The 112569-nt window shown below is 59.6% G+C and carries 107 protein-coding genes and 1 riboswitch (2 of these 108 only partly in view); of the genes, 62 read left to right on the top strand and 45 right to left on the bottom strand.

Translation table 11 applies throughout. The annotated features are described in order from the left end of the window. The 4 genes in view from ACXAGD_RS16480 to ubiT are tightly spaced (at most 3 nt apart) and all read right to left on the bottom strand, a layout consistent with a single transcriptional unit that may run on beyond the window. On the bottom strand, window positions 1-1280 hold the 5' portion of the coding sequence (locus tag ACXAGD_RS16480; protein WP_475211981.1) for an NnrS family protein. Its footprint begins 1 nt before the window's first position; only the first 1280 of its 1281 coding nucleotides appear in the window; its start codon is at window positions 1278-1280; only part of the stop codon is in view: it crosses the left edge, with 2 bases visible at window positions 1-2. Continuing rightward, window positions 1238-2146 carry a ubiquinone anaerobic biosynthesis protein UbiV gene (gene ubiV, locus ACXAGD_RS16475; protein WP_475211980.1) on the bottom strand — a complete coding sequence of 303 codons (909 nt, stop codon included), beginning with the start codon at window positions 2144-2146 and terminating at the stop codon, window positions 1238-1240. The genes ACXAGD_RS16480 and ubiV overlap by 43 nt, the downstream gene beginning before the upstream one ends. A gap of 3 nt (window positions 2147-2149) precedes the next feature. Beyond that, window positions 2150-3127, bottom strand: coding sequence for a ubiquinone anaerobic biosynthesis protein UbiU (ubiU, locus tag ACXAGD_RS16470; protein ID WP_475212620.1), 978 nt, complete (start codon window positions 3125-3127; stop codon window positions 2150-2152). After that, window positions 3127-3669 (bottom strand): ubiquinone anaerobic biosynthesis accessory factor UbiT, encoded by a 543-nt coding sequence (gene ubiT, locus ACXAGD_RS16465; protein ID WP_475211979.1) that lies wholly within the window; start codon window positions 3667-3669, stop codon window positions 3127-3129. Before ubiT ends, ubiU begins: the two co-directional genes overlap by 1 nt. Window positions 3670-3809: 140 nt before the next feature. Here ubiT and ACXAGD_RS16460 point away from each other — a divergent pair, with 140 nt between their 5' ends. Together ACXAGD_RS16460 and ACXAGD_RS16455 are read left to right on the top strand one after the other, a co-directional pair. Next, window positions 3810-5318: a UbiD family decarboxylase gene (locus ACXAGD_RS16460; RefSeq protein WP_475211978.1), complete on the top strand. Its 1509-nt coding sequence runs from the start codon at window positions 3810-3812 to the stop codon at window positions 5316-5318. Next, a complete protein-coding gene (locus ACXAGD_RS16455; RefSeq protein WP_475211977.1) occupies window positions 5315-5923 on the top strand; it encodes a UbiX family flavin prenyltransferase in 609 nt (202 codons plus the stop codon). Before ACXAGD_RS16460 ends, ACXAGD_RS16455 begins: the two co-directional genes overlap by 4 nt. On the opposite strand, the gene ACXAGD_RS16450 is transcribed toward ACXAGD_RS16455, so the two are convergent. From ACXAGD_RS16450 to ACXAGD_RS16435, 4 genes are read right to left on the bottom strand one after another with little or no spacing between them, the layout of a single operon-like run. Continuing rightward, a complete protein-coding gene (locus tag ACXAGD_RS16450; protein WP_475211976.1) occupies window positions 5898-6911 on the bottom strand; it encodes a FecCD family ABC transporter permease in 1014 nt (337 codons plus the stop codon). The two genes, ACXAGD_RS16455 and ACXAGD_RS16450, sit on opposite strands and share 26 nt — an antisense overlap. A gap of 1 nt (window position 6912) precedes the next feature. Beyond that, on the bottom strand, window positions 6913-7860 hold the full coding sequence (locus ACXAGD_RS16445; protein ID WP_475211975.1) for an ABC transporter substrate-binding protein: 948 nt from the start codon (window positions 7858-7860) through the stop codon (window positions 6913-6915). Between the two features lie 18 nt (window positions 7861-7878). Next, window positions 7879-8664, bottom strand: coding sequence for an ABC transporter ATP-binding protein (locus ACXAGD_RS16440; RefSeq protein WP_475211974.1), 786 nt, complete (start codon window positions 8662-8664; stop codon window positions 7879-7881). Further along, window positions 8661-9017, bottom strand: a complete 357-nt coding sequence (locus ACXAGD_RS16435; protein WP_475211973.1) for a DUF1636 family protein — start codon at window positions 9015-9017, stop codon at window positions 8661-8663. Before ACXAGD_RS16435 ends, ACXAGD_RS16440 begins: the two co-directional genes overlap by 4 nt. A 94-nt stretch (window positions 9018-9111) precedes the next feature. Then, window positions 9112-9312, bottom strand: a riboswitch (cobalamin riboswitch). 134 nt (window positions 9313-9446) lie between these two features. On the opposite strand from ACXAGD_RS16435, the gene ACXAGD_RS16430 reads away from it, so the two are divergent. The 3 genes from ACXAGD_RS16430 (at window position 9447) to ACXAGD_RS16420 (ending at window position 12245) form a co-directional block, all read left to right on the top strand. Beyond that, window positions 9447-10211 (top strand): DUF3299 domain-containing protein, encoded by a 765-nt coding sequence (locus tag ACXAGD_RS16430; protein WP_475211972.1) that lies wholly within the window; start codon window positions 9447-9449, stop codon window positions 10209-10211. Between the two features lie 169 nt (window positions 10212-10380). Then, the gene (locus ACXAGD_RS16425) at window positions 10381-11793 is read left to right on the top strand and encodes a GMC oxidoreductase (protein ID WP_475211971.1); all 1413 of its coding nucleotides are present in this window, start codon (window positions 10381-10383) and stop codon (window positions 11791-11793) included. Further along, complete coding sequence (locus ACXAGD_RS16420; RefSeq protein WP_475211970.1) at window positions 11793-12245, top strand: hypothetical protein; 453 nt, start codon at window positions 11793-11795, stop codon at window positions 12243-12245. The genes ACXAGD_RS16425 and ACXAGD_RS16420 overlap by 1 nt, the downstream gene beginning before the upstream one ends. A 25-nt stretch (window positions 12246-12270) precedes the next feature. Here ACXAGD_RS16420 and ACXAGD_RS16415 read toward each other — a convergent pair whose 3' ends face one another. Further along, complete coding sequence (locus ACXAGD_RS16415; RefSeq protein WP_475211969.1) at window positions 12271-13422, bottom strand: glycosyltransferase family protein; 1152 nt, start codon at window positions 13420-13422, stop codon at window positions 12271-12273. A gap of 279 nt (window positions 13423-13701) precedes the next feature. Between ACXAGD_RS16415 and rfbC the strand changes: the two genes are divergently transcribed. The 3 genes from rfbC to ACXAGD_RS16400 are packed head-to-tail and all read left to right on the top strand — an operon-like array spanning window position 13702 to window position 16533. Beyond that, window positions 13702-14232: a dTDP-4-dehydrorhamnose 3,5-epimerase gene (rfbC, locus tag ACXAGD_RS16410; RefSeq protein ID WP_475211968.1), complete on the top strand. Its 531-nt coding sequence runs from the start codon at window positions 13702-13704 to the stop codon at window positions 14230-14232. 34 nt (window positions 14233-14266) lie between these two features. Then, window positions 14267-15211: an NAD-dependent epimerase/dehydratase family protein gene (locus tag ACXAGD_RS16405; RefSeq protein ID WP_475211967.1), complete on the top strand. Its 945-nt coding sequence runs from the start codon at window positions 14267-14269 to the stop codon at window positions 15209-15211. Beyond that, window positions 15208-16533 (top strand): protoporphyrinogen/coproporphyrinogen oxidase, encoded by a 1326-nt coding sequence (locus tag ACXAGD_RS16400; protein WP_475211966.1) that lies wholly within the window; start codon window positions 15208-15210, stop codon window positions 16531-16533. The genes ACXAGD_RS16405 and ACXAGD_RS16400 overlap by 4 nt, the downstream gene beginning before the upstream one ends. Before the next feature lie 8 nt (window positions 16534-16541). Here the strand turns inward: ACXAGD_RS16400 and ACXAGD_RS16395 are convergent, their stop codons facing one another. The 3 genes from ACXAGD_RS16395 to ACXAGD_RS16385 all read right to left on the bottom strand — a co-directional run bounded on the left by ACXAGD_RS16395 (window position 16542) and on the right by ACXAGD_RS16385 (window position 19860). Next, on the bottom strand, window positions 16542-17549 hold the full coding sequence (locus ACXAGD_RS16395) for an NAD-dependent epimerase/dehydratase family protein (protein WP_475212618.1): 1008 nt from the start codon (window positions 17547-17549) through the stop codon (window positions 16542-16544). Further along, a complete protein-coding gene (locus ACXAGD_RS16390; protein WP_475211965.1) occupies window positions 17476-18390 on the bottom strand; it encodes a sugar phosphate nucleotidyltransferase in 915 nt (304 codons plus the stop codon). Before ACXAGD_RS16390 ends, ACXAGD_RS16395 begins: the two co-directional genes overlap by 74 nt. A 129-nt stretch (window positions 18391-18519) precedes the next feature. After that, on the bottom strand, window positions 18520-19860 hold the full coding sequence (locus ACXAGD_RS16385; RefSeq protein ID WP_475211964.1) for an O-antigen ligase family protein: 1341 nt from the start codon (window positions 19858-19860) through the stop codon (window positions 18520-18522). A 405-nt stretch (window positions 19861-20265) separates the two neighbouring features. On the opposite strand from ACXAGD_RS16385, the gene ACXAGD_RS16380 reads away from it, so the two are divergent. The 5 genes from ACXAGD_RS16380 to ACXAGD_RS16360 all read left to right on the top strand — a co-directional run bounded on the left by ACXAGD_RS16380 (window position 20266) and on the right by ACXAGD_RS16360 (window position 26290). Continuing rightward, entirely contained in the window at window positions 20266-21669 is a 1404-nt protein-coding gene (locus tag ACXAGD_RS16380) for an oligosaccharide flippase family protein (RefSeq protein ID WP_475211963.1), read from the top strand. A gap of 314 nt (window positions 21670-21983) precedes the next feature. Continuing rightward, window positions 21984-22196: a hypothetical protein gene (locus ACXAGD_RS16375; protein WP_475211962.1), complete on the top strand. Its 213-nt coding sequence runs from the start codon at window positions 21984-21986 to the stop codon at window positions 22194-22196. A gap of 409 nt (window positions 22197-22605) precedes the next feature. Next, the gene (locus ACXAGD_RS16370; protein WP_475211961.1) at window positions 22606-23310 is read left to right on the top strand and encodes a sugar transferase; all 705 of its coding nucleotides are present in this window, start codon (window positions 22606-22608) and stop codon (window positions 23308-23310) included. Window positions 23311-23412: 102 nt separating this feature from the next. After that, the gene (locus ACXAGD_RS16365; RefSeq protein WP_475211960.1) at window positions 23413-24660 is read left to right on the top strand and encodes a polysaccharide biosynthesis/export family protein; all 1248 of its coding nucleotides are present in this window, start codon (window positions 23413-23415) and stop codon (window positions 24658-24660) included. A gap of 121 nt (window positions 24661-24781) precedes the next feature. Further along, complete coding sequence (locus ACXAGD_RS16360; RefSeq protein ID WP_475211959.1) at window positions 24782-26290, top strand: hypothetical protein; 1509 nt, start codon at window positions 24782-24784, stop codon at window positions 26288-26290. Here the strand turns inward: ACXAGD_RS16360 and ACXAGD_RS16355 are convergent. Further along, window positions 26256-27242 carry a glycosyltransferase family 2 protein gene (locus ACXAGD_RS16355; protein WP_475211958.1) on the bottom strand — a complete coding sequence of 329 codons (987 nt, stop codon included), beginning with the start codon at window positions 27240-27242 and terminating at the stop codon, window positions 26256-26258. The genes ACXAGD_RS16360 and ACXAGD_RS16355 overlap by 35 nt on opposite strands. A 185-nt stretch (window positions 27243-27427) precedes the next feature. Here ACXAGD_RS16355 and ACXAGD_RS16350 point away from each other — a divergent pair, with 185 nt between their 5' ends. Then, window positions 27428-27826, top strand: a complete 399-nt coding sequence (locus tag ACXAGD_RS16350) for a GtrA family protein (RefSeq protein ID WP_475211957.1) — start codon at window positions 27428-27430, stop codon at window positions 27824-27826. Between the two features lie 23 nt (window positions 27827-27849). Here ACXAGD_RS16350 and ACXAGD_RS16345 read toward each other — a convergent pair whose 3' ends face one another. The 3 genes from ACXAGD_RS16345 to ACXAGD_RS16335 form a co-directional block, all read right to left on the bottom strand. Next, window positions 27850-28092, bottom strand: coding sequence for a hypothetical protein (locus tag ACXAGD_RS16345; RefSeq protein WP_475211956.1), 243 nt, complete (start codon window positions 28090-28092; stop codon window positions 27850-27852). Beyond that, window positions 28082-29470, bottom strand: a complete 1389-nt coding sequence (locus ACXAGD_RS16340; protein ID WP_475211955.1) for a GMC oxidoreductase — start codon at window positions 29468-29470, stop codon at window positions 28082-28084. The genes ACXAGD_RS16345 and ACXAGD_RS16340 overlap by 11 nt, the downstream gene beginning before the upstream one ends. 178 nt (window positions 29471-29648) lie before the next feature. After that, window positions 29649-31796 carry a GumC family protein gene (locus ACXAGD_RS16335; protein WP_475211954.1) on the bottom strand — a complete coding sequence of 716 codons (2148 nt, stop codon included), beginning with the start codon at window positions 31794-31796 and terminating at the stop codon, window positions 29649-29651. Between the two features lie 411 nt (window positions 31797-32207). On the opposite strand from ACXAGD_RS16335, the gene ACXAGD_RS16330 reads away from it, so the two are divergent. From ACXAGD_RS16330 to ACXAGD_RS16280, 11 genes are all read left to right on the top strand, one after another. After that, entirely contained in the window at window positions 32208-32960 is a 753-nt protein-coding gene (locus ACXAGD_RS16330) for a WecB/TagA/CpsF family glycosyltransferase (RefSeq protein WP_475211953.1), read from the top strand. Window positions 32961-33035: 75 nt separating this feature from the next. Then, a complete protein-coding gene (locus tag ACXAGD_RS16325; protein WP_475211952.1) occupies window positions 33036-33902 on the top strand; it encodes a sulfotransferase domain-containing protein in 867 nt (288 codons plus the stop codon). Window positions 33903-33905: 3 nt separating this feature from the next. Further along, window positions 33906-34877, top strand: a complete 972-nt coding sequence (locus ACXAGD_RS16320) for a sulfotransferase family protein (RefSeq protein ID WP_475211951.1) — start codon at window positions 33906-33908, stop codon at window positions 34875-34877. Further along, entirely contained in the window at window positions 34810-35832 is a 1023-nt protein-coding gene (locus tag ACXAGD_RS16315) for a glycosyltransferase family 2 protein (protein ID WP_475211950.1), read from the top strand. Before ACXAGD_RS16320 ends, ACXAGD_RS16315 begins: the two co-directional genes overlap by 68 nt. A 1-nt stretch (window position 35833) precedes the next feature. Beyond that, the gene (locus ACXAGD_RS16310; protein ID WP_475211949.1) at window positions 35834-36796 is read left to right on the top strand and encodes a glycosyltransferase family 2 protein; all 963 of its coding nucleotides are present in this window, start codon (window positions 35834-35836) and stop codon (window positions 36794-36796) included. 3 nt (window positions 36797-36799) lie between these two features. Next, window positions 36800-39349 (top strand): glycoside hydrolase family 9 protein, encoded by a 2550-nt coding sequence (locus ACXAGD_RS16305; protein WP_475211948.1) that lies wholly within the window; start codon window positions 36800-36802, stop codon window positions 39347-39349. 163 nt (window positions 39350-39512) lie between these two features. After that, window positions 39513-39941 (top strand): hypothetical protein, encoded by a 429-nt coding sequence (locus ACXAGD_RS16300; RefSeq protein WP_475211947.1) that lies wholly within the window; start codon window positions 39513-39515, stop codon window positions 39939-39941. Further along, the gene (locus ACXAGD_RS16295; RefSeq protein WP_475211946.1) at window positions 39938-40603 is read left to right on the top strand and encodes a MotA/TolQ/ExbB proton channel family protein; all 666 of its coding nucleotides are present in this window, start codon (window positions 39938-39940) and stop codon (window positions 40601-40603) included. Before ACXAGD_RS16300 ends, ACXAGD_RS16295 begins: the two co-directional genes overlap by 4 nt. Then, window positions 40596-40961 (top strand): ExbD/TolR family protein, encoded by a 366-nt coding sequence (locus ACXAGD_RS16290; RefSeq protein ID WP_475211945.1) that lies wholly within the window; start codon window positions 40596-40598, stop codon window positions 40959-40961. The genes ACXAGD_RS16295 and ACXAGD_RS16290 overlap by 8 nt, the downstream gene beginning before the upstream one ends. Further along, window positions 40958-41335, top strand: coding sequence for an ExbD/TolR family protein (locus ACXAGD_RS16285; RefSeq protein ID WP_475211944.1), 378 nt, complete (start codon window positions 40958-40960; stop codon window positions 41333-41335). Before ACXAGD_RS16290 ends, ACXAGD_RS16285 begins: the two co-directional genes overlap by 4 nt. After that, window positions 41332-42492, top strand: a complete 1161-nt coding sequence (locus tag ACXAGD_RS16280) for an energy transducer TonB family protein (protein WP_475211943.1) — start codon at window positions 41332-41334, stop codon at window positions 42490-42492. Before ACXAGD_RS16285 ends, ACXAGD_RS16280 begins: the two co-directional genes overlap by 4 nt. 12 nt (window positions 42493-42504) lie before the next feature. On the opposite strand, the gene ACXAGD_RS16275 is transcribed toward ACXAGD_RS16280, so the two are convergent. Genes ACXAGD_RS16275 through ACXAGD_RS16255 form a run of 5 tightly spaced genes read right to left on the bottom strand, consistent with a single transcriptional unit; the run spans window position 42505 to window position 46711 of the window. Continuing rightward, window positions 42505-43047: a DUF3833 domain-containing protein gene (locus tag ACXAGD_RS16275; RefSeq protein ID WP_475211942.1), complete on the bottom strand. Its 543-nt coding sequence runs from the start codon at window positions 43045-43047 to the stop codon at window positions 42505-42507. Further along, the gene (locus tag ACXAGD_RS16270) at window positions 43044-43661 is read right to left on the bottom strand and encodes a DUF3833 domain-containing protein (RefSeq protein WP_475211941.1); all 618 of its coding nucleotides are present in this window, start codon (window positions 43659-43661) and stop codon (window positions 43044-43046) included. The genes ACXAGD_RS16275 and ACXAGD_RS16270 overlap by 4 nt, the downstream gene beginning before the upstream one ends. Then, the gene (locus ACXAGD_RS16265) at window positions 43658-44881 is read right to left on the bottom strand and encodes an MFS transporter (protein WP_475211940.1); all 1224 of its coding nucleotides are present in this window, start codon (window positions 44879-44881) and stop codon (window positions 43658-43660) included. The genes ACXAGD_RS16270 and ACXAGD_RS16265 overlap by 4 nt, the downstream gene beginning before the upstream one ends. After that, window positions 44881-45426, bottom strand: coding sequence for a hypothetical protein (locus ACXAGD_RS16260; RefSeq protein ID WP_475211939.1), 546 nt, complete (start codon window positions 45424-45426; stop codon window positions 44881-44883). The genes ACXAGD_RS16265 and ACXAGD_RS16260 overlap by 1 nt, the downstream gene beginning before the upstream one ends. Then, complete coding sequence (locus ACXAGD_RS16255) at window positions 45377-46711, bottom strand: NAD(P)/FAD-dependent oxidoreductase (protein ID WP_475211938.1); 1335 nt, start codon at window positions 46709-46711, stop codon at window positions 45377-45379. Before ACXAGD_RS16255 ends, ACXAGD_RS16260 begins: the two co-directional genes overlap by 50 nt. Before the next feature lie 164 nt (window positions 46712-46875). Here ACXAGD_RS16255 and ACXAGD_RS16250 point away from each other — a divergent pair, with 164 nt between their 5' ends. Continuing rightward, window positions 46876-47601: an SDR family NAD(P)-dependent oxidoreductase gene (locus ACXAGD_RS16250; protein ID WP_475211937.1), complete on the top strand. Its 726-nt coding sequence runs from the start codon at window positions 46876-46878 to the stop codon at window positions 47599-47601. Window positions 47602-47618: 17 nt separating this feature from the next. On the opposite strand, the gene ACXAGD_RS16245 is transcribed toward ACXAGD_RS16250, so the two are convergent. Together ACXAGD_RS16245 and ACXAGD_RS16240 are read right to left on the bottom strand one after the other, a co-directional pair. After that, complete coding sequence (locus tag ACXAGD_RS16245; RefSeq protein ID WP_475211936.1) at window positions 47619-49271, bottom strand: DUF6504 family protein; 1653 nt, start codon at window positions 49269-49271, stop codon at window positions 47619-47621. Between the two features lie 61 nt (window positions 49272-49332). Further along, window positions 49333-49623, bottom strand: coding sequence for an I78 family peptidase inhibitor (locus tag ACXAGD_RS16240; RefSeq protein ID WP_475211935.1), 291 nt, complete (start codon window positions 49621-49623; stop codon window positions 49333-49335). 129 nt (window positions 49624-49752) lie between these two features. On the opposite strand from ACXAGD_RS16240, the gene ACXAGD_RS16235 reads away from it, so the two are divergent. Together ACXAGD_RS16235 and ACXAGD_RS16230 are read left to right on the top strand one after the other, a co-directional pair. Beyond that, window positions 49753-50865: an S-(hydroxymethyl)glutathione dehydrogenase/class III alcohol dehydrogenase gene (locus ACXAGD_RS16235; RefSeq protein ID WP_475211934.1), complete on the top strand. Its 1113-nt coding sequence runs from the start codon at window positions 49753-49755 to the stop codon at window positions 50863-50865. A gap of 94 nt (window positions 50866-50959) precedes the next feature. Continuing rightward, window positions 50960-51685, top strand: coding sequence for an NYN domain-containing protein (locus tag ACXAGD_RS16230; RefSeq protein ID WP_475211933.1), 726 nt, complete (start codon window positions 50960-50962; stop codon window positions 51683-51685). A gap of 10 nt (window positions 51686-51695) precedes the next feature. Here the strand turns inward: ACXAGD_RS16230 and ACXAGD_RS16225 are convergent, their stop codons facing one another. From ACXAGD_RS16225 to ACXAGD_RS16215, 3 genes are all read right to left on the bottom strand, one after another. After that, a complete protein-coding gene (locus ACXAGD_RS16225; RefSeq protein WP_475211932.1) occupies window positions 51696-52634 on the bottom strand; it encodes a DMT family transporter in 939 nt (312 codons plus the stop codon). Between the two features lie 152 nt (window positions 52635-52786). After that, a complete protein-coding gene (locus ACXAGD_RS16220; RefSeq protein WP_475211931.1) occupies window positions 52787-53200 on the bottom strand; it encodes a group III truncated hemoglobin in 414 nt (137 codons plus the stop codon). A gap of 48 nt (window positions 53201-53248) precedes the next feature. Next, a complete protein-coding gene (locus tag ACXAGD_RS16215; protein ID WP_475211930.1) occupies window positions 53249-56224 on the bottom strand; it encodes an error-prone DNA polymerase in 2976 nt (991 codons plus the stop codon). Window positions 56225-56334: 110 nt separating this feature from the next. On the opposite strand from ACXAGD_RS16215, the gene ACXAGD_RS16210 reads away from it, so the two are divergent. Next, complete coding sequence (locus ACXAGD_RS16210; RefSeq protein ID WP_475211929.1) at window positions 56335-56802, top strand: DUF1203 domain-containing protein; 468 nt, start codon at window positions 56335-56337, stop codon at window positions 56800-56802. On the opposite strand, the gene ACXAGD_RS16205 is transcribed toward ACXAGD_RS16210, so the two are convergent. Next, window positions 56799-57788: an ABC transporter ATP-binding protein gene (locus ACXAGD_RS16205; protein ID WP_475212616.1), complete on the bottom strand. Its 990-nt coding sequence runs from the start codon at window positions 57786-57788 to the stop codon at window positions 56799-56801. The genes ACXAGD_RS16210 and ACXAGD_RS16205 overlap by 4 nt on opposite strands. Before the next feature lie 87 nt (window positions 57789-57875). On the opposite strand from ACXAGD_RS16205, the gene ACXAGD_RS16200 reads away from it, so the two are divergent. From ACXAGD_RS16200 to polA, 3 genes are all read left to right on the top strand, one after another. Beyond that, window positions 57876-58046 carry a zinc-finger domain-containing protein gene (locus ACXAGD_RS16200; protein WP_475212614.1) on the top strand — a complete coding sequence of 57 codons (171 nt, stop codon included), beginning with the start codon at window positions 57876-57878 and terminating at the stop codon, window positions 58044-58046. 95 nt (window positions 58047-58141) lie between these two features. After that, complete coding sequence (locus ACXAGD_RS16195) at window positions 58142-58804, top strand: YrbL family protein (RefSeq protein WP_475211928.1); 663 nt, start codon at window positions 58142-58144, stop codon at window positions 58802-58804. Between the two features lie 105 nt (window positions 58805-58909). Beyond that, the gene (gene polA, locus ACXAGD_RS16190) at window positions 58910-61708 is read left to right on the top strand and encodes a DNA polymerase I (RefSeq protein ID WP_475211927.1); all 2799 of its coding nucleotides are present in this window, start codon (window positions 58910-58912) and stop codon (window positions 61706-61708) included. Window positions 61709-61751: 43 nt separating this feature from the next. Here polA and ACXAGD_RS16185 read toward each other — a convergent pair whose 3' ends face one another. After that, entirely contained in the window at window positions 61752-61982 is a 231-nt protein-coding gene (locus ACXAGD_RS16185; protein WP_475211926.1) for a DUF2798 domain-containing protein, read from the bottom strand. A 61-nt stretch (window positions 61983-62043) separates the two neighbouring features. After that, a complete protein-coding gene (locus ACXAGD_RS16180; RefSeq protein ID WP_475211925.1) occupies window positions 62044-62799 on the bottom strand; it encodes a hydroxypyruvate isomerase family protein in 756 nt (251 codons plus the stop codon). 182 nt (window positions 62800-62981) lie between these two features. Between ACXAGD_RS16180 and ACXAGD_RS16175 the strand changes: the two genes are divergently transcribed. Continuing rightward, window positions 62982-63917, top strand: coding sequence for a DMT family transporter (locus ACXAGD_RS16175; protein ID WP_475211924.1), 936 nt, complete (start codon window positions 62982-62984; stop codon window positions 63915-63917). Here the strand turns inward: ACXAGD_RS16175 and ACXAGD_RS16170 are convergent. Next, window positions 63914-64492, bottom strand: a complete 579-nt coding sequence (locus tag ACXAGD_RS16170) for a DUF1285 domain-containing protein (protein ID WP_475211923.1) — start codon at window positions 64490-64492, stop codon at window positions 63914-63916. The two genes, ACXAGD_RS16175 and ACXAGD_RS16170, sit on opposite strands and share 4 nt — an antisense overlap. A gap of 64 nt (window positions 64493-64556) precedes the next feature. Here ACXAGD_RS16170 and ACXAGD_RS16165 point away from each other — a divergent pair, with 64 nt between their 5' ends. The 4 genes from ACXAGD_RS16165 to ACXAGD_RS16150 are packed head-to-tail and all read left to right on the top strand — an operon-like array spanning window position 64557 to window position 71234. Continuing rightward, window positions 64557-65564: an AAA family ATPase gene (locus tag ACXAGD_RS16165; RefSeq protein ID WP_475211922.1), complete on the top strand. Its 1008-nt coding sequence runs from the start codon at window positions 64557-64559 to the stop codon at window positions 65562-65564. Continuing rightward, window positions 65561-66436 carry a DUF58 domain-containing protein gene (locus ACXAGD_RS16160; protein WP_475211921.1) on the top strand — a complete coding sequence of 292 codons (876 nt, stop codon included), beginning with the start codon at window positions 65561-65563 and terminating at the stop codon, window positions 66434-66436. The genes ACXAGD_RS16165 and ACXAGD_RS16160 overlap by 4 nt, the downstream gene beginning before the upstream one ends. Then, on the top strand, window positions 66433-69195 hold the full coding sequence (locus ACXAGD_RS16155) for a DUF4159 domain-containing protein (protein WP_475211920.1): 2763 nt from the start codon (window positions 66433-66435) through the stop codon (window positions 69193-69195). The genes ACXAGD_RS16160 and ACXAGD_RS16155 overlap by 4 nt, the downstream gene beginning before the upstream one ends. Further along, window positions 69192-71234: a hypothetical protein gene (locus ACXAGD_RS16150; protein ID WP_475211919.1), complete on the top strand. Its 2043-nt coding sequence runs from the start codon at window positions 69192-69194 to the stop codon at window positions 71232-71234. Before ACXAGD_RS16155 ends, ACXAGD_RS16150 begins: the two co-directional genes overlap by 4 nt. Here the strand turns inward: ACXAGD_RS16150 and ACXAGD_RS16145 are convergent, their stop codons facing one another. Beyond that, window positions 71235-72080 (bottom strand): 2-keto-4-pentenoate hydratase, encoded by an 846-nt coding sequence (locus tag ACXAGD_RS16145; RefSeq protein WP_475211918.1) that lies wholly within the window; start codon window positions 72078-72080, stop codon window positions 71235-71237. 116 nt (window positions 72081-72196) lie between these two features. Between ACXAGD_RS16145 and ACXAGD_RS16140 the strand changes: the two genes are divergently transcribed. After that, the gene (locus ACXAGD_RS16140) at window positions 72197-74395 is read left to right on the top strand and encodes a response regulator (RefSeq protein WP_475211917.1); all 2199 of its coding nucleotides are present in this window, start codon (window positions 72197-72199) and stop codon (window positions 74393-74395) included. A gap of 9 nt (window positions 74396-74404) precedes the next feature. After that, window positions 74405-74863, top strand: coding sequence for a VOC family protein (locus tag ACXAGD_RS16135; RefSeq protein ID WP_475211916.1), 459 nt, complete (start codon window positions 74405-74407; stop codon window positions 74861-74863). Here ACXAGD_RS16135 and yaaA read toward each other — a convergent pair. The 3 genes from yaaA to ACXAGD_RS16120 all read right to left on the bottom strand — a co-directional run bounded on the left by yaaA (window position 74854) and on the right by ACXAGD_RS16120 (window position 78063). After that, window positions 74854-75624, bottom strand: coding sequence for a peroxide stress protein YaaA (yaaA, locus tag ACXAGD_RS16130; RefSeq protein WP_475211915.1), 771 nt, complete (start codon window positions 75622-75624; stop codon window positions 74854-74856). The two genes, ACXAGD_RS16135 and yaaA, sit on opposite strands and share 10 nt — an antisense overlap. Window positions 75625-75657: 33 nt before the next feature. Beyond that, window positions 75658-77697: a DNA helicase RecQ gene (recQ, locus tag ACXAGD_RS16125; protein WP_475211914.1), complete on the bottom strand. Its 2040-nt coding sequence runs from the start codon at window positions 77695-77697 to the stop codon at window positions 75658-75660. A 78-nt stretch (window positions 77698-77775) separates the two neighbouring features. Further along, the gene (locus ACXAGD_RS16120) at window positions 77776-78063 is read right to left on the bottom strand and encodes a YggT family protein (RefSeq protein WP_170329719.1); all 288 of its coding nucleotides are present in this window, start codon (window positions 78061-78063) and stop codon (window positions 77776-77778) included. A gap of 130 nt (window positions 78064-78193) precedes the next feature. On the opposite strand from ACXAGD_RS16120, the gene ACXAGD_RS16115 reads away from it, so the two are divergent. The 10 genes from ACXAGD_RS16115 to smpB all read left to right on the top strand — a co-directional run bounded on the left by ACXAGD_RS16115 (window position 78194) and on the right by smpB (window position 86329). Then, window positions 78194-79561 carry an MFS transporter gene (locus ACXAGD_RS16115; protein WP_475211913.1) on the top strand — a complete coding sequence of 456 codons (1368 nt, stop codon included), beginning with the start codon at window positions 78194-78196 and terminating at the stop codon, window positions 79559-79561. Then, the gene (gene mepA, locus ACXAGD_RS16110) at window positions 79558-80421 is read left to right on the top strand and encodes a penicillin-insensitive murein endopeptidase (RefSeq protein WP_475211912.1); all 864 of its coding nucleotides are present in this window, start codon (window positions 79558-79560) and stop codon (window positions 80419-80421) included. Before ACXAGD_RS16115 ends, mepA begins: the two co-directional genes overlap by 4 nt. Further along, the gene (locus tag ACXAGD_RS16105; protein WP_475211911.1) at window positions 80394-81275 is read left to right on the top strand and encodes an esterase-like activity of phytase family protein; all 882 of its coding nucleotides are present in this window, start codon (window positions 80394-80396) and stop codon (window positions 81273-81275) included. The genes mepA and ACXAGD_RS16105 overlap by 28 nt, the downstream gene beginning before the upstream one ends. Window positions 81276-81366: 91 nt before the next feature. Beyond that, window positions 81367-82011, top strand: coding sequence for a queuosine precursor transporter (locus ACXAGD_RS16100; RefSeq protein ID WP_475211910.1), 645 nt, complete (start codon window positions 81367-81369; stop codon window positions 82009-82011). A 264-nt stretch (window positions 82012-82275) separates the two neighbouring features. Next, a complete protein-coding gene (gene arfB, locus ACXAGD_RS16095) occupies window positions 82276-82695 on the top strand; it encodes an alternative ribosome rescue aminoacyl-tRNA hydrolase ArfB (protein WP_475211909.1) in 420 nt (139 codons plus the stop codon). A 54-nt stretch (window positions 82696-82749) separates the two neighbouring features. After that, window positions 82750-83496, top strand: a complete 747-nt coding sequence (locus tag ACXAGD_RS16090; protein WP_475211908.1) for an SDR family oxidoreductase — start codon at window positions 82750-82752, stop codon at window positions 83494-83496. Between the two features lie 9 nt (window positions 83497-83505). Further along, a complete protein-coding gene (locus ACXAGD_RS16085; RefSeq protein WP_475211907.1) occupies window positions 83506-84522 on the top strand; it encodes a P1 family peptidase in 1017 nt (338 codons plus the stop codon). 113 nt (window positions 84523-84635) lie between these two features. Further along, window positions 84636-85049: a c-type cytochrome gene (locus ACXAGD_RS16080; RefSeq protein WP_475211906.1), complete on the top strand. Its 414-nt coding sequence runs from the start codon at window positions 84636-84638 to the stop codon at window positions 85047-85049. Window positions 85050-85256: 207 nt separating this feature from the next. Then, on the top strand, window positions 85257-85799 hold the full coding sequence (gene idi / locus ACXAGD_RS16075) for an isopentenyl-diphosphate Delta-isomerase (protein ID WP_475211905.1): 543 nt from the start codon (window positions 85257-85259) through the stop codon (window positions 85797-85799). 47 nt (window positions 85800-85846) lie between these two features. After that, window positions 85847-86329 carry an SsrA-binding protein SmpB gene (gene smpB, locus ACXAGD_RS16070; RefSeq protein ID WP_170326303.1) on the top strand — a complete coding sequence of 161 codons (483 nt, stop codon included), beginning with the start codon at window positions 85847-85849 and terminating at the stop codon, window positions 86327-86329. Between the two features lie 13 nt (window positions 86330-86342). Here smpB and glpK read toward each other — a convergent pair whose 3' ends face one another. The 3 genes from glpK to panB all read right to left on the bottom strand — a co-directional run bounded on the left by glpK (window position 86343) and on the right by panB (window position 89566). Beyond that, on the bottom strand, window positions 86343-87821 hold the full coding sequence (glpK, locus tag ACXAGD_RS16065) for a glycerol kinase GlpK (RefSeq protein ID WP_475211904.1): 1479 nt from the start codon (window positions 87819-87821) through the stop codon (window positions 86343-86345). A gap of 66 nt (window positions 87822-87887) precedes the next feature. After that, entirely contained in the window at window positions 87888-88730 is an 843-nt protein-coding gene (gene panC / locus ACXAGD_RS16060; RefSeq protein ID WP_475211903.1) for a pantoate--beta-alanine ligase, read from the bottom strand. Then, complete coding sequence (gene panB, locus ACXAGD_RS16055; RefSeq protein WP_475211902.1) at window positions 88727-89566, bottom strand: 3-methyl-2-oxobutanoate hydroxymethyltransferase; 840 nt, start codon at window positions 89564-89566, stop codon at window positions 88727-88729. Before panB ends, panC begins: the two co-directional genes overlap by 4 nt. A gap of 170 nt (window positions 89567-89736) precedes the next feature. Here panB and ACXAGD_RS16050 point away from each other — a divergent pair, with 170 nt between their 5' ends. The 6 genes from ACXAGD_RS16050 to ACXAGD_RS16025 are packed head-to-tail and all read left to right on the top strand — an operon-like array spanning window position 89737 to window position 97219. Then, window positions 89737-91224 (top strand): ABC transporter substrate-binding protein, encoded by a 1488-nt coding sequence (locus ACXAGD_RS16050; RefSeq protein WP_475211901.1) that lies wholly within the window; start codon window positions 89737-89739, stop codon window positions 91222-91224. A 54-nt stretch (window positions 91225-91278) separates the two neighbouring features. Further along, complete coding sequence (locus tag ACXAGD_RS16045; protein ID WP_475211900.1) at window positions 91279-92340, top strand: ligand-gated ion channel; 1062 nt, start codon at window positions 91279-91281, stop codon at window positions 92338-92340. 40 nt (window positions 92341-92380) lie between these two features. Next, window positions 92381-93328, top strand: coding sequence for an ABC transporter permease (locus tag ACXAGD_RS16040; protein ID WP_475211899.1), 948 nt, complete (start codon window positions 92381-92383; stop codon window positions 93326-93328). Next, on the top strand, window positions 93325-94140 hold the full coding sequence (locus ACXAGD_RS16035; RefSeq protein ID WP_475211898.1) for an ABC transporter permease: 816 nt from the start codon (window positions 93325-93327) through the stop codon (window positions 94138-94140). The genes ACXAGD_RS16040 and ACXAGD_RS16035 overlap by 4 nt, the downstream gene beginning before the upstream one ends. Next, complete coding sequence (locus tag ACXAGD_RS16030) at window positions 94137-95735, top strand: ABC transporter ATP-binding protein (protein ID WP_475211897.1); 1599 nt, start codon at window positions 94137-94139, stop codon at window positions 95733-95735. The genes ACXAGD_RS16035 and ACXAGD_RS16030 overlap by 4 nt, the downstream gene beginning before the upstream one ends. Before the next feature lie 32 nt (window positions 95736-95767). Next, complete coding sequence (locus tag ACXAGD_RS16025; RefSeq protein WP_475211896.1) at window positions 95768-97219, top strand: aldehyde dehydrogenase family protein; 1452 nt, start codon at window positions 95768-95770, stop codon at window positions 97217-97219. Window positions 97220-97222: 3 nt separating this feature from the next. Here ACXAGD_RS16025 and pncB read toward each other — a convergent pair whose 3' ends face one another. Continuing rightward, on the bottom strand, window positions 97223-98515 hold the full coding sequence (gene pncB / locus ACXAGD_RS16020) for a nicotinate phosphoribosyltransferase (RefSeq protein ID WP_475211895.1): 1293 nt from the start codon (window positions 98513-98515) through the stop codon (window positions 97223-97225). Between the two features lie 250 nt (window positions 98516-98765). Here pncB and ACXAGD_RS16015 point away from each other — a divergent pair, with 250 nt between their 5' ends. Then, a complete protein-coding gene (locus tag ACXAGD_RS16015; protein ID WP_475211894.1) occupies window positions 98766-99206 on the top strand; it encodes a hypothetical protein in 441 nt (146 codons plus the stop codon). Here ACXAGD_RS16015 and pncA read toward each other — a convergent pair. Then, the gene (gene pncA, locus ACXAGD_RS16010) at window positions 99203-99796 is read right to left on the bottom strand and encodes a bifunctional nicotinamidase/pyrazinamidase (RefSeq protein ID WP_475211893.1); all 594 of its coding nucleotides are present in this window, start codon (window positions 99794-99796) and stop codon (window positions 99203-99205) included. The two genes, ACXAGD_RS16015 and pncA, sit on opposite strands and share 4 nt — an antisense overlap. A gap of 95 nt (window positions 99797-99891) precedes the next feature. On the opposite strand from pncA, the gene trhO reads away from it, so the two are divergent. Both trhO and ACXAGD_RS16000 read left to right on the top strand, forming a co-directional pair. Continuing rightward, the gene (trhO, locus tag ACXAGD_RS16005) at window positions 99892-100797 is read left to right on the top strand and encodes an oxygen-dependent tRNA uridine(34) hydroxylase TrhO (protein ID WP_475211892.1); all 906 of its coding nucleotides are present in this window, start codon (window positions 99892-99894) and stop codon (window positions 100795-100797) included. A gap of 74 nt (window positions 100798-100871) precedes the next feature. After that, window positions 100872-101375, top strand: a complete 504-nt coding sequence (locus ACXAGD_RS16000) for a potassium channel family protein (protein WP_475211891.1) — start codon at window positions 100872-100874, stop codon at window positions 101373-101375. A gap of 13 nt (window positions 101376-101388) precedes the next feature. Here the strand turns inward: ACXAGD_RS16000 and ACXAGD_RS15995 are convergent, their stop codons facing one another. Continuing rightward, window positions 101389-101718, bottom strand: a complete 330-nt coding sequence (locus tag ACXAGD_RS15995) for a hypothetical protein (protein ID WP_170329695.1) — start codon at window positions 101716-101718, stop codon at window positions 101389-101391. A gap of 192 nt (window positions 101719-101910) precedes the next feature. Between ACXAGD_RS15995 and betB the strand changes: the two genes are divergently transcribed. The 3 genes from betB to ACXAGD_RS15980 all read left to right on the top strand — a co-directional run bounded on the left by betB (window position 101911) and on the right by ACXAGD_RS15980 (window position 107267). Beyond that, window positions 101911-103365, top strand: a complete 1455-nt coding sequence (betB, locus tag ACXAGD_RS15990; protein WP_475211890.1) for a betaine-aldehyde dehydrogenase — start codon at window positions 101911-101913, stop codon at window positions 103363-103365. A 120-nt stretch (window positions 103366-103485) separates the two neighbouring features. Then, a complete protein-coding gene (locus tag ACXAGD_RS15985) occupies window positions 103486-105927 on the top strand; it encodes a GcvT family protein (protein ID WP_475211889.1) in 2442 nt (813 codons plus the stop codon). Continuing rightward, window positions 105924-107267: an MmgE/PrpD family protein gene (locus ACXAGD_RS15980; protein WP_475211888.1), complete on the top strand. Its 1344-nt coding sequence runs from the start codon at window positions 105924-105926 to the stop codon at window positions 107265-107267. Before ACXAGD_RS15985 ends, ACXAGD_RS15980 begins: the two co-directional genes overlap by 4 nt. A gap of 71 nt (window positions 107268-107338) precedes the next feature. Here the strand turns inward: ACXAGD_RS15980 and ACXAGD_RS15975 are convergent, their stop codons facing one another. Genes ACXAGD_RS15975 through ACXAGD_RS15955 form a run of 5 tightly spaced genes read right to left on the bottom strand, consistent with a single transcriptional unit; the run spans window position 107339 to window position 112063 of the window. Beyond that, entirely contained in the window at window positions 107339-109483 is a 2145-nt protein-coding gene (locus ACXAGD_RS15975; RefSeq protein WP_475211887.1) for a hypothetical protein, read from the bottom strand. After that, window positions 109480-110349 carry a flagellar motor stator protein MotA gene (gene motA / locus ACXAGD_RS15970; RefSeq protein WP_475211886.1) on the bottom strand — a complete coding sequence of 290 codons (870 nt, stop codon included), beginning with the start codon at window positions 110347-110349 and terminating at the stop codon, window positions 109480-109482. Before motA ends, ACXAGD_RS15975 begins: the two co-directional genes overlap by 4 nt. 38 nt (window positions 110350-110387) lie before the next feature. Continuing rightward, window positions 110388-110963: a MotE family protein gene (locus tag ACXAGD_RS15965; protein WP_475211885.1), complete on the bottom strand. Its 576-nt coding sequence runs from the start codon at window positions 110961-110963 to the stop codon at window positions 110388-110390. Beyond that, window positions 110960-111556: a hypothetical protein gene (locus ACXAGD_RS15960; RefSeq protein WP_475211884.1), complete on the bottom strand. Its 597-nt coding sequence runs from the start codon at window positions 111554-111556 to the stop codon at window positions 110960-110962. Before ACXAGD_RS15960 ends, ACXAGD_RS15965 begins: the two co-directional genes overlap by 4 nt. Window positions 111557-111565: 9 nt before the next feature. Continuing rightward, window positions 111566-112063 (bottom strand): flagellar basal body-associated FliL family protein, encoded by a 498-nt coding sequence (locus ACXAGD_RS15955; protein ID WP_475211883.1) that lies wholly within the window; start codon window positions 112061-112063, stop codon window positions 111566-111568. A gap of 119 nt (window positions 112064-112182) precedes the next feature. Here ACXAGD_RS15955 and fliF point away from each other — a divergent pair, with 119 nt between their 5' ends. After that, window positions 112183-112569, top strand: partial view of a flagellar basal-body MS-ring/collar protein FliF gene (fliF, locus tag ACXAGD_RS15950; protein ID WP_475211882.1) — the start only. 1203 nt of this gene lie beyond the right edge of the window; only the first 387 of its 1590 coding nucleotides appear in the window; it begins with the start codon at window positions 112183-112185; the stop codon falls past the right edge of the window.

Genomic DNA, 112569 nt, shown 5'->3' with positions numbered 1-112569 from the left:
TATTGCGTAGCTTGTCTTGATCTTCTTGCACCACTTGCTGACTTGTCCTGGGATTTTGGAGTTCTGCCGCTTAGCACGGGCCTGACTGCTGGGCCAAAGAGTACAGGGCACAAGGCGATCAGATAGAGCGTCCAGCCGACACACCAGAACAGGGCGGCTGTGTCCTCCAAAAGCGCGCCATCGTCCATAAAGGGCGCGGAAAGGCGAGTTGTGAGGGCGCACCACAGCAACGCCATGGCACAACTCAGGCTGCGCGGCGCACGGAGCGACCCCTCTGGCGTATGCGAACTGGCGCGCCCACTGAAGGCCATGATCATGCCAGAGATCGCTCCAATCGTGAGGGCGTGCAAGGCGTCGCCCATAGGATAGGCAGCGGGAAAAAACCAAACAGAGCCAATAAGCAGCAACCCTAGAGGAAGGCAGAGGAACGCCGCGTGCATTCCGAAGAGCAGCGGGTTCGGCCATGTGTCGAAGCTGCGCCAACGCGACATCGCAGCAAGCAACGGGACAGCGGCGAGGATCAGCATGGCATTTGCAATTCCCAGACTGTCCAGAACCAGAGCAATCACGCCACCGGCCAACACCGCGAGGGTCAGCAGGCGCAGCCCTTCGTTGTAGGGCAAGGCGAGCGCAGGCAAGCTTTGATGTTGTCGCCACGAGGCGGTAAAGGCCGGAACAGCGCGCACGCCGATGGTGGTGATCAGGATGGCAAAGCCGATCAGCACCGCGCGCAAAAGGGCCAGGCTGGCCGCAACATCACCGGATTTCGCGAGGGTCATGTAAGCGGCGTCGATCAGGCCCAAAGCCAGCATCGCGAACGCTAACGGCACCTTGACGTAGGTGCCTGCGGCTGTGATGCGCCATATCAACAGGCTAAACAACGTCATGAAATAAAGACCGTTGCAGATCAGGATCAGGCCGAGGGGGAATTGGTCAGCCAAGGCCGTTGCAACGCGGCCCAACACCCAGAAACCCATCAAAACCTTCAAAACCACGCCCTGTTCGGGGGGCTTGCCCACCCAGTTTGGCAGGGCGGTCAGCAGGTAACCACCGACGGCCAACGCTGCAAAACCGAACAGCAGTTCATGCGCGTGCCACAATACGATTGGCTCGAATGCCGGTCCGGGCAGACCCTGACGCACGCCCAAAGGCCACCACCCGATTGAGATAAGCGCCCAAAGGGCTGCCCCGCTGAACATGGGGCGATAGGGCGCGATCCAGAACGAGCTCGCTGACACTAGGCCCGGACGGACTGACCGGCAGACCAGTCCGCGCCACATACGCCTTGCAGGAACCCATCGGAAAAGCGGGCTTCCGGCGTGAGGGATTGAAGCTCTGCCGCCGTTGTTTGTGCCGTAGCATCTCCTTGCAGGAGGGCGTAATAGGCTTTGCAGATGGCTGGGAAGCCCTGTGATTGCGGTGAAAGGCGCAGGGCGTTGACGCCTGCGTGCGCCAGCGTGTTGGTCTGAAAAACCGCAGCTGCGTGGGTGTCTGAAAGGGTCTGCACGCCATTCATGGTCATGAACGGCTGACCTTCCAGCGTTTTAACCTCCAGCCCATCCGGATCGTCTTCGCAGGCAAATTGGCAGTTGTCTTTGGTGCGGCCGTGCAGGCGCGCATGATAGCAACGACCTGAGATCGCCAGGGGCAGGCGGCCATGTCCCCAAACCTCAACAGTGACACCGAGATCCGAGGCGGTTTTCGCTAGCACCTGAACGCTTTCCAATGGCAGTTCGGGCGGCAGGCATACCCGCGTGGCCCCAAGCGAGGCAAGCCATGTCAGTGTGCCTTCGTTGTAGACATTGACCAGCGGGCCGACCCAGAACGGCGTGCCTTTGGGAAGATGGGGCAGGGCAGACAGGTCGTTGACCTCGACCGGCAGGCACATTTCGACAAGATCGGCGGTCAGCTTGCGTTCGCGTTTCAGTGTGACCAGCGCAAGGCTGGTCAGGGCGACCTCTTTGCCTGCATTTTGCAGTGTGTCGATCGCCTCGGCGATGTGCTCCTGATAAAATGGCAAGCGTTTGGAACAGACCAACTCGCCCAGGACGACGCGGGCAACGGGGGTGTCGGCCAGAGAGGTGTGAAACTCCAGCCAACGGTCTTTGGACCAGAAGAACTGGGTCGGCCCAGCGGTAAGATCCATGGTCTATCTCCAGGTTTTCTTGTAGGCGCCGGTGGTCATGGCCTGACCCTCGGACAGGCGGGCCAACATGCCCTCGGGCAACGGGCGACCCGCATCCAACGCATCCACGGCGGCGCGAAAGTTGCGCACCACCTGCGCCACGTAGGATCGCGACCGCTGGCGGCCCTCGATCTTGAGCGCGGTGACGCCTGCGTTTTCCAGCTGCGGGATCAGCTTCTCGGCGTTCAGGCTGACCGGGTCTTCGAACAGGTGACCAGTTTTCTCACCCGCGCTGAAGCAGCCTTTGCACAGGGTCGGATAGGGCGCGGCTTCGCCTTTGTTGACGCGGTGAATGATGTAGCCGCCCAAGCGCGCATCCAACACCCCGTTTTCTTCACGATATTCCACATGGCTTGCCGGTGAGCAGACGCCGTTCATGTTTGGCGATTTGCCAGTGGCGTAGGACGACAGTGAACAGCGGCCCTCGGCCATCACACACAGACCGCCAAAGACGAAGACCTCGGTTTCAACCTCGGTTTCGGCGTTGATCGCGGCAATCTCGGGTACCGAAAGCACGCGCGGCAGCACCACACGTTTCACGCCAAAGGTTTCGGCATAATAGTTGACGACATCCGCATTGGCGGCGGCGGCTTGTACCGAGAGATGGCGACGCAGGCCGGGATGGTGGCGAGCGGTGTGGGCCAGAAGGCCTGCATCGGCCAGGATCACCGCATCGGCGCCGCACGTTTCAGCATCCGCCACCGCACGGTGCCAGATTGCTTCGTGTCCGGCGCGGGGAAAGGTGTTGATGGCGACCAGAACCTTGGCGCCATGCTGGTGGGCAAAGGCCACGCCCTCGCGCATCTCAGAACGATCGAAGTTCAGGCCGGGAAAGTTTCGGGCGTTGGTTTCATCGGCAAAGCCGCAGTAAACCGTGTGCGCACCCGCTTTGACAGCCGCACGCAACGCGGCGGGGGTGCCGGCGGGGCAGACAATTTCCATTACCATAGTTCTGCCTCTTCAGGTCTGCTCAGGTTAACGCCGGTTCTTCGCTCGATCATTGCCAGGAGCCTCTGCATCGACTGCGCCAAGGGGCCGGACAGGTCCGAGAGTTCTTGCGCAAAATCCAGCTCGGCATCATCGATGGCGTTGCGCAGGGCCAGTGCGGCAGCCGTATCGCCTTCGATCACCAGGTCGCGGGAAAAGAACAGCGCGTCCCCGTCATAGGCACCGTGAACAAGGCCCAGCAGGGCGGCCAGCGGCCCGGCGATCCGTGCAGCACCTTCGGCCGGGCCGCGTGTGACCGTCACGCGCGGGCTGCCGCCGTTCGGATCAAGACAGATCACAAACGGCAGGTCGGTTGGATCAAGGATGAACCGGGTATGATCGTGCTCACCCAGCCTGCGGAACATGCCCGGGTGTTTTTGAGCAATCTTGCGGGAAAACGCGGACAGGATGGCCGACAAGGGGGCAAAGGGTAAAACGCGCAACGGATATGTGGCCAACTGCGGAAAGCGCGGAATCTGAGCGGGCGATTGGGACAAGCAGGGCTCCTTTGGCACGGTCGACACGTCTCTTGCCGAGCCCTCATAATTGTTTGTGCCCTGCCCCAAGTTGACCATTGTCAATTTCGCTGTGGAATTTCGCTGATAGGCAGGCCGGACGTTCTTGAACAGGATCTGTCGTGCGATCATTGCCCTCATTCCCCAGCCTGCGCGGTTTCCTGGACTGGTGTGGGGACACCAATCAGCTTCTGACGGTGCCCGAGCCCGTCTCGGTCCTTCATCAGATGACAGCGGTTCACCGCAACGTGCTGGAACGGGCTGGCCCGGTGTTGCGGTTCGATAGCCCGGTGTTGGACGGGGGTATCCCATCGAAAATGCCGGTTGTCGCCAACCTGTTCGGGACAACTGAACGCGTGTGCGCCGGGCTTGGGATCAAACCAGAGGAACTGGACGAGATGGGCGCGTTTCTTGCCGCGCTCAAAACTCCGACACCGCCGGACGGGTTGCGGGATGCCCTGTCGCGCTGGCCGATGTTGAAAGCTGCACTGGCAACGCGGCCCAAAATCGCCAAGTCTGCCCCTAGTCAGCAGGTGGTTCGGGAAGGGGCGGATATCGATCTGGCCTCCATCCCGGTGCAGACCCATTGGCCGGGCGATGCGGCGCCGCTTGTGACCTGGCCGGTGGTCATCACCCGGCCGCACGGGTCCGAGGCGGGCAATGTCAATTCCTACAATGCGGGTATCTACCGCGCGCAGGTCTTGGACCGGGACAAGCTGATCATGCGCTGGCTGCCCCATCGCGGTGGCGCGGCCCATCACCGGAGCTGGGCAAAGCGCGGGGAAAAGACTCCGGTCGCCATTGTTCTGGGGGCGGACCCGGCCACATTGTTGTCTGCCGCGTTGCCCCTTCCCGAGACCGTGTCGGAAATGACCTTTGCGGGGGCGCTCAACGGGGTCCGCCCGCGCATGGTGGCCGCCAAATCGGTGCCCCTGATGGTTCCGGCCGAGGCCGAGATCATCCTTGAAGGCTGGGTTTCCCCCACCGAAACCGCACCCGAGGGGCCGTTCGGCGATCACACCGGATACTATAACCGGGCCGAGCCTTTCCCGGTCATGCAGGTCACGGCCGTGACCCATCGGCAGGACCCGCTGTACCTGTCCACCTATACCGGTCGCCCGCCGGATGAGCCCGCGATCATAGGCGAGGTTTTCAACCGTCTCGCGCTGCCCACCATTCGCGCCCAGATTCCCGAAGTTCGTGATCTGTGGCTGCCGCCCGCCGCCTGTTCGTACCGCATTGCCGTTGTCAGCATCGACAAACGCTATCCCGGTCAGGCGCGTCGGGTGATGATGGCGCTGTGGGGGATGCTGCCGCAATTCAGTTACACCAAGATGATCGTGGTGGTGGATGACGATATTGACCCCAAAAACTGGGATGACATCGCCTGGGCGCTTGCCACGCGTATGGACCCGGTGCGTGATGTGATGACGCTCGAGAATACGCCGATGGACTATCTTGACTTTGCGTCTCCGCAACCGGGGTTATCCGGCAAAATGGGCATCGACGCCACAACCAAGATCGAAAGCGAAACCACCCGGGAATGGGGAACCGTGATGAAAACAGCGGACAAGGACGCGGAGTTTGCCGCGGATCTTGTCTCGCGCCTGATGGCAAGAGGTCCGTCATGAGCCAGCACCGTGTGATTTTGGGCGTGGCCGGAGCCTCGGGCGCAGCGCTCGGGTTGTCAGTGGCGCGGCAGTTGTCGGATCTGGGTGTTGAGATCGACCTTGTCACCAGCGATGCAGCACAGCGCACCCTCTTTGAAGAATGCGGCAGCGATGCGTTTGATACCCTCAAGGGCTTGGCAACCCGTCATCATACTATCGACAACATTGGTGCAAGCATTGCGTCGGGGTCGGTCCCTGTCTCCGGGATGATCGTTGCGCCATGTTCGATGCGGTCGCTGGCGGCCATCGCACATGGTCTGGATGACAACCTGCTGACCCGCGCCGCCAGCGTTCAGCTCAAGGAACGCAGGCGTTTGATCCTGCTGACCCGCGAGGCGCCGCTGACACTGGTGCATCTTCGGAACATGACAACCGTGACCGAGATGGGCGCGATTGTTCTGCCACCGGTGCCAGCCTTCTATCTGAAACCGCAAGGTGTGTCGGATATCGTCACCCAGATTGCCGCTCGCGCGATCGATTTGTTGGGAGTATCTGCCCCGGTGGCCAGCCAGTGGGTCGAGGCAGGGTTGAGGTTCCGCCCTAGTGTCGCGCCTTTGCGGTCCTGAACAGCAGCAGAAACACGAACACCGATCCGATTGAGGTCGTTACGATCCCAACCGGCAATTCCTGCGGTGCCAGAAGCAGCCTGCTGAGGATATCCGAACCCGTCAGCAACGCAGCCCCCACAATCGCGGCTGTGGGCAGAAGACGGTTGTGCAGCGGTCCGGCGATACCACGGGCGATATGCGGCACCATCAGGCCGACAAAGCCGATCACACCGGCGACCGAGACGAAAACGGCGGTGGCAAGGGCGGCGGCAAAGAACATGCTAAACCGCAGCCCCTGCACTGGAACACCCAGCGTTGCTGCGGTCAGGTCTCCGGTCAGCAGGGCATCCAGCCAGCGGCTGCGATAGAGCGAATAGGACAGGATCAGCAGCAACCCGGCGCAGACCAGCGGGAAGGTCTCCCACCGGGCCAGGCCCAGCCCGCCTAGCATCCAGAAGATGACCGAATGCGCAGCGCGGCTGTCGCCCGCGAAAATCAGGTAATTGGTGATGGCCGAGAACAGGAAGGACACCGCCAGTCCGGCCAGGATCAGTTTTTCCGGCGCGCTTGTGCGTAAGCCGTGCACCAGTGCCAGCACGATGCCTGATGCCACGAGGCCACCGCAAAATGCCGCCAGCGGCAGGGTCCAGAAGCCCAGAATGTCTCCGGTTACGGTGATGACGAACACCGCCCCGGCCGCCGCGCCCGAGGACAGGCCGAACAGAAACGGATCAGCCAGGTCGTTGCGTGTCGTGGTTTGCAGAACGACACCGACGATGCCCAGCCCGGCGCCAATGACAGCCGCGAAAAGAGCACGCGGCAAGCGCAGGTCGAACACGATCCGATGCAGCGCGGACATGTCGCCGTCGGTCAGGCCAGTGCCCAGCAACACTGCGTCAAAAGCATCCCGCGCGGGAATAGAAGTGGTGCCGTAAACGGTCGAAATCAGCAAAAGGGCGGCCAGAACGACCGCCCCCAGTGTTAGCACAAGGCCCAATCGGCCCATATCAGTTGAGGCCCGGATGCATGGCCTGAGCCATTTTCGAGATCGCTTCGATGTTTGCCGGTCCTGGGGTCAGTTCCTCGTACCGCAGGCCAATCCAGCGCTCGTTCTTGACCGCGTCGGTTTGCGACATCACCGGGTGCTCTTGCAGGAACTTGAACGTATCCGCAGCGCCATTGCCGGTTTGGTAATCCAGCAGCACAAGGAATTCCGGGTTTGCGGCGGCAACGGCCTCCCACGAGGTGCGGCCCCAGCTGGTGTCCATGTCGTGGGTGACGTTCTCGCCACCGGCGGCTGCGATCATCGCATCGGGGATGGCGAACTTACCAGCGGTGAAGGGCGCATCCGCCGGGCCGTCCAGCAGGAAGACACGGGGTTTGGCCAGATCGGCAGTCTGCGCTTCGATCGCTGCCAGCTCTTCTTTCCATCCACCGACCAGTCCTTCGGCCTTGTCCTCGACATGCATGACTTTGCCCAGACGCAGAACGTCGTTGAACAGCAGGTCCATGCTGGCCTCGGGGCGATCCTTGTCCAGATGCACGCAGCTTTCCGTCAGGATCATGGTCTTAATGCCAAAGGGTTCAAGCGTGTCGGGGGTCACGTCGCCGCCGGGCTTCATGCCGTAATACCAACCCGCAAAGAACAGGTCGGGCTCAACTGCGACCAGATTTTCAACGGTCGGGTATTTCGGCGCAAGCTCGGGGATGTCGCCGCGCAGAGTGTCAAATTCAGGGCTGGTCTTGTACCAGCCGGTGATGCCGGTCAGACCCACGATCTTATCCTGCAGACCCAGGGCAAAGGCCATGTCGGTCATGTTCATGTCGTGTACGACCAGCCGTTCGGGCTGAGTCTCGAAAACCAGCGGCTCGCCGCAGTTATCAACGGTTATGCCACCTGCAGATGCGCCGCCTGCCATTGCAGTAATCACGGCCGCAGACCAGATATGTTTCATTGGGGGAGTGTCCTTGCTTTAGTTTGAAACGGGTGTTCTTCGGATATCCAGCGCCGGGATCACTCGGCCTTCGTGCTGGAAACACAGGTAGTCGACGCCGAACGTGTCACGCACATGCGCGGGCGTCAGAACCTCGGCCACAGGGCCAAAGCTGGTCAGACGTGTGGACTTCATCAACGCCACATGAGTGGCGAATTCGGGGATCATGACCAGATCGTGCACGATCATCACCACCGTGATGCCAAGCTCGGCCACAAGCGACAGCATCCGCCCCTTGGCGTCCGGGTCCAGATGGTTGGTGGGTTCGTCTAGAAACAACAGCGATGGGTTCTGCGCCAGCGCCCGGGCGATATGGGCCCGCTGACGTTCGCCGCCGGACAGCAGAGCCATTCGTTTATCCGCCAGTGCGATCAGCCCGGTCAGGTCCAGTATCCGGTCAAGCTCAACCGCGTGGGCTTCGGCGGATCTGTCGGACCGGATCGGAATCTGACCCAACGCAACATAGTCGCGCAACGTCAAACGGCCATCCGGATTTTCCTGTTGGCTGACGACGGCAATCATGCGGGCGCGCTCTGATGCCGACATCTGTTTTACGCTGCGCCGGTCAACCAGTACGTCGCCAAGAACCAGCTCGGCCGCGCCGCACAGCAGGTTCAAAAGCGTTGTTTTCCCGGCTCCGTTCGGCCCGGCGATGGCCAATATCGCGCCCTTGTCCAGTTCAAACGAAGCGCCCTGCAGCAGGACATCGCCATTCAGCGCGTAGTATTCCAGATCACGCGCGACCAGAAACGCAGAGTCCGTCATGGGTGCTCCTCCACGGTTAGTCTGGGTAAACGGGCCAGGGTTTTTTCGAACAAGGCGCGCGGACGGTCAGTGGCGTTGGTCCAGCCGTCGCTGCTGTCGTGGAATTGCCTGGCAAATTGGGCCAGAGCGTCAACATCTTGCGACGAGCTGATGTCACCAAACAGGTATTGCGCCTTGCCGGCAGCTTGGAATCCAACGGTTGTTGGTCGGCCGCAGCCCGCCATGCAGGAAACCATGCGCAAGGCAAAACCGGATGGAAGCCGGTTCGTCAGCGCTTTTCGGATCGCATTCGCGGCATCTGTGCCTTTGCAGGTTTCGCAAATCAGCAGGAAATGATTGGGATTGTTTGCCATTGCTCGCTCCGTCTATTGCCGGGGCGAGGTGGTTGCAATGTAATAACGTAACGCAGTCGTCACTTTTCCTCCTTCCGGGACACCCCGCCCCGGGTTGGTTGATCGTTTGATGGCAGGTCTCCTGACTTGCGGGTCTGTGCTTGGCCATCCTTCCCGGCCTTTGGGGCCAGTGGGTATATGGCGTCGCTCACCGCTTACAGTTGCGGGGGCAGTCACGGAGTTGGCGCCGTTTGGCGGACCTCACCGTATTCCCTTTTCATCCCCAATTGGGGGAACCATCACCAGATTGACTGCCCGAGATCATCCAGTGCGTCAATATGAAAGTTTTGTTGAGTTCGTTTGTTGCCGGCCGGAACCCAAGCAACAAGGGACGACAGTGTTTGCAAAAAACCCACTGGAATGATCTCGGCAGGGCGATAGAGTCTGTTCATGCGATATTGGGTTCATCTTGCGACGATTTTGACGCTGGTCTTGTGCGGTTCTTTCGCGCTGGCCGCGCCAGGCTCTGCGTTGGACTGGTCTGATTTACAGGACCCGTCTGCTCAGAACTTTGACGATCCGTATCGCGATCTCAGCCCTGAACAGTTCGATGATTTGCTTTTTGTCGTGCGCCTGCGCGGAAGGCTGCATCAGGACGCAGGCAGCCCTGATGAGCGGCGAAAGTGGCAGGAACTGTTAGTCGAAACCGAAGAGGCGTTGGCCGCAGACGGCATCGATGTCGATTGGCTGCTGGATCAGCGGCACACCGTGGCCCAAAGCCGGGATCACGCTGGTGCTGCCGGCAATCCAGAATTCGACGGTCAGACCGTGACGCTGGCGGGGTTTGCCATTCCGGGGCCGCCCGATGCTGAAGGGCACGCGATCGCTTATCTGGTGCCTCAGCGCGGGATGTGCAGCCATCTGCCGCCGCCGCCGCCCAATCAGATGATCCGGGTGCAGTTGAATGGTAACTGGACACCCCGCTATGTCCACGAGCCCGTCCGGCTGACCGGAAAGCTGACCATCGATCCGTCAGAGCAGGACATGATGGTGGTGGACGGGTTCATGCCCATGCGCGCGACGTTCCGGCTGGAGGCTGACAGTGTCGAAACCCTTGAAACACAGGGGGACCGGCTGGAGTGGACGCAGAGCATTGCTGACCGCCTCCGTGCGGCGGGCCAGCGCAAAACCGGTGGGGCGAAGACGTCTGAATGACATGATTGCCGGATCGTGAAACCCCGAATTGCCCCGCAGATCCTTTTCTGAATGGAAAAAACCATCTTTGGTGATTTGACAAAGCGCTGACTCAGGGTACCCTGAATCTCATTATTTAAGTGTATGAGTGACATCTGTTTGAGCCTCTTCAGAGGCACTGGGTGATTAGATGAAACGCATTGACCTAGCAGAAGGTGCGTCCCGCGAATGGGACGTGGTGCTTGTTGGCAGCAGCTTTGCATCGATGTTTTTCGCCCATGCCCTGCCGCAGGATCTGGACATTCTCATCGTCGAAAAAGGCGGATTTCGACCGCATGCGGCGCAGCTTAGTGATGGCTGGCGTGCCGGAGTGGATATTGCCCAGCGCAACTCATCCGGTTTCAAGAAAGACTGGCTCAGCTTCATCGTTTTTGGTGGAAATTCGAACTTCTGGTGGGGCGATACTCCGCGATTTCACCCGGATGACTTCCGGCTGAAGTCCCGGTTCGGTGTCGGGATGGACTGGCCATTCGGGTATGATGATCTGGCCCCCTACTACGAACAGGCTGAACTGCTGATGGAGATCGCAGGCGGTGGGTCGGATCATATCCTGCCCCGCAACACGCCGTTTCCGTTCCCCGAACATGCCAAGTCCCGCGCAGATGTTGCGCTTCAGAATCACAGCAAGTCCTGGGTTCCGTTGCCAAGCGCGCGTGCAAACGGGGGGGCGCGGTCGACCTGCTGCGTGAACGGTGTCTGCAGCATCTGCCCGATCGATGCGAAATTCACCATCCTGAACGGCCTTGAACAGCTTGCGCATCCAAAGGCCAGCTATGTGCTGGACACCGATTTTCGTGAGGTTGTCGTTGAAGGCGGACGTGCCACGCAGGGGGTGTTGCGCGGGTCGGACGGGCAGGAGATCACGGTCAGGGGCAGCATGTTTGCGCTGGGTGCCAATGCGCTTTTCAATGCGACGATCCTTTTGCGATCGGGTGTGACCTCAGCGGCTCTGGGGCGGTATCTGCACGAAGAACCCTCGCTCTCCGTCGTCGTTGATACGGCCACGTTAAAGAACTATTTCGGTGGCACGTCGGACACCAGTCATGGCTATCATTTCTATCACGATATCGACCGGTCCGAAGCCGCCGCCGTGCTGATCGAAAGCTCGAATTCACCCCCCAATATCCGCGAAGAGCAGGGCAAGTGGACCAATCGACTTGTCCTGACCCTTGTGGCCGAGGATCTGCCCATGGCCGAAAACCGGGTGCTGTTGGAAGACGATGCCCCGGTGATCGAATGGACCGGGCATCACCCCTATGCCTATCGGGGCTTGCAGCGTGCGTTAGACAGATTGCCGGGGATCATACCAGATGAGCTGGACGGCGTGGCTGCCGGTGATTTCCTTCCAAGTCAGGCCCATATTCAGGGCACGCACCGGATCAGCTCCAACCCTGCTGAGGGGGTGGTGGATGAATATTTGCGCCTGCATGAGGTTCCGAATGTCTTTGCGTTGGGTGCTGGGGCTTTCCCGACCTGCTCACCCGCCAACCCGACCCTGACCCTTTCTGCGATGTCGCTGCGCGCGGCAGAGGTGGTCCGATGATGATATCCAGACGAAGCGCATTGCTTGGGGGTGTTTGTCTTGCCGCTGTTGCGGGCGGGGTGGGATTTGCCCTGCAGTCCGGCGGGATCGCTGCCCACGCAAGGCAGGTCATCGCGCGGGTTTATGGTTACGACATCGCCGCGCATCCGGCGGCGCAGGCGTTTTGCGAGGATTATGAGGCCTTCCTGATCGAGAAAGGCCTAACTGGTCATATGGTGAATGCGATCTTTAACCTCAAAGCCGGGAACCTGTCTTACCTAGAGGACAAAAAGGCCAGGCTGGACCGCTCCATCGTGGTCAAATTCGCAACCTCGACCAATGTTGTGCTCTCGGTCGAAACGGGGGAAGAACTTGAGCATTTCGGGATTTTTCATCCGGTCGAAAACAGCTGCAGCAACCAGCTCTCGCATCTCGGACTGTTGCCCAGCGACTCGGTTGCGAGTGCCGGATGACCGGCGGCATCCGTCGGTAGAGCGTTTAGGCGGGTTCCGTCGAACCCAAATACGACGGGTGCTGACCAGCCAGTTCTTCCGCTATGCGAGACAGTGTTTGCCTACGCGATACCATTGCTTCAGTCTCCGGCAAGCTCAGGTGTTGCAAAATGTCCGACCAGCGGTTCAGCCAATCGTGTTTGTGCAGCGCATTTGCCAAGTTGATGCGCCGCATCCTTTCCTGTTCGGCCGGGTCGTCAAGGATCGAGACAATCCTGTCTATGGCCTTGTCCGGGTCCTGCGGCAGCCGGATCACGGATTCGGGCCAGTCGAAGTACCGCAGGTAATCTTCGGTCTCGGGCGCATAGCCCACCTGAACGGCACCGCCTGCAATGCCCTCGACATGGCGCGGCCCCCAGGCAATGTTGCCCTTTATCTGATCGTCATGGCCGATTTTGGCGATATCCACCATGAAGAGTTTGGAATGCTGGATCAGGTTGGCCAGCAAGTCCCGGTGCACCTTGTGTTGTGCAGTGATAGGGGGTTTCGTGGCCGAGTCGTACAGGTAAAACCCCTGCCGCTCTGCCAGAGTGATCAGCAACCGATCATGCAGTTCAGGGCGTCGGCGCCCCATGCAATAGATGTCGATCGGGCGGTCCGTGGTCAGCGACTGCGGGGCAAAGCGAACCATGTCGGCTGCGCCCGGCAGGTGAATGACGGGTTTGCCGGTGATCCGCTGCAGCGCCTCGCAGGACTCAGCAAAGGCACTGGTGATCAGATCAAACTTGGACAGTGACCGGATCAGCGGCAGGTACTGTTCGATCCCAATGGACCAGACCTCTTCCAGAACGCAGACCGCCAGACCACAGCGGTCACGCCAGTTCGGAACGGCATCCAGTGTCAGCAGTTCCAGCGGTTTCTGCGCGTTGCAGAAGAACAGGTCATAGGTGCGGGGCAGCGGGGATTTCTGCACTCCGGACGGCCAGTATTGGAACAGATTGCTGCGGCGTGACAGCCACCGTTTGGGGTTGAGCGGTAATTTTCTGCTGTTGGAAAGGCGCGGTGCTACGATCTGACAGTCTTCGATCTCGTCAATGACGTCCTCGAATTCGAACCCCGAGCAGCGCGAAACATTGTCGTTGAGATTTCGCTGCGAAAAAATCAGGATGTTTCTGTCTGCAGGACTCAAAATGCTCATCCCTTATCAGCTCTAAATAAGTCCGCATTACACACGCAGAGTGTCAATTTTTAAACAGTTTATTCGCCTCCACACCCGCGCGAGCTACTCTGAATACTGGCATTTCGGCCTATTGGGCCAAGAATCATGGAATCGCAGACACTTGTCTGGTTAGCTTTCGACATAGCCTTCAGGTGCCGAAAACGATGCAGCGGAATTTGACCGGCTGCGTCAGGCCATGTTTTGTGAATGAGGGGAGGCGTGTTTAAATAGTTGCGGTCCAAAGGGCGGTTTTTTTAGATGATTTTCACAGAAACGCATTTGTCGGGTGCCTATGTTGTCGATCTGCACGAGATTTCGGACGATCGCGGTTTTTTCGCCCGTGCCTTTTGCGCAAATGAGTTTGAAAAACATGGCCTGAAACCGGCCATTGCGCAGATAAACCTTTCATTCAACGAAAGAAAAGGAACGATGCGCGGGCTGCATTACCAACAGGCCCCTGCACGTGAGGCCAAGTTCATGCGCTGTATCTCCGGTGCCATCTACGATGTAATTGTGGATATGCGCTCGGACAGCGCCACTTATCTGCAGCATTTCGGGGTTGAGCTTTCGGCCGAGAACCGCCGCGCGGTTTATGTGCCCGAAATGTTTGCCCATGGCTATCTGGCGCTGACCGAAGGGGCGCAGGCTTATTATTCCGCCAGCGAGTTCTACACCCCCGGCGTCGAACATGGGTTAAGATACGATGATCCGGCGCTGAATATAGAGTGGCCGCAACCTGTAACGATTGTTTCTGATAAAGATGCGGGGTGGCCGCTGATCCAGCGCTAAGCCCGCCGAGAATCCAAGGAAAGACGACTTTCCCATGACGAGTTCGAAGACTGAAAAAACTACAGTGATGGTGACGGGGGCCGGAGGGTTCATCGGGCGGGCCGCCGTTCGGGAGCTTGCCCGTCAAGGGCATCGGGTGATTGCGACCTACCGAAGTGCCCCGCCTCCGAAAATCTATGGCGATGTGCATTGGGTTCGGGTCGATATGACCAATGCCTCGGACGTGGGGGCGATCATCCATCTGCATCGCCCCAGCCATCTATTGTCTCTGGCGTGGTATATGGGGCCGGGGAACCAACAGTCGCTGGAGAACTTTCGCTGGGTGCAGCACTCGATCGACCTGTTGTTTTCCTTTGCAGATGCGGGCGGCAAACGGGTGACGTTTTGCGGGTCGTGCATGGAGTATGACTGGTCTAGGCCAGAAAAGCTGCGCGAGGGCAGCACACCGCTGACCCCCGCCACTGAATACGGTGCAGCCAAGGCAGCGCTATTCACAGCCTTTGGGCCGATGTGTGACGCGCTGGGCCTGGCCGGGGCCTGGGCGCGGCCTTTTTTCCTGTATGGTCCGGGCGAAAACCAGCAGCGGCTGGCGGCGGATGTGATCCGATCGCTTTTGCAAAGGCATGAGGCGCTATGCACGCATGGCCAGCAAAAACGCGATTTTCTGCATGTCGATGATGTGGCCACGGCGATGGTTGCCCTGCTGCTCAGCGACCTTAAAGGACCGGTCAATATCGGCAGTGGCACCGCGATCCCTCTGGCAGAACTGATCCACGAGATCGGACGTCAGACCAAATCGGAAAACCTGATCCGTCTGGGCGCGCGCGAGGCCCGCGCGGGCGATCCGCCCTTGGTCGAGGCCGACATTACCCGGCTGCAGGACCAACTGGGTTGGACCCCGAGATTTAATTTGAAAACCGGAGTCGCGGATACCATCGCCTGGTGGCGCCGCGAAATTGCGAGAGAACGTAAGTTATGACCGACCAGAACATTGTTATCCTTGGCTCCGGCATGTCCGGGCTGGGCGCTGCTCATCTTTTGCACGGCGCCGGCGTGACGAGCCGGATGTATGATAAGAACCCGTTTCCCGGCGGTCATACGGCCACGTTTGCCCATGACAGCGGGTTCATCTTTGATGACGGGCCGCATATCTCGTTCTCAAAAGACCCACGCATTCAGGACCTGTTTGCTGAAAACGTAGGCGGTGAATACGAAAAGCTGCAGGCTTATGTGAACAACTACTATCACGGTGCATGGGTTAAACACCCGGCGCAGGCCAATCTGCACAATCTACCGGATGAGCTGAAAACGCAGTGCATTCTGGATTTCATCGAAGCCTCAAAACAGGAGGTGGTCGAGAAGCCCGCGAATTATCTGGATTGGCTGATTTCAGTCTTTGGCGAGACCTTTGCGACCCATTTTCCTGCTGTCTATGGCAAGAAGTACCATACGGTGGATGCCGCCCAGATGAGCACGGTCTGGATGGGGCCGCGGCTCTATCGCCCCTCGATGGATGAGGTGATCCGCGGCGCGATCTTTGCCGAGACGCCGGATGTGCATTACATCACCGATTTTCGGTATCCGACCGAGGGCGGGTTCATCTCATACCTCAAACCGTTTCTGGAAAAGACCGATCTGCATCTGGATCACAAGGTAGTCGCCATCGACCCCGAGACCCGAATTGTGACCTTCGAAAACGGCGTGACTGAGCAGTATGAGCACCTGATTTCCTCGATCCCGTTGCCCGATCTGATCCCGATGGTCAAAGGCGCGCCGGATCACGTGCGCGACGCGGCGGCCAAGCTGGCCTGTACCACCTGCGTCACGGTGAATCTTGGGCTTGCACGAGACGATTTCACCCCGGCGACCTGGACCTATATCTATGATGAGGACATCGTCTTTACCCGCCTCAGCTTTCCGCACAAAATGTCGACCAAGACCTGCCCGCCGGGCTGCGGGTCGATTCAAGCGGAGTGCTATTATTCGCACAAATACCGCCCGCTGGATGTGTTGCCCGAAGATCTGATCCAGCCGGTAATCGACGATCTGGTGAAAATTGGCCTGATCGAGAACGATGAGAAAATCCTGCACACGGATGCGCGGCTGATCACCCATGCCAACATCATCTTCGACCTCGACCGGGAAGAGGCGCTGCCCATTGTGCATGAGTGGTTGGATTACATCGACATCCACTATGTCGGCCGCTTTGGCGAATGGGGCTATCAGTGGACCGACGAGGCGTTCAAATCCGGTGAGCGCGGCGCCCGGACGGTAATGGAAAAGATCGGGACGCTCGTCTAAGCGCCTGGTCAGGTGATCGGTTCGGTCCGGCGGAAATCCTGATCCAGCTGATTTTCCTGTAGCAGAGCCTCCAATTGTGCAAGACGCTTGTATTTGCGGCCTTCGAAATCCTCGACCTTGAGGTCGCAGGCTTTGACCGCGTCATAAAGCTGCCGCGCGCCGCGCACCGCGTCCCATTTCGGTTCAAACCCAGGGATATGTTTTTCGATCTTCGCTGAACTCACCCGGTAGGATCGGTTATCCGGCCCTGCATCGGCGGCATAGTCGATCTGCGCACCGGGCACGGTGTCGGCAACGATTTCGGCCAGATCCCTGATCTGATAGTTGTTTTCGGTACGGCAGACGTTGAACGCCTCGCCCGAGATCACCTTGGGGTCAGCCTCAAGCGTGGCGACAAAGGCGCGGGCCATATCCTCGACATGGATGATCGGGCGCCATGGGGTGCCGTCCGACATCATCAGAATGCGTCCCGAGGTATAGGCATGTGCGATTAGGTTGTTCAGCACGATATCGAACCGCATCCGCGGGCTGGCCCCGTAAGCGGTGGCAAAACGCAGGAAGGTGGGCGTGAAACTGTCATCCGCCAGCGGTTTCAGGTCACGCTCGGCCAACACCTTCGAGACGCCATAATCGGTCTGAGGGTTCAACTGGCCATTTTCGTCAACAAAGTCCTCACCTGCGCGGCCATAGTTTGAACAGGACGAGGCAAAGACGAAGCGGCTGACCCCCGCCGCTTTGGCCTGTTTGGCCAGATGGATGGTGCCTTCGTGGTTGATTTGCTGGGTCAGACCCGGACGCAGTTGACCCAAAGGGTCATTGGACAGGGCTGCCAGATGCACCACCGCATCGAAGCCTGCGAGATCATCGGTGGTCAGGTCGCGGATGTCCTTGCCCAAGTTGGGTATGTCGGGAACGCCGCCGCCGGGCGCGAAATCGGCGCGGTCAAAGAGATTTATATCGCACCCAGTCACCTGGATTCCCGCCTCGGCCAATACCGGGGCGGTGACCGTCCCCACGTAGCCGAGATGACCCGTTAACAGGACGCTCTGAATGCTCCCAAGTTGCCCACGGACGGTTGCCATTTTTCCACATCTCCTCAAGTCGGCGTTTGTCCGCCAAATGATCCATGCAATACCAGAAGCCGGGATGGCGATAGGCCATCAGTTCGCCCATCTCCATTAGTTTGGGCAGGGGGCCTTCTTCCCACATGATTTCGTCGCCATTGACGCTGGCGATGGCGTCGAACACACCGGATTCCAGCACGAAGAAACCACCATTGATCCAGTCGGCCGCGGTTTCCGGTTTCTCCACAAAGCCCTCGACCAGCCCATCTTCGCGCACCTGCAGGTGGCCAAAGGTGGTCAGCGGACGGACCATGGTGATCGTCGCCAGCCTGCCATGGGATTTGTGGAAGGCGATCAGTGCGTCCAGATCAACGTTCGAAACCCCGTCGCCATACGTCAGCATGAAGGTCTCGTGGCCGAGATAGGGTTGCAGCCGTGCCAGACGCCCGCCGGTCATGGTGTCTATGCCAGTGTCGATCAGATCAACGGTCCAGGGGGGTGTCTGCGGTTCCAGATCCCCATTGGTATAGTCTGGTTCGCCGAACAGTTCGCGCTTGCTGAAATCAATGCGCAGATTGCCCTGATACTGGCACAGGTTCGAGATGTAGCGCTTGATCAGGTCGCCCATGTAACCAAGCGCCAGTACGAATTCATGATGCCCGTAGGTCGAGTAATGCTGCATGATGTGCCAAAGAATCGGCCGGTTTGCGATCTCGACCAGCGGCTTGGGCCGGACGCGGGTCTCTTCGATCAGGCGAGAGCCTTTACCACCTGCAAATATGGCTGTTTTCAATGGTGCCTCCTAAGAGAACTGGTTACTGAAAAAAATAAAAGTAAGAATGGCTAGATTCGACACCACCAGGACAGGCGCTGTCAATCATCGCGGTTACACAACGGGCGGAAAACGCCGGAAATGCCTGTATTAGCTGTTTGCAGGCCGATCGAGCGGATCCAGATTGCCCGATTTATCCCCACTGGTGCCAGCGGTCGCGGACCGGTTATTGACGCTGTCCCTGACCGCCCGTGCGACCAGATTCATCTTGGTGATATAGGCGACAAAGAACATCCAACTGGCCTCTAATCGGCCCAGCAATGTGCTTTCGGTGATGTTGGCAAACAGAAAGGCGATCATCAATGCCAGCGCGCAGACGATCCCGTCGCGGTTGCGGATGAAACGCATACAGAAAAAGGCCGAGAAAAAGAAACGCAGGATGGCGATGATCAGAAGCGCGACGCCGATAAAGCCGGTGTTCAGCCACGTCTCAATCAGGCCGTTATGCGAATAAAACGGCGTGAACCCCAGAAAACCCTTACTGGAAAACAGCGTCACTTGGCGCGAGTCCGGATACCAGAACGTGCCGTATCCCCATCCCAGCCAAAAGCGATCCATGGCATAGGGCCAAGTCAGTTCCCAGATGGGAATCCTTTCCGACAAAGTGGGCTTTCTGCCGATTAGGGCAAACAGGGGATCGGCAAGCGGTGACGCCAACAGAAAGGCCACTAAGCTGACCAGCAGGACCGAAAACAGAATGAAGCAAATCGCCCAGATCACCTCGAACCGGGGGAAAAATCGGCTGACGATCAGCGCGCTCATCGATACCAGCGCGATCACCTGCGAGGTTCTGGATTCCGAGGCTACCAACAGCAACAGCCCAATGACAAAGGTGACCTGAAATAGCTGCCTCAGCTTGCCCGAAGTTTGAAAGATGGCATGGAACGAGGTGAGCAAAGTGATCACACAGGCCGCCCCCAGCGCGTTTTTGTGCAGGAAGATGCCGTTCCACGTATCGCCCCAGGGTGGGATGCCGCGTGCCTGCGGAAGAGTGGCGATAGTGGCAAGGGTCAGGCCCATCACCAGCGCATAGAACGCCGCTATGAACAACATCAGCCCCCGCAGCGACATCAGACTGCCCAGAACCAGGGCAAAAGCAGTTGTTACGACCAGTGGCACGCAGCGCTCGAACGAATACATGGGCATCGAGCTTTGAGTTGTGGAAAACAGGGCCCAGATCACCAGAACGGCAATTTCCGGCGCCGCAAAAGTACCGCGAATGAGATGCCGGTAATACAACGCCGAAATCGCCAGAACCGGCAACAGCATCATGATTTCCAGCTTGTTGGCCAGCTTGTTTTGCCACAACACGATGGCAAAGAAATCAGTGCCGACTAAAACCACAAGGACCAGACATAACAGCAGAACGACGTGACGGAAGGGCAGACCCGACACTGGCGGATAGGGGCCGTTCTGGTTCAAAGCGGTCATAGCACAATCAATCTGGTCAACTCATCAAATCCCGATTTGAACAATCAATTCGGCGGCCTTGTAGAAAAATGCGGCCATCATGAGCATACGAAATATGCCCACGTATTGTCTATCGTGGCGCGGAAGCGGGGCTGGAAACGGGGGCTTGCCACTCGTCTGGGACAGGCCCGTTTGGACCGAATTGGACAAAGCCCTATCGCAAAAGCGCGTGATGCGGTACGGGTATGAGCAGGATGTACTGATACCCAAAGAGTTGCAAAACCTGTATTTTGAGGGTTGAGGGCACAGCCGGTATATTGGTTCCGGCGTGATGGAAGTTGATAGGTTTGATGAGTGTTCAGGGGCCTGATCCGGGCCGTTGATAGGTGTAGGTTTCGATTTTCCGGCCAAAGGATTCAGTCCGCGATGACATGGTTTTTCGTTCCAAGGATGCTGTCGGCGTTGATTGCGATCGCGATTCTGATCGTGATGACGCGCGTTCTGGGGCCTGCGGATTTCGGGCGCTACAACCTGACAATGTTGGCCGGAACGCTTCTGTTCTCCTTTACCTTTCACTGGCTGGCCATCTGTGTCGGGCGGTTTCACCATGCCCGCGAATTCGAAGGAAAAACGATCGCAACAGTTCTGGGCGCTTCGGCGCTGCTGGTGGTGCTTCTGCTGTGTCTGGCCGCCGTGGTGCAGCTGATCCTGCCTGCGGCCTGGGTCAGTGGCTTTTTCCTGGCTGTTGTCTTCTGCACCAGCCACGCGATGCACGAACTGGGCACGGTCTGCCTGCGCCAATATAACGAGGGGCCGAAATTCGCAGCCGTTACTCTGCTGCGTCAGGCGCTGGGCGTTTCTCTGGCGGTAAGCTTTGTTTTGCGCGGCGGTGGTTTTGCAAGCGCGGTGATCGGCATGTCGATGGGGGCGGCTTTGACCGGGGCGTACGCGCTGATCTTTGCGGTGCGTCGCTCGGGGATCATCGTGCCGCCTAGAGATGCCCTTAAGGCCTATTTCCGCTTTGGGTTTCCGCTGGCCGCGGTGTCCTCCAGCGCTTCGTTCTTTGCGATGTCGTCACAGTCCCTTCTGGCCTATTTTGCCGGGATGGATGCCGCCGGGTATTTCGCTGCGGCGCAGACGCTGGCGTCCAAGGCGTTGAAACTGCCGATGACAACACTGTCGCGCGTGGTCGCTCCTACTGTGTTCGAGGCGCATGAAACCAGCGGAACCAGCTCCTCAGACGCAGTGTTGGATCGTTACTTTTCGTTCCTGATGCTGATCTCAATTCCCGTCGTTGTCGCGCTTGTCTGCGCCGCAGATGTGTTCACGAACTTGCTGTTCGAACCTGGCTTTGCCCGGAAAACCGACCTGTACCTGAGGTTGCTGGCCCCTGCAGCCTTTATCGTCGGGCTGCAGGGGGCCTATTTCAGCTATGCGTTCATGCGGTCGAAAATGACCGCGTTGCAGCTGGGCATCAGTGTCGGGTCGCTTCTGGTGCACGCCCTGTTGTCGCTGGTCATCATCTACCGGTTCGGCGCGCCCGGTGCGCCTGTCGCGTTTCTGCTAAGCGGCGTTGTGAGCTTTACGGCCTATTTCTACATCGGGCGAAAGGTCGATCCTCTGAGGGTGCCAATGTCTGAGGTGTCAAAGGCCGGTTTGGGGGCAATTACCTATGCGCCATTTGCGCTTGCCGCTGAAATGGCAACGAATCTGACGCTGCAATTTGCAATTCTTGGGGCCGGGCTGATTGTCATGTTTGGGATTCTGGTTTGCGTCCGGCAGGTTGCGGCGGTGACTGTGTGGGAAAAAGCACGCCTGCGGGCTGTTTAGTACAGCGATCTGCGCCCGAATTATGTGTTTATTTACATTGCATTAATGTTTCTTGGGCAAAATTCCTCGCACGAAGAGGTGATAATTTGCCTATTGGGTTTGGATTTTTACGAAAAGAACACACATATCTCGTCGTTGAAATAGTTTGATGATAAGCTGTTTCGGGTCTTCTTGATGAGTTTCTTTTTCGGGTCATTGACCTTGACGAGTACACGCTAAGAGGGTGCTGCCCCAAAACCGACATAATGCTGCGCGATGATCGGGCAGGTGCATCACAAATGGAAAAAGACAAAACGGAACGAGCTTAGTCTGAAATGATAATTGTATATCTACTGTCAGGCCCTGTTATTGCCGCGATTTTCATCGTGGCGTTGTTGGTTTCGGGTGCGGGCACTGGTATGGCGGTGGCCGGTGGCTTTGTTGCTGGCGTCTGTGCGCCCGCTGTGATTGCTGGCCTGCATTTTGTATTCAAAAGCAAGCTACGCTTGAAACCCATCGATAAACTCCCGCTGAAAACAGGCCAGTGATCCCTTGTTTTTGGCCGAAACGGGTCTTTCTCGGCCCGCACGTCCAGCTTGAACACGCTTTTTGATGGCAATGATAAGTCACGAAAATACTACATGATGCCTGCGCATCAGGAGCAATGGCGGCATCGCACAGGCCTGGTGTCTTAATAAACAAGTTGTCAGTTTTCTTAATAAATGCGAGTATATTCCCGGCAAGAGCCCGGCGATTACTGCTATTGAGGAGTCGGGAATATAATTGTGAGGGGCAACGGAAACAGTGACGTTGCGCCTTTGATCTGTTGAGCAAAAGAAGTTTGAATTCCACCGCTTCGCCTCGATTTTAGGCGGTCATGCTGGTGGGCACGTTGAACAAAACCTGAGCTATGGGTGTGTTTTGAGTAATCAGTGAGTAAGTTTTTTGGGGGTCATTATGAACCACAACCGAGGTTCTTTTCCTTTAGAAGAGACCGATATTTATAATTCAAATCAGCATTTTATTTCTAAATCGGATGACCGTGCGAACCTTGAAGGTTTTTATGCGGTAAAGGTCAAACGTCTTCTGGACATTTTTCTGGTACTGATTGGCGCACCATTTGTGCTGCCTCTCATGCTTCTGGTCGCTTTCTGCGTTAAGCTGGATGGCGGACCGGCGATTTACACCCAGAAACGGGTTGGCATCGGCGGGAGCGAGTTTGATTTTCTGAAATTCCGGTCGATGATGATCGACGCGGATCAGCTTTTCAAAGATCATTTGCGCGACTGCCCGGCGGCTGCAGCGGAATGGCAAGCGCGGCAAAAGCTTGAAAACGATCCGCGTGTCACCAGAATTGGGCAGTTTATCCGCGCATCCTCGCTGGATGAGCTGCCGCAGCTTTGGAATGTTCTTGTCGGCGACATGAGTCTGGTCGGCCCGCGCCCCATGCTGCCTCAGCAACGGGCGTTGTATCCCGGTCTGGACTACAACCTGATGAAACCTGGGATCACCGGGTTGTGGCAGGTGTCTGAGCGCAATGATGTCGACTTCTCGTACCGGGCCGCTTTCGACAGTGACTATGCGCGCAGAGTCAGCCTGTGGCTGGATTTCAAGATTCTGTTTCAGACAATTGGCGCTGTCTGCCGCGGCACCGGCCGCTGACCCCTTCGCCGCAACGCCCGAAACTGGAGTGATGCTACGACTATGACGTTTTTGACCAAATCAGCCTTTATTTTGGCACCTGGCGGGTTCAGGTGCTTTGACGTGTTTCGAAACATCTGTGCAGTAGCCCTGGCACTGGGCCTGATTTCCGGCCCGGCAAGCGCGGATTACAAGCTAGAACCGGGGGATCAGATACGCGTGTCTCTGACCGGTCTTGAAGGGCTTTCCTTCGACGCCATCATCGATGCCCATGGCAACGTTAATCTCAAGTGGCTTGGCCATTTTGAGGCCAAGGGCCTGCTGGCGGATGAGCTTGAAAACCTTGTGCGTTTGGATGCGGCCGGAAAGATCGTCAAGCAATACAACCAGAATGGTGAGATCTACATCATCCAGCTGGACGGTGACGAAATTGAAGTCGCCCGCAACGGATACCGGCCCATTATCATCGGCGGTGATGTGGCGCGGACCGGGCAGATTGATTTCCGGCCGGCCATCACTGCACGCGAGGCCGTGGCCCTGGCCGGTGGGGTCAGAAGCATGTTGCTGGCCGATGACGTTACCGTTGATCCCATTCAGCTGATGCGGTGGCAAACCACTTATGGTCAGGCCGCGTTGCAACATGCGCAGGCGATGGCGCAGGTCTGGAGGACCACCTCCGAGCTGCGACAGAATCTGGACATGGCGGCACCGACGCTGGATCAGGTTTCAGTGTCGGACACGGTTCTCGAGGAACTGATCGCCGAACAGCTCAGGATCAGAACGGTCAATCAGGAGAACGAAGCGGGTGAGCGGGAATATTTCGAGGATGCCGAAGATCAGGCTCAGCAACGGATCGCAATTTTGCAAGAGCAGAAGACCGAACTGGCAAAAGCACTGCTGTCTGATGAAGAGGAAGAAAAGCGCGTCATCGACATGATCGAACGTGGCCTCACGGCGGGAAACCGGTTGGCTGACACGCGCCGGACAACTGTTTTGTCGGCGACTCGTTTGCTGGAGGTCGAAGAAGATTTGGCCGCCACCAATCTGGTTCTGACACGCCTGAGAAGGGATCGCGAATATTATGAACAGGAACGGTCCCTGCGGCTGTTGCAACAGCGCCGGGATGCGCATCTGGCGCTTCGGGATGCCAGCCTGCAGATGGATACGATCGCGAAATATCTTGCTGGAGCCTCCAGCGAGATCGGCACCGAAAGCCTGATCAGCGACATCGATTATTCGGTGACGATTTTCCGTGTGGTCGAAGGCCAGCTGCAGGAATTGCGGGCTGACAAAATGACCCAGTTGCTGCCGGGCGACAGTATCGAAATCTCGGTTCAGCAAGTGACGCAGCAAACCCAGCTGACGGAGTGATCCCCAAAACAGCAGGACCGATAGACCCTAACTTGCGTAAGGCACCCCGAGATAGGTCGGAAACTCCGCGCGCAGACTAAACAGCGGCCCCGGATAGGACTTTAGGCACAAAGCAATTGATATGACATATCTCAAAGCAAAAGCGGCGCTCCCCTCAGATGGCGCGCATCTCGGCACCATAAAGGCCTTTCTGCTGGTGCTCTGCTTTGCGGTTCTGCAGACGGTGCCTGCGGCGATAAACGGGTATCCGTTCATCTTTTTCGATTCTCGCGGGTACAACAATGCTGGTAAGGCGGTTGTGCAGGTTGTGGCTGGCAAGCTGGGCGCGACCGAAGCCCCTGTTCAGGACGCCGCCGCGACCGCTGATGCAAGTACAGCCTCAGCGGATCAGACCGCAAAAGACAAGCGCGCCATTCCGATGTCTCGGTCGCCCTATTACGGGGTGTTGGTGTTTGTGTTTCTGCAATCCGAGGCCTTTCTGCTGGCGCTGTTTCAATCGCTGGTCGTTGCCTATGTGGTCTGGCTGGTGGTGCGCCATATCTGCCCGGGCAACGTCACGAAACCGTATCTGCTGACCGGCGCGATTTGCGCCGTGGTGACGCCGCTGCCGTATTTCTCGGCCTATGCCATGCCGGATGTGTTTGCAGCCATGGTGCCGCTGTGTCTGTTTCTGCTGTGCTTTGGCAGGCGCGGCCTGACCGCTGTCCAGCAGGTATTCTGCTGGGTCATTCTGGCTGCGTCGGTCGCCATCCACAGCAGCCACATATTGCTGACCTTCGGTCTGCTGGCGCTGCTGGTACTCCTTTGGCTGTGGCCTCGGGTCCGGCCCCTGATCTCTGGCTGGCTTCTGTCTTGTCTGGCCTTCGTAACCGGCGTTTCGGCGGTTTTTGCCTTTGCCTTTGTATCGCATGCGGTGTTTGGCAGTTTGCCTCAAAGCCTGCCCTTCCTGACCGCGCGCGGGATCGAGGATGGCCCGGTGGCTGAGATGATCGAAAACGACTGCTATGGCCACGACTTTGCCATCTGTGAGGCCGGGCCGTTGGACAATCAGGGCTCGCAATTCTTCCTGTGGGGCCAGAACGGCTATTACCAATCCGCTGATGACGATACCAAGCAAAGGTTGAGCGACGAGGATTTCTCGGCGTTTCTGACCGCCGCAAAAGCCAATCCGATAATGCAGCTGAAAGCATCACTGCGAAATACGGCAAGACAGTTGGTGATGTTCGGGCTGTACGAATTCGATACCGCCAAAAGGGTCTTTGCCGAAAGCGCTCCGCACTACATGGGCGGTTCTGATCTGGGCAGATTTGGTGCCTCACTGGCCGTTGAAGGTCGGTATCCCTTTGGCTTTGCGTCCACCTTTGTCTACGCCGCGGCGGCCTTCAGCCTGCTGACGGTGACCTATGTCTACGGCGCGCGGCCGGTTTCGAATGCGGCGTTGGCCTTGGGTGTGTTGATCCTTGCGACCTTGCTGATGAACGCGGTAATCTGCGGTGTGTTGTCGGACCCCCATCATCGCTATCAGGGGCGGGTCATCTGGTTGCTGCCGTTTCTGGCAACCCTGCTTGTTTTCCAAACGTCGAAGAAGTCGGCCCTTAGGGCGCAGGGGCAGTGTATTGCAGATAGCTAAGACGTCGTGCTTCGCGCCGCCCGCGTGACACGGTATCCAGGATCAGGGCACAGGCGACGCAGACAATGGCCAGAACAAACCCGGTCAATGATGCAAACAGCGACGGGAAACGCGCCACCTGGCTGGTTTCGATGAATTCCAGCAGTACCGACAGGAACACCAGAAAGGATGGCACGAAAATCACCCCGGCCAGCGACAGGAAGAACAGCATCGGGTTTTCTTCTTTCACCAGAAAGCTGATCATCCTCAGAATCCTCAGACCGTCCCCATATGTCGACAGTTTCGACACCGAGTTTTCCGGTCTGGCGCGGTAATTGACCGGAACCTCGTCAATCGGCAGCCGCAATTGCAGCGCGTGGACGGTCAACTCGGTTTCGATCTCAAATCCGCTGGACATGCTAGGAAAGCTCTTGACGAAACGGCGGCTGAAGATGCGATAGCCCGACAGCATGTCGTCAAGGTTTTTGCCAAAGAACACCCGTACCATCGAGGTCAATAGCCGGTTTCCGAACTTATGGCCGGGGCGATAGGCGGCCTCGTCCGAATGTTGGCGCGCACCGTTCAGCATATCCAGATTGTTGCGGCGCAGCTGGTCGATCATCTCGGCGACGGTGCTGGCGTCATAGGTGGCATCCCCGTCTGCCATCACGTAGATATCCGCCTCGACATCCGCAAACATCCGCCGCACCACGTTGCCCTTGCCCTGATTGGTCTCGGTCCGGACGATTGCACCAGCATCCCGGGCAACGTCAATCGTGGCATCGGTGGAGTTGTTGTCAAAGACATAGATGGCAGCATCCGGCAGGGCCGCCCTGAATTCAGAAATTGTCAAACCAATTGCAGCTTCTTCGTTGTAACAGGGTAAAACAACTGCAACCCGACACTCGGTACCAGAAGCTTGGTCTCGCGGGGCATTGCCCTGCAATCCCGAAGCTTCGTTTTCCTTCAACACAGTTTCTTTCCTCCAAAATCTAAAATAACTTGGATTCACAGAATAGGTTCAAAACTACCAGAAATACGCATGTGCCAAAAGGAAAATTGATAAGCCGTGCAATGCGCTAGCCCAGCGGTCGCGCCGTTCAGGCATAGCGCCAAGGGCACTTTGGGAAAGTTGATTTCAGCGGTGATGTTCTAAAGATGCCCTCTTCTCAGTTCCTGAAATTCGCCATTGTGGGTGCCATTGCTTTTGTGGTCGACGCGGTGCTGCTGATAATAGCGATCGAGGGGCTGAACTGGGCGCCCGAGGTCGCGCGCATATTGTCCTTTCTCGGGGCTGTGAGCACGACATGGTATCTGAACAGAACCTATACATTTGCCACTCAGACCTCACCCACCGTGAAAGAATTCATCAGCTATGTGCTGGCGATGAGCTTTGGACTGGCGGTGAACTACGCCGTTTTTGTCGCCGTGATCAGGTTGAATGAGGTTGCCGGTGCCTATCCGGTGATAGCGTTGGTGCCTTCGACGCTGGCCGGGATGATCATCAACTTCCTGTTTTCACGCCGCATTCTGGATGCAGGTGATGCCTCGAAATGAAGGTTCGTGCGCAATGGCGGGGCTTATTCCGCAACCGTGTTTGCGGCCAGATGGCGGCTTAGTTCTTCCCGGTCTTCGGGCGTCAGAAGCCATTCGTCATCTGTCCCGGTTGCCAGCCCCAACTGATCGATATTGGGGCGCGACACCCCAAGAATCCGCCGGATCTGGTCGCGAAACTTAAAGCCGACGACGCCGGTGATGGCGCCTCCGGCGGCGAAACCGCCGGCGCCGAACATGAGGTTTCTGCGGGTTACGTCAAACTTCATTTATCACCCCCAGTTTGTCACCCAGTCGCGCCGCAAGCGCCATGATGGTGAGCGTAGGATTGGCGTGACCACCAGATGCAAACACCGATGAGCCCGCGACAAACAGGTTTTGATACCCGTGCACGCGGCAATCGGCATCGACGACGCTGGTCTTCGGGCTGGCCCCCATCCGCGTCGTGCCCAGAGTGTGACCGCCCCCGGTGACGCCGAACATGATCTCTTCGTTTGATACGCGCAAGCGCCCGGTATCCGAAGCGATCAGCCGCTCGCCCAGCGTCTCAAGAAAGATATCAACTGCCCGGAAACTGCGGGCACCGATGTGAAAATCGGTGCGCAGCTTTCGCAAACCGGCAGGATCGGTGCCCTCTCTAACCGTGACCCTGTTTTCGGGCTCGGAGTCCATTTCGGCCCGGACGATGATGCCATAGGCCTTGGCGCTGTCGCCCCATTTGCTGGCGAACATCGTTTCGACCGGGTCTTCTGAAATAAACCTTCCCGGGTACAGAGCGACCGACACCTCAAGCCCGCCGATCTGCTGGTATAGATCCTGGTCCGGTTCCAGCAGGGCTGTCAGCTCGCCGAACCCATCGGGAACGGTGGGAAAGCGGAAGCCCCCGTTGCCGATCAGCTTTGCACAATCGGGGAAGTGCGGATGCTCCATCAGATAGCGGCCAACCTGATCGTTTTCGTTGCCGACCGCAGGCCCGTTTTCGGATTGCGAGCTAAGCAAGATCTGCGCGTTGCCCATTGCCCCGGCAGCCAGCACGACTGCCTGACCATCCCGCAGGTCAATGCGCCTGCTGCCGCCATCCAGCGTGTAGATCGTGATGGCCTCAACCCCCCGGCGGTCTTGTCTTGGATGCAGGTGGCTGAGCGTTGTGCCAAGCGCCAGATCGGTTGTCGACAGTTGGTCATAAAGCTGGGGCTCGCGGATCAAGCGCAGCGGGTCCTCGGTGGAAATGGGCCGATAGACGAAGCCCGGCTCGAACGCCGCCGCGTAGGTCAGGAAGGGTTCTGGCCTGCCCAGGTATCCTGCGGCCAATATGTAATACGGGTCCAGATCGCTGCGCGTGATTGGCCATTGACGAAAGTTGCGACTGATCAGCGGGCTGCAATACCCGGCCCAGACAGCAGATGTTCCGCCCATGGCGCGCACCCAATGCAGGGGCCAATGCGACCCGTCCAGATGTCCGCGGCCAAAAATCTGAGCAAAATTGGATTGAATGTCATCGTTGTATTCGGCTTCCCCGGTTTCAAGCATGATCGCGCGTTTGCCGTGAACGCCAAGGCGTTGCACCATCGCATAAGCAGCCAGTCCTGATCCGGCAACGATCACATCGTAGGTGCTGAAATCTGCTTCACTTGCCGATACCCGCATAACGGTCACCCGCTCGATCTGTGTGGGTTGGAAGGCGCATTAAGCGCCCCGGCAAGGCTCAGCGATTTTCGGGTCTGGTCGTGCAGGTTACCTGTCAATCCTTGGCAATAGCGGGACCTGATCCGAAACCCTTTGTCTGTGCGCAAAAGGGCAGGGCCGAGGGGGTTCAAACAACGTCTCATCCGAAATTCGGGTCGCCATAGAGCTTGGCCTTATTCAGATCAACCCGCGTTGCCACCAGAGCCGAGGGGCGCAGGCCCGCGTTTTCCAGCTCGCGTATGGACTGAAACACCGCGTTTTTGCGCGTGCTGTTCCAGCGGGTAAACAGCAGGACCCGATGCGATATCTGCGACAGGTACGAGGATTCAACCGCCGACAGCAAAGGCGGGGTATCCAGCAGGATCACATCATACATGTTCGACAACGACCGCAGCAGATCAAGAAAAGCGGGTGAATACAGGAAGTCCCCGGCATCTGTCTGCGCATCTTCGCCCTGACCTCGGATCAGCGGCAGAATATCCAGACCCTCTTGCGGGCTTCCGACCACGTAGTTCAATAAAAACTCGGGGTCGGTTGCAGAGTGCTGCAGGGCTTCGGGTGTCATTCGGGAATAGACACGATAGGCCGAGGCAACAGTATCGCAGTCAATGATCAGCGTGCGGTATCCCGCTTTTGCGCAGACAGCCCCCAGCAACAGAAGCGCTGAGGATTTGCCCTCGTCCGGCAATGTCGAGGCACCGGAAAAGATCATACAATGGGCCAGAGGTTCGGGTTGGCTGGCCGTCTTGTCCGGATAGTTCGAGAATAGCTGGTCATTTTGCGCGGCGGCGGGATCGCTCTGGCTGGGTGAGACGCGCAGACCGATATCGCTGCTGGCCAGCAGTTTTCGTCCGAAATGCCGCATCTCGGGGGCCAGTTTCCCTGCATGGGCAAAGAAGGTCTCGAAGGGCGGCTCATCCCTGATTTCCGGAAGAATCGCAGACAGTTTTGACCCTGTTGCGCTTTCGAATTCCTGCGTTGTCCGGAGACGCCTTTGAAACAGCTCGTGCAGAATGGTCCAGATCAGGCCACCGAAAATGATCCCAATCATGACGACCATGGCCGTTCGCGACCGCTTGGGCTCGGATGGGTCCACCGCAGGGCGGGCCCTTTCGATGATATGTGCACCGGCGTCCAGGTAGTCGCCTTGCTCGGCCCGGCGGCCCAGCTGTGACACGAAATCCCGATAGATGGCTTCGGTGACCAGAATCTCATTCTCGATCCGCTTGGTGACAGAGTCATGCTGAACCTGACGGGCCTGCTGTTCCTTGAACGTCTCGATGCTTTGTTTCAGCGTGGTCAGCTGGGCATTCAACTGATCCATTTTCCGGTCTGCGGCGGTCTGGATGGCATCCAATGCGGTTATTGCGGCCTGATCGGTAATGTCGGCGTTCCCGCTGCGTGACAGCAACCCGACCTGTGCCGCGTAATCCGCCGCTTCCTGCACTTTGCCCTGTTCGCGCAGAAGTCTGATCGCTGTCGTTTGTTCTTCCAGTTCGATCAGGTTTTCGCTGACCAATGCAGACCGCCGCTCCGCCTTGATCCGCTGCGCCTTGATGGTTGCGTATTCATCGGGGGAATACGGGGTTTCGATCGAATGCGTCTCAAGGTTCGAGCTGAGCTTGTTCAGATCCTCACGCAATTGGCCGATGCGGATGGCCAGCCAGTCCTGCGACTGCCCCAGCGCGTCACGTTTCATTCTGGTCAGCACCGACAGGTATTCCGAGGCCAGGCTGTTGGCGATCTGGGCGGCCTTGCGTTTGGATTCAGAGGTGACGCGGATTTCGTAAACGGCCGAAGTGTCGCCCACCTGTTCAATCCGCCGGGACTTCAACAGGTTTTCAATCGCCGCCTCGTGTCGCAACACCTCCTCAGACCGCGCACCATCAGCCCCGTCCGCATCGTCCTCGCGTGAAAACGCACCGACCAGAGCGTTTTTCAACCCGCGCGCCCACACTATGGGGTTCAATGACAGACCGGATCCTCCGCCAGAAAACTCGGGGTCGTTCTGCAGGTCCAACCGACCCACCACGCTTTCGATCAGGTCGGTTGATCGCAACAGCTGCAATTCACTTTCCAGCGACGTCAGCGAAAGGGGCAGGCCGGACACCTGCGGCGTGAACTGCGTTTCAGTTTGCACTCGGGTCTCAATCATGACCTTGGCGCTTGAGGTGTATTTCGTATCGGCAGTGTAGGTGAACAAATAAGCCAGAAACGCCCCGCCAACGGCTATGCCCAGAATCCACAGAAACGAACGTCGGATGGCCCAGGCAACGTTGGACAGCATTCTGAGTTCGGGGTCGCCTGCAGAAGCATGTCCCAGGCCCGATAACTCTACTTCTAGTCCTCGGCGGTACTGATCAGTCATCACTCATAACAACGTGTGGCACAGATATGGTTCACGTAAGCCCGGTAGCCAATGCTCAACAATACACGCGTCAGCGGCCGTCAGCTGCGGGCCAGAAATACTCAACAATGGGATAAGCAAACCACAATTGACGGTGAAAAGTAAGCAAGTTTGGTTGAAATCGTGAAAATACTCGCGAAATTCGGAACAATCCCGCCGAAAAGAGCTGAATTTCCTAGCAAGAATCGTTGGGCCTGTTAACCTGCTTTCGTATTTGTTTTTTTGTGACCAGTTGGCTTTTACATGAATAAAATCCTGGATAAGCGTCTGCCGCATGCTTTTGTTGGAGGTATGCCAGTTGCCATCGCAGGCGCCCACGAATTGACGGAAGTGATGCTGGAAGACGTACAGCGGCGGCGGAGCGGCAAGCTGAATCGCGCCACGACCGTCTTCTCTTCGAATGCACAGGCAATCTCGCTTTATGCCAGCGACGAGAAATTCGCCCGAACCATGGATTCCGCTGATATCACCCATGCCGATGGTCAGATCGTCGTGTGGGCATCGCGGCTCTCCTATGGGCGTCTGGGTATCCCCGAGCGAACCGCAACCACCGATTTCATCCACTCAGCCGCCAGGGCCGCGGCGGCAAACGGGCTGAGTTTCTATTTGCTAGGCGGTATCGAAGAGATCAATCGCGACTGCGCCGAGAAATTGACTGAGATGTATCCCAGTCTGCAACTGGCGGGGCGGCGGCACGGGTATTTCGACGCTTCGCAAGAGGATGAGGTCGTGGCTGACATCAATGCCAGCGGGGCCGATATTCTTTGGGTCGGGCTGGGCAAGCCAAAGGAACAGTATTTCTCGGAACGGGTTGCGCCGAAGCTGGAACACTGTGCGTGGATCGTGACCTGTGGCGGGTGTTTTCACTATATTGTCGGTGATTACCCGCGCGCGCCCGACTGGATGCAGTCGGTGGGGCTGGAATGGCTGCACCGCGTCGCAACCGGGCCGCGGCATCTCCTGAGGCGATATGTGCGGACCCTGCCGCACGCGGTGAGCATCGTTTTGCGCAAGGACGTACCCAACCGCTTTGGCCGCAGGTAAGGGCGGAACGTCAGGGATGATTTGAGTTGAACTGCCGTCTTTTTCTGGGCGGTGCGTTTTGAAAGGTGAATTGGTGTGAGCAAAGTCGAATTCATCGGAATCGGTGCGCAGAAAGCGGCGACAACGTGGTTGCACCATGTGCTTTCGGGTCATTCTGCCGTGACCACGGGTGACACGAAGGAACTGAACTTTTTCACGGCGAATTACGATCGGGGTTACATCTGGTACGAAAGCTGTTTCGCCGAAGGCCCCGACGGAACCATCAAGGGCGAATGTTCCCCCACCTATTTCTTCAGTCAGGACGCCCCGCAGCGCGCGCGGGACTACAACAAGGATCTCAAGCTGATCTGCATCCTGCGAGACCCGGTCGAGCGCGCCTATTCCAACCACCTGCACGAAATCCGCAAGGGGCATATCGCATCCTCGATCTCGTTCGAGGACGCGCTTGCGCAGAACCCGGCCTACGCGCGGCAGAGCCAGTACAAGATGAACCTTGAACGCTGGCTGGACTGTTTTGACCGCAACGCGTTGCTGTTGCTGTTTTCCGAGGATATCTCGGACGATCCCAAGGGCACCTATGACCAAATATGCCGGCATCTTGCGATCACTCCCGATCACAATCCGGCCTCGCTGTCCGAGCGTCACCATGAAACCGTTACCTATCGCAATCCGACTGTGCAGCGCACGCTGCGCCGGGGGGGCGACATGATGCGGTCCTTGGGGATGCGCGAGGCGGTGCGGACGGTCAAAGGCCTGCCGGGGCTGAAACAGGCCTTGTCGATGAACAGGGAGCATCTGAAATCCAAGGTCGCGCCCCCCACTGGCGAGACGCGCAAGAAACTGACCGACTTGTTCACGCCGGATATGGAGTTTGTGGCCAAGGTTACCGGTCGCGTGGATCTGCCGTGGCAAGCCTGGCGCGAGCGCAGGGACGGCGTGTAAGCGATGCGATTGAACCAGGCAGCCCAAACCCTCGGAGAGATGCGCGTCAACCAAATGGGCCTGATCGCGCGACGCCTGATCGGGGCGCGGTTTCTGACCATAGACGACTTTCTGCCGCCGGTTTCCCCGGATCAGGGCGCGCGTATGGCGGCCCTGGCACGCAGCGCCAGCGGTGAGATTAACGTGCCCATCTTAGTGTTTGGGGTGATGCCGCGTTCGGGCACCAATTTCGTCCGGGATCTAGCGGCCATGCACCCGGATGTCGAAGCGGATGTAGGGCGTTTGTACGAGTTTCCCTTGTTGCATGCAGCAGAGGATGCGGCCGCGTTCGGCCGCGATTTCCTCAGGTATTTCCCGCGCAACGCCGAAGTTTTGGAAGAATACGACTTGCTGGCGATGCTGGCCGGGGCGTGGTTCCGGACTTTGCAGGAACAGTCTCCGGGTAAGCGCATCCTGCTGAAATGCCCGCATGTGCATAACCTGACTCTGGCGCAGTACATCTTTCCGGACGCCAAGCTGATCCTGTGTCTGCGTGACGGGCGCGACGTGGTGGATTCCACGCTCAACACGTTTTCGCGGTATTCGCTGACCCGAAAGACTTTTCGACAACTGGCTGATGAATGGCGCCTTGGAACCGAAGCGATTACCAGCTTTGCCGAGGGCGGGGAAAACGAAAACGACAATACGATGGTGGCCCGCTACGAAGATATCGTCGCGAACCCGCAGCATTTCGTGGCCGAAATGCTGGCCCATACCGAGCTGCCACCGGAGAGCTACCCCTGGCATCAGGTTGACCAAATGCCGGTGCGCGGGTCGTCGCGATCCTCGGCTGCGAACGAGGCACGCTGGCAGCCGCAGGCCAAGCCATCCGATTTCAATCCGGTCAAGCGCTGGGCCGCGTGGTCGGATGCGCAAAAGACGCGGTTCGACAAGCTGGCCGGGCGTGCGTTGGAACTGGCCGGGTATGAGCGGTGATCGCGCCATGACCTCCGGGCCACATATCGCCATCTGCGTTGCCACGTATCTGCGCCCAGACGGGCTGCGGTCTTTGATCGAGAGCCTCAATACCCAGACGCTGGGGCCGGATCAGGTTCGCGTGACGCTGGTGATCGTCGATAATGCGCCTGATGCCTCTGCTGCAGCCGCTTTGGGCGACATTCAAACCCTGTCCCGCTGGCCAGTGATCTATGTAACCGAATCTGAACGCGGCATCGCTGCGGCTCGCAACCGATCCCTGTCTGAAGCGCCTGTCGACGCTGACTTTCTCGCCTTTCTCGACGATGATGAGGTGGTTTCCGATTTTTGGCTGGCCGAGATGCTGACAACCATGGCGCTTCCCGACACCGTCGCCGCGCAGGGCCCCGTCGAGCCGCGCTATCGGCAGACACCGCCCACCTGGGTCGAAGCGCTGAACCTGTTTCGCATGGGGCCGTATGAACAAGGGGATGTGCTGGTGTCGGCAGCCACCAACAATTCCATGGTGCAGGCATCCGTTATTCGGGATCGCTGGCTCAGGTTCGATCCGCGGTTCAACATCACTGGCGGCGAGGATGAAGAGTTCTTTACCCGCTTGCGCGCAGGCGGCGGCACGATCCGTGCAGCGGCCGAGGCACTGGTCTGGGATGACGTGCCTGAAAACCGTGTCTCGCTCCGCTGGTTGCGGCGGCGCTGGTTCCGCAAGGGCAATACGCTCAGCCGCATAGCCCTGATACGGCGCAAGGGCGTTAAGGTGCGGGCGGTCAAAAGTATGGGCGCAATCGGCTGGGGCCTTGTAATGTGCCTGTGCCTTGGATTCGGCTCGCGCGCCAGATGGGTCCGCGGTCTGCTTGAGGTGTATCGCGGCGCCGGCATGATGGCCGGTTTGATGCGGTTTGAGTTCGCCGAATACAGCAGCGCAGCGGTCAAGGTTGATCGGGTCGGAGGGCGCTGAGATGGATCAGCCGGTGTTTTCGATCATCATCCCCGCCCGCAATGCGGATCGGTTCGTGACGGAAACACTCGACAGTGTACTCGCCCAAAGTTTTACGGCGTTCGAGGTGAACTGCATCGACGATGGTTCAACCGATGGCACGCGCGACATCTTTGGCAGCTACGCGCAGCGTGATTCCCGGTTTCATGCAATACAGGGCCCGGCCAAAGGCGTCAGCGCAGCCCGGAATCTGGGTCTGAATCAGGTCAAAACGCCATTTGTGCTGTTTCTGGATGCCGACGATCTGCTGCATCCCGAGGCATTGCAGAGCTACTATGACACGCTGACCGGCAGTTTTACGGTGGGGGCGGTGGCCGGCGTGCAGCGTATGGATATCGATGGCACTCCGATGCGGGGCGCGGACAATCGACGGCTGGTGCCCGCACACGACCAACTGGACGCGCTGTTGTGCAAGAATTTTGTGGTTAATGGCGGGGCACTTGCGTTGAGAACCAATATTGCCCGGCAGGCGGGAGGGTATGACGAAAACCTGATCAAGGGCGAAGATTGGGAATTCTGGTGCCGAGTCGCACTGCTGGGGTCGTTTGCGGTGGTCGCGGGGCCGCCGCTGTTGCGTTACCGTCAGGTGGCCAGCGGTGCCAACCATCAGGCGCGCGGCTCGGTCTTCGCGCGCCGGGTGCCTAGCCTGCAAAAAGTCGCGGCAAATCCGTCCATGCGCGAGAAATACGGGCCCCGGCTGCGTCACCTGCTGCGGGCCCGTCAGATCGACATCTTCTGGTCCGGGGTACGCAACCAATATCAGTACGGTCGCAAATCCACCGCGTTGTTCGAAGGGTTGTGCGGTGCGGTGCTGTATCCCGACAGCCTGTTTCGACCCAAGCTGATCTGGCGATTCCTGCACAGTTTGGACCGATCCGCGAAACAAGGTACCGTCGGACCGCAAAAAACCGAGGGGAGGCACTGACAGATGGCAATTTCCCGACGTGCAGTGCTGCTTCAGGGCACCGCTTTGATAGGGTCTGTTCCGTTTCTGGGCCCGGTGGCCTTTGCCGCGGCTGACCCCGACGGTGCGGTTGGTTTTGCCGGGGATAACATCGTTCAGCTTACCGTCGTTGATACGCTGTTCGATATCTCTAAGACTGTGCCGGTTTCCCAGAAAGACGATCGCAGTTGGTCGCCCGATCCGTTCAACAGTTTTGGTGCGTTGGGGCGGCTCAATGGGGTCGAAGGGTATTTCTCGGGCGATGCCAACCCAACGCAACCGCAGCGCTTTACCCCCATGTCCACGATTGTGCCCGGCAGTCAGTTGTCAGGCTTTCAGACCAGCAATGGGCTTTTTCAAAGGGGCATCCCGGTGGATCGGCCCGACGAATGGCGTGTCAGCATTGACGGAGGCCCCGCCGGCGTCGTGTCGGTCTACCGCAAATCCATTCCTATCCGGACCCGGGCTGTGGCCAAGCGTGACTGGCAGAGTAGCAAGCGGCACAATCTGACCCTGGTGCTGGATCGCGCGATCCCGGAAGGGGCGCAGGTGCTGCTGGAAGGGCCATCCATACCGGCGGCCAGGCAGCGTAAGTCGCCCAAGCTTTTCAGCGAAGCGCTGCATGTGTGCCACGCAGGATATCCGTTGAGTGGCCCCAAAAAGGCCTATGTCGGGGCATGGTGGGGGCATGACGCCGATGGTCGGCCTGGAAACACCGACGCCTTGCTGTCACCGGATACCAAATGGGCAGTCACTTCGACCGCAGATGGTACCAAGGTGCAAAGCGGTACGCTGACGTTGGTCAAACCGGCCTCTGAACCGCACCGCAAGGGTCAGAATTTCAACGGCTGCGACATATACGTGGCCGATTTCTCGGATATCGATGCGGATGGAGAGTACGTTTTGCACGTTGACGGATTCGGCCAGTCCTTTCCGTTCCGCATAACGCCCGCCCCCTATGCTGAGGCCCTGCGCCTGGCGGCACGCTGGTATTTCCGGCAAAGATCGGGGTGCGAAATCGCCGAACCTTTTGGCGAAGGCCGTCCCCGCCCGCGCAATGGCCACCCAGAGGATGGTCTGACCGTCTGGCAGACTGACATACGGCTGGGTGAAACTGGGGAAGGCTACAGCAAGGCCGGCGCAGCCGAGCTGTTGTCGGAACAGCCTGTCGGGGTGACCGGTTTGGACGGCATTCCGGTCTCGGCCCGGGCGCAGGCCAATCCCGATGCCTGGGGCGGGTGGCATGATGCCGGCGATTGGGACCGGCGTATTCAGCACATGGATGCGGTCTTTCACATCGCCAATATCGTCGAAGTGCTCGACCATACCCGCAGCTTGAATCTGAACCTGCCCGAAAGCGGCAAACCCTTTGCGCATCCCGATGTGCTGGCCCGCAAGGACGCAGCAGACCGGGGCGATGGCATGACAGTGTTGCCGGATCTGATTCACGAAGCGCTATGGGGCATTTCGCTGTGGCGCAGGACACAGGGCGCCGATGGCGCGGTGATCGGAGGAGTGGAGTATTCGAACCCGGGGATAATTGGGTCGGTGTCATGGAACCCGGTTCAGATCGCCTATGCCTATGGCCCCGAAGACTGGGCTGCCTATAACTTTGCCCTCAGCGCCGCAAAGCTTGGGCATGTCATCAAACACACCTGCGGTGATCCCATTCTGGGCGACGCGCTGATGGATGAGGCGGTTCGGGCGTGGCGCTGGGCCGAACAGGATTTTCTGTCCGAAAAGCCTGGTGGCCGCGACGCAAAGGCGGAAAAGGTCACGGCCCAGGCGCGCGTTGCGGCAGCTGCAGCCGTGTATCGCGCCAGCGGAGATACGGAGGCCCGCGATGTGTTCGAAGGCCACAACCCCTTTGTGGCCCGGTCAGACACCCCGGCGCAGGGGATCAAAAAGGGGTACTACCCCCACGCCTATGTTGAATATGTGCTGGCCGCGCGCGAGGGCAGGCTGGCGGATCCCGAGATTGTCGCGGCCATCGAAGGCTGGATCGGTTACCGCGCCAAGCGCACCGATCGGATGGGGTCTGACTATGGCCTGCACAGCACCGACACCTATCCCTGGGGGCGCGGTTGGTTGCGGTTTGGGCCCGGATCGAACTGGCGGGCAGAAGAATTTGCACTTTATCAGGCCGTGAACGGCGCATTGCCCCCCCAGATGGCGGATGCCGTGACCGAGGGGATGTGGTTCGGGCTGGGTTGCAACCCGTCCAACACCAGTTTTGTGCAGGGTTTGGGACACCGGGATTTCTCGGACCCGCTGATGCTGGATATGGTCACCGATCCTCCGATCCCGGGGCAGATCAGCTTTGGTGTGGCGGGCGGCAAGTTGCATCAGTGGGAACAGCGCAAGACCGCCGATGCGATTTTCCCGGCCGAGCAGGACGATTGGCCCGTTTATGCGCAGATATTCGAAAGCCAAAGCATCGCGATCTGCGCCGAACACGGGATCAAGTCCAACGCTTTGGAATGGCTGGTGGCCTGCGCGATGGTCAATCAGAACGGTTCCGAACCCTCGCAATAACGCGCTCCAGCGATGGGGTTCACGAAACGGCAGGGTTGAACAGGCCGTAAATCGCCCTTTATCACAAAGGTGTCGGTAACTCTTTCACGCCCCTGCAGTCTTGGATATGACGGGTGGAACGCCGCCAAAGCCTTGCCTGCGTTGAACAATCGGGAGCGCATCCATGAAGTTTCGCCGTCCGGCCCTTGCCGCCACCCTTTGTGTGCTGCCTTTTGCGGCTTTCGCCGAAACCTCACAGGGCGCTCCAGGCTTGATGGTTGAGTTGAACGCGGTCGAAGAGGTCGAAGGCGCCTGCCGCCTGACCTTTCTGGTCGAAAATCAAAGTACAACATCGATCGACAGCGCCAGCTATCAGGTGGTGATTTTCGATGCTGCGGGTGTTTTCGAACGGATCACCCTTTTCGGATTTCGCGACCTGCCGGCTGAACGCCCGCGGGTACGTCAGTTTGATATCCGGGGCACCACCTGCGAAAACATCGGGCGTGTTCTGATCAATGGCGTTAGCAGTTGTATCGTCGGGGGCTTTGACAGCGATCTTTGTGACCAGACACCGACCTTGAACAGCCGAACAGAAGTGGAGCTTTTGGGATGAGTTTTCTTGACGCCCTGCGTGAAATCCTGGCCCTCGGCGGGCCGGTGGTTGCCATCCTGATCGCCATGTCCGTGGTGACGCTGGCGGTGACGCTTTACAAGCTCTGGCAATTCGCCGCTTCGGGCGTGGGACGGCATCGCGTGTTGTCGCAAGCGCTGGACGCCTGGGATGCCGGTGACGAGCAGACCGCCCGCGCGCGACTGGCCAAAAGCCACAGCTACCTTGCGCCACTGGTTGGGGTTGCGATGGACGCGCCGGACGCACCGGGTCTGGATCAGCGACTGGACGCTGAGGCCGGGCTGGCGCTAGCCGGTCTGGAGCGCGGTTTCCGCCTGCTGGACACGGTGGCGCAGCTCGCGCCCCTACTGGGTCTGTTTGGCACGGTACTGGGCATGATCGAGGCGTTCCGCAGCCTGCAATCGGCGGGTTCTTCGGTTGACCCGTCGCTGCTGGCCGGTGGCATCTGGGTGGCGCTGGTGACCACGGCCGTGGGTCTGGCGGTGGCGATGCCGACCTCGATGGTGTTGTCCTGGTTCGAAAGCCGCACCGCACGTGAACGGGTATTTGCCGACAAGGCCCTGCGCACGGTGCTGGTGCCGGGGCAGGCTGTTCCGTTGGCGGAGGACGCGCAACCCATGGCGGCCACGCCTGGACATGCGTAACACCGCACCCTTTGTAAGACGGCCCATGGCGATGACACCGCTCATCGACGTGATCTTTCTGCTGTTGCTGTTCTTCATGCTGACCTCGACCTTTTCAAAATACGGCGAGATCGAGCTAAGCAACGCCACAACCGGAGGGGCCTCAACGGACGCGCCGCAAGACCGTGCCTTTGTTCAGTTGAGCGAAGACGGGCTGGTGTTGAACGGTACACCTGTCACGCTGGATGAGTTGACGGCGCAAGTGAACACCGGGCAGGTGCTGGTCAGCCTTGATCCCGACACGACGGCGCAGCGTCTGGTGGACTTGCTTGTCCTGTTGCGCGGGCGTGAGGGCCTAAACGTGCTGGTGCTGGAATGATCCGCCGAGGCCGCCCCCGCCGCAAACGCGACTCGACGATTGCGCTGATCAATGTCGTGTTCCTGATGCTGATCTTCTTTCTGATCGCGGGTACTGTGGCCACGCCGCTGGACCCTGATCTGAATCTGGTCGACACGTCCGAACTGGACGGGCGCGAGCCGCCGGATGCGTTGGTCCTGCACCGAGATGGCACTCTCAGCTTTCGTGGTGCGCCGATGGAACCGGAGTCCTACATGGCGGGACGCGACCCCGGACCGGTGCGGATCGTGCCGGATCGCGAAGCCTCGGGCGCGCGGTTGATCGAAGTGACCGGAGAGCTGCGCCGCCTCGGTGCGCAATCCGTTTTTGTCGTGACCGAGAAGGCGCTGGAATGATCCGGGGGTCGCTCGTCATCGCGGCCCTTGCCGCGCTGCTGTCGCTGGTGCTGCACCTAACGGGGCTGAGCCTGACCGCACCCAGACTGACGCAGCAGCCGCAAGACGCAGGCCGAGGGGACTCGGTTGAACTGAGCAACAGCTTCGAAGACCTGGTGGACACGATTGCCGAGCCGGTGGAACCCGAACCGCCCGAGGCACCGGAACCCGTGGAAGAAGAGCCCCCGGAACCCGCGCCGGAACCGGCCGAACTCCCGACCACCGAGGTACATGTGGCCTCGGACGACCCCAAGCAGACCTATGCGCCCGACACCGGCACCTCCGAAGTCCTGCAACCGGTCGCGCCCGAGCCGGTCGAGGCCGAGGCTCCTGAAACTCAGGACCCTGCCGACGGCGACAATACCGCCAGCGATGAGGTCGAAGAAACTCCGTCGGCCGAGGCGGCTGAGGTTGCCGAAGCACCCGAAGGCAGCCCCGAGGCAACGGAACCGGCAGAGGAAACCCCGGCCGCACCCGAACCCACCGAAGCCGAGCAGATTGCTGCCCTGCCGGACCCAGCGGAGAGCGCAGTGCCATCGGCTACGCCAGTCGTTCCTGCTGAAAGTGACAATGTTGAGGCCGATATCCCAGCTACACCGTCTGAGCCAGTTCCCGACGCTGAGGAAAGCAGCGAGGAACAGCAGCAAGCGCCGACCTCTTCGGTCCGGCCACGTTTGCCAGACCGGAATGCGCTGCCTGAACCTCCGACCACGTTGCGCACCGCGCGGGATTTCAGCGATTTGCAATATCCGACACAAGAGGTCGAGTCGCCCCTGACCACCTATCAGCGCCAGGGTAGGGATTTGTTCACCTCGGGAAGCAGCGGCTCGCGTTCGGGCGGGCGGAACCCCGGCAACTCGGATCGTACCAACTATGCGGGAAAAGTTTTGGTGCACCTGAACCGTGCGCCGATCGTCTACACAGCGGCGCGGGGCTTTGCGCGGGTATTCTTCAGGATCAACCCAGACGGAACTCTGGCCTTTGTCGATGTCGTGGATACCAATGGCTCACCTGATCTTGAACGGGCGGCCAAGGCGCAGGTCCAAGCAGCCTCACCCTTCCCGAAACCACCGGGTGGTGTCAGCCGGTCGCTGACTTTCGTATATTCCAGCAACTGAACCGTCGGCGGGTTACAGCTTTTCGAAATACAGGATGACTTCACCCAGCCGCACGCCATAGCGCGAGACATAGGCGCGGTTCAGCAGCCGGTCATCGGTTAGCAGCCACATCCAGTCATCGAAATTCACCCGCATGGTGCCGTCTTTCACGGGTAGATCGATTTTGTATTTCCAGTTGAACGTGTCCCCGCGCTCGATCCCGCTGGCGGTACCCAAAACACCCGGAGCGGTGCCGGTCCAGGTATCCTCGCCGGTTTTGGTCAGGGTCCAGATGCGCTGTTCGGTGGCGCCGTCGTCATAGACGAAATCCTCGACGAGCGTCAGGGTTTCACCATCCCATGTGCCGTCGATCTCGACCGTAAAGCGGCGGGGCACATTGCCCAGTACATCCTGAAATTGACCATAGGCGACGGTTTTGCCCTCAAAGAAATCCTCAAGGTTCAGTTGTCGGTCCGAGAGGAAGGTTTTGGGCACGCGCGGTTTGGCCGAGCAGGCCGCCAGAGCGGCCAGCCCCAGAATGGCGAAGGCCGCGATCAGAACCCGGCGGGTGATCATTGCAATGTCCTCGTCTCAGCCGTGGCGTCGTAGCCGTTCGAGCCGCTGACATGGGCGGGCTTCGCGTCAGGGGAGGGGCGCATGGTTGCGACCAGCTCGGCGACTTTGAGGCCGAATTTGCGCATCTCGGAGCGGTTCATGATCACGCCGTTTTCGGTCAGGTACATCCAGTCAGTAACATCCAATGTGTGCCCGCCCGCGTCCTCCGGCAGGATGATCCGGTAGGTCAGTTTCACAGTCGAGCCGGAAATGATGCCTTGACCCTCGCCCACAATATCGTCCGCCGTGGCGGTGAAAGTGTTGCCGGTGCCCAGCGTAAGGTACCACTTGCGGGTCATCTGCTTGCCGTTGGAATAAGTGAAATACTCGGCCAGTGTGCCGGTATTACCATCCCATTCCCCCACCATGCGGGCAACAAAGCTGTTCGACATCTTGCCGTTGGGGCCATAGATCAAGCCTTCGGACAGGATTTCTCCGTTCAGGTGTTCCTTCATTTTGAAAGCTGGTCCGGTTCCGGTGTAATCGGCCGGCGCTTGCGAGCGGAAGCTCAGGAAACGGCGTTTCGCGACGATCAGGACAAGGATGGCGGTAAGAAGGATAGCTACAAACGTCATTTGGCTGAGACCTCCGTTGGCAGCGTCAGGACCAGCCCGAACGCGCCGAGTTTGAGGATGCAGGGCAGCACGGCATAAGCGAGGTTGAGTGTACGCAACGCCTCGGCCGAGTTTGCTTGCCCCGGAGTGAATCCGCTGCGTTCCAGCAGCGGCAGTGTGAAAAAGGCGGCAAGCGCAAGGCCCAGCTTGCCAGCGAAAGACCAGATGCCAAACGCGGCTGAGGCATTCAGCCCTGCGCGTGTCAGCACGACCGAGAACATGGCAGGCAGCACCACCATATCCGCCCCCAGCGCCGCGCCGGATGTCAGGCAGATCACCGCAAATCCGGTCAGGTTTCCGGCCGAAAGGGTGGCGGCGCCGATAAAGCCTGCAATCGACAGTGGCATGGCGATCATCAGAGTCTGTTTCGGGCCAATCCGGTTGCTGAGTTTGGCCCAGAGCGGCACGCTGGCCCCGGCGCTGAGAAAGAACAGGATCAGCAAAGGCCCGGCTTTTCCGGGTAATTGCAGACGGTCTTCGACAAAAAATAGAAACAGGGTCGAGGTGATCGCCACAGGCAGGCTGTTGACCAGCGCAAGAAACAGAAGACGCAACGCGCCTGCCTGACCCAGCCCGGCAAAAGACAGCCCCTGTCCGGTGATCGGGGTACGCCGCCAGATCGGAGCCGTCAGGATCAGGGTCAGGACGGCGAGCAGGCCCAGAAACAACCCAAAAGCCGGATAGCCTTGTGCGCTGGCACCAAAGGCCACGAAAAGGGCAGGAGCGCTGGCGGCAAGGATAACGCCGGTCAGTTGCCCGCCTTCGCGCCAGGCGGCCAGTGTCATTAGCTCTTTCGCGTCAGCGTGTTTGGCAAGCGTTGCACTGCGCCCATAGAGCAGGATTGTTCCAAGACTATAGGCCGAGAACAAAAGTACCAAAACAGACACTAATGCCATGATACTTGCGCCATCGGGCAACCCGAACAACAAAGGAAATCCGATGGCCAGCCCGATCGCGGCGGTTGAGGCGAACAAAAGTTGCGCCCCAGGCCAGCGGTCGATAGCCCAGCCGATCAGAGGATCCTGCACCAGATCGACGATGCGGATCACCAGCAGAACGGTGCCTATCACTCCTAGGCCGATGCCAAGATTCACCGCGGCAAAGCGCGGCAGATGGATATACAGCGGGATACCCGCCGCAGCCAGCATCAGCGCATAGAGACTGACCCTAGGATACAGCATCACTGCCCGCGCAATTTCTGTGTGAAGGCGGCGGAACGGGTATTTTCGCCCAGGAAAACGGACATGAAGCTGCGTTTGATGCCAGGATAAGACATCGTGCAGGTTTTGCGCCCGTTCAGCCAGAAGGAGACCTTGTTCGGACCTTCAGACACTGCCAGATACTGATCGCCTTTGTTGACCGCTTTGAAACAGTTCTGAAGCTGATCGCGTACAGGGGCCGCGCGACCAATACGCGCCATCTCGTCCAGGGTCGAGTTGATCAGCGCCTTTTGTGTAACGTTGCGGCGATATTTTAGCTGCAGCCCGAAATCCTGATTCCAAGTGAAGGGCGCACCACCCGGTGTAAACAGCTGTGCATCATACAGCGGGAATCCCAAATACCTGAACGTCGCGGTGCCGCGCAGCTGCGCATCGTCCAGCGCGTTCAGGCCGGAAGACGCCGCCAGCCCGCCCGGGGCCAGCAGAACAAGCGACAGAAACGCCGCGCGAAGAGGGTTAGATGTCGGCCGAGGCAGGGATGGCCGGATCTTTTGAAAGAATGCCATTGTCAGCTCCGAGTGTCTGCGGGGTGCCGTTCATGCGCTCGACAACATGCATCGCGCTGGCAATCCCGTCTTCGTGAAAGCCATGCCGGTTATATGCACCGGCAAACCAGGTTCGGTTCTGTCCCTGCATCTCGCGGATTTGCCCTTGTGCTTTCAGGGCTGCCTTGTCGAACACCGGATGGGCAAATTCGACCTGATCATAGATTTTATCCGCGGGAATTTCTGACGACGCATTCAGCGTCACGAACAGCGGGTCGCTGTCCGGAATGTTCTGCAAACGGTTCATCCAGTAGGTTACGCCGACACTTCCAGCTTGCGAACGATAGGTCCAGCTGGACCAGCAGGCCCGGCGGCGCGGCATCTGGCGTGGATCGCAATGTAGGATGGCAGTGTTGGGTTGATAGCGAATAGACCCTAACGCGGCCTTTTCCGCCTCAGTAGCGGCCTCACCGAGTATGGCCAAAGACTGGTCGGAATGAGTGGCCAGGATGATTTCATCAAACAGGTCGGCCTGTCCCTGGCTATGTACCGTCACGCCGGTTTCATCGCGCTGGATGCGATCTACGGGCGAGGCCAGCCGGATTTCGCTGCCACGCGCGCGCAAGGCGGCGTCGATGCGGCGAACGTACTCAATGCTCCCGCCTTTGACCGTGTACCACTGATGTTGTTTAACGCGGCCACTGGCCAGCAGAGCGTGATTTTTGAAGAACTGCACCAACGAACGCGCAGGGAACTGATCCACGAACTCGACCGGGGTGGACCAGATCGCGCCGCACATCGGCATTAAGTAATTGTGTCGGAACCAATGGCCAAGGCGCAGTTGGTCGACCAACTCTCCGATCGTGGTGTCGTCATCCTGTGCGGCCTCGGGGGCCTCTTTGCTGAACCGCAGGATGTCGGCGATCATCTTGTAATAAGCGGGGCGGGCGAGGTTGCGCTTCTGCGCCGTAAGCGTGCGCAGACTATTCAGCCCGTATTCAATGCGGCCATCATCGATGGTGGCACCAAAGCTCATCTCGGACTTGATGACTGGAACATTCAGCTCATCGAACAGCCGAGTCAGATAGGGGTAGGTGGCGTAGTTGAACACGATGAACCCGGTGTCGACGGGCTGATCTCCGTTCTTGCCGGCCATTACAGTACGGGCGTGTCCGCCCAGCCGGGGTTCGGCCTCGAACACTGTCACGTCGTTGGATTCTGAAAGATAGTAAGCAGCCGACAGACCTGAGATACCTGCACCTACTACTGCGATTTTCTTGCGTACGCCTCGGGTTTCGTCGAACATGCCATCCTCTTTGTGCGACATTTTACAATAGGATACGTAGCATATGCGGGGGTGGATCAATCGGATTAGAAGTTTTTCTGTAACGCACTAAGTCTTGAAGTCTGGTGAAGTGATCCAGCCCCTTGTCCCGCCCGTAACAAATGAGACGCAACTGGAATGGGCGTATGAGCAGTTTTGACGGAAAAACCTATTGGATTGTCGGCGCCAGCGAAGGGCTGGGCCGGGCGCTGGCCGAAGCGCTGAGCCGTCAGGGTGCGCATCTGGTCTTGTCTGCCCGCAATGCCGACCGTCTGTCCGAAATTTGCGCCGCTTTGCCCAATGCGCAGGCCGTGCCCTGTGACGTAACCGATCTGGACGCCGTGCGCCGTGCCGCGGTCGAGGCCGGAGAGGTCGATGGTCTGGTCTACAACGCCGGAGCCTATGAGCCGATGCGTTCGGGTGATTGGGATACCGAGGCCGTCTTGGCGATGACTGATGTGAACTACACCGGCGCACTGCGAATTCTGGGCGAGACAGTGCCCAAGTTCGTGCGTGAGGGCCGGGGGGATATCACGCTGATCGGGTCTCTGTCCGGCTATCGCGGCTTGCCAGCTGCGGTGGGGTATGCGGCCAGCAAGGCGGCATTGGTGTCGCTGGCAGAAACCATGAGGTTTGATCTGGCGGGAACCGGGGTGACGGTGCGGATTGTCAATCCGGGTTTCATTAAGACCCGCCTGACCGAGAAGAACAACTTCAAGATGCCGATGCTGATGACGCCCGAGGATGCGGCGGACCGGGTAGTCAAAGCGATGTCGCGCCGCCGCTTTCGCACCGATTTTCCGGCACCGTTTTCATGGGTGATCCGGTTGTTGGATTACCTGCCAGATTGGCTGATCTATCGCGGTAAATAGACCCTAATCTAGCCAATTCATCCAAACTGCCCCTGACAGAACCAGCCCGCCGACAGGGTGCCTCCGTGCCCGTAGAACAGCCAAAGCCGTTCCCCTTGTTCGGTCACCACCACCCAGTAATCGCGCACGCCGCTGCGCCAGTTGGGGTCGTCCAGCCACCATTCCGGCGCGATCCGTTCCGGGCCGGTGGCCTGCGCCAGCTGCCAATCGCGGCCACGCCAGCGAAAGGCGCTGGGCACGTCCGGGGTTTCGGGGGCCATCACCGGCTCGGGCTGCCACATCTGCAAGGGGCGCGGGCGCGGGGGGGCAGGCCAGTTCCGCGCCGGTTCCGACCAGGCCGCCGCCAGCGTCTGCGCGGTTTTTTCGGGGATGTGCGAGGCTGCGGGATGTCGCCTTGTGATCGCCTCCAGCCCCACCCGCGCGCCCAGCTTGCCGATCAGGTCTTCAACGGCGGTGTTGCCCTCAAGGCGGTTGCGGGCGACCTGCCGGGCCTCGGCATGGCCTGCCATGGTGCGGGCGTGGATGGGCTCGGACTGGATCGCCTCAAGCCGCAGCATATCGATGCCATAGCCCGCGTCGATCTTGTCGACTTTCATCTCTAACAAAGGGCGAATGCGGTATCGGTCATAGGTGGGACGGGCCAGTCCGACCTCGATGATCTCGGCCGCCTGATCGGCGCGGTGGGCCTCAAGCCGCAGGGTACGGACACCGCGCCCTTTTTCTTCCAACTTGGCGCAGAGCGTGGGCAGCACCCGGTCGATGGCGGCCATCACGTCCTCGGTCAAGCCGATCGGATTGGGCAGGGTCATCCGGACCGCAAAGTGATGTGGCGGGCGGGCGGGCGAGACAGGCTCGGGCGCGCTGCCCATCGCTTGATCCAGCCGCAGCACCAGCCCGCGCCCGAACCGCCGCGCCAACGACGCACGCGGCTGTCCCAGCAGATCCCCGATCCGGCGCAGGCCCAGACGGTTCAGTTGTGCGACTACCTGATCCTCAAGCCGCAGGGCCGCGATGGGCAGGGGGCTAAGCGCGCCATAAGACTGCCCGGGCGATGCAATCCGCGCACCGCTGCCCAAGGCCATCACCTGCGGCGCGGCCCCGCCCTTGGTCCAGTGACGTCGTTTGGTGGCGCGGGCGCGGGTGGCGCGGGCCTCCTGGCTGATGGCGTCGCCGTTTCGATCCGACGTGGCCTCTTGCCCGGCATAACGCGCCAAGGCCCAGGCCGTTCCCAGCGTGTCGGCGATGCCCATCTGTACGCTCAGCCCCATATCGGCGCAGTCGGTTTCAAGCACGCTCAGCAGCGCCTCTTCCCCGCCAAACAGATGAGCACAGCCCGACAGGTCGACGATCAGCCCGTCCGGAGCCTCTTCGGCCACCCATGGGCTGAACTTGCCCGCCCAGCGGCGCAAAGCGTTCAGAAACGCGGCCTCGGCCGGGGCGTTGCGGGGGCGCGTTACCAGTGCCGCACACATGGCATGGGCGTCCCGCACCGGCTGGCCGACGCGCAGACCGGCAGCGTGGGCATCGGCGTTCAACGAAGTGATCACCTGCATGTTCGACTGTTCGGTCACCACAGCCAAAGGCCCATCCTGCAGGCCCCGCGCAGCGCGGACCAGCCGTTCAGCCCCCAAGCGGGGGAACCAGAGCGAGAGTATTCGGCGTTTGGGCATCGGCAGACATCAAAATGTTCCCATTTTGTTCTTATCGTAGAATCGATGCCCGAGTCTACGCTTACCCGCAGGTCAGGCGTTGAATGATCCCAGCGCCGTTGACGAACACGTTCAACCGGTCAATGCGGTAATCCTGCGTCGCCAGATCATCGGGCCCAAGCACCCGCGATCGTTCGGGCAGTTGGCCTTGGATAGCCGAAACCGGCTGACCAATGGAGTCGGCAAAAGCATCGCCCTCACAAAAGGCCAGATCAACGGGTGCCGCTTCGGGCGCAAGACGGGCGTCTTCCGGTGTGGACGGGGTTTCGGCGCAGGCGGCCAGCAGGATCAGGATCGGGATAAAACGGTGCATTGGCGCTCCTCTTTCCGGCAATGTCGTTTCTGCAATATCAAATCCTTAGCCGTTCTGTAACCAGAGTGCAGTTGAAAACGCCCTGCAATTGCCGCAGGGTCGGATCAAAGATGACTGGGAGATAACGATATGCGTACCCGTGCCGCCGTCGCCGTTCAGGCCGGCAAACCTTTGGAAGTGATGGATGTGAACCTCGAGGGTCCCAGGGCTGGCGAGGTTTTGGTGGAAATCAAGGCGACCGGCATTTGCCACACCGATGAATTCACCCTGTCGGGTGCCGACCCCGAGGGCCTGTTCCCGGCGATTCTGGGCCACGAAGGCGCAGGCGTTGTGGTCGAGGTCGGCCCGGGCGTGACCAGCCTGAAACCGGGCGACCACGTGATCCCGCTCTACACCCCCGAATGCCGTGAATGCGAATACTGCCTGAACCCGAAAACCAATCTGTGTCAGGCGATTCGTGAGACGCAGGGCAAGGGGCTGATGCCCGACGGCACTTCGCGCTTTTCGACTTTGGATGGCGATCCGATTCTGCATTACATGGGTTGCTCAACCTTCTCGAACCACACGGTTCTGCCGGAAATCGCGCTGGCCAAGGTACGTGAGGACGCGCCGTTCGATAAGATCTGCTACATCGGTTGTGGCGTAACCACCGGCATCGGCGCGGTGATGAACACCGCAAAGGTGGAAATCGGCAGTCGCGCCATCGTGTTCGGTCTGGGCGGTATCGGCCTGAACGTAATCCAGGGCCTGCGTCTGGCGGGTGCCGATCAGATCGTTGGTGTCGATCTGAATCCGTCCAAGGTTGAGATGGCCACCAAGTTCGGCATGACCGATTTCGTGAACCCGACCGAGGTGGAAGGCGATCTGGTCCCCTATCTGGTCAACCTGACCAAGGGCGGTGCGGACTACACCTTTGACGCCACCGGCAATGTCGGCGTGATGCGCACCGCACTGGAAGCAGCGCATAAAGGCTGGGGTGAGTCGATCATCATCGGCGTGGCCCCTGCGGGCGCCGAAATTTCGACCCGTCCGTTCCAGCTGGTCACCGGCCGCTCGTGGCGCGGTACCGCGTTCGGCGGCGCGCGTGGCCGGACCGACGTGCCGAAAATCGTCGATTGGTACATGGAAGGGAAAATTGAGATCGACCCGATGATCACCCACACCATGGGTCTGGACGACATCAACCACGGCTTTGACCTGATGCACAAAGGTGAAAGCATCCGTTCGGTCGTCGTTTATTGATTCAGCTAAAAAACTATCTCTAAGGGCGGGTTTTTGCTCGCCCTTTTTCGTTCTTACATTCGGCTTTAAGGCTAATTGAAGTTGAGGGATTTTCGTGACGACGAAGACTGCAGACCGCCTTGCGGTTCTGATTGACGCGGACAATGTGTCCGCAAAACACGCAGCCGAGATTTTTGAAGAAATCGCCACACTAGGCGAAGCCGGATTAAGGCGGATCTACGGGGATTTTTCCAACGGACCGCCGCAAGGATGGAGTGCTCAGTCTTTGGCGGAATACGCCATTGTTCCCCACCAGCAGTTTGCCAACACTACTGGAAAGAACTCCGCCGATATTGCGTTAGTTATTGATGCGATGGATATCCTGCATTCCGAGCGGTTCAGTGGTTTTGTTCTAGTTTCTTCGGACAGCGACTTCACGCGTCTCGCCAGCCGCATTCGCGAACAGGGGCTGGATGTGTTTGGCATCGGAGAGCGCAAAGCGCCCAAGGCCTTTGTGGCTGCATGCAACAGGTTCATCTACATTGAAAACATCGAAAAGCCGCAAGCTGGCGTTTCGCGGACCCCAAAAGTCGAGGGTGTAAAATCGAAGCATGAATTGAACCACGCATACCAACTGATCAGAAATGTCGTGCTCAACACGAATGAGCCGGACGGTTGGGCAAGTCTTGCATTTGTAGGAAGTCAGCTCGGCAAGATGTACCCGGACTTTGACTCTCGCACGTATGGCCACAAAAGGTTGAGTGATCTGGTGCACAGCATTGACCGCTTTGAAAAAAGCGGCGCAAACGGTGATCTCAAGATTAGATGCAAGGATGCTTGAAGACGGGACTTTACTCTCCCGGACGCGACGCCCCCGTATCCGACCGTGGTGACCGCACGCGCAGAACCGGCGTATTCGCTGACGATGTGTTGGCCCGGCTCTCGCGCCAGACAACGAACACACCCGATGCGATGATGACGCTGGCTCCGACGGCGACCCAGCCGTCCGGACGCTCACCAAAAAAGATCATGCCGAACAGCGTGGCCCAGATGATCTGGCTGTACTGACTTGGGGCCACGACCCCTGCGGGGGCTGCGCGGTAAGCGAGGATGATCAGGTGCTGTGCGATGACCGAGAACACACCGACCAGCGCCATCATTGCCAGATGCAACAGCGAGGGTGGCAGATAGACGGCAGGCTGCGCAAGGCTCATCACCACAATGGCCAGCAGCATCGGATAGAGGATCAGCACGGCCGAGCGTTCCTGATTTCCGATCTTTCGTACCAAAACAGAGCCTAACGCGCTGCAAAACGCTGCAGTCAAGGCGGTCAGGTGGCCAAGGGTGATGTCCGTTGCACCGGGGCGCAGGACGATCAGCACGCCGATCAGGCCAACGACAACGGCGGCCCAGCGTTGGGCGCGCACGATTTCCCCCAATAAGGGGATCGACAGAACTGTCACGAACAAGGGAAAGGCAAACAGCAGCGAATAGACTTCGGCCAGCGGCAACACCGAAAAGGCGTAGAAGGCGCAAACCATCGAGGTGACCAGCAAAGCAGAGCGGAACAGGACGAGCCACGGGTGATGCGGCAGGAAATTCCCGGTGGTCCGGTCAGTCAGGATCGTCACTGCCATCGGTACAAAGGAAAACAGCGTGGCGAAAAAGATGATCTGCATCACCGAATAGGTGCCGCCCAGCACTTTGATCAGCGCGTCATGGCTGGCAAAGACGGCAAAGCCCGCAAACGCGTAGCCAAGGCCCCTAAGGGTGGTATTCTGAGTGCTCATGGATCGGCCTCGGGTGATGTATCGGTGTGGTGGCATCGCGCCGTCACAGCTCGGGCAGTACTCCGGCTGGCTTGCCTTTGAGTAAACCGATTTTGGCGGTCCGCATAGCCCCTATTTTACCGCTAACATCGCATGACCGATATGACGCGGGATCAACGCAGAATCGGTGGCGCGTCCTTGGGTTGGCGGGCGGACTGCACGCCGGCCTTCATGCCTACGCCGATCCGCCGGGCCAGCGCGACCCACGGGACAGCCGCTTCCGGCGGCAGCGTTTGGTTGGCGACCTCTTCAAACAGGTCCAGCCAATGGGCGAACATCTCGGGTTTCACATCCGGCCGCTCGATATGTGTCCGCTGCGGATTGCCGTCATAGCTGCGCTCAAACAGGATGGCGTTGCGCCAGAAAGCGGCGATCTTTTCTTCATGCGCGGGCCAGTCGGTGACGTGGCTGGCAAAGACCGGACCCAAGACGCTGTCTTCGCGCACGCGGGCATAAAAAGCGCGGACCTGCGTGTTGATCTGATCGGGCGTTGCAGGAAAGCGCGGCGGCAATGTGGGTCTGGTCATTTTTGGTCCGATTTCGACTCTGTACAGGGTGGGTAACCGGTTCTGCCGTCAGGCAACAGGCGTGGTTTTGTCGCGCGGCTCCGGCGTCAGCAGGTGCCGTATCAAGGCCACCGGATGCGCCTTCAGGCTAAGGCGGGTGGCCACATAATCCTCGACCACCTGCTCGCCCAAGGTCATCTGGGGCAGATAGGCTTCGGGTTCCCCCAGCGCCTCGCCCTCCAAATCCTGCGAGAACAGGGGCAGTGGCTTGGCGGTGGCAATCGCCTTGGCCTGCCACAAAGCCTCGCGCCGGGTCAGGTCGCAGGCGGCGAAGGCATCGGCTTCGGCCAGCCGTTCGATCACCGAGGGGCCAAGCCCGGCGCGGCGCCAGACATCATCGACCTGATGGTAGCCATTGCCGCGCGCGGCAGTCAGCCAACTGGCGTCTTCCTCGCTGAGGCCCTTGATCTGGCGGAAGCCCAGCCGCAGGGCCAGCCCGCCATGGCCGTCAGGTTCCATCACATTGTCCCAGAAACTGGCATTGATGCAGACCGGGCGGACCTGCACCCCATGCTCGCGCGCATCGCGCACGATTTGCGCCGGAGCGTAGAACCCCATCGGTTGCGAGTTTAGTAGCGCGCAGGCGAAGATGCCGGGATGGTGGCATTTAATCCAGGCCGAGGCATAGACCAGCAGCGCAAAGCTGGCCGCGTGGCTTTCGGGGAAACCGTATGAGCCGAACCCTTCGATTTGCGAGAAACAGCGTTCCGCGAAATCCCGTTCATAGCCGTTACGCTCCATCCCGCGCAGGAACAGGGCGCGGAATTCGCTGACATTGCCGTGTTTTTTGAACGTCGCCAGTGAACGGCGCAGCCGGTCGGCCTGTTCCGGGGTGAAACCCGCGCCGACAATGGCGATCTGCATCGCCTGTTCCTGAAACAGCGGTACGCCCAGCGTTTTGCCCAGCACCTCGCCCAATTCGTCCGAGGGGAAACTGACCTCCTCCTCTCCGTTCCGCCGCCGGATATAGGGATGGACCATATCGCCCTGAATGGGGCCGGGTCGGATGATGGCGACCTCGATCACCAGATCATAGAAATTGCGCGGCCGCATCCGGGGCAGGAAGTTCATCTGGGCGCGTGACTCCACCTGAAACACGCCGATGCTGTCGGCCTTACACAGCATGTCATAGACCGTGGGGTCCTCGGGCGGCAGAGTGGCCAGCGTATAGCTGGTCTGGTGATGCTGGGTGATCAGATCGAACGCCTTGCGGATGCAGGTCAGCATCCCGAGGCTGAGCACATCGACTTTGAGGATGCCCAGACTGTCGATGTCGTCCTTGTCCCAGCAGATGACCGTGCGATCCTCCATCGTAGCGTTTTCGATGGGAACCAGTTCGTCCAAACGCCCCTCGGTGATGATGAAGCCGCCCACATGTTGCGAGAGGTGGCGGGGGAAGCCGTCGATCTCATAAACCAGCATTAGAGTCTGTTTTAGGCGCCGATCCCCGGGGTCGAGGCCAATCTCGCGCATCCGTTCGGCTTCGAGACCTTTGGCGGAAAAGAACCCCCACAGCTGTGACGATAGCGCCGAGATTGTGTCTTCGGTCAGGCCCATGGCGCGGCCAACCTCACGAATGGCGCGCTTGCCGCGATAGTGGATGACGGTGGCACACAGCCCTGCGCGGTGGCGACCATAGCGGTCATAGATGTGCTGGATCACCTCCTCGCGGCGTTCGTGTTCGAAATCCACGTCGATATCGGGCGGTTCATCGCGTGCCTCGGACACGAAGCGTTCGAACACCATCGTGCCCATCTCGGGGCTGACCTCGGTGATGCCAAGGCAGAAGCAGACCACCGAATTGGCCGCCGAGCCGCGCCCCTGACACAAGATATCGCGGGACCGGGCGAAGGTGACGATATCGCGCACGGTCAGGAAATAGGGTTCATACTTCAGCTTGCCGATCAGGGTGAGCTCATGGGCCAGCATCTTCTTGGCCTTCTCTGACGCGCCCGCCGGATAGCGCCATTTCAGCCCCTCATGCGCCAGTCGGTGCAGGCGCTGGGTCGGGGTTTCCTGCTCGCTGCCTTCGCTGGGATACTCATAGCGCAGCTGGTCCAGCGAGAAGGTGAGCTGTTCGCTGAGTTCATGGGCACGGGCAATGGCGCCCTCATGGCCTTTGAATATCCGCAGCATTTCGGTCTCGGACCGCAGGCGTTGTTCGCCATTGGCCAATGCCTCACGGCCCAGATCATCCACTTTACGGCGCAGGCGGATTGCGGTCACCACATCGGCCAGTTTGCGGCGGGCACCGTGATGCATCATCGGTGTGGCACTAGCGAGTGTGAGGATGCCGAGTTGCTGTGATTCAGTCTCTAACAAAGAGAAGTATGGGCTGTCCGCGCCGTCATATCGGGGGTGCATCAACAGATGCATCCGTCCAACAAAGCGGCGCGTCAACTGTTGCGCCTGTGTCCGCCAAGGGCTCTGCCCGTCTTTCGCCTGAGAAGCGCCACTGGCGCTTCTTCGAGACAGCTCAGACTCCGCGCCGCCCGGAGAGCGCGTCTCTTGTGGCCAGAGCAGCAGGTGGAGCCCGTCGGAGAATTCGAGCAGGTCGGACAGGTGTAAGATGCAGTCACCTTTCTTGGCCCGCAGGCGGCCTTTGGACAGAATGCGGCATAGGTTGCCCCAGCCCTGCCGATTCAAGGGCAGGGCGGTGACGGTGGGTGCATCAGTGAAGATCAGCCGCGCGGCGGGGATCAGTCGGGGTACTGCGTGGATCGGATACGAGGGCGGTTTGGGGATGTGATCGGGGCAGGGCGGGCCGATGGATGTATTCTGCGCCTCCCACTCCAGCCGTTCACGGACCTTGCGCGCAATCTCGCGCCCTTGCGTATGGGCGCGGACGATCCCGGCAACCGAGTTGTCATCGGCAATCGCGATGGCGGGCAGACCCAGGGTGACGGCACGCTCCATATACTCCTCGGGGTGCGAGGCCCCGGTGAGAAAGGTGAAGTTCGACGTGATCGACAGCTCGGCATACATGGCGATTCCATATTATATTCACGTTTTGTTCTTTTTCGAGTCCTTTGCGCAGGAAACGGGTCGCTTGAGGTCAAAGCGATGGGCAGGGTCACGGAAAAAGGAGAGACATGATGCAAAAAATATCAGCCCTTCCCACCGAACAGGTTCAGGCTTATCGCAACGGTGCATTGGATGGGTACGGTAACCCGCCGGAACGCGCGATTTCCAACGGTCAGGGCAACCCGTGCCGCCATTGCCTGACCTACATTCCCAAAGGAAAAGAGATGCTGGTTCTGGCGCACAGGCCCTTTCCCGCGGCGCAACCATTTGCGGAAACTGGGCCAATTTACCTTTGTGTAGAGCCTTGTCAGCGCTATGAAGGGCCTGCTGAGCTGCCCGAGGCGCTGACCGCATCACCCAACTATCTGATCAAGGGATACGGCCCGGATGACCGGATTGTTTATGGCACCGGAATCATCACGCCGCAGCACAGGTTGCATGAGGCTGCCGAGGATATTTTTGCCCGGGACGACGTGGCTTACATCCACATCCGTTCGGCGTTGAACAACTGCTATCACGCCCGGATCGACCGGGCTTAGAGCTTGACCCGGTGCATCCCCCGACGCGGTTGATCCTGATCCTCGGCGGGTTCATCCGCGCGGCTGGAGGTCAGGGCGAGGAATACATCCTCGAGATCGGCTTCTTCCGTGCGGACATCACGAATGCGGATATTGGCGGCGCGGACGGATTCCAAAACCTGCTCGGCGCTGGTCTGGGCGCTGCGATACTGCAGCACCAGGCTGCCATCGTCACGCAAAGCGGCCTCGACCCCTTCGGTTACAGGCAGATCGGTGATCGGGCTGTCCGGGACAATCACCATCGTCCGACTGTCCATGCGGCTCAGAAGATTGGCGGTGCTATCCTGTGCGATCTTCTCGCCGTGGTTGATGATGGCGATCTCGTCGCACATCTCCTGCGCTTCTTCCAGATAATGGGTGGTCAGGATAATGGTCATGCCCTGTTCGTTCAGCTTGCGCACATTGGTCCAGAGCATCTGGCGCAGCTCGATATCCACGCCCGCCGTGGGTTCGTCCAAAACCAGAATCTTGGGGTGATGCACCAGCGCCTTGGCCAGCAGCAAACGCCGCCGCATGCCGCCAGACAGGGTGCGGGCATAGGCCTCGGCCTTGTCGCTGAGGCCGACCAATTCCAGAATCTCGTCACTGCGACGCTGCGCCTTGGGCACGCCGTATAGGCCAGCCTGAACCTCCAACGCGCCGCGCGGGGTAAAGAACGGGTCCAGGTTCAGCTCTTGCGGCATCACGCCGATGGCAGCGCGGGACGAGCGTGGGTTCTGGTCCTGATCGAATCCCCAGATCGACACCTTGCCCGCTGATTTCACCACCAGCCCGGCCAGAATGTTGATTAAGGTGGATTTCCCGGCCCCATTCGGTCCCAGCAGCCCAAAGACAGACCCACGCGGAACGGTCAGGTCAATGCCTTTCAGCGCGTGCTTTTCAGGTTGGCCCTTGCCGCCCCGATAGGTCTTGCGCAGTCCTTCGATCCTGATTGCCGCATCGCTCATGTGGCTCTTGCCCCCGGTTTGCTCATCGCTCATAAACGCACCTAGTACATGCCCGCGAGGCCGACAACCGAAGAAGGATCGCCAGCCGTGAACATCGAAGCGCCGGAAACCAAGATTGTGGAAACCGCCCGAGTTGCCTGTGACGGTGGCGAAGGCGCATTGGGCCATCCGCGCGTCTGGCTACAAATCCCCGAGGATATCGGCTGGGTCGAATGCCCCTATTGTGATTGCAAATACGTGTTGTCCGACAGGGATTAACAATACTGACACAAATCTGTTACAACATCGTCGCCCGCTGGATTTGAGAGCAAGACACTGGCGTTGCGTTTGCGTGATTTTGGAACGGATTAACAATGCTCTTTCCATTGCAGCTTTTGCATCTGACAGACGGTGATCTTGTGGCAAAAGGTGGCCACAGGAATGTGTATGCGTGCCCGAACCAGCCAGAACTCCTGGTCAAGGTGACACGCCCGCGGACGCGTCGGAATCGATCCTTCTCGAAACGTTTGGTGCGGCGCCTTCTGCCGGATTCGGCCTTTCGCAACGCGCTGAAAGAGCTTGAGTGCGAGATGAAGGCGGCGCTGAAGATCGGTGGTGATATTGCACAGCTGCCCTTGGCGCGATCTTTCGGTGTGGTGCAAACGGATGTCGGCCCGGGGGTTGTTGTTGAACGGATTCAATCCGAAGACGGCGAACTTGCACATCATCTGTTATGGATGAGTAAACGCCATCTGCTGAACGAAGAAATTGTGGCCGACCTCAACAGTTTTGTGCAAAAGCTGTTCCAGTTTCAGGTCGTGGGCCGCGACATTCACGAGCAGAATATCGTTTACGGCGTTCGCAACGAGACCCGGATGTTTTTCCTCATCGACGGCTACGGCGAGCGCAACCTCATCCCGCTGCGGTCACTGAGCCGCCGTTTGAACGACCGCTCGCTGAACAAACAGATGCAGCGGATCGCGGAACGGACCGGGTTGCATTGGGACAAAACGCGACGCGCGTTCAGCATCGCCTGACGGAATGCAAAAACAGTCAGCCTGATTGAGGGCAAGGCGCGTTCCTGACTGGTCACCCGCCTGCCCCTGTGGCAGAACCATCCCTGACCGACAGGGAGAGCGCGCATGAGTAATTTCGGAAAAGGGTGTCACCTGCATCTGATCGATGGATCGGCCTTTATTTTCAGGGCCTATCATGCGCTCCCGCCATTGACGCGCAAATCCGATGGCTTGCCGATCGGGGCCGTGTCGGGGTTCTGCAACATGCTGCAGAAATATGTCGAAGGAAACGCCGGGCCGGATGCGCCGACCCACGTGGCTGTGATCTTCGACAAGGGCTCGCACACCTTTCGCAACGATCTGTATGATCTGTACAAAGCCAATCGTGAGGCCATGCCCGAGGATCTGCGCCCGCAGATGCCTCTGACCCGCGAGGCGACGCGCGCTTTCAACATCGCATGCAAAGAGCTTGAAGGCTACGAAGCCGACGACATCATCGCCACCCTCGCTGTGCAGGCGCGCGAGGCTGGCGGGCGTGTGACCATCGTCAGCTCTGATAAGGATCTGATGCAGCTGGTCGGCGGCGGCGTGGAAATGCTGGACGCGATGAAAAACAAGCGCATTGACCGCGATGGGGTGTTCGAGAAGTTCGGCGTTGGCCCCGAGCGCGTGGTCGATGTGCAGGCTCTGGCCGGGGACTCGGTGGACAACGTGCCAGGGGCCCCTGGGATCGGGGTCAAGACGGCGGCTTTGTTGATCAACGAATATGGTGATCTGGAAACGCTGTTGGACCGCGCTGAAGAGATCAAACAGCCCAAGCGCCGTCAGACGCTGATCGAAAAGCGCGATCAGATCGAACTGTCGAAAAAGCTGGTGCAGTTGGACGAACAAACGCCGCTGGATTTCACTCTGGATGACCTTGAGGTGAAGGACCCCGATGCCGAGATCCTGTTGGGGTTTTTGGCGGATATGGAGTTCCGCACCCTCACCAAGCGCATCGCCGATAAACTTGGGGCCGAGGCTCCGGTCATTGCCGATGCGCCAGCCCCTGTTGCTGAGGCGGAAGAGGTCGAGGCGCTGCCGTTTGATGCATCGAAATACGAATGCGTCCGTGATGCCGGGGCATTGCAGAAATGGATCGATCAGGCGTTTGAACGTGGCTGGGTGGCCGTAGATACCGAAACGACTGGCCTGAACGAGATGATCGCCGATTTGGTGGGTATTTCGCTGTGTGTTGAGGCCGGAGAAGCCTGCTACATCCCCCTGACCCACCGGGATGGGGCCGCAGATGATCTGTTCGGTTCGGATGCTCTGGCCGAGGGGCAGATGCCGCTGGATGAGGCTCTGACCCTGCTGAAACCGATGCTTGAGGATCCGTCGATCCTGAAGATCGGGCAGAACATGAAATACGACGCCAAGATCTTTAAGCGCTATGGCGTGGATGTGGCCCCGATCGACGACACGATGCTGATGTCATATGCGATGCATGGCGGTGAGCATGGTCATGGCATGGATACTCTGTCCGAACGGTATCTGAGCCACACGCCGATTCCGATCAAACCGCTGTTGGGCTCGGGCAAATCGGCGATCACCTTTGACAAGGTACCGATTGATGAGGCCACCGCCTATGCGGCCGAAGACGCGGATATCACCCTGCGTCTGTGGAAGCTGTTCAAGCCGCAACTGCATCAGGTGCAGGTAACCACGGTTTATGAAACGCTTGAACGTCCTTTGGTGCCAGTGCTGGCCGAGATGGAGATGCATGGCATCAAGGTTGACCGCGATGTGCTGAGCCGCATGTCGAACGCGTTTGCGCAGAAAATGGCCGGGTTAGAGGCTGAAATCCACGAGCTGGCCGGTGAGAACTTCAATGTGGGTTCCCCGGCGCAGTTGGGAGAAATCCTGTTCGACAAGATGGGTCTGGAAGGCGGCAAGAAGGGTAAGACTGGGAAATACTCGACCGGGGCCGATATTCTTGAGGACCTCGCGACCGAGCATGAACTGCCCCGCCGGGTGCTGGATTGGCGGCAGCTGTCCAAGTTGAAATCGACTTATACCGACGCGCTGCAGACCCATATCAACCCGGATACGGGCCGAGTGCATACATCCTATTCTATCACCGGAGCCAACACGGGCCGTCTGGCCTCGACCGATCCGAACCTTCAGAACATCCCGGTGCGCACCGAGGAAGGCCGCCGTATTCGCGAGGCCTTCATTGCCGAGCCGGGCAATGTGATGGTGAGCCTCGACTACAGCCAGATCGAGCTGCGGATATTGGCGCACATCGCCGACATTCCGGCCTTGAAACAGGCCTTTGCGGATGGGTTGGACATTCACGCCATGACCGCGTCCGAGATGTTCGATGTGCCGCTGGACGAGATGACGCCGGATATTCGCCGTCAGGCCAAGGCGATCAACTTTGGTGTGATCTATGGCATCTCGGGCTTTGGTTTGGCGCGAAACCTGCGCATCCCGCGGGCTGAGGCGCAGGGCTTCATCGACCGCTATTTCGAACGCTTTCCAGGTATTCGGAAATACATGGATGACACCGTCGCCTTTGCCAAAGAGCATGGTTATGTGCAGACCCTATTTGGGCGCAAAATCCACACGCCTGAGATCAACGCCAAGGGGCCGCACGCGGGCTTCTCGCGTCGGGCGGCGATCAACGCGCCGATTCAGGGCACGGCTGCGGATGTGATCCGGCGCGCTATGGTGCGGATGCCGGATGCGATCAACGGGCTACCCGCCAAGATGCTGCTGCAAGTGCATGATGAATTGCTGTTCGAAGTGGCCGAAGACGCGGTGGATCAGGTGATCGGTGTGGCGCGCGACGTCATGGAAGGCGCGTCCGATCCGGCGGTGAAGCTGGACGTAAAGCTGAGCGTGGATGCTGGGCAGGGGGCCAACTGGGCCGAGGCGCATTAAGGCGCGCTACTCATCAGGCCCGGCGGGCCCTCTTCGCAGCGGGTCAGTCCTGTGGACTGACCAGACGGTTGACGAACCGTTGCACGGATGGGCCAAGCAGCAGGATGACCGTGAAGGCAATCGGCCAGCAAAAGGCCCAGGACGCCATCCAGTCGGCCAGAGTGCTGGGACCAAACCCGATGGCTTTTACCGTGGCGATGCCGGTTACGATGCAGGACATCAGGCCTGACATGATCAGGCTGAACAAGGCACGGGCATAACGGGCAGAGATCATTGTAAGCATCCTGAGGGTCGAGAAGCCCTGATGTGCTGCATTTCCCGCCAAAAAGCCAGAGCTAGACCCGCAACCAGTCAAGGCTGTCTGGGGTTCGGGGCGTCGAAGGCGTGTATTCGGCGCTGACCCAACCAGCGTAGCCGGCGGTGTCCATTGCCATGAACAGATGGCCGAAGTCCGTTGGCCCGCGCCCCGGTTCGGAGCGATCCGGAGCAGCACCGATCTGAGCATGAACGACCCGAGGGTGAAACCGATCCCAAACCGTCTGTGCATCGCCGTTGATCATATGGGCGTGGAAACTGTCAAATTGCAGCCCGATATTGGGGCGGTCCACCTGGTCCAGCACTTGCTCGGCCAGATCGTAGTCATTCAGGAAATAGCCGGGTTGCGACACCGGGTTGAGCGGCTCGATTGTGAACTGCTGCTGCGGTGCAAAATCGGCGGCCCATTGCAGGTTGCGCACGAAGCTCTGCAGCGCGTCCGGCCCAGAGGCATAGCCTGACATGATGTGGATCAACCCCGGCCTCAGGATATCGGCATAGCGCAGCACGCGGCGGATATCGGACTGAAACCGCGTCTCACCGCCCGGAACTGCGGCATATCCGGGCTCGCCCCCGGTGTAATTGGGCGGCGGGGCGTTGATCAGCACCAGTTCCAGCCCGTTGGCCAGCAGGGCGCGGCGGGTCTCCTTTGCGGCCAACTCGTAAGGAAACAGAATCTCGACCGCTTTGAAACCGGCCTCGGCCGCGGCCTGAAACCGTTCGAGATAGGGAAGCTCGGCAAAGAGCAAGGATAAATTGGCAGCAAATTTGGGCATGGGCGGTCTCGGTCAGTTTCTGCGCGGAGATTAGCGGTGAGGCGGTTTCAGAGAAAGAGGATCAAAAACGACAGATTGTCGAAAATCGGCCAGAACGCCCTGCGCAAATCAGAGACGTTCCCATTAACGCGGCGAATCATTTCAACGACGCCGTGCCAACAGAAGGTATGAACCCCATGGCAATGAGCCCTGATCCCGTGCGCGGGAACACTCTATCTGTGTCTGGTGGAGGCAATTCCGCCTTGTCCGGCAACGGCTTGGCGGTTGCGTCGATGCTGACATGGGCTGCGGGATTTCCGGCAGCTGAGGTGCTGTTGCAGAGCTGGCCTCCGGTCGCGTTGTTTGCTGCACGACTGGCGCTGGCGGTGGCGGTTATGATGCCGATCTGGTTCCTGATCGACGGGTCAAACCGAGTGTTGCGCGCCCGCTGGGGGCGTGCGCTATTTGTTGGCGGAACCCTGGGCGCTGGCATGTTTCTGATCATTCTGGCCCAAAAGCTAACCGATCCGGTGACTGTGGCCATCATCGCGTCCTGTGCGCCTTTGTTCGCAACCCTGATTGAGCTGGCGACGGGAACGCGGCGGTTGCGGTGGAACTTTGCCCTTGGCGTGATCGTTTCGATCGTCGGTGGCCTGATCGCCACCAGCGCCGTAGCTCCGGCCCAATTGGGTGTAGGCGCGGCCTGCGCCATCGTATCCACCGGCTTGTTCTGCTGGGCCTGTATGGCGACTGCGCGGGATTTCCCCGAACTCAGCCAAACCGGACGCAGCACCATTACCTTTGTCGGTGGGCTGGTTTCGGCACTGCTTCTGTTCTTTGTCGCCGGGCAAATCGGGATGGAGGTCATGCCGACCGCGCCGATCGACGTTCAGCAGATCGGTATGCTGGGAATTTACGCGCTGGTGGCGATGGGCGTGAGCCAGGTTCTGTTCATCTCATCCGTCGGACGGCTGGGTGTGGCGCTGGCTTCGTTCCACATCAATATCGCGCCGTTTTACGTGATGCTGATCATGCTGGTGCTGGGGGAAGAGTGGAACTGGACCCGCGCGCTGGGCGCGGGCATCGTGGCTATGGCGGTTGTGCTGGCGCAGGACCGGAAGGTTGCGAACCCCGCTTAATCGGGCAGGTCGTTGGACTTGATCAGCGGAAAAAACTGCCCGCCGGACCAAACGCCGAACCAATCGTCATTGTGTTCGGCTATGTCCACAAGGCGATAGAAACTCTTGCGATCTATCCGTGCTTCAAGGTTTGCGCGAACCAATATGTAGGGTGACGGCTCATCTGTTTCGGGATCAATGACAATGCGGATCGGGTGGTCTGACCCAGCCATCGCCGTGTCGCCGACATGGGTGGAGAAGGTCAGGTTTTGCGCCTTATCTGCACCCTCGATGTCGAAATCGACGGCGACAAAGGGGGCGTCCTCGACGGTGATTCCCACCTTTTCGACAGGTGTCACCAGATAGTATTTCCCATCTTCTTTCTTAAGAATTGAGGAAAATAGCTTCACAAGCTCGAACCTGTTGATGGGCGAGCCTAAATAACTCCAAGTGCCATCTTTTGCGATCCGGATGTCCAGATCGCCGCAAAACGGAGGATTCCACAGGTGAACGGGGGGCAATCCCTTAGTTTTGGTCGCTTTGACTGATGCAGCCAGGCCATCAGGCGAAGGTGTCACAGGTTTTTGTCCGCTCATTGCTTTTGCCATTTCCTCTCAGCGCGATACACTTCAATCATAATAGTCCACGGAAGGGAAAGTCATGACCGAACCTGTCGACCTCGTGTCCGAGATCGAAGCGCTGGAAAACAAGCTGCAAGAGGCCAAATCCTCGATCACCCGCCGCTTTATCGGGCAGGAAAGGGTTGTGGATCTGACCCTGACCGCTCTGTTGTGTGGTGGTCACGCATTGTTGATCGGTCTGCCGGGTCTGGGCAAGACGCGACTGGTCGAGACGCTTTCGACGGTGATGGGCCTGCATGGCAACCGTATCCAGTTCACGCCCGACCTGATGCCTGCCGATATTCTCGGGTCCGAGGTTCTGGACACCGCCGATGACGGCAGTCGCCATTTCCGGTTCATTTCCGGGCCGATCTTTTGTCAGTTGCTTATGGCGGATGAGATCAACCGTGCCAGCCCACGGACGCAGTCGGCGCTGTTGCAGGCGATGCAAGAACGCACCGTGACCGTGGCCGGTGAAGATCGTTCTCTGGGTGAGCCGTTCCATGTGTTGGCCACGCAGAACCCTATTGAACAGGAAGGCACCTATCCGCTGCCCGAGGCGCAACTGGACCGCTTTCTGGTGCAGATCGACGTGGACTATCCGGATCGCCAGACTGAGCGCGATATTCTGTTGGCGACCACGGGTGTCGAAGAAGACGACGCGCATGAGATTTTCACAAAAGAGGAACTGCTGGCTGCGCAACTGCTGTTGCGCCGAATGCCGGTGGGCGAGTCGGTTGTAGAATTGATCCTAGATCTGGTCCGTGCCTTCCGTCCCGATGAGGCGGGCGTGTCTGAACGTGTGGCCGAAACCGTCGCCTGGGGCCCCGGTCCCCGTGCGGCGCAGGCGCTGATGATGACGGTGCGGGCCCGGGCTATGCTGCAAGGGCGGTTGGCGCCAAATGCCGAAGACGTGCTGGACATGGCGCGCCCGGTGCTCAGCCACCGGATGGCGCTGAACTTTGCCGCACGTGCGCGTGGCGACAGCTTGTCCGAGCTGATCGAATCCACCGCTGCCGGTCTGATCCGTACCGAGGCCGCGGCGTGAATGCCGCGCTGACCCTTCGCGAAAGATCCGAGGCCGAGGCGTCCCGGCTGCCGCCACTGTTGGCACGGGCCGAACATCTGGCCGGAACCGTACTGTTGGGCGATCACGGGCGCAGACGTTCGGGCCTCGGCGATGATTTCTGGCAATACCGCCCGGCACAGATCGGCGACAGCCGCCGGATGATCGACCACAGGCGTTCGGCGCGTGGGGATCAGCAATTTGTGCGCGAACGGGAATGGCAGATCGCGCAATCGGTGATGCTGTGGGTGGATCAGGGCGCCTCAATGCGGTTTGCGTCCGACAAGTCTCTGCCTGCCAAAGCCGACCGTGCACGCCTTTTGGGCCTGTCTACGGCGATCCTGCTGGTGCGCGGCGGAGAACGGGTTGGCTTGACAGGTACGACCCTGCCGCCCCGGCGCGGCAATGCGCAGGTCATCCGTCTGGCAGAGGCGTGGTCCGAAGATTCCGACACCGACTACACCCCGCCCGAACACCGCGCCATGATCCCGCATGCCCGTGCCGTGTTCATTTCCGATTTCCTTGGCCCTCTGGATGAGGTCGAACTGGCGCTGACCAAAGCTGCCGACCGCGGCGTACGGGGCGTTTTGCTGCAGGTTCTGGATCCGGGCGAAGAGACCTTCCCTTATCGTGGCCGCACCATCTTTGAAAGCGTTGGTGGCTCGGTCCGGCACGAAACCCTTAAGGCCGGAGACCTGCGCGACCGCTATCTGGAACGCCTCGCCAAACGGAAGGACGCGCTGACGCAGCTGTGTCGTGCGACGGGCTGGCAGTTGGGTCTGCACCACACCGGTGACAGCGCGCAAGCGGCTCTGTTGTGGCTCTATCGGGCACTGGACGGGGGAACGCGATGACAGTTCTGGCGGGCATCGGCTTTTCCGCCCCATGGGTGCTGCTGGGTCTGCTGACCCTGCCGATCCTGTGGCTGATCCTGCGCGCGGTGCCGCCCGCACCGATCCGGCGGTTGTTCCCGGCGGTGACGTTGCTGCTGGGGCTGAAGGATGACGAGAGCGTTTCTGACCGCACCCCGTGGTGGCTGATGCTGCTGCGGATGCTGGCGGCGGCGGCGATCATCATCGGGTTGGCTGGTCCGGTCTTGAACCCCTCGCGGGATGAAACCGGGACGGGGCCGCTGTTGTTGGTGTTGGATGCCAGTTGGGCGGGGGCAACGCGGTGGTCTTCGACGCTGGATCAGATCGACGTGCAACTGTCCGAGGCCGGCCGGGCAGGGCGTACCGTGGCCATTCTGCGCCTGACCGAACCCGAAACGCCGGTTTTTCAGGCGGCCGAGGCATGGCGCGGACGCCTACCGGGCCTGACGCCGACCCCGTGGCAGCCCACCGAAACACAGATCGATCAGGCGCTGGCTGCGCTGGATCAACTGGATGGAGGCTTCGATACCCATTGGTTCAGCGACAGCCTGGCTTTTGAAGGCCATGACCGTGTTCTGGCGGCATTTCAGGCGCGTGGTGCTGTGACGGTGTATCAATCTGCAGCACCTGTAGTTGCAATCCTGCCCGCAGCCTATCAGGACGGTGTGATACAGTTGACCGCGCAACGCGCGTCGCCGGGGCCTGCCGACCGCATTACTGTGCTGGCACAGGGCCGCGATCCAGCGGGTGCTATGCGTGTTCTGCAATCGGCTGAGATGGAATTCCCCAGCGGTGAAACTCTGGCGCAGGTAGAATTGGCCCTGCCGTCCGAACTGCGCGCCCGTATCACTCGGTTCGAAATCCAAGGCCAACGCTCGGCCGGGGCTCTGACGCTGACTGATGACAGCCTGCGTCGGCGCGAGGTCGCTCTGATTGCCGGAACCTTGAACCGCGAGGGGCTGGAGTTGCTCTCGCCGCTGCACTACCTGACGCAGGTTTTGAAACCCACGGCGGATTTCGTCGAAGGTGGATTGCTTGAGGTTCTGCCCGCCAACCCGGATGTGATCGTTTTGGCTGATGTGGCGAAACCGTCCGATGGTGAAAAGGCCGCGCTGGTCGAATGGGTCGAGCAGGGCGGGCTGTTGCTGCGCTTTGCCGGTCCGCGCATGGCCGGCAGTGATTTGGGCCGCGACGCCGAGGACACATTGCTGCCGGTGCGTTTGCGCAGTGGTGGCCGATCAGTCGGCGGCGCGATGAGCTGGGGCGAGGCCAAGGGGCTGGCCGCATTCCCTGAAAACTCGCCCTTCTACGGATTGCAGGTGCCTGAAGATGTCACCGTCACGACACAGGTGATGGCACAACCAGACCCTAATCTAGCCGATCGGGTGATTGCATCGCTGTCGGACGGTACGCCTCTGGTCACACGCAAGGCGCTGGGGCTGGGGCAGGTGGTGCTGTTCCATGTGACAGCAGATGCGGAGTGGTCCAGCCTGCCCCTGTCTGGTCTGTTTGTCGAAATGCTGGATCGCCTTGCCGTGGCTTCGGCGGCGAAGTCCCGGCAGGAGGCTCAGCTGCAGGGCACTACATGGGAGCCAATTCAGGTCATGGACGGATTTGGCACCTTGGCGGACGCGGGCAATTTGGCGGGTGTGGGCGGGACCGAACTTGTGTCTGGAACGATCGGACCCGATTTGCAGCCGGGCCTGTATGAAAGTGGCAAGCAAAAGCTGGCGCTGAATGTTCTGTCCGAGGATGCGGTGCTAAGCCCGGTTGCCTGGCCTTCGGATGTGCCGATCAAAGGGCAGGAGGTGAACAACGAGACGCCCATTGGTGGCATCCTGCTCAGCCTTGCGTTGTTGCTACTGACGGTAGATGTGATTGCCTCGCTGGCCTTGTCTGGCCGCCTTGGTCTGGCCAAAGCAGCGGCAGTTGCACTGGGTGCGGTGCTGCTGGTGCCCGAGGCGCAGGCGCAGACACCCGAAGAGACTGATTTCGCCCTGAATGCCACGCAGGAACTGGTGCTGGCGCATGTGCTGACTGGCAATGCGCAGGTCGATGATGTGGCAGGCGCGGGGATGCGCGGGCTAGCGCAGACGCTGTTCTACCGCACTTCGGTTGAACCGGCGGAGCCCATCGGCGTGGATCTGGAACGCGATGAGCTGGCCTTTTTCCCGCTGCTCTACTGGCCGATAACGCCGGATCAGCCGCAGCCCTCGGTCGAGGCTTATGCCAAGCTCAACGCCTACCTGCGCTCGGGCGGGATGATCCTGTTCGATACGCGGGATGCGGATGTGGCGCGCTATGGTGCCGCCAGCCCCAATGGGCGCAAGTTGCAGCAACTGGCCAGACCGTTGAATATCCCCTCGTTAGAGCCTGTTCCGCGCGACCATGTGCTGACCCGTGCGTTCTATCTGCTGCAGGATTTCCCGGGTCGCTATACGGGCACTGAGGTCTGGGTTGAAGCGGCGCCGATGGATGCGGAGCAGATCGAAGGAATGCCTTTCCGCAACCTCAATGACAACGTGACCCCGGTGGTGATTGGGGGCAACGACTGGGCTTCGGCCTGGGCGGTGGACCGCAATGGGCAGGCGCTGTTGCCGGTGGGGCGTGGTTATGCCGGTGAGCGTCAGCGCGAGCTGGCCAATCGCTTTGGCGTCAATCTGGTGATGCATGTGCTGACCGGGAATTATAAATCCGATCAGGTCCACGTGCCTGCGCTTTTGGACAGGTTGGGACAATGACCGGAACCGTCATATTCGATCCACTGATTCCTTGGCCAGTTCTGGTCACCGTTGCCGCGATTGCGCTGGCGGGTGTCATTCTGGCCCTGTGGCGCGGTCTGTCCGGCTGGGCCTTGCGCGGACTGGCGGCTTTGGTGGTGATCGCCGCGCTGGCGGGGCCGGTTTATCAGGTCGAAGACCGCGCACCGCTGACCGACATCGTGTTGATGATCGAGGATGAAAGCGCCAGCCAGACCCTCTCGGACCGGGCTGAGCAGACCGCACAGGCGGCTGAAGAACTGGCCGCTGAGATCGAATCCCGTGACAATACCGAACTGCGCCGGATCAGGGTTGGTGACGGTAACGGCGACGAAGGCACGCAAGTGATGGCTGCGCTGAACGAGGCCCTGGCCGAGGAACCCCGCGCCCGGATCGCGGGTGTTTTGGTGGTGTCAGACGGCATCGTGCACGATGTCGATAAGGCGCCTGACCTGCCTGCCCCGATGCACCTGTTGCAGACCGGGCGCGACAGCGACTGGGATCGCCGCCTGATCGTCCGCAACGCTCCGGCCTTTGCAATCATTGGTGAGCCTGTAACCCTGACCCTACGCGTCGAAGACAGCGGCGCAGCGCCCGCCGGGGCTGTGACCGCTCCGCTTGAGCTGTCGGTAGACGGGGCCGAGCCCGAGCAATTGAGCATTCCCATCGGCATAGATGTTGAGCTGCCAATCACGCTGCCTCATGGCGGTCGCAACGTGATCCAGTTCACCGTGCCGCAAGCCGAGGGCGAGCTGACGGACCGCAATAATACCGCGCTGATCCAGATGAACGGCGTGCGCGACCGGTTGCGGGTGCTGCTGGTCTCGGGCGAGCCGCATCCCGGCGGACGGACCTGGCGCAATCTGCTGAAATCCGATAGCTCGGTCGATCTGGTGCATTTCACCATCCTGCGCCCACCCGAGAAACAGGACGGCGTGCCGGTGGATGAACTGTCTCTGATCGCCTTCCCAACGCGCGAGCTGTTTCTGGAAAAGATCAACGACTTTGATCTGATCATCTTTGACCGCTACAAGCGTCGCGGCATTCTGCCCGCGATCTATCTGGACAACGTCACCAACTACATCAACGAGGGCGGCGCGGTGCTGATTGCCGCCGGGCCGGATTTTGCCAGTGCTGACAGCATTTTCCGCTCACCGCTGGCGCCGATCTTGCCAGCGCAGCCCACTGCAAGGGTGATCGAGGAGCGCTTTGTGCCCATGGTCACCGATCTGGGCCATCGCCATCCGGTGACGACCAATCTGGGCGACTCCGAAGATTGGGGCGCGTGGCTGCGCCAGATCGATGTGAACCACCGCACAGGTGAGTTGCTGATGACCGGTGTGGATGACCGGCCATTGCTGGTGCTGGACCGTGTGGGCGAAGGGCGCGTGGCACTTTTGGCCTCGGACCACGCCTGGCTGTGGAGCCGGGGGTTCGAAGGTGGCGGTCCTCAGTTGGAATTGTTGCGGCGTTTGGCCCACTGGATGATGAAGGAGCCCGAGCTGGAGGAAGAAGCTCTATGGGCCGAGGCCAACGGGCAGGTCATGCGCATTATTCGCCAGACGCTGGAAGACGAAGTCGGGCCTGTGACCATCACCCTTCCCAACGGCGAAACGGTTGAGATCACGCTGGACGAAGTGTCTCCGGGCCGGTTCGAGGCGCTGTATTACGGTCCCGAAATCGGTCTGTATCGACTGCAGGAAGGTGAACAGATGGCGGTGATTGGGCTTGGCCCCGCTGCGCCAAAGGAATTTGAACGCACCATTGCCACCGGTGAGGTCCTGCAACCTGTGCTGGATGAGCTGCGCGGCGGCACCATGCGGTTGGAAGACGGCCTGCCGTCGATCCGCAATGTCCGCGCCGGTCGTCCGGCCTCGGGGCGGGGATGGATCGGCCTGACACCGCGCAACGCTTACGAAACGCGTGACGTCACACAGGCCGGGTTGCTGCCGCCGTGGTTGGTTCTGGTTCTGGCCGGAGGGTTCCTGCTGGCTGGCTGGCTTCGCGAGGGGCGGCGCTGATTATTCGAACACCACGCTGACTGTCGGGTCACCGGGCAAACCGGTGTAGGTGGCCGTTGCCCCGCCCTTGCCCTTGGCTGGCGGCAGAAGCGGCCCGAAAGACCCGACCGAGATCAGGTCGCCGGGCTGGAACATGATCCCTTTGGACATCAACCACAGGGCCGCATTTGCCGGGTGCCCCAGAACCGCCACGCCGGGGGCTTGTGCCAGAACCTCTCCGTCTGCAGCGCTGAGTGTGACGGTCATCTCCGCCAACGCTTGCGTCATAGCAGCGGGGTCGGAGACCGGGAGTTCGGACCCTAAGACGCCCAGTCTTGGTGCTACTCCGATTGCGGTTAGGGTTACCGGGGTAATCGGTTCGCCCTCTGCCAGCGTCAGATCGGGAAGTTCGATAAAGGGGCGGATGGCCGATATGTTTTCCAACACCTCCTCAGGGGTGCTCGCAGCATTGATCTCTGTATCGCCGACGACCAGCACGAGGTCGGCCTCAAAAACCGGGCGCGCGCCCCATTCGGAAGGAACACCGGCTCCGTCCTCCAGCATCATGTCGCGGAAAAGGACGCCCTGCACCGGCTCGGATGCACCGAACCGCTCTTGTGCGGGTGTGCTGGTCAGGCCCGCCTTATAGCCGATGACAGGACCCAAATGCGGCTCTAACACAGCAACAAGTTTGGCCTGCGTACACAGCGCGTCCTCCATACTTCCGTCTGGTACCAGAGCAGCTGTGGGCGACCCGTTCAGGTAGTCTTGCGCGAACCGATCAATCTGCGCATCCGTGGCGCAATCTGTCGCCGATGCGATAGAGGCAAGGAAACAAAGTGCCGTTGTAGCGAGAGAAATGCGCATTGCGGACCTCCGGTTTTAGAAACTCTGACATGGCGCGCGCGAGCTCAGCAACGGCTTAAACACTTTTTCACGCTCTGCCCGGATGCTGGTCGCGCATTGGTCAGGGATCACCACAGATGAGTCTTGCGAACAAACTGGCACAGGAACGGCGGGCGCGGCTGGCGGCCGAGCGTCTGCTGGCGATGAAACAGGCCGAGCTTTCGGCCGCCAATCGCAAGCTGGGGCTGCACGCGATGGCCCTGACCAAACGCATCGGTGAAACCCAGGCCGAGGTCGAAACCGTCCGGGATGAGAATGAAAAGGTCAAATCCGACCTGACCGAGGCCAATGCCAAGATCGAAGTGGCCGAGCGCCGGCTTTGGCACTCGATGCAGACTATTCAGGACGGCTTTGCGTTCTTTGACCACCAAGACCGGTTGCTCGGGGCTAATGCGACCTACTTCAGCCTGTTTGACGGATTGGATGAGGTAGAGCCCGGCATCACATATGCGCGTATCCTCGAGATCCTGACCGACGAGGGGCTGATCGATACAGCAGCGGAAGGGGCGGCGGATTGGCAGGCCAGAATGCTGCAGCGCTGGGCGCAACCGCATCCTGAGCCGGTGGTGATCAAGCTGTGGAATGGTGAATATTTCAAGATGATCGACCAGCGCGGCAATGGCGGCGATGTGGTCAGCCTGGGCCTGAACATCACCGCCTCGGTCCGGCATGAGGCCGAGTTAAACGCCGCCCGCGAACGGGCCGAGGCCGCGAACCGGGCCAAATCCGCCTTTCTGGCCAATATGAGCCATGAGATCAGGACGCCGATGAACGGCATCGTCGGGATGACCGAGCTGATGTCGGAAACCCCGCTGGACGAGGAACAGCGCCTGTATCTCAACACCATCCGCAATTCCGGCGAGGCGTTGCTGGTGATTATCAATGACGTGTTGGATTATTCCAAGATCGAGGCCGACAAGCTGATCCTGCACCCCGAACATTTCGATTTCGAACGCTGTATCCTTGAGGTCGCGATGCTGTTGCAGCCCAGCGTGCGCGACAAGGGACTGTCGCTGTTGGTCGACTATGACCTGTTCTTGCCGACCCTGTTTGTGGGCGATCCCGGTCGCGTGCGGCAGGTGCTGACCAATCTGGTGGGCAATGCCGTCAAGTTCACCTCGGACGGGCATGTGCTGATCCGTGTGACCGGGGTGCCGAATTCAGAGACTAAAACGTGTGATGTCCACGTCGCGATCGAGGATACCGGCATCGGGATCGATGCCGACAAGATTGGGCATATCTTTGGCGAGTTTAATCAGGTCGAGGACGAAAAGAACCGCGAATTCGAAGGCACCGGGCTGGGGCTGGCCATCACCAAACGTTTGGTGACGTTGATGGGCGGAACGGTCTGGGTGGAAAGCGAACCGGGGCAGGGATCGTGTTTCGGGTTCCGGGTCTCGCTGCCCACCGTCGAAGGTCCGCAACTCTTGCCACCCGACTTAGCGGATCGCCTGCGCCATGTGATCTTGGTCGAGGACCTGGCCGTGAACCGCGCCATTCTATCGAAACAGTTGGGGCGGCTGGGGTCTCGGGTCACCGTCTGCGCATCAGGGGGTGAGGCGCTGGCCGCCGTAGATGACAGTGTCGATCTGCTGCTGTGCGATCACGACCTGCCGGACATGGACGGGCTGGAGCTGGCGACCACTCTCAAGGACAGGGGGTGGGGTGATTTGCCGGTGGTAGTGATGTCGACCAATCCCGGTGTCATCCACGCAAACCCGGCGCACCATTTGATCGACGGGGTATTACAGAAACCCATCCCCCGGGCTGAACTGTATTCGCGCCTAACTACGCTGGGACAGACCTCTGCGGCGGAGCCTAAAGAGCCAGAAACCCCGCCCGCGCAGTCCGACGAACGCCAACGGCAGATGCGTGTGCTGGCGGCTGAGGACAACCGAACCAATCAGTTGATCCTGCAGAAGATGGTCAAGGATCTGAACATCGACCTGCAATTCGCAGGCAACGGGGTCGAGGCGGTGGACAAGCATCAGGACTTCGACCCGGACCTGATCTTCATGGATATCTCGATGCCCAAAATGGATGGTAAGCAAGCCACGGCGGAAATCCGGCGGCGCGAGATTGAAACGGGGCGGCATGTCCCGATCGTTGCCCTGACCGCGCATGCGATGGCCGGGGATGATCAAGGCATACTGTCAGCGGGGCTGGATCATTATCTGACCAAGCCGCTGCAGAAACGGAAAATCCACCAGATGATATTGGATCACCAGCCCGAGGAGGCGTTGCCCGTCATTGCCGAAGACACGACAGCCAGCTAGCGTACCCGCATGTCAGATCGAGGATTTCAGCCCCGTGGACTGGGCGAGATTGCCATTCGTTGCGCCGATATGGGCGCGATGGTCGAATTCTATGAGAACGTGATCGGGCTGGAGCGCCTGACCGGAGATCACAACAGCACCATCACCTTTTTTCGCATTGCCGAAGGGTTTGGTGGCCACACGCAGGTGCTGGCCCTGTTCCATCACAGGGCCGCCCCGCGCCCCGGGCTGCACCCAACCGGTGCCAATAGGCCTGCGACCGGAGCCGGGTCGTCACTGCACCATATCGCGCTGTCCCTACCGTTTGACGAGCAGGATGCCGTGATGCGCTGGTACGACGACATCGGCCAGCCCTACCGTGTTGAACAGTTCGGCTGGATCGGATGGCGCGGTATTTTCACCGAAGACCCCGAGGGCAATACGGTTGAACTGGTTGCCTATGACCCGTCGATGCTGGATCAGGCCTGATAGGGGCGCACAAAGACGGGCTTGTTGTCCTCTGACAGGTCGGGGCGGTATTCATAGCCGCCGGTGTCGAAATCCAGAAGGCCTTTTGGGTCGGTCAGACGGTGCTGGATGACGTACCGCGCCATTGCACCACGGGCTTTCTTGGCAAAGAAGCTGACAATCTTGGGGCTGCCTGCTTTGTCCTCCATGAAGACCGGCGTGATCACCCGCAGTTTCAGCGCCTTGGGGTCGACCGCGCCGAAATATTCCTGACTGGCGCAGTTTACCAGAACGTCCGAATCGATCTGATCGCCCTGCGTGTTCAAGGCCTTACTCAGTTGATCGCGCCAGTATTCATAAAGGTTCTTGCCGCGTCGGGTTTTCAGTTTGCTGCCCATCTCAAGCCGGTAGGGTTGAATGGCGTCCAAGGGGCGCAGTACTCCGTAAAGGCCGGACAGAATACGAAGATGATCCTGCGCCCAGGCCATTTCCTCAGCGTCCAAGGAGTCCGCTTCCAGCCCCTGATAGGTGTCGCCCGCAAAAGCCAACGCGGCGGGGCGGGTTACGCCGGCACCCGGAGCATCGGAAAAGGCGCGGTACCGGTCGCGGTTCAGACGCGCCAGATCATCGCTCAGGTCCATCAGCTTTTTCAGATCGCCCAGTGTCAGGTTGCGAGCGGTTTTCGACAGCCGGATCGCGTCGTCCTGAAAGTCGGGCTGCGTGACCTCAATGTCCCGCTCTGCCCAGTCCAGCCGCTTGGCCGGGGAAATCACTACCAGCATATCCGCCCTCGTTCCTTGCCTGTTCCGGAGTATTTAGCCCGCCTGTTGCAACACGTCCAGAAACGCGGCGCCAAACCTTTCGTGACGGCGATCGCCCAGAACCTGTTCCAAGCCACGCGGATCGTCAGGCCGCAATTGCGCCACTTTGGCCAGTTGCGAGGCCGAGCAGGTCAGAGGCTTGTCGATCCCGTCAGGACCGCGCGACAATTGCGATTGAACCTCAAGCAGCCGGTCATAAATCTCGCCCTGATCACGCCCGGCCAGTTTGCGGCGGGCGGGGTGGACGGTTTCGACGGCACCAGCGATCACTTCAAGGAAGGTATCGCCATAGCGTTCCAGCTTTTTAGCCCCGACGCCGCCGATGCGGGCCATATCGTCTAGAGTAACGGGGCGGTTTTCGGCCATTTCGATCAGGGTGCGATCGGGGAAGATGACATAGGCCGGCACCCGCGCGGACTCCGCCAAAGCGCGGCGTTTTGCCTTGAGAGCGCTCAGCAGCGGTGCGTCTTCCTCAGACACCATCATTTTGACGGCGGGGCGGCGGGTGGCCTTGCGGATCGTATCCTTGCGCAGGTTGATTTGCGCTTCACCTTTCAGGATTGGTTTGGCGGCTTCGGTCATGCGCAGGGCACCGTGGCGTTCGGGGTCGGGGCGGACCAGATCGTGGCCCATCATCTGCCGGAAGATTGCCTGCCACTGCGGGCGCGACCAATCCTTGCCGATGCCCCAGGTGGACAGGCTGTCATGACGTCGGGCGCGGATTTTGTCTGTCTCATTGCCCAGAAGAATATCGATCAGATGGCCCGCGCCGAACCATTCCTCGGTGCGCAGGATTGCCGAAAGAGCCATGCGAACCGGAGTGGTGCCGTCGAACACCTCGGGCGGGGTATCGCACAGATCGCATTTGCCACAGGGCTCTGCCTGTTCGCCGAAATAGCCCAACAAGGTCTGACGGCGACAGACCAGCGCCTCGGCCAGTCCAAGCAGAGCGTTCAGACGGGCGTGATCGGCCATGCGCCGTTCGGGCGGGGCCAACCCCTCGTCGATCTGCGACCGGCGCAGGCGGATGTCATCAGGTCCGAACAAGGTCAACGTTTCAGCCGGCCCGCCATCGCGGCCGGCGCGGCCGATTTCCTGATAATAGGCCTCGATGGATTTGGGCAGGTCCGCATGGGCGACCCAGCGAATATCGGGTTTGTCGATGCCCATGCCAAAAGCCACGGTGGCGACGACGATCAGACCATCTTCTTGGGCAAAGCGGGTTTCGACGATGCGGCGATCCTCGGGGTCCATGCCGCCGTGATAGTGGCAGGCGGTGTGGCCTTCGGCGCGCAGGGCTTGGGCCAGCACCTCGGTCTTGTTGCGGGTGCCGCAATAGACGATACCGGATTGGGTTTTACGGGCGGCGGCAAAGTCGAGGATCTGCTTGCGCGGCCCGTCCTTGGCGGCAAAGGCCAGATGGATGTTTGGTCGGTCGAAGCCTCGCAGAAACTTGCGGGGGGCGGTGCCGTCGAACAGTTTCTCGACGATCTCATCCTGCGTTTCCGCGTCCGCCGTGGCGGTGAAGGCCGCCAAGGGCACGTTGAGTGCACGCCGCAACTCTCCGATCCGCAGGTAATCAGGGCGGAAATCATGGCCCCATTGGCTGACGCAGTGGGCCTCGTCTACGGCGATCAGGCTGACATTGATCCGGCGCAGCATGCCCAACGCCGACCCGGCGGCCAGCCGTTCGGGGGCCATGTAGAGCAGTTTCAGCCGTCCGGCCTCCAACGCCTCCCACACGGCGTCGGTTTCTTCGGGGGTATTGCCCGAGGTCAGAGCACCTGCTTCGACACCGGCCTCTTGCAGCCCGCGCACCTGATCGCGCATCAGGGCGATCAGCGGGGAAATCACCACCGTCACCCCGTCACGCAGCAGGGCAGGTAGCTGAAAGCAAAGGGATTTACCACCGCCCGTCGGCATGATCGCCAGCACGTTTTCGCCTGCGGTCACAGCATCGACGATCTCTTCCTGACCGGGGCGGAAGTCATCGAATCCAAAGACATCTCGCAGCAAAGGCGCGGCGTCGAACATGTGCGGGGTTGCCCTGTTTTAAGGTTTATCTGCTCTTAAGACAGGACAATCACACACTAAGATTCGGTGAACAAGAGGTCAGACGAAATAGACCATATTGTTGATCAGGATGATCCGCAGCGCATAGACGCCGACCAGAACGACCAGAGGCGTCAGGTCCAGCCCGCCCATCGCAGGCAAAAACCTACGTATCGGGCCGTAGATCGGCTCGAGTATACGGTTCAGGCCGTACCAGATTTGCGCGACCAGCTGTTGATGTAGGTTGAGAACCTGAAAGTTAATCAACCAGCTCATGATCACATGGGCCAGGATGATGAACCAGACAATGTCCAGGATCAGCAGCAGAATTTGGATCAGCGACAGCATAGGGCCTCCGGAGTATTCGTCTGACGAGACCTAAGCGCCCCTGCCTCAAAGAGCAAGCCCGCGCCAACAGAACGCTTGCGAATTGGCCCAAAGGCCCGTCTTATGAACGCAACGATAATCTGGGGCGGTCATGGCAGAGATTTCCAAGCGCAAGCGCATTTGGGGCTGGTGGTTTTTCGACTGGGCCAGTCAGCCTTACCATTCGCTGTTGGTCACTTTTGTTTTTGGCCCCTATTTCGCGGGCGTGGCAGCGGGGTATTTTTCGGGCACGGGGCTGGACGCCGAGGCCGCAGCAGCGCGGGCGCAGACGGTCTGGGCCAATTGCCTGACCATCACCGGGCTGATCATCGCCTTTGGTGCGCCATTGCTGGGCGCGATGGCGGATGTGACTGGGCGGCGCATCCCTTGGATTTTTGCCTTTTCGGTCATGTATGTGGTCGGTTCAGCGGCGCTGTGGTTCACGATGCCCGATGGATCGAACATGTGGTTGATGCTGTCGGCCTTTGGGTTGGGCTTTGTGGGTGCGGAATACGCGCTGATCTTCATCAACTCGCAACTGCCCGATCTGGGCGATGACAACGAGGTCGGTGAGATTTCGGGCTCGGGCTTTGCGTTTGGCTATTTCGGCGGGCTGATCTCGCTGGCGATTATGCTGACGATGTTTGTCGAACAGCCCAACGGTAAAACGCTGATTGGTATCGACCCGATTTTTGGCTTGGATGCTGCCACACAGCAGGGCACGCGGTTTGTGGGCCCGTTCACTGCCGGATGGTTCGTTCTGTTCATGGTGCCGTATTTCCTTTGGGTCCGTGACGACCCCGAGAGCGGCAAACACGGCAGTCTGTCTGAAGCGCTTGGTGTTCTGGCAAAGGCGGTATCTGATCTGCGCCACCGGGTCAGTCTGGCGACCTATCTGGGATCGTCCATGTTCTATCGCGACGCGCTAAACGGGCTGTACAGCTTTGGCGGCGTCTACGCGCGGCTGGTGCTGGAATGGGGGCTGATCAAGATCGGCGTATTCGGGATTGTCAGCGTTCTGGCCTCGGCGATCTTTGCCTGGATCGGTGGCAAGATGGATAAAAAATACGGCCCTAAACCGGTCATTCTGGTGGCGATCTGGGTCCTGATCTTTGTCTGCGTCACCGTGGTGTCGATGGACCGGACGCAGATTTACGGCATCTCGCTTCCAGAAGGGTCGGGCCTTCCGGACATGGTGTTCTTTGGCTGCGGCATTCTGATCGGCGGTATGGGCGGCATTCTGCAATCGGCCAGCCGCTCGCTGATGGTGCGCCATACTGATCCCGCTGCTCCGGTCGAGAGCTTTGGTCTGTATGGCCTGTCTGGCCGCGCCACCGCCTTTGCTGCGCCCTTGCTCATCGGGATTGCAACAACCGCCACCGGTAGTGCGCGGTTAGGGGTGTCACCAATCATTCTGTTGTTTATTCTGGGACTGTTCCTAATGCGCTGGGTGAAACCGGAAGGGGATCAGAGCAGATGATTTTACTACGTTTTTTGGCAATAATCACCGCGATAACACTGGCAGGAACGGCCGGGGCGCAACCCTTGGCCAAGCAATTGTTCGGGGCGCAAAAGCAAAGTTCACAGCAAAAACCGGCCGCGTTCGGCAGTTATTCGCGCGGCTGCGCCGCCGGATCGGTGCAACTGCCCGAGACGGGGCCGACATGGCAGGCCATGCGTCTGTCGCGCAACCGTAACTGGGGGCATCCGCAAGCGATCGACTATGTGCAGGACCTCAGCCGGTTTGCGGCCAAGCAGCCGGGGTGGAATGGTCTCTATGTCGGGGATATCAGCCAGCCGCGTGGCGGGCCGATGACCTCGGGCCATCGTTCGCACCAACTGGGTCTGGACATTGATATCTGGATGCTGCCCGGCGACAACATGCGGCTGTCGCGGAAAGCGCGCGAGAATATCTCGTCGATTTCTCTGCGCCGCGCCAACGGGGCCTATGTGAACGGCAACTGGACGAAACAGCATCACGCCGTGCTGCGAGAAGCCGCCAAGGACAAGCGCGTGGCCCGGATTTTCGTCTTCCCCGGCGCCAAGGCCCAGATGTGCAAGGATGAGAAAGGCAACCGCGCCTATTTGCGCAAGATCAGGCCGTGGTGGGGGCATCACTATCACTTCCATGTGCGCCTGAAATGCCCCAAGGGCTCACGCGGCTGCGTCAATCAGGATCCGCCGCCCAAAGGGGATGGCTGCGCCGAGGCGCAACAATGGGTACGTAATATCCTCAACCCGCCGCCACCTGATCCGAACGCCCCGCCGCCCAAGAAACGCCGGGAATATGTTCTGACCGATTTGCCTCAGCAATGCGCAGCCGTCTTGCAATCCAACTGATTGCTGTTCTGCTTGCTGGGTCTGTCTGGGCGGCCGAGGTCAAGACGGCCTCCCAGCTGAACAGCTTTGCCTGGCGGCACAAGGCCGACTGGTTCGGCGGATTTTCCGCGCTGCATATTCTGGACAATGGGCGCCAGATGATCGTGCTCAGCGACCGGGCGGTTCTTATCCGCGCGGCGATCAAGCGGGACGGGGATGAGATCACCGGGGTGCGGGTCATCGGGAACTGGCCGGTTCTGTCCAGCAAGGGGCGCCACCTAAGCGGTAGTGTCGGGGATTCCGAAGGTCTCGCGGTTGCGCCGGACGGCAGTTTTTACATCTCGTTCGAGGCGGTGCACCGCGTGGCCCACTATACGGCCCCCGGCACCAATGCCCGGGTGCTGCCGCGCCCAAAGGCGTTTGAGCGCCTGAGCCGGAACGGCGGATTCGAGGCGCTGGCCATCGACAACCAGGGCCAGCTTTATACCCTGCCCGAGAAAAGCCGCACCCAGGATGGGAGCATCCCCGTCTATCGTTGGGACGGGCAAGCCTGGTCGACGCCTTTCGTACTGCCGCCGCAGGGTAAGTTCCTGCCCGTTTCCGCCGATTTCGGGCCTGATGGTCGGTTCTACGTGCTGGAGCGCAGCCTGTCCCTAACCGGCTTTCGCACTCGCTTGCGCCGTTGGCGGATCACGGGGGACGTGCCTGAGGCCGAAGAAACCCTGTTCACCAGCGGCACCGGCGCGCACGACAATCTCGAAGGGTTGTCGGTGTGGCGCGACGATCAGGGGCGTCTGCGCGCCACAATGATATCGGACGACAACTTTCTGGCCCTGCAACGCACCGAGCTGGTGGAATATCTACTGCCGGATTGACTCGTGGTGTTCAAAGGTCTAAACGCACGGCTTGCCTTGGGACGGTCCCTTGGCCAAGTCGCCGCTACCTTGTCAAAACGGGCATCAAAACATGCAACGCGCTTACATCCCCGGCATTCTTGCCATGGCCGCCATCGTTGTGGCCTCGAACATCCTGGTCCAGTTCCTGATCTTTGATGGGCTGCTGACTTGGGGTGCCTTTACCTATCCGCTGGCCTTTCTGGTCACCGACATCATGAACCGCGTCTATGGCGTGGCCACCGCCCGCAAGGTTGTGTTTGCCGGGTTTATTACCGGTATCATCTGCTCGTTGATCGGCAGCCAAATCATACTGCAGGGTGATGGGTTCACCTATGCCGCCGTGCCGCTGCGGATCGCTGTGGCCTCGGGTACTGCGTTCCTGATTGCGCAACTAACCGACGTCACCGTGTTCAACGCTATGCGGGGTGGCCGTTGGTGGCGCGCACCGTTGGTCTCGACCCTGATTGGATCGGCGCTGGACACCGCGCTGTTCTTCACCATCGCGTTTTCGGCCTCGGTCACCTTCTTTGGTGCCAATGCAGACGCTGCAATCAACTGGGCGTGGGAGCCGGTACCCTTCATGCTATCCGGCCCGATGGCGCCGCTGTGGGTGACGTTGGCCTTTGCGGATTGGCTGGTGAAACTGTCGCTGGCGCTGATCGCACTGATCCCGTTCAAGGTGATCGTTGCGCGACTGACCGCGCAGCCTGCGTAAAAAAGTGCTTTGAGAATGGCGCATCTTGTGTCAGGCTCAAAGTTAACCGCAACAGATAGAAAAGGAGGTGATCCAGTGTCGAGAAAGAGATTGGAGAGAGGTGTCGGAACAACCGGGGGGATCGCCTGCTAGGGCAGCCCTTGGCGGAGCACTCGCTCCGGCTGGTCGATTGATCTAACCGACCCGACCTCCTTATACTTTCGAAGGGCCGTCCCACCGGGGCGGCCCTTTTTGTTTTTGCCCGCGCCGGATAAGGTCCACACCATGTTGCGCATCACCGACGATATCGCCCTGCAAGACTGGGAAATGACCGAGAGCTTTGTCCGCTCGTCCGGTCCCGGTGGGCAGAATGTGAACAAGGTGTCGACCGCTGTTGAGCTGCGGTTCGAAGCGGCGCGCTCGCCTTCCTTGCCCGATCCGGTAAAAAACAGGCTGAAAAGGCTGGCCGGGCGGCGCTGGACCAAGGATGGCGCAATCATCATTCAGTGCGAGGAAACTCGCAGCCAGGCCCGCAACCGCGAGATTGCCCGCGCGCGACTGGCCGAACTGATTACCCGCGCGCTGGTCAAGCCCAAGCGGCGGATTGCGACGAAGCCCACATACGGCTCGGTCAAGCGCCGTCTGGCCGCAAAAAAGGCGCGCGGAGACGTAAAGGCGCTGCGGGGTAAGGTCGCGGAAGATTGATCTGGTAGTTTCGCGGCACGTTGCTAGTCTGACCCGGTAAGGGAGAGCAAAACCATGAGGTTAGAGGGAAAAACCGCGGTTGTGACCGGTGGCGCATCGGGCTTTGGTGCCGGGATCGCGCAGAAATTCCTGTCCGAAGGCGCGCGGGTCATGATTGCCGATGTCAACGGTGACGCGGCCGAGGTTCAGGCCAATCAACTCGGACCCAATGCGATGGCGCAACTGGTGGATGTGGCCGACGCGAACTCGGTTCAGGCCATGGCCGATACCGTACGGGATCGGTTCGGGCATCTGGATATTCTGGTGAACAATGCTGGCATCACCCATATGCCGATGCCGCTGGAAGAGGTCACCGAGGGTGATTTCGACCGCGTCTTCAACGTGAACATGAAATCCGTCTACCTGACCGCGCGGGCGCTGGTGCCAGCGATGAAGGCGCGCAGAGAGGGTGCTATCCTGAACGTGGCCTCAACAGCCGGCCTTTCGCCGCGACCGAACCTGAACTGGTACAACGCCTCCAAAGGTTGGATGATCACCGCAACTAAGACAATGGCCGTGGAGCTTGCTCCGTCCGGCGTACGGGTGAACGCGATTTGCCCGGTGGCCGGTGAAACGCCGCTGCTGACATCTTTCATGGGTGAAGACACGCCCGAGATGCGCGCCAAGTTCCTTTCGACTATCCCGCTGGGCCGGTTTTCGACCCCCGAAGACATGGCCAACGCCGCCTGTTTCCTGTGCTCGGACGAAGCCAGTATGATCACCGGCGCAGCATTGGAGGTCGATGGTGGCCGCTGTATTTAAGGTGTGCTTATGACGCCGGGACCCAGAAACCTGATCACAGACGTCCCCGGCCTGCTGGTCGGAAACGCACAGGATGATGTGCTGAAATCGGGCACAACCGTTCTGACGGCAGATCAGGCTTTCGCCGCATCGGTCCACGTCATGGGCGGCGCACCGGGGACGCGGGAAACCGATCTGCTGGCGCCGGACAAATCCGTCTCGCACGTGGATGCGATCGCTTTGTCTGGCGGATCGGCCTTTGGGTTGGACGCCTGTTCCGGCGTGTCGGATGCGTTGCGCGCGCAGGGCCGGGGGTATCCGGTGGGCGACACCGTTGTGCCAATTGTTCCGGGCGCGATCCTGTTCGACCTGTTGAATGGTGGAGACAAAGGCTGGGACGAAAACCCGTACCGCGCCTTGGGTCGGGCCGCGTTTGCCAATGCTGCTGAGGACTTCGCGCTGGGCACTGCGGGTGCGGGCACCGGTGCATTGGCCGCCCGGCACAAGGGTGGACTGGGGTCGGCCTCTGTTGTGTTGGAAAACGGCGTTGCTGTCGGCGCGCTTGTTGCAGCCAATCCGTTGGGCAGCGTCACTACGCCGGGCGACCGCCATTTCTGGGCCGCACCATTCGAAATTGGTGCGGAATTCGGCGGATTAGGGTCTGATTCCAGTGCCGATCTGGGGCAACCTCAACCCAGCCTCAAGGCCCAGGCAATGCGACCGGCCGCTTCGGACAAGGGCAATACCACCATTGCTGTCGTGGCCACCGACGCGGTGCTGTCGAAACCGCAATGCCAGCGGCTAGCGGTGGCGGCGCATGATGGCATTGCCCGTGCGATCCTGCCCGCCCACACGCCGGGCGATGGAGATCTGGTGTTCGGGGTCAGCACCGGCGTGCGCCCGGTCACCGCTGAGACTGACTTGGGGCTGATCGGTCACGCGGCTTCGGTCTGCCTTGCGCGGGCGATTGCTCGCGCGATCTATCTGGCGACCCCCGCCAAGGACGATCTTTTGCCCTGCTGGTCGGCACCACATGACTTAAGTTAAGGACGAGCATTATGCCGCAGTGGCACAGTGCCCTCGCGCGGCAATCTGCGCGTTGACTCTCTACTGCGCCGGCGGTCCATTCGGTGCAGCCAATTTGTATCGGAGCTAAAGCTATGAATCGCATCCTTGCTACCGCAATTATCGGCCTTCTGGCCGCACCCGTTTACGCCGAAGGCGACGCAGAGGCCGGGAAGAAAACCTTCAACAAATGCAAGTCCTGTCACATGATTGCGGATCCTGATGGTGAAGTGATCGTCAAAGGCGGCAAAACCGGTCCGAACCTTTACGGCATTGCAGGCCGTACTGCAGGCACTGTTGAAGGCTTTAAATACGGTGACAGCATCGTCGCTGCTGGTGAAAACGGGCTGGTCTGGGACGAAACCACCTTTGTCGAATACGCGGTGGATCCCAAAGCGTTCCTGAAAACCTATCTCGATGACACCGCCGCAAAGTCCAAGATGACCTTCAAACTGAAGAAGGGCGGCGAAGACGTCTATGCTTATATCGTGAGCGTTTCAGGCGAATAACGTCCGTACTTGACAGCATCTGCAGTTACAAAAGGCCGCAGCCCCTGCGGCCTTTCGTGCGCTTGATAACTGAATAGATCAGCGCCAACTTGGGTTTGCGCAGTTCATCATGCCTTGGTTGCATGATTGCGCAAAGCCAAGCCGATCCGGCCTAAGTCACTTTCAAATCTTTGGCCCTTCAAGCAGATCGGCAGCAGGAGACGACAGATGGGAATTATGATCCCGGCCTGGGTTGATGGCGAATTGACCCCCGTGGACAAACTTGAGGCGCATGAAAAGGGCCTCAGACACAAAGCTGTGTCCGTCTTCGTCGTCCGTGGCACCGAGATTCTGCTGCAACGCAGGGCGATGGGAAAGTACCATACGCCGGGCCTGTGGGCGAACACCTGTTGCACCCATCCCGATTGGGGCGAGACGCCCTCGGAATGCGCCGTGCGCCGTCTGCGTGAAGAGCTAGGGATCACCGGTCTCTATCCCGAATACCGCCACCGGCTGGAATATCACGCCGATGTCGGCAACAACATGGTCGAGCATGAGGTGGTCGATGTCTTCTTAGCCCATGTGCGTGGCCCGCTGAAGATTGAGCCTAATCCGGACGAAGTGATGGATATCCGCTGGATCGACTACCATGATCTGCTGGCCGAAGTGCAGCGCCATCCGACGCGGTTTACGCCGTGGCTGAAGATTTATCTGCATAACCACGCTGACACGATTTTTGGGCCCGATCTGATCATCTCGGCCAAGACCTGACGGCTACGGCTTGCAAGGGCCGCCCAAGCCGCCTAAATCAACGCGTCATGGCCAAGCAAAAGCAGAACTCAGACCCGAATTACAAAGTCATCGCCGAAAACCGGCGTGCGCGCTTCGATTACGCGATCGAGGACGATATCGAGTGCGGCATCGTGCTGGAGGGGTCCGAGGTCAAATCCCTGCGCGCGGGCGGATCGAATATCGCCGAAAGCTATGCCTCGGTCGATGATGGTGAGCTGTGGCTGATCAACAGCTATATCGCGCCGTATGAGCAGGCGAAGGTGTTCAAGCACGAGGAACGCCGCCGCCGCAAGCTGTTGGTGTCGCGCAAAGAACTGGCCAACCTGTGGAACGCGACCCAGCGCAAGGGCATGACGCTGGTGCCGCTGGTTCTGTATTTTAACCACAAGGGCCGGGCCAAGCTGAAGATCGGCATCGCCAAAGGTAAAAAGCTGCACGACAAGCGTGAAACGCAGGCCAAGCGGGATTGGTCACGTCAGAAGCAGCGGTTGATGAAGGATCATAGCTGATCCTTCACCGGTTTCAGAACGCCATCGCCGCCGAAACGGCGCGTTTCCAACGGTCATAGGCGGCATCGCGTTCTTCGGCGGACAGTTCTGGTTTGAATCGGCGATCCAGCGCCCAGGTTTCCGCAAATCCCTGTTGGTCCGGGTAAACACCTGCCCGCATCCCGGCCAGCCAGGCCGCGCCCAACGCTGTGGTTTCCTGCATGACAGGGCGATCAACTTCGGCCCCCAGATAGTCCGACAGCCCCTGCATCGCCCAGTCCGAGGCGCTGGCCCCTCCGTCCACGCGCAGGGTCACGTCGGTCTCGGCCCCCCAGTCGCCCTGCATGGCGTGCCACAGATCGCGGGTCTGGTAGGCGATGCTTTCCAGTGTAGCGCGCGCAAATTCGGCACGGCCTGAATTGCGGGTCAGGCCAAATACCGCCCCGCGGCAGTCGGGCTTCCAATAAGGCGCGCCGAGGCCGGTGAAGGCGGGCACCAGAACCACATGCTGGTTCGGGTCAGCCTGTTGCGCCAGCTCTCCGCTCTCGGGGGCGGTTTCGATGATCTGCAACGCATCACGCAGCCATTGCACCGCGGCCCCGGCGACAAAGATCGAGCCTTCCAGCGCATAGGTCCGCTTGCCGTCCAACTGATAGGCAATTGTCGTCAGCAGGCGGTTTTTCGATTCAACCGGCTCATCCCCGGTGTTCAGCAGGGCAAAACAGCCGGTGCCATAGGTGGATTTCATCATGCCGGGCTGGAAACAAGCTTGTCCAATGGTGGCGGCCTGCTGATCTCCGGCCACACCCAGAATTGGGATATTTCCCCCTATTAGGGTCGTTTCACCGAAATCCGAGGCGCAATCGTGCACCTCGGGCAGCATGTTTATCGGCACGTCCAGCAAGTCGCAGATCTCGGGGCTCCATTTGCCCTTGTGGATATCGAACAAAAGGGTACGGGCGGCGTTGGTGGCGTCGGTGGCGTGGCTGCGCCCTTCGGTCAAGCGCCAGATCAAGAAACAGTCGATTGTGCCAAACATCAGCTCTCCGGCCTCGGCGCGGTCGCGGGCGCCAGGCACGTTGTCCAACAGCCATTTCACTTTGGTGCCCGAGAAGTAAGGATCCAGCAACAGGCCGGTCTGGGCGGTGACGTCATCTTCGCACCCGGCCTGTTTGTAGCGGGCGCACATCTCGGCGGTCCGGCGGTCCTGCCAGACGATGGCATTGTAGATCGGTTTGCCGGTGGCGCGGTCCCAGACAACGGTGGTTTCGCGTTGGTTGGTGATGCCTATGCCGGCGATCTGATCAGGGGTGGCGCCGGTGCTCTCCATCACTTCACGGCAGACCCGCAGGACACTTTCCCAGATTTCCTCGGCATCGTGTTCAACCCAGCCTTCCTGCGGGAAATGCTGGGTAAACTCATGCTGCGCCGTGCCTGCGCGCTGCATATCTGCGTCGAACAAAATGGCCCGCGATGATGTGGTGCCCTGATCAATGGCGAGAATATAGGTCATTCCCCGCGCCCCTCCCGTTTGGTTTTGCGGGACTTTAGCGCAAACAATGACAATCGTACCAGAGCTTCAGACCGGAATATTGTCGATCAGCCGAACCCCATCCGCCCAAGCCGCCGCGAACAGCCGTGCGGGGCGGTCGGCGTGGGTCAACGGCTCTAACGTTTCGGCGCATCGCAGGTGGATATACTCGACCTGAGCGAACCCTGCGGCCAGCAGATCGGTTTCCGCCCTGGCGGCCAGCGCGTCAAACGCGGCCCCGGACTTCAGAGACTGTGCCAGCCCTTGCATGATCCGGTGTTTGTTGGCAGCAATCGCCAGCCCCTCTGGCGAGAGGCGCAGGTTGCGCGACGACATCGCCAACCCCGAGGGTTCGCGCACTGTGGGGCAGCTGATCACCTCGATAGGAATATCCAGATCGCGCGCCATGCGACGGACCACCATCAGTTGTTGGTAGTCTTTTTCTCCGAAATAGGCTCGATCTGCCTGAGTCTGCAGGAACAGCTTGGCGACCACGGTGGCAACGCCGTCGAAATGGCCCGGGCGGAACTCGCCCTCCATCACATCGGTGAGGCCCGCGACTGAGACGTTGGTGGCGAAACCCTGCGGATAGATTTCCTCGGGCTCGGGCACGTAGATCGCATCGACGCCGTAAGGGGACAGTTTCTGCGCATCCTCATGTTCGGTGCGCGGGTATTTGGCCAGATCCTCGGGGTTGTTGAACTGTTTGGGGTTCACAAAGATCGTCGCGATCACCCGGTCGGTTCCAGCCTTTGCGGCCTCGACCAGCGACAGATGTCCCTGATGCAGCGCGCCCATGGTTGGGACAACGCCAATGGTTTCACCGTTGCGGCGCCATTCCGTCGTCAGCGCACGCAGGTCTGCCAGGCGGCGCAGGATCGGGGCAGTCATATCTTGGGTCCTTTGGACGGAGCTTGATCCGCAAACACATGTTCGTCGGCTGGAAAAGCCCGGGCGCGCACGTCGGCGGCGTACTCGGCGATTGCGGCTTCGGCCTGCGGGCCCAGTTCAGCGTAACGTTTGACGAATTTCGGTTTGAATGCGGTGAAGAAGCCGACCATGTCGTCGACCACCAGAATCTGTCCGTCGCAGTCAGCAGAAGCTCCGATGCCGATCGTGGGAATCGCGACTTCGCCCGTAATCTTGTCGGCAAGGCCCTGCGGCACCTTCTCAAGCACCACGGAGAACGCGCCAGCCTCGGCCACGGCACGGGCGTCGGCCAGCACCGCCTCGGCCTGTTCTTCCCGGCCTTGAACCTTGTAGCCACCTAGCGTGTTGATCGACTGCGGCGTCAGGCCAATATGTGCCATCACCGGGATGCCGCGCTTGACCAGAAAACGGATGGTCTCGACCATCTCGACCCCGCCCTCCAGCTTGACCGCACCCGCGCTGGTCTCGGCCATCAGACGGGCGGCGTTGCGGAACGCTTCTGCGGGTGAGTGTTCGTAACTGCCAAACGGCATGTCGATAACCATCATCGCCTTGTTCAGCCCGCGCGAAACGGCCTGCCCGTGCAGGATCATCATCTCCATCGTGACGGCCAGCGTCGATTCCAGCCCGTGCAGCACCATGCCCACGCTGTCGCCCACCAGAACAAAGTCGCAATGGCCATCCATCAGCCGCGCCATCGGGGTCGTATAGGCGGTCAAAGAGACCAGCGGTGTGCCACCTTTGCGGGCGCGGATGTCCTCGGCATTGGGGGCTTTTTTGTGGGCGGTCGCGCTCATGATCGCTCCTCCGGGGTTCATGTTGCAGCGCGGCATAGCAGATTGAGCAAGGTTATAGAAACCCCGGTTGCGCGAACATTTCCTTGATTGACCCGAGGTTTAAAGGGACATTAACCCCAGAATAGCCCGCAAAACAGCGGGTTCAGCCATAAAACCGGTGGGAGATTTTTATGACAAATCAAATGTTGAAATCCTTTGCTTCGGCGCTGGCGCTTGGGGTCAGTGTCTTTGCCACCGGGGCGTTGGCCAAATCCGATATCACCATCGCGATGCAGCTGGAACCGCCGCATCTGGACCCGACAAGCGCGGCAGCGCAAGCGATTGACTCGGTGGTCTACACCAACATTTTCGAAGGACTGACTCGGTTCATGGGGGATGGCTCGGTCGTGCCCGGGCTGGCCGAAAGCTGGGAGATTTCAGAAGATGGTACCGTCTATACGTTCAAGTTGCGCGATGGTGTGACCTTCCATGACGGCACCGCGATGGATGCGGAAGACGTCAAGTTCAGCCTTGACCGCGCTAGCGCCGAAGACAGTGCAAACGCGCAAAAGGCGCTGTTTGCCGGTATCGAAAGCGTTGAGGTGATCGACCCTCTGACCGTCAAGGTGACCCTGTCCGAGCCGAACGGCAATTTCCTGTTCAACATGGCCTGGGGGGATGCGGTGATCGTGTCGCCCGACAGCATTGAGAATATCACTACCAATCCCGTGGGCACTGGGGCCTATACCTTTGGCAACTGGGTGCAGGGCGACAGCATCACGCTGATCCGGAACCCCAACTATTGGGGCGAACAGCCCGCGTTAGAGACTGCCACGTTCAAATTCATCTCGGACCCAACCGCTGCGTTTGCTGCCATGATGGCTGAGGACGTGGATGTGTTCGACAACTTCCCCGCGCCGGAAAACCTGCCGCAGTTCGAGGCCGATCCGCGCTTTCAAGTTCTGGTGGGCTCGACCGAGGGGGAAACGATCCTGTCCACCAACAATAAGAAGCCTCCGTTTGATGATGTTCGGGTGCGGGAGGCGCTGGCTCATGCCATCGACCGGCAGGCGATTATCGACGGGGCGATGTTTGGTTATGGCACGCCCATCGGCACCCATTTCGCACCACACAACCCGGCCTATGTCGATCTGACCGGTACTTCGGCCTATGATCCGGAGAAGGCGGCCAAGCTGCTGGCCGATGCCGGGTATGAAGATGGGTTCGAGACCACGCTGCATCTGCCGCCGCCGTCTTATGCCCGCCGCGGGGGCGAGATCATCGCTGCGCAACTGGCCGAGGTCGGCATCACCGCCGAGATCATCAACGTGGAATGGGCGCAATGGCTGGAATCGGTTTTCAAGGGCAAGGATTACGGCCTGACCGTGATCAGCCACACCGAACCGATGGATATCGGCATCTATGCGCGCCCGGACTACTATTTCCAGTATGACAGTCTGGACGCCCAAACATTGATGGAGACGTTGAACGCCACCACCGACCCGGAAGAGCGCAAAAAACTGCTGGGTGACATGCAGCGGCTGATCGCAACTGATTATGTCAACGGCTACCTGTTCCAACTGGCAAAGCTGGGGGTTGCGAAGGCAGGTGTGCAGGGTCTGTGGGAAAACGCACCGACCGCCGCGATTGATCTGACCCAGATCAGCTGGTCCGAGTAACCTTTTCCGGGGCTGTAACCGGCCCCGGTTTTCTGTTTCCGAGTAAGCCTGACTATGAACCTGATCCGCATCCTTTGTCTTTTTGTTGCCTGCTTCTTTGCCGCTGGTGGGAAAGCGCAAGCGCAAAACGGGCTGGAAGGTGGGTTGGGGCCGCTGGTCGGGACTCCTGAAAACCCGCTTCAGGTAGGGATCGGCATCCGCATCGATCAGGTCACCAGCGTCGATCAAAAGGCCGAAAACTATGGCGCGGTTGTTGTTCTGCGGGTCGAATGGACCGACCCGGCGCTGGCCTTTGATCGCGATGAGGTCGGGCGCGAGATTCAAGTCTTTAACCCTCCGGATCTGGCCGATCATGCGCGGGCACTGGGTGCGGTTGTGCCCGCGTTCGTCATTCACAATCAGCAGACCAACAAATGGATTCACGAATCCGCCGCCTCGCTGCGCCATGACGGCCATGTGGTCTATGTCGAGAAATCCTCGCTGACTTTGCAGGCCCCGCATTTCGATTTCCGTAAATATCCGTTCGACACGCAGGACTTCTTTTTCGAGGTCGTCTCGGTCTTTCCGTCCGAATATGTGTCCTATTACCCGCTCGAGGAATACTCGGGCCTTGGCGATCTGCTGGGCGAGGAAGAGTGGATTCTGGACAACCCCCGGGTCGAGCGCTCGACGGTGATCGGCCTGTCCGGTCGGGACAGTGATCAGGTCGCGCTGGCCTTCGAGGGCAAGCGGCACCTGACCTATTATGTGATCCGGGTGTTCTTGCCGATGCTGGTTCTGATCACTGTTGGCTGGGCGCTGTTCTTCCTTGACGAATACCGCCGCCGGATTGAGATCGCGGGGGGCAATCTACTGGTCTTCGTGGCCTTCAATTGGGCAATCTCTGCCGATCTGCCCAAGCTGGGTTATCTGACCTTTCTGGACTTTATTCTGCAATGCATGTTCTTGATGACCGGGGCATTGATCGTGTTCAACGTCGCCTTGCGCAAACTGAAAGTGTCCGGGCGAGAGGACGGGGCCAGAAAGCTGGACAATTACGCGATCAAGTGGATTTACCCGCTTGGCTACGCCGCCATCGTCGCCTACGCGATTTTCATCTATCTTCTGGTGCCCTAGGCGCTGGACCCGCGCGGATAGTGTGCCTAACGTGGCCTGGATGCTGCGCTATGCCCTCAAACGTCTGATATCACTGCTGATCAGCCTGGCCGTCGCCTCGGTGGTCATCTTCGCCGTGATCGAGGTTGCGCCGGGTGATCCGGCCTCGTTCATGCTAGGCGTGAACGCGCAAGAAGACACCCTGGCCGCGTTGCGGGCCGAGCTTGGGTTGGATGTCTCGAAGGTGCAGCGGTATTTCAACTGGGTCGGTGGCATGCTGGTGGGGGATTTTGGCACCTCCTACACCTATCGCACGCCGGTTTCGCAGATGATCGCGGACCGGCTGTGGGTGTCCCTGCCGTTGGCTTTGTATGCGCTGACATTGTCCACCTTGATCGCCTTTCCCGCCGGAATTTACGCCGCCGCACGTCGCGGCAAGCCGGGGGATCTGACGGTGATGGGGGCGACGCAGCTGGGCATCGCGGTGCCGAATTTCTGGTTTGCGATGATGCTGGTGCTGATTTTTGCCATCAATCTGCGCTGGTTTAATGCGGGCGGGTTTGTCGGCTGGGATCAGGGCATCTGGACCGGTCTGCATTCCCTGACCTTGCCCGCCATTGCGCTGGCCCTGCCGCAGGCGGCGATTCTGGCACGGGTTATGCGGTCCTCACTGCTGGATATTCTGGGTGAGGATTTCATGCGCACCGCCCGCGCCAAGGGTCTGTCGCGTCGTCAGGCGCTTTGGCGGCACGGGGTGCGTAACGCTCTGATTCCGGTGCTGACCATCATCGGGCTGCAGTTTTCCTTTCTGCTGGCGGGCTCGATCATCATCGAACAGGTGTTCTACCTGCCGGGCCTCGGACGGTTGGTGTTTCAGGCCATTTCCGCCCGTGACCTGATCGTGGTTGAATCTGTCGTCATGCTGTTGGTCTTCGCCGTCATCACGGTGAATTTCCTAGTCGATCTGGCCTATGCTGCCGTTGACCCCCGCCTGAGGAGCAGGACATGAACCGCAATCTGATCCTTGGCGCGGTGCTATCCTCGCTGGTTCTGCTGGCGGCCCTGGTGTCCTTTGTCTGGACGCCCTACGACTATGCGTCGCTGGATATCCCGAACAAATTGCAGCCACCCAACGCGCAACATTGGTTTGGCACGGATCATTTCGGCCGCGACATGTTCTCGATGATCATGGTGGGTGCGCGAACGTCGATTGCGGTGGCTTTGGTTGCCGTTGGCATAGGCGTGGCGCTGGGCGTGCCTTTGGGCCTGGCCGCAGCGGCGCGCAAGGGATCGTGGCTGGATGAGGTCATCATGCGCGGCAATGATCTGGTTTTTGCCTTCCCCTCGCTGGTCATCGCCATCCTGATCACCGCCGTGTTCGGGGCCGGCGCCATCAATGCCATCATCGCCATCGGCATCTTCAACATCCCTGTCTTTGCCCGCATCACCCGCGGCGCGGCGCTGTCGCTGTGGGAACGAGAGTTCATCCTTGCCGCCCGCGTCTCGGGCAAAGGGGCAGCGCGGATATCGGCCGAGCATATCCTGCCCAATGTGGCGAATCTGCTGATCGTGCAGGGGACCATTCAGTTTTCGCTGGGGATACTGGCCGAGGCAGGGTTGTCCTATGTCGGTCTTGGCGCGCAACCGCCCACGCCCAGCTGGGGTCGGATGCTGGCCGATGCGCAGACAATGGTCAGTTTTGCCCCGCATTTGGCTCTGATTCCGGGGCTGGCGATCATTGTAACTGTGCTGGGGTTGAACCTTCTGGGCGACGGGTTGCGGGACTGGCTGGACCCACGGATACGGGTGGCACGGGCATGAGTTTGCTGCAGATCGAAAATCTATCGCTGTCAATTCATGGCACTGACATCCTGAAACAGATCAGTCTGTCCATCGATCCCGGTCAGATCGTGGCTGTGACCGGAGAGAGCGGCTCGGGCAAGTCGATGACCGCGCTGGCCGTGATTCAGTTGCTGCCGAACGGCGCGCAGGCGCAGGGTACGGTCCAACTGGAAGGCCTGGAACTGTTGAACCGCCCCGAAGCTGAGATGTGTGCCCTACGCGGTGCCGCCATCGGCATGGTTTTTCAGGAACCGATGACCGCCCTAAACCCGGTCAAAACCATTGGCGATCAGGTGATGGAGACGATCCTGATCCACAAGGCTATGTCACGCCCGCAAGCCCTTGAGCGTGCGCAAGAGGTTCTGACCCGCGTTGGCCTGCCGCCAGACCGCTTTCCCCTTTCGCGCTACCCGCATGAGCTGTCCGGAGGTCAGCGCCAGCGTGTGGTGATCGCCATGGCCATCGCCCTGCGCCCCAAGCTGCTGATCGCAGATGAGCCGACAACTGCACTGGACGTGACCACGCAGGCGCAGATCCTCGACCTGCTCAAAGGGTTGGTGCGCGAATACGGCATGGGGTTGCTGATGATCACACATGATCTGGCTGTGGTGGCGGGCATGGCCGACCAGATCGTGGTGATGCGGCGCGGAGAGGTGGTCGAAAGCGGCGCAACCGCCCACCTGCTGCAGAACATGCAGCACCCCTATACACAGATGCTGTTCGAAGCCTCGGGCCATCAGGTTTCGCTGCCCAAGGTCACTGATCCTCGGCCCCTGCTTGAGGTGACACAAGTCACACGCGACTACCGTCTGCCCCGCAAGGGGCTGTTCGGCACACCGGGGCATCATCGTGCTGTGGACGGGGTCAGCTTTACCCTTAACAAGGGGGAACGTCTGGGGTTGGTAGGTGAGTCCGGATGCGGAAAATCGACCCTAACACGGGCAATATTAGGGCTAGAAGAAGTTCAGAGCGGTGAAATCCGCCTTGACGGTCAACCGGTTTTCTCGGGCCACAAGCCTAACCCGATGGTACGCCGCAAGATGCAGGTGGTGTTTCAGGACCCCTATGGCAGCTTCAACCCGCGCCACCGCGTGGCCCGTCTGATCACCGAACCCTTTCACCTATTGGAAGCGCCGCCCACCGGGACCGAGCGTCAGGACCGGATTGCCGAAATGCTGACAGCCGTGGGCCTGAGCCCCGATGACGCAGGAAAATACATCCATGAATTCTCTGGCGGACAACGGCAGCGCATCGCGATTGCGCGTGCGCTGATCATCCGCCCGGAACTGATCCTCTTCGATGAGGCCGTCTCGGCGCTGGACGTCTCGGTCCGGGCGCAGATATTGGACCTGTTGGCCGAGCTTTGTGAAACCTATGACCTGACCTATCTATTCATCAGTCATGACCTGAGCGTGGTGCGCACAATCACCGACCGTGTGATGGTGATGCAGGCGGGCCGGATCGTTGAACAGGGAGAAACCGAACAGGTCTTTGCCAATCCACAGCACTCTTACACCCATACCCTGATCGAAGCCGCACCAGTCTTGCCGGATATCGGCAAACACGTTGCATAAACTCCCTTATTAGAGCCTGAAAGGAGACCCAAATGTCCAACCCCCTCTGGTTCAATTCCAGCCTGTGTCTGATCGGTGGCAAATGGGTCAGCCCCACCTCTCAGGCGGATATTCCACTGATCAACCCGTCAGACGGGTCCGAGATTTGCCGGATTGCACGCGGAGATGCAGCAGATATCGATGCCGCCGTACAGGCCGCTCAGGCCGCGTTGGACGGCGACTGGGGGCGAAAAACAGCTCTGGAGCGGGGACGTATTCTGGCTCGGCTGGGCCGATTGGTTCTGGAAAGGGTGGATGATCTGGCGCAGATCGAAGCAATGGATGTGGGCAAGCCGCTGACCCAGGCGCGGGCAGATGCAGTGGCTTTGGCGCGGTATTGCGAGTTCTACGGTGGGGCCGCCGACAAGGTGATGGGCGAGACCATCCCCTATCTGGACGGCTACACCGTCTATACGCTGCGCGAGCCACATGGGGTGACGGGCCATATCGTGCCGTGGAATTACCCGATGCAGATCATCGGCCGCTCAGTCGGGGCGGCGCTTGCGATGGGCAATGCCTGCGTGCTGAAACCCGCGGAAGAGGCCTGTCTGACCGCGCTGGCCTTCGCTCATCTGGCGCAGGAGGCCGGCTTACCTGCGGGTGCGCTGAACGTCGTGCCTGGACTTGGGGCCGAGGCCGGGGCGGCGCTGTCAGGGCATCCGGGCGTCGACCATATCTCGTTCACCGGCTCGGTCGCCACCGGTGCGCTGGTACAGCAGGCGGCGGGCCGCAATGTGGTGCCAGTGACGCTGGAACTGGGTGGAAAATCCCCGCAACTGGTGTTCGACGATGCCGATCTGGACGCCGCGCTGCCGTTTCTGGTGAACGCGGGCATTCAGAACGCAGGGCAAACCTGTTCCGCCTCGTCCCGCATTCTGGTGCAGCGTGGAGTGTATGAGCAGGTCAAATCTCGCATGGCGACGGCTTACGCCGATCTGACCGTTGGTCCGGCAGCAGAGGACCTGCGGGTTGGTCCCCTGATCTCGGCCCGGCAGAAGGAAATCGTGACCGGGTTTCTCGCCAAGGGGACCGATCTGAGCACTGCGGGGCAGGGGCGGATCGTTGATCATGCCCCAGAACAGGGCGCCTATGTCCGGCCCACTTTGTTTGCCGATGTCCCCCCGGATCACGCGCTGGCACGAGACGAGATTTTCGGCCCAGTTCAGGTTTTGATCCCCTTCGATACCGAGGAAGAGGCCGTCCAGATCGCCAACAGCACCGATTACGGATTGGTCGCCAGTATCTGGACCCGCGATGGCGCGCGGCAGATGCGGCTGGCAAAACAGCTGCGCTCGGGTCAGGTGTTCATCAACAATTACGGCGCGGGAGGCGGAGTAGAGCTGCCTTTCGGTGGGGTCGGTAAATCCGGGCATGGCCGTGAAAAGGGGTTCGAGGCCCTTTACGGCTTCTCACAGCTGAAAACCGTGGCAGCACATCATGGTTAGGGTCTAAACAATCACCTCAATCGATTCCTGCGCACCAACACCGAACACGCGCTTGTAGCGTTCGATCTCGCCTTGCGGCCCCATTGCCTTTTCCGGGTTGTCCGACAGTTTAACCGTCGGGCGGCCATTGGCCGACACCGCCTTGCAGACCAGTGAGAACGGCGCCAGCGCGTCATCCGGCACCAATCCGCGGAAGTCATTGGTCAACAAGGTGCCCCAACCGAAGGAAACCTTGGTGCGGTGAGCGAAACGCTCATGCAGCTCGCGGATTTTGTCCACGTCCAGCCCATCGGAAAAGATCACCCGTTTTTGCATTGGGTCTTCGCCGCGCGATTTCCACCAGTTGATGGCACGTTCTGCACCCGCCGCCGGATCCCCGCTGTCGACACGGATACCGGTCCAGCCCGCCAACCAATCCGGGGCTCGGTCCAGAAAACCCTGCGTGCCATAGGTGTCGGGCAGGATGATGCGCAGGTTGCCCTCATGCTCGTCATGCCAATCGCTGAGAACGTCGTAAGGGGCCTGCGCCAGTGCGTCATCGGTTTCAGCCAGCGCAGAATAGACCATGGGCAGTTCGTGGGCGTTGGTACCGATCGCTTCAACCTCGCGCCGCATGGCGATCAGACAGTTTGAGGTGCCTGAAAACGCCGGACCCAGCCCTTCGATCATCGCCTGCACACACCAGTCCTGCCACAGGAAGGAATGCCGCCGACGGGTGCCGAAATCAGCGATGCCCAACCCATCGATGCCGCGCAACTGTTCGATCTTTTCCCAAACACGGGTCATGGCGCGGGCATAAAGAACCTGAAGCTCGAATCGGCGCATGTCGTTGAGTACCGCGCGGGATCGCAGCTCCATCAGTACTGCCAAGGCTGGGATTTCCCACAACATGACCTCGTGCCACTTGCCCTCGAATGTCAGTTCGTACTGATCGCCCTTGCGCTCAAGGTGGTAAGGCGGCAAGCGCATGTTCTCGAACCATTCCATGAAATCCGAGCGGAACATTTGCCGTTTGCCATAAAACGTGTTGCCCCGCAGCCATGTGCTTTCACCCCGGCTAAGGCTGAGCGACCGGATGTGATCCAGCTGTTCACGCAATTCACCTTCATCGATCAGCTTTGCCAACGGAATGTGATTCGACCGGTTGATTAGCGAAAACACCACATCCGTTTGGGGCTTATTTCGAAACACTGACTGGCACATCAGCAGTTTGTAGAAGTCAGTGTCGATTAAAGACCGGACAATCGGGTCAATCTTCCATTTATGATTGTACACGCGTGTCGCAATATCGACCATGGGGGAACTCCTGCGATTTCCGTTGTTAGATCAATAGGTGTGGGGATTGGCAAGAGTCGCCGGATTGTAGACAATGACAAGGTCAGAACACAAATTGAGCATATTGTGTGATCTTTTCATTGTTTAGTGAGAAGAAGGGGAAGGAAGTACAAGGTTAAGTCGGTGTATGGGTTTTGAGTACGACTTTGATATTGTAACGATTGATGCTGACGAAACGAAGTCAGGGTCCGCAACGCCCGAGAGTAGGACGGTGCGTGCTTTGTTTCGCGATGCCAATGTCACCGAGGCTCTGCGCGAGGCCTCTCCCAAAATTCGTCTGATATTCGAAGAAGCCGGGTTTGGTCTGGACACGGCCAAAAGCAATCTTGCACACGGGTATTTCCGCGCGCAGGACGCGGCCGAGCGGGAACGTATCCTGCGGGCGCTGTTCGCCAATATCAGGGCGGTGGGTGTTAAGGGCGAATATTGCGGTGCGTTCGACTTCCTACAATTCCTGAACGATGTGAAAACAGCGCGCCCACGGAACGAGATCCAAGCAAAAGTTCAGGACAGGTCGCCGATCCAGCAACAACCCGAAGCACCCAAACCCAAAAGACGTTCGGTTCAGGGGCGGATTGGGTTTGCGCTTGGGCTGGCCGTGGTTGTGATCGTGGTGCTCAGGTATTTGGCGTCAGAGGGCGCAGCACCCTAAGTCAGCGTTACACCGGCGTTGCGCATTGCGGTTTCCGCCGCAGCCAGCGACCCATCCAGGTCGATGGCTCGGCAGGCCTCTGTCCGGACGGTCACATCAAACCCAAGCCGCGCGGCATCCACCGCCGAGAAATGAACGCAGAAATCCGTCGCCAGACCAACAAGGGTTAGTGTGCCGATGCCGCGTGTTTTCAAATAGCCCTCAAGACCCGTCGGCGTGGTTTGGTCGTTCTCGAAAAAGGCCGAATAGCTGTCGATGGCGCTGCGAAACCCCTTGCGAATGATCAGATCGCCGTCGGTGCGCAGATCGCTATGAAACGCAGCGCCCTGTGTGCCCTGTACGCAATGATCCGGCCACAGCACCTGCGGGCCATAAGGCATCTCGGTCATTTCATAGGGGTTTTTGCCCGGGTGTGAGCTGGCGAAGGAAGAATGGCCTGCCGGGTGCCAGTCCTGGGTCAGAATCACGGCCTCGAAATCTCCCATCATCGCATTGATCGGGGCGACGATCTCATCCCCGCCGGGTACGGCCAACGTGCCACCGGGACAGAAATCGTTCTGGACGTCGATTACAAGCAGGGCATGGGTCATCGCGGTCTCCTTGGTTGTTTTATCGGTACGGGGCTGTGCAGGGGCCGTCAATCCAATCCCTTGCGACTCTTAGACAGCAGGTTTAGACCGCGCGCATGTATACGATAGCTGCCCTGTATCACTTTACCCGTTTTGCCGATCCCGCTGCGCTGCGCGAGCCTTTGCTGGAGCAGTGCCGTGCGCAATCGGTCAAAGGCACTCTGCTGCTGGCGCAAGAGGGGATCAACGGCACCATCGCAGGTCCGCGCGCCGGGATTGATGCGGTGCTGGCGCATATTCGTGCGTTACCGGGCTGTGCTGACCTAGACTGGAAAGAGGCCACTGCCGACCACCCGCCCTTTGGCAAGATGAAGGTGCGACTGAAGAAAGAGATCGTGACCATGGGCCAGCCGGATATCGATCCACGCGCCCGCGTTGGCAATTACGTCGAGCCCGAGGATTGGAACGATCTGATCCGTTCGGACGATGTGGTGGTGATCGACACCCGCAACGACTACGAGGTGGCGATAGGCACGTTTGAAGGCGCAATAGACCCTGAAACAGCCAGTTTTCGCGATTTCCCCGGGTGGTGGGATGAGAACAAGGACCGCTTCCACAACAAGCGCGTCGCCATGTTCTGCACCGGTGGTATCCGCTGTGAGAAATCGACCAATTTCCTGCTGGGGCAAGGGGTCGAGGATGTCTATCACCTGAAGGGCGGCATCCTCCGCTATCTCGAGGAGATGCCTGCCGAGGACAGTACCTGGCAAGGTGAGTGTTTCGTGTTCGATAACCGCGTGTCTGTGGGTCATGGGCTGGTCGAGGGGCCACACAACCTGTGCCATGGCTGCCGCCGCCCGATCCTGCCCGAGGACATGAAGCGCCCCGAATATGAACACGGCGTCTCCTGCCATCAGTGCATCAACGAAACCTCCGAGGCCGACAAGACGCGGTTCCGCGAAAGGCAAAAGCAAATTCTGCTGGCGCGGCAACGCGGGCAGGAGCATCTGGGCACCGACTAACGCACTGATAAACCTATTGCAGCCATGCGCCGGAAAGCGGATCATCCTTCCGCGCACACGGTATCGGAGGTGTCATGCATCGTGAACCAACAACCCTGGCGGAGTGGAAATCGACTCTGGTCGCAGCCCTGGGGCTGATCTTGGCCAGTTTCATGGCCTGGTATGGGTTGTCCCGTCTCAGCGAGGCGGCAGCCGGGGATACGATCGGAACGATCACGTCGGTCGGTTTGGTGATCTGGATCGTTTCGCAGTCCTGGTATTACATGACGCAGGTAAAGTCTCCACGTCGCCTGGTGTTCCTGATGGGCGTGTCCTTCATACAGGTGGTGCCATTCCTGTTCGCAGCAGCCTATGGGGCTTTTGGTTATTACGACCTGTGTGTAATCGGTGCCAGAGGGCCGGCGGACGTGCTGTATTTCTCTTACGTCACCTTCACCACGGTTGGGTATGGCGACATGGCCCCTGTCGGGTTGTGTCGCGCGCTTGCGGCGGCCGAGGCCGTAATGGGCTATGTGCTGTTGGGAATGTTCGTTGCGGCGGCGGTCAGCATCTTTTCCCGTAACCACCAACCTCATTGAACCTGCGCCTTGCCTATTTGTTCTGATCGATCCAGCGCGACATCATCTGTTTGTCGCGAAAGCACTCGGACGGGATCGGCCGGCGCTTGCTGCGCGAGATGCGCTCCGCAAAGGCGACCTGTTTGCCGGTCGGATAGTTTGCAAATGGTGACGGGTCGTGTGGCTTATGGGCAGAAATCCAATCCGACATCGACCGCCGGTCGCGTTGCGCTTCGACAGGAATGTCCAGCGCCGACTGTTCGGCAATGGCGCGGGCATAGCGCATCTGCCGGTCTGTGACGGGCAGCAAGTGATAGTCGTTTGATGGGCCGCTTAGGGCGGAATTTCGCATGTTCCGGGTCATCGGGTGATCCTCTGACTATGTAGAACATAAATAGAACATTAACCTTTCATTTCAAGGTTTGGCTGTTTTGACTCGGCAACAAGCCGCCTGAAATTGCTTTTATTGACTGGTAAATCAATAAAAGCTAAATCCCTTTGCAACGCACCCATTTCCCTTGCACCAAAGGGACATCCGTACAGAAAAGGACGCGGCATGAAGTTTCAGCCCAAGGCCAGCCATTTCATTAATGGCGAATATGTCGAAGACACCAACGGCGCCCCGATCGACGTCATCTACCCGGCCACCGGCGAGGTCATCGCACGGCTGCATTCCGCAACGCCCGAGGTTGTAAATAAGGCTCTAAACAGTGCAAAATTGGCTCAGGCCGAGTGGGCGGCCATGTCGGGAACCGAGCGTGGTCGCGTTCTGCGCTGCGCCGCTGACATCATGCGCGAACGCAACTATGACCTGTCGGTCTTGGAAACCCACGACACTGGTAAACCCCTGCAGGAAACGCTGGTGGCCGATGCGACCAGCGGCGCGGACGCGCTGGAGTATTTCGGCGGTTTGGCGGCCTCGCTGACCGGTGAGCACATCCCGCTGGGCGGTGGTGACTTCGTCTATACGATCCGCGAGGCACTGGGTGTCTGCGTTGGCATTGGCGCCTGGAACTATCCGACCCAGATTGCTTGCTGGAAAGGCGCACCCGCTCTAGCCTGCGGCAACACGATGGTTTTCAAACCCTCTGAGACCACGCCCTTGTCCGCGCTGAAAGTGGCCGAAATTCTGATTGAGGCCGGTGCGCCCAAAGGTGTTTACAACGTCGTGCAGGGCTATGGCGATGTCGGTGCCTCACTGGTGACCGACCCACGCGTGGCTAAGGTCTCACTGACCGGGTCGGTGCCGACGGGCCGCAAGGTCTATGCAGCCGCTGCTGCGGACATGAAGCACGTGACCATGGAATTGGGCGGTAAGTCCCCGATGATCGTGTTCGACGACGCCGATATCGAAAACGCCGTGTCAGGCGCGATTCTGGGCAATTTCTACTCCTCGGGCCAGGTATGTTCGAACGGCACCCGCGTGTTCGTGCAGAAAGGCATCAAAGAAGCCTTCCTCGCCCGTCTGTCAGAACGTCTGGCAACCGCGAAAATCGGCAACCCGCTGGATGAAGAGGTCAACTTTGGCCCCATGGTCAGCGAAAACCAGATGAACATCGCGCTGGGCTATATCGAAAAGGGTAAAGCCGAGGGTGCGCGCCTGGTTTATGGTGGCGAGCGGATCGAAGGCGATGGTTTCTACATGCAGCCTACCGTTTTCGCCGACGTCACCGACGAAATGACCATCGCGCGCGAAGAGATCTTTGGACCCGTCATGTCGGTACTGGATTTCGACACTGAAGAAGAGGTCATGGCCCGCGCCAATGACACCGAATTTGGTTTGGCTGCTGGGGTGTTCACAAAAGACGTCATGCGCGCTCATCGTGTCGTGGCCGGGTTCGAAGCAGGCACCTGCTACATCAACACCTATAACCTCGCTCCGGTTGAGGCGCCGTTCGGTGGGTCAAAGATGTCGGGCGTTGGCCGTGAAAACTCGAAACTGGCGATCAACCACTTCAGTGAGATGAAGACGGTTTACGTCTCGATGAACGATGTCGAGGCGCCATACTAATCAAAACCGGCGATCCAAACTCTGTTCCCGACATTTGGCGTCGGGAACAGAGCATAAGCCGCCCCTGACCTGTGGCTGACTTTCCTGCAAGCGCCGAGTTCGCAAGCAGGAGGTCCGCCCATGAAAATCCACGCTCAGGCCGTTGTAATCGGAGGCGGCCTTGTTGGTTGTTCGATCCTCTACCATCTGGCCAAGCTCGGCTGGACCGATGTGGTCCTGCTGGAACGTGATGAGCTGACCTCGGGTTCGACCTGGCACGCGGCGGCCGGGATTCACGGGTTGCACGACAACAACAACATCACCCGTATCCAGCATTACACGATGAACCTGTATAAAGAGCTGGAGGAACAGACCGGGCAGGGTTGCGGCGTGTTCCAACCCGGCTCGCTGTATCTGGCGCAGACCGAGGACCGCGAACACCAGCTGCGCCTGCAAGAGGCCAAGGCGAAGTTCTATGGCCTGAATTTCTATGAGATCAGCCGTGAACAAGCGATGGAACTGCACCCGCTGGCGCAGTTCGACGATATCCGCTGTATCATGTTCGAACCCGAAGGTGGCAACGTTGACCCCTCGGGCGTGACCCACGCTTATGCCGCCGGTGCGCGGGCGATGGGTGCCACGATTGAGCGGTTTTGCCCCGTAATAGGCACAGAACAGCAACCCGATGGGTCATGGATCGTGCGCACCGAAAAAGGCGATATTCGCACGCAGTGGGTGGTGAATGCAGCTGGCCTTTGGGGGCGTGAGGTGGCGGCTATGGCTGGCATCGAACTGCCACTGCAACCAACCGAACACCAGTATTTCGTCACCGACGCGATTGACGAGGTGGCCGCCCTTGGTCGGCGCCTGCCATCAATCGCCGACCGGGATGGTGAGTACTACTTCCGACAGGAAGGCAATGGCCTGCTGATCGGTGCGTATGAGAAAGACATGCGGTTTTGGGCCGAAAACGGAACGCCGCTGGATTTCGCGCATGATCTGTTTCCCGACGATCTGGACCGCATCATGGAGAATGTGATCCGCGCTACCGAACGTGTGCCGGTCGCAGCCACTGCGGGGGTCAAGCGGGTGATCAACGGGCCGATGATCTGGTCTCCGGATTCCAACGCGCTGTGGGGGCCGGTGCCGGAACTACAGAACTACTTCTGCTGCACCGGGATTATCCCCGGTTTCTCGCAATCCGGTGGTCTTGGCCTGTTGTCGGCGCAGTGGATGATCGAGGGCGAGCCGCAATACGACATGTTCGCCTGGGATCTGGCGCGGTTCGGCGACTGGGCCGACAAGAAATTTACAAAAGCGCGGGTCGAGGATGTCTATACCCACCGCTTTGCCATCCACTTCCCCAACGAAGAACGTAGCGCTGGCCGCCCCGCCCGCCTGCGCCCGGCCTATCAGATGCAAAAAGATATGGGCTGCGTCTTTGGCTTGAACTGCGGCTGGGAACACCCGTTATGGTTCGCTGATCAACCCGGAGTGACCGATACCAACGGCTTCACCCGCCAGAACTGGTGGGAGCCGGTGGGCCGCGAAGTGCAGATGCTGCGCGATCATTTGGGCGTCATCGATATCTCGAACTTCGCCAACTACGTGATCAAGGGGCCGGAGGCTTACGATTGGCTCGAGCGTCTGGTCGCCAACCGGGTACCGACCGAGGTTGGGCGGTCCTGCCTGACTCCGCTGATCTCGGTCCGTGGTGGCGTTGCAGGGGACTTCACCATCACTAAAGTTGCAGACGATGAATACATGATGATCGGTTCCGGTATGGCCGAGCGGTATCATCAGCGGTTCTTCAACATGGTCGATCTGCCCGAGGGTACCACCTTTGAGGTCGCCACTAACCGCATTGCAGGCTTCAACGTGGCCGGGCCGAAATCGCGCGATCTGTTACAGCGGCTGACCAATGCGGACCTGAGTAACGAGGGTTTCCGCTTCATGCGGTCGCGTACAATCGAAGTTGCCGGGGTTACCTGTCTGGCCATCCGCGTCAGCTTTACCGGTGATTTGGGGTGGGAACTGCACTGTGCTGAAGACGACCAAATCAGGCTCTACTCTGCACTTTTGGAGGTCGCGAAGGACTTGAATGGTGGCCCTGTCGGAGGCCGAGCTCTGGGGTCTCTGCGTATTGAAAAGGGCTATGGGTCCTGGAGCCGCGAGTATTCGCAGGAATACTGGCCGCAAGAGGTTGGGCTGGCGGGCCTCATCAAGCTGGACAAGGACTTCCTGCACAAAGATGCCTACCTTGCCATCAAGGACAACCCGGCACGCGAGGTTCTTTCGATCTTCGAGGTCGACGCCGATCTGGCCGATGCCTCAGGCGGTGAGCCGATCTTTACCCCCGATGGCAGGCCCGTGGGTCGCGTGACCTCGGGCGCGTACGGGTACTCGGTCAGCAAGTCTCTGGCTATCGGATACGCCGATCTTAGGGTGGCGGGACCGGGCGATACGGTAGAAATCTTCCTTCTTGGCAAGCCGCACAGGGCCAGAATTCTTTCGGAACCGCCTTTTGACCCCAAAGGTTACCGGTTGCGCGACGTCCAACCGGTGATGGAGTCTGCTTCATGACCGATACCTTCGCACGCGTTGCCGATTTTACCCTGACTTGTCCGGCCGATCAGATGCCGGACAGCGCCAAAGAGGCAGCGGCGCTGATGATGTTGGACACTATGGGCATCCTGATCGCCTCGGGCCCGATGGAGGCCGGGGTGATCGCGCGCGACACGGCGGCGATGCTCTATGCCAGTTCCGATCCGGCCCACAGCGCACGGATGATGTTCGATGGTCGCCCGGTCAGCGTGGCTGGCGCGGCCTATGCCGCCGCGACCCAGACCGACAATCTGGACGGGCATGACGGGTATAACCCGACCAAAGGACATATCGGGGTTGTGGTTCTGCCAGCACTGATCGCCCTTATGGAAACCCGCCCCGATCTGACAGGGCCTGAAGCATTGGCTGCCGTGATCGCCGGCTATGAAATTGCCGGCCGAGCCGGATTGTCGTTGCATGCCTCGGTCAGCGACTATCACACCTCGGGCGCCTGGAACGCACTGGGCGTGGTGGCGATGGCGGCGCGATTGCGGGGGCACACGCCCGAACAGATGCGTCAGGCAATGGGAATCGCCGAATACCACGGTCCCCGTAGCCAGATGATGCGCGAGATCGCCAATCCGACGATGTTGCATGACGGCTCCGGTTGGGGTGCGCTGGTTGGCATTTCCGCTGCCATTCTGGCCGAGCGTGGCTTTACCGGAGCACCGGCCATCACAATCGAAGCCGAGCAGGCAGCCGTCCATTGGACTGATCTGGGGCAGTTCTGGCAGGTCGAGCATCAATACGTAAAGCCCTATCCCATCTGCCGTTGGGCACATGCGGCGATTGATGCTGTCCGAGCGGTGATGCTGGACAACACCCTGTCCTACGAGCAAATTCAATCCATCCAGATCAACAGTTTCCATCAGGCGGCCTGCCTTTACGCTGGAATGCCGGACACCACGTCTCAGGCCCAGTATTCTCTGCCTTTTGCCGTGGCGGTGCAGGCCATCTATGGTCGGATCGGGGTGGAGCATATTTCCGGCAGCGGTTTGTCTGATCCGACTGTGGCGGAATTGATGATGCGTATCCGTGTGGCCGAATCTGACCAGCACTCTGCCCGATTCCCCAAGGGTCGCTGGGCCGATGTCATCATAACAACCACTGACGGGCGGGCCTTGAAATCCGGAGACGTTCACGCACGCGGCGGCCCTGAGGCCCCGATCAGCCGCGATGAGGTGATCGCCAAATACATGGAATTCGCGGCCCCCGTTATCGGCCCGTCGCGTGCTAAGGCGATCCGCGATGTCGTTCTGGGCTGGGTGGAACCGACCTCCCAATACTCGGACTTGTCACCATTTGTTTTCGGGCCTTGAGGTCCGCAGACCCGGCCATCGTTCCGAGTCACAGGTAATTCCGCACTACACTTAGCCTGTGTCAGAGCCTCCTATTCCGTTTTCAACGTTGCGAAAAGGATAGCAATCCTCTGCCGGGTTTCTGCGCTGTCCTGAAGCAAGGCTTCAGCGTCGGCCAGTGGTTTGTCTGGCACACGCACGGGCTCGGCCGACAGGCCCCGGCTTGTCTTCGCGACATCGCTGAATTTCGTACCGCTGCCCAGTTCTGCCTTTTCCGTCAGATCGGCTAGCCAGAACAGCCGGTTCGCTTCATCCGCGTGACCCGATGCGCGCATCAGCTCACCCGCTGCCGCAAAGTCACCTGTGGCTTGCAGGGCCGCGGCCCGCAGGGAATCGGCCTCATCGGTGGGATCATCTGCAAGTTCCAGCATCGCCTGATGCGGACGGTGGGCCTGCAATGCCGCTTTTGCCCGCAACCGCGCCCGTTCCCCTCGCTTGAGCCTGTCCTGAGGGCGTTTTGCCAGAGCCTGTGCCTGTTTGGCGAATCCTAGCCTAGCCAGCCGGTCTGCAACGACGATTGCCGCATCGGTTGTCAGTGCTTGTGACTGAGCGTTCGACAGGCTCAGGATACGGCGCAAAAAGGTAGCATCGTCGGCCCGTTCGGTCAGAACGAACACCACACGGTTGAGCGTTTCAGTGGACCCGTTGCGCTCTGGCAGCTCTGCCACCACGTCCAGCGCCGCGTCGAATTCCTGCCCAAGGCTCAGGGCTACGGCGTGCGTTTGTTGCATCATCGCTCCGATTTCCGACCGGCGAAGCTCAACAGTGTAGGATTCCGCTAGATCCAGCTCTTGCGGTGAAACCGCGCCGCGTTCCAGCCAGCGTTTGTCAATCAGCCGAGCCAGTGCCAGCGGCGCTTCAAGCGTGGCGTCCGGGGCCTCAAGCACTTCAGTCAGCAGGGTTTCGGCGCGGGGCGCATCGTGTTCGGCCGTTGCGACCTTTGCTTTGGCCTGTGTCGTGTCGGCGCTAACCTGCGTTTCGACGCGATCCACCGAACGCAAGACGCGCCGCGCGGCCTCGAGTTCCTGCCCCTCTACCAGAATGTCCGACAACATCGGCCCAACGTGGCGGCGCAGGTGGTTCGGAAGGCGTGTAAAGGTCTGCTCGATCGCAATCAGATTGGCGTCTTGACGCAAGCTGCCCTCCGTCAATGCAGCCCACATGGCTGCGTCGCTTTTACAACGCTGAAGCCCTGTAAACGGGTTCGACCCGTTGAGTTGCCCATCATCTAAGACGCGTGCAATAGCGGCGATACGTTCGGTCTCCAAGGAACGCTCACCCAGCAATTCCAGCGCCCTGATCGCTTCGGCCCCAAACCCCGAATAGGCGTAGTGCTTGGCCAGTTGCAGCGCACGGGTCTTGTCGATGGTGTCGAATTCCTGAAACAGACCCGTCCGAAGCGCTGCGGTCTGTTCAGCAAACGGACGTTCATCAGACCAGTCGTCCAACGCAAGCTCGGCGCTGGACACGCAGGGGGGGCGCCGTTCCAGCTGCGGCACATCCGGACCCAACAGCCCGTTCAGGTCCTCGAGAATCGTGGTTACCTGGACGTTTAGTTCCACCTCAGATGGTATTAGCAGACTTTGATTGCTGATTGAGGCCCGTGGTCCCACAGGCGCAGTTTTCAGATCGACGATCCCGCGGTCAGCGCCCTGCAAAAGACGCGTTGCAAGCTGGTGTTCAAATCCACTTGCGTTCAGGTTCAGCAGAGGTAGCTCCAGTGTGGCAAGGCTCTGATCCGGACCCGGCGTCATATCGCCCTTTGGCGCTTTGGGCAGGACCGGGGCCGGAATGTCGCTGGTAAGCGGCGGCAGAAATGTACCGGGCGCGATGTCCACCACGATCATTGTGTTCCTGAACAGAAAGGCTGAGGCGACGCAGTTGCAACCAAACTCCATCTCAAGCGGGGCACCGGGTTTGGTCTGAGACAGGGCAGCCAGGCGGTTCTGGGTCAGGCGCTGAAACACTGCACCTGTTCGAAACGCCACATCCTCCAGCGCGACGTTCAGGCGCGCGCCGTTCTTCGTCTGTTTCAAAACCCAGCCTGTGTCTGGAGGGACCTGAACAACCAGCCTTGTATATCCATCATGCTCGCCCGAGCGCACAGTTACATCCCGCGCAGCGGCACCCGTGGCAGCGGCGATCAAAGCAGAAGCAATCAGTGCAAACCGGGTCATGCCGCCGCCTGCTTGAGTTCTTTCAACGCCTCTTCCAGTTCGGTGAAATCCGGGCGGTTGTGGGTCGGTGTATTCTGGCGCCCAACCTCAATGCACATAGCCGCGTTGTGGTTGTGCAGGTTGGCGACCAGAACCTCTTTGATCAGCTGGTAGAAATGGTTGTCTTCTTCGACAACGGCTTTCAGCTTGCCCGCGAAGGGGCCGACCAGACCATAGGCCAAAAACACGCCCAGAAAGGTCCCCACAAGCGCGCCGCCGATCAGTTTGCCTAGTACCTCGGGCGGTTGATCGATCGAGCCCATCGTCTTGATCACCCCCAGAACCGCGGCCACGATGCCCAAGGCGGGCAGGCCATCCGCAACCGTCTGCAGGGCATGGCTGGAATGCATGGCGTGATGGAAATTCGCCTCCATCCGCTTTTCCAGGACCTCTTCCACCTGATGCGGATCGTCGTAGTTCATTGAGGCAGACCGCATCGTGTCACAGATCAGATCAACCGCTTCTTTGTCGGCCTGAATTTTGGGGTAGGCCGAGAACAGAGGCGAGCTTTCCGGGTCTTCGATATGTTGTTCTACCTCGACAGGGCTGGCCTTGGCGATACGGATCAGTGAAAACAAAAGGCACAGCAGGTCGCGGTAATCCTCGGGCTTCCATTTGGGACCTTTGAACACTTTGGCCATGTCCTTGGCCGTGTGTTTGACGGCGCTCATGTCGTTGCTGATCAGAAAGGCGCCTACCGCGGCACCGCCGATCATCATCATCTCAAATGGCAGTGATTTCATAATGATGGCCATCTTGCCGCCCGCAGCAAGATAGCCGCCGAATACCATGGCGAAAATGACGACAATTCCGATTATTCCGATCATGGGTGGTCTCCAGCAAAATCCTGTGCGGGGTTGAAATGTTATTCCTGCGGCGCCGCGGCGTTGCGGCCAGCCATTATGACGCTGATCGTATAGGCGGCCTCGGGCCTGAGCCCGGCCAGAACACCTGCGGCCGCGTCTGGCGGCATCCGCGACAGGAAACCAGCGGCAAAGCTGGGGTCCATCGTCTCAAACAACGCGGCGGCGTCTTTGGGTTTCATGCTTTGGTAAACATCCGTCAGGCGCGTCAGGTCGGTCTCGGCGGCCTTTTCGGCCATAGCTAGCGTCTCGCGCAGGGCCTCTTCGGCCTCTTGCAGCGCAACCAGGCGGGTCTCGATTGCCTGGTCGGCAATAGCCAATGCCCTTTCCTTGTCCAGAACAGCCGCCTCGCGCTGTTTTAGCGTCTCTTCCCGGCGCAGTAACTCGGTCAGCAAAACCTGCGCCCCGGGTAAGTCGGCCCGCGCCTGTTCTGTTTCGGGCAATGACGGCTCGGCGCCTTTTGCCAGCGCGGGGCCGGCCTCCAGCCCGATGCGAATCGCGGCGGATCCGATCATCAGCAACGAGATGACCGCCAGCACGCCGCCCTTTGGGCGTTTTGCGGTTGGCTTGGAGGTCATGTCGCAGCCTCACCCCGGGACCGGGTGTGTCGGAAGAACATCAGGCCGTCGGGTCGCTTGTCTGGACCCGCGGTAGGTGTTGCGCTGTCCGCCTCTGCAGGCTTTTCCGTTACCTCTGTGGAGTCTTCCGACTGTTCCGGTTTCTCGGCCACTTCAACTTTGTCTTCTGACTCCGCTGACCTTTCGCTCGACTTAGTAGTCTGTTCTGATCCTGTTTCGGCTGCTTCCGAATCCGCTTCCACCTGAGGCTTTGCGCTTGTTCCTTTTGGGCGGTTGACAGGTTCGGGCTCTGCCGGTTTGTCCTCGGGCGGAACGATGTCATGCATTGATGCCAACATCAGTTCCAGGCGCTGGGCGACCGATTCGGCGCGTTGCGTCAGTTCTTTTAGAACCTCACCGGACTGGTCCGAAGCCTCTCGCGCCGCGCCCAGTGACTCTTTCAGCTCATCGGCCTGAGTTGATAGCACGGCAACCGCACCGCCAACGCCTTTTTCCAGATCGGTGAACCGCTTGAGCCGCCGGGACAGCACGAAACAATAAAGACCCGCACCCAGCGCGCCGGCGACCAGCAAAATATCTGCAATCAGCTCCAACTTCGCCTCCTAGTTCAATACGAATTCCATCACGAGGACATCGCGTACGCGCCCCTCGCCGACGACAATTTCAATGCGCCGTAGCAGGTGGCCGCGGATACGCATCAGGGCCAGCGAATCTTCAAGATCCGACACTTCGACCGCGCGCAGATAACCGTTCAGGATGTCCATGATTCGCGGTTTCATCTTCTCGACATCGGCGGTGTATTCGGCATTCACCTCAAGCTGAGCGTGAAATTTCAGATGCCGCGAATCGCCAGCGTTCACTGATACGATCACTGGCGGCAGATCGACGAAACCGACTTGCGGCAACGCCTTGACCGGCTTGCCCTTGTCCATGTCCTTGGCGTTTACTACAGCGGACTTGCCGCCGAAGGGCAGCATTCCGGACGTGGTCAGGAAATACCCGCCTGCCGCCCCGGCCACGGCCAGAATCGCCCCGATAATCAGCCCTTTTTTCCCCGACTTTTCCGGGGCTTCTGCCTGTTCCGCAGTCGCGTCAGTCATGACGTCCTCACTTGTCCGTTCTGCAATCGTCATAACCCGGCAGGGACTAACCGATTGTTAAGGGCAATGGTCCAAACAGGGAACGTGCCGGGCAGAATGTCGGCGAGTCGGAGGTGAGCGTGCAGCAGATCGGAACTGTCTGGGCAAGTTTGGACAGGCGTAAACAAATCATCGTTGCCGGTGCGGTCGTGCTGGTGTTTCTTGGGGTCCTTGCGATGTCACGTCTGGTGACGGCGCCGTCGATGACCTTGCTTTATGCGGGGCTGGAAAGCGGCGCTGCGGGGGATATCGTCCGCTCGCTGGAACAGCGCGGGGTCACTTACGAGATTCGCGGCGGCTCGATCTATGTGCCCGGATCGCAGCGGGATGAGCTGCGCATGACCTTGGCCAGCGAAGGCCTGCCCGCGAACGGCAATCAGGGCTATGAGCTGTTGGATTCGCTCAGCGGCTTTGGCACTACGTCGCAGATGTTCGATGCCGCCTATTGGCGCGCAAAAGAGGGTGAA

Source organism: Ruegeria sp. ABF4_144, assembly GCF_056160045.1.
Note: the sequence above shows the minus strand (reverse complement) of the source record. Positions and strands in the feature narration are given on the sequence as shown.

Coding starts and splice junctions, on each gene's coding strand:
- ACXAGD_RS16100 (WP_475211910.1), top strand. CDS start 81,367: ATGCAACGCGCTTACATCCCCGGCATTCTTGCCATGGCCGCCATCGTT.
- ACXAGD_RS16330 (WP_475211953.1), top strand. CDS start 32,208: ATGCCAGTTGCCATCGCAGGCGCCCACGAATTGACGGAAGTGATGCTG.
- ACXAGD_RS16340 (WP_475211955.1), bottom strand. CDS start 29,470: ATGCGGGTATCGGCAAGTGAAGCAGATTTCAGCACCTACGATGTGATC.
- ACXAGD_RS16140 (WP_475211917.1), top strand. CDS start 72,197: ATGAGTCTTGCGAACAAACTGGCACAGGAACGGCGGGCGCGGCTGGCG.
- ACXAGD_RS16310 (WP_475211949.1), top strand. CDS start 35,834: ATGGATCAGCCGGTGTTTTCGATCATCATCCCCGCCCGCAATGCGGAT.
- ubiV (WP_475211980.1), bottom strand. CDS start 2,146: ATGGATCTTACCGCTGGGCCGACCCAGTTCTTCTGGTCCAAAGACCGT.
- ACXAGD_RS16420 (WP_475211970.1), top strand. CDS start 11,793: ATGATATCCAGACGAAGCGCATTGCTTGGGGGTGTTTGTCTTGCCGCT.
- glpK (WP_475211904.1), bottom strand. CDS start 87,821: ATGACCTATATTCTCGCCATTGATCAGGGCACCACATCATCGCGGGCC.
- ACXAGD_RS16265 (WP_475211940.1), bottom strand. CDS start 44,881: ATGCTGTATCCTAGGGTCAGTCTCTATGCGCTGATGCTGGCTGCGGCG.
- ACXAGD_RS16425 (WP_475211971.1), top strand. CDS start 10,381: ATGAAACGCATTGACCTAGCAGAAGGTGCGTCCCGCGAATGGGACGTG.
- ACXAGD_RS16165 (WP_475211922.1), top strand. CDS start 64,557: ATGACCGAACCTGTCGACCTCGTGTCCGAGATCGAAGCGCTGGAAAAC.
- betB (WP_475211890.1), top strand. CDS start 101,911: ATGAAGTTTCAGCCCAAGGCCAGCCATTTCATTAATGGCGAATATGTC.
- ACXAGD_RS15975 (WP_475211887.1), bottom strand. CDS start 109,483: ATGACCCGGTTTGCACTGATTGCTTCTGCTTTGATCGCCGCTGCCACG.
- ACXAGD_RS16245 (WP_475211936.1), bottom strand. CDS start 49,271: ATGCCCAAACGCCGAATACTCTCGCTCTGGTTCCCCCGCTTGGGGGCT.
- ACXAGD_RS16315 (WP_475211950.1), top strand. CDS start 34,810: ATGCGCAAAAGACGCGGTTCGACAAGCTGGCCGGGCGTGCGTTGGAAC.
- ACXAGD_RS15980 (WP_475211888.1), top strand. CDS start 105,924: ATGACCGATACCTTCGCACGCGTTGCCGATTTTACCCTGACTTGTCCG.
- smpB (WP_170326303.1), top strand. CDS start 85,847: ATGGCCAAGCAAAAGCAGAACTCAGACCCGAATTACAAAGTCATCGCC.
- panC (WP_475211903.1), bottom strand. CDS start 88,730: ATGACTGCCCCGATCCTGCGCCGCCTGGCAGACCTGCGTGCGCTGACG.
- ACXAGD_RS16290 (WP_475211945.1), top strand. CDS start 40,596: ATGCGTAACACCGCACCCTTTGTAAGACGGCCCATGGCGATGACACCG.
- pncB (WP_475211895.1), bottom strand. CDS start 98,515: ATGGTCGATATTGCGACACGCGTGTACAATCATAAATGGAAGATTGAC.
- ACXAGD_RS16405 (WP_475211967.1), top strand. CDS start 14,267: ATGACGAGTTCGAAGACTGAAAAAACTACAGTGATGGTGACGGGGGCC.
- ACXAGD_RS16275 (WP_475211942.1), bottom strand. CDS start 43,047: ATGATCACCCGCCGGGTTCTGATCGCGGCCTTCGCCATTCTGGGGCTG.
- ACXAGD_RS16455 (WP_475211977.1), top strand. CDS start 5,315: ATGAGCCAGCACCGTGTGATTTTGGGCGTGGCCGGAGCCTCGGGCGCA.
- ACXAGD_RS16295 (WP_475211946.1), top strand. CDS start 39,938: ATGAGTTTTCTTGACGCCCTGCGTGAAATCCTGGCCCTCGGCGGGCCG.
- trhO (WP_475211892.1), top strand. CDS start 99,892: ATGTATACGATAGCTGCCCTGTATCACTTTACCCGTTTTGCCGATCCC.
- ACXAGD_RS16305 (WP_475211948.1), top strand. CDS start 36,800: ATGGCAATTTCCCGACGTGCAGTGCTGCTTCAGGGCACCGCTTTGATA.
- ACXAGD_RS16180 (WP_475211925.1), bottom strand. CDS start 62,799: ATGCCCAAATTTGCTGCCAATTTATCCTTGCTCTTTGCCGAGCTTCCC.
- ACXAGD_RS16440 (WP_475211974.1), bottom strand. CDS start 8,664: ATGACGGACTCTGCGTTTCTGGTCGCGCGTGATCTGGAATACTACGCG.
- ACXAGD_RS16155 (WP_475211920.1), top strand. CDS start 66,433: ATGACAGTTCTGGCGGGCATCGGCTTTTCCGCCCCATGGGTGCTGCTG.
- ACXAGD_RS16415 (WP_475211969.1), bottom strand. CDS start 13,422: ATGAGCATTTTGAGTCCTGCAGACAGAAACATCCTGATTTTTTCGCAG.
- ACXAGD_RS16030 (WP_475211897.1), top strand. CDS start 94,137: ATGAGTTTGCTGCAGATCGAAAATCTATCGCTGTCAATTCATGGCACT.
- ACXAGD_RS16210 (WP_475211929.1), top strand. CDS start 56,335: ATGCAAAAAATATCAGCCCTTCCCACCGAACAGGTTCAGGCTTATCGC.
- ACXAGD_RS15995 (WP_170329695.1), bottom strand. CDS start 101,718: ATGACCCGGAACATGCGAAATTCCGCCCTAAGCGGCCCATCAAACGAC.
- yaaA (WP_475211915.1), bottom strand. CDS start 75,624: ATGCTGGTAGTGATTTCCCCGGCCAAGCGGCTGGACTGGGCAGAGCGG.
- ACXAGD_RS16240 (WP_475211935.1), bottom strand. CDS start 49,623: ATGCACCGTTTTATCCCGATCCTGATCCTGCTGGCCGCCTGCGCCGAA.
- ACXAGD_RS16320 (WP_475211951.1), top strand. CDS start 33,906: ATGCGATTGAACCAGGCAGCCCAAACCCTCGGAGAGATGCGCGTCAAC.
- ACXAGD_RS16270 (WP_475211941.1), bottom strand. CDS start 43,661: ATGACGTTTGTAGCTATCCTTCTTACCGCCATCCTTGTCCTGATCGTC.
- ACXAGD_RS16350 (WP_475211957.1), top strand. CDS start 27,428: ATGCCCTCTTCTCAGTTCCTGAAATTCGCCATTGTGGGTGCCATTGCT.
- recQ (WP_475211914.1), bottom strand. CDS start 77,697: ATGTTCGACGCCGCGCCTTTGCTGCGAGATGTCTTTGGATTCGATGAC.
- ACXAGD_RS16115 (WP_475211913.1), top strand. CDS start 78,194: ATGGCAGAGATTTCCAAGCGCAAGCGCATTTGGGGCTGGTGGTTTTTC.
- idi (WP_475211905.1), top strand. CDS start 85,257: ATGGGAATTATGATCCCGGCCTGGGTTGATGGCGAATTGACCCCCGTG.
- ACXAGD_RS16025 (WP_475211896.1), top strand. CDS start 95,768: ATGTCCAACCCCCTCTGGTTCAATTCCAGCCTGTGTCTGATCGGTGGC.
- motA (WP_475211886.1), bottom strand. CDS start 110,349: ATGATCGGAATAATCGGAATTGTCGTCATTTTCGCCATGGTATTCGGC.
- ACXAGD_RS16360 (WP_475211959.1), top strand. CDS start 24,782: ATGACATATCTCAAAGCAAAAGCGGCGCTCCCCTCAGATGGCGCGCAT.
- ACXAGD_RS16375 (WP_475211962.1), top strand. CDS start 21,984: ATGATAATTGTATATCTACTGTCAGGCCCTGTTATTGCCGCGATTTTC.
- ubiU (WP_475212620.1), bottom strand. CDS start 3,127: ATGGAAATTGTCTGCCCCGCCGGCACCCCCGCCGCGTTGCGTGCGGCT.
- ACXAGD_RS16145 (WP_475211918.1), bottom strand. CDS start 72,080: ATGCGCATTTCTCTCGCTACAACGGCACTTTGTTTCCTTGCCTCTATC.
- ACXAGD_RS16035 (WP_475211898.1), top strand. CDS start 93,325: ATGAACCGCAATCTGATCCTTGGCGCGGTGCTATCCTCGCTGGTTCTG.
- ACXAGD_RS16215 (WP_475211930.1), bottom strand. CDS start 56,224: ATGTATGCCGAGCTGTCGATCACGTCGAACTTCACCTTTCTCACCGGG.
- ACXAGD_RS15955 (WP_475211883.1), bottom strand. CDS start 112,063: ATGACTGACGCGACTGCGGAACAGGCAGAAGCCCCGGAAAAGTCGGGG.
- pncA (WP_475211893.1), bottom strand. CDS start 99,796: ATGACCCATGCCCTGCTTGTAATCGACGTCCAGAACGATTTCTGTCCC.
- rfbC (WP_475211968.1), top strand. CDS start 13,702: ATGATTTTCACAGAAACGCATTTGTCGGGTGCCTATGTTGTCGATCTG.
- ACXAGD_RS16050 (WP_475211901.1), top strand. CDS start 89,737: ATGACAAATCAAATGTTGAAATCCTTTGCTTCGGCGCTGGCGCTTGGG.
- ACXAGD_RS16185 (WP_475211926.1), bottom strand. CDS start 61,982: ATGATCTCTGCCCGTTATGCCCGTGCCTTGTTCAGCCTGATCATGTCA.
- ACXAGD_RS16080 (WP_475211906.1), top strand. CDS start 84,636: ATGAATCGCATCCTTGCTACCGCAATTATCGGCCTTCTGGCCGCACCC.
- ACXAGD_RS16205 (WP_475212616.1), bottom strand. CDS start 57,788: ATGAGCGATGCGGCAATCAGGATCGAAGGACTGCGCAAGACCTATCGG.
- arfB (WP_475211909.1), top strand. CDS start 82,276: ATGTTGCGCATCACCGACGATATCGCCCTGCAAGACTGGGAAATGACC.
- ACXAGD_RS16225 (WP_475211932.1), bottom strand. CDS start 52,634: ATGAGCACTCAGAATACCACCCTTAGGGGCCTTGGCTACGCGTTTGCG.
- ACXAGD_RS16255 (WP_475211938.1), bottom strand. CDS start 46,711: ATGTTCGACGAAACCCGAGGCGTACGCAAGAAAATCGCAGTAGTAGGT.
- ACXAGD_RS16220 (WP_475211931.1), bottom strand. CDS start 53,200: ATGACCAGACCCACATTGCCGCCGCGCTTTCCTGCAACGCCCGATCAG.
- ACXAGD_RS16045 (WP_475211900.1), top strand. CDS start 91,279: ATGAACCTGATCCGCATCCTTTGTCTTTTTGTTGCCTGCTTCTTTGCC.
- ACXAGD_RS16150 (WP_475211919.1), top strand. CDS start 69,192: ATGACCGGAACCGTCATATTCGATCCACTGATTCCTTGGCCAGTTCTG.
- ACXAGD_RS16380 (WP_475211963.1), top strand. CDS start 20,266: ATGACATGGTTTTTCGTTCCAAGGATGCTGTCGGCGTTGATTGCGATC.
- ACXAGD_RS16040 (WP_475211899.1), top strand. CDS start 92,381: ATGCTGCGCTATGCCCTCAAACGTCTGATATCACTGCTGATCAGCCTG.
- ACXAGD_RS16285 (WP_475211944.1), top strand. CDS start 40,958: ATGATCCGCCGAGGCCGCCCCCGCCGCAAACGCGACTCGACGATTGCG.
- ACXAGD_RS16445 (WP_475211975.1), bottom strand. CDS start 7,860: ATGAAACATATCTGGTCTGCGGCCGTGATTACTGCAATGGCAGGCGGC.
- ACXAGD_RS16235 (WP_475211934.1), top strand. CDS start 49,753: ATGCGTACCCGTGCCGCCGTCGCCGTTCAGGCCGGCAAACCTTTGGAA.
- ACXAGD_RS16105 (WP_475211911.1), top strand. CDS start 80,394: ATGCGCAGCCGTCTTGCAATCCAACTGATTGCTGTTCTGCTTGCTGGG.
- ACXAGD_RS16085 (WP_475211907.1), top strand. CDS start 83,506: ATGACGCCGGGACCCAGAAACCTGATCACAGACGTCCCCGGCCTGCTG.
- ACXAGD_RS16135 (WP_475211916.1), top strand. CDS start 74,405: ATGTCAGATCGAGGATTTCAGCCCCGTGGACTGGGCGAGATTGCCATT.
- ACXAGD_RS16260 (WP_475211939.1), bottom strand. CDS start 45,426: ATGGCATTCTTTCAAAAGATCCGGCCATCCCTGCCTCGGCCGACATCT.
- ACXAGD_RS16090 (WP_475211908.1), top strand. CDS start 82,750: ATGAGGTTAGAGGGAAAAACCGCGGTTGTGACCGGTGGCGCATCGGGC.
- ACXAGD_RS16195 (WP_475211928.1), top strand. CDS start 58,142: ATGCTCTTTCCATTGCAGCTTTTGCATCTGACAGACGGTGATCTTGTG.
- ACXAGD_RS16300 (WP_475211947.1), top strand. CDS start 39,513: ATGAAGTTTCGCCGTCCGGCCCTTGCCGCCACCCTTTGTGTGCTGCCT.
- ACXAGD_RS15985 (WP_475211889.1), top strand. CDS start 103,486: ATGAAAATCCACGCTCAGGCCGTTGTAATCGGAGGCGGCCTTGTTGGT.
- ACXAGD_RS16250 (WP_475211937.1), top strand. CDS start 46,876: ATGAGCAGTTTTGACGGAAAAACCTATTGGATTGTCGGCGCCAGCGAA.
- ACXAGD_RS16170 (WP_475211923.1), bottom strand. CDS start 64,492: ATGAGCGGACAAAAACCTGTGACACCTTCGCCTGATGGCCTGGCTGCA.
- ACXAGD_RS16175 (WP_475211924.1), top strand. CDS start 62,982: ATGAGCCCTGATCCCGTGCGCGGGAACACTCTATCTGTGTCTGGTGGA.
- ACXAGD_RS16385 (WP_475211964.1), bottom strand. CDS start 19,860: ATGACCGCTTTGAACCAGAACGGCCCCTATCCGCCAGTGTCGGGTCTG.
- mepA (WP_475211912.1), top strand. CDS start 79,558: ATGATTTTACTACGTTTTTTGGCAATAATCACCGCGATAACACTGGCA.
- ACXAGD_RS16450 (WP_475211976.1), bottom strand. CDS start 6,911: ATGGGCCGATTGGGCCTTGTGCTAACACTGGGGGCGGTCGTTCTGGCC.
- ACXAGD_RS15965 (WP_475211885.1), bottom strand. CDS start 110,963: ATGACCTCCAAGCCAACCGCAAAACGCCCAAAGGGCGGCGTGCTGGCG.
- ACXAGD_RS16120 (WP_170329719.1), bottom strand. CDS start 78,063: ATGCTGTCGCTGATCCAAATTCTGCTGCTGATCCTGGACATTGTCTGG.
- ACXAGD_RS16335 (WP_475211954.1), bottom strand. CDS start 31,796: ATGCTGTCCAACGTTGCCTGGGCCATCCGACGTTCGTTTCTGTGGATT.
- ACXAGD_RS16345 (WP_475211956.1), bottom strand. CDS start 28,092: ATGAAGTTTGACGTAACCCGCAGAAACCTCATGTTCGGCGCCGGCGGT.
- ACXAGD_RS16000 (WP_475211891.1), top strand. CDS start 100,872: ATGCATCGTGAACCAACAACCCTGGCGGAGTGGAAATCGACTCTGGTC.
- ACXAGD_RS16370 (WP_475211961.1), top strand. CDS start 22,606: ATGAACCACAACCGAGGTTCTTTTCCTTTAGAAGAGACCGATATTTAT.
- ACXAGD_RS16435 (WP_475211973.1), bottom strand. CDS start 9,017: ATGGCAAACAATCCCAATCATTTCCTGCTGATTTGCGAAACCTGCAAA.
- ACXAGD_RS16430 (WP_475211972.1), top strand. CDS start 9,447: ATGCGATATTGGGTTCATCTTGCGACGATTTTGACGCTGGTCTTGTGC.
- panB (WP_475211902.1), bottom strand. CDS start 89,566: ATGAGCGCGACCGCCCACAAAAAAGCCCCCAATGCCGAGGACATCCGC.
- ACXAGD_RS16280 (WP_475211943.1), top strand. CDS start 41,332: ATGATCCGGGGGTCGCTCGTCATCGCGGCCCTTGCCGCGCTGCTGTCG.
- polA (WP_475211927.1), top strand. CDS start 58,910: ATGAGTAATTTCGGAAAAGGGTGTCACCTGCATCTGATCGATGGATCG.
- ACXAGD_RS16400 (WP_475211966.1), top strand. CDS start 15,208: ATGACCGACCAGAACATTGTTATCCTTGGCTCCGGCATGTCCGGGCTG.